The organism is Dyella sp. A6 (genome assembly GCF_036320485.1).
In the GTDB taxonomy this organism is placed as follows: domain Bacteria; phylum Pseudomonadota; class Gammaproteobacteria; order Xanthomonadales; family Rhodanobacteraceae; genus Rhodanobacter_A; species Rhodanobacter_A aluminiiresistens.
On sequence record NZ_CP132911.1, the window covers coordinates 1,258,310 to 1,372,164 of the forward strand.

General features: G+C 65.6%; 100 protein-coding genes, 1 tRNA gene and 1 riboswitch (1 of these 102 cut by a window edge). Of the genes, 62 read left to right on the top strand and 39 right to left on the bottom strand.

Annotated elements, in window-relative coordinates; all coding sequences use genetic code 11:
• Positions 1-178: 178 nt before the first annotated feature.
• Positions 179-1,396, bottom strand: a complete 1,218-nt coding sequence (locus RA164_RS05430; RefSeq protein ID WP_329742948.1) for a citrate synthase family protein — start codon at positions 1,394-1,396, stop codon at positions 179-181.
• A 306-nt stretch (positions 1,397-1,702) separates the two neighbouring features.
• Here RA164_RS05430 and prpB point away from each other — a divergent pair, with 306 nt between their 5' ends.
• On the top strand, positions 1,703-2,587 hold the full coding sequence (gene prpB, locus RA164_RS05435) for a methylisocitrate lyase (RefSeq protein ID WP_329742949.1): 885 nt from the start codon (positions 1,703-1,705) through the stop codon (positions 2,585-2,587).
• A gap of 74 nt (positions 2,588-2,661) precedes the next feature.
• Positions 2,662-3,807: a bifunctional 2-methylcitrate synthase/citrate synthase gene (gene prpC / locus RA164_RS05440; protein WP_329742950.1), complete on the top strand. Its 1,146-nt coding sequence runs from the start codon at positions 2,662-2,664 to the stop codon at positions 3,805-3,807.
• Between the two features lie 278 nt (positions 3,808-4,085).
• Here prpC and RA164_RS05445 read toward each other — a convergent pair whose 3' ends face one another.
• Positions 4,086-4,766 carry a TerC family protein gene (locus tag RA164_RS05445; protein ID WP_329742951.1) on the bottom strand — a complete coding sequence of 227 codons (681 nt, stop codon included), beginning with the start codon at positions 4,764-4,766 and terminating at the stop codon, positions 4,086-4,088.
• Between the two features lie 401 nt (positions 4,767-5,167).
• On the opposite strand from RA164_RS05445, the gene acnD reads away from it, so the two are divergent.
• The 4 genes from acnD (at position 5,168) to RA164_RS05465 (ending at position 11,577) form a co-directional block, all read left to right on the top strand.
• The gene (acnD, locus tag RA164_RS05450) at positions 5,168-7,762 is read left to right on the top strand and encodes a Fe/S-dependent 2-methylisocitrate dehydratase AcnD (protein WP_329742952.1); all 2,595 of its coding nucleotides are present in this window, start codon (positions 5,168-5,170) and stop codon (positions 7,760-7,762) included.
• 102 nt (positions 7,763-7,864) lie between these two features.
• On the top strand, positions 7,865-9,049 hold the full coding sequence (gene prpF, locus RA164_RS05455) for a 2-methylaconitate cis-trans isomerase PrpF (RefSeq protein ID WP_329742953.1): 1,185 nt from the start codon (positions 7,865-7,867) through the stop codon (positions 9,047-9,049).
• A gap of 513 nt (positions 9,050-9,562) precedes the next feature.
• Positions 9,563-10,687, top strand: coding sequence for an OmpA family protein (locus RA164_RS05460; RefSeq protein ID WP_329742954.1), 1,125 nt, complete (start codon positions 9,563-9,565; stop codon positions 10,685-10,687).
• A gap of 116 nt (positions 10,688-10,803) precedes the next feature.
• Positions 10,804-11,577 (top strand): pseudouridine synthase, encoded by a 774-nt coding sequence (locus RA164_RS05465; protein WP_329742955.1) that lies wholly within the window; start codon positions 10,804-10,806, stop codon positions 11,575-11,577.
• 76 nt (positions 11,578-11,653) lie between these two features.
• On the opposite strand, the gene kbl is transcribed toward RA164_RS05465, so the two are convergent.
• From kbl to tdh, 3 genes are all read right to left on the bottom strand, one after another.
• Positions 11,654-12,847 (bottom strand): glycine C-acetyltransferase, encoded by a 1,194-nt coding sequence (kbl, locus tag RA164_RS05470; protein WP_329742956.1) that lies wholly within the window; start codon positions 12,845-12,847, stop codon positions 11,654-11,656.
• A gap of 87 nt (positions 12,848-12,934) precedes the next feature.
• Positions 12,935-16,630, bottom strand: a complete 3,696-nt coding sequence (locus RA164_RS05475; protein WP_329742957.1) for a DUF748 domain-containing protein — start codon at positions 16,628-16,630, stop codon at positions 12,935-12,937.
• Between the two features lie 111 nt (positions 16,631-16,741).
• A complete protein-coding gene (gene tdh / locus RA164_RS05480; RefSeq protein ID WP_329742958.1) occupies positions 16,742-17,776 on the bottom strand; it encodes an L-threonine 3-dehydrogenase in 1,035 nt (344 codons plus the stop codon).
• A gap of 120 nt (positions 17,777-17,896) precedes the next feature.
• On the opposite strand from tdh, the gene miaA reads away from it, so the two are divergent.
• The 12 genes from miaA to RA164_RS05540 all read left to right on the top strand — a co-directional run bounded on the left by miaA (position 17,897) and on the right by RA164_RS05540 (position 33,484).
• The gene (miaA, locus tag RA164_RS05485) at positions 17,897-18,844 is read left to right on the top strand and encodes a tRNA (adenosine(37)-N6)-dimethylallyltransferase MiaA (RefSeq protein ID WP_329742959.1); all 948 of its coding nucleotides are present in this window, start codon (positions 17,897-17,899) and stop codon (positions 18,842-18,844) included.
• 155 nt (positions 18,845-18,999) lie between these two features.
• Entirely contained in the window at positions 19,000-19,275 is a 276-nt protein-coding gene (hfq, locus tag RA164_RS05490) for an RNA chaperone Hfq (protein ID WP_329742960.1), read from the top strand.
• 43 nt (positions 19,276-19,318) lie between these two features.
• Positions 19,319-20,701 (top strand): ribosome rescue GTPase HflX, encoded by a 1,383-nt coding sequence (gene hflX, locus RA164_RS05495; protein ID WP_329743485.1) that lies wholly within the window; start codon positions 19,319-19,321, stop codon positions 20,699-20,701.
• Between the two features lie 168 nt (positions 20,702-20,869).
• Positions 20,870-22,081, top strand: coding sequence for an FtsH protease activity modulator HflK (gene hflK, locus RA164_RS05500; RefSeq protein WP_329742961.1), 1,212 nt, complete (start codon positions 20,870-20,872; stop codon positions 22,079-22,081).
• Positions 22,078-22,947, top strand: a complete 870-nt coding sequence (hflC, locus tag RA164_RS05505; protein WP_329742962.1) for a protease modulator HflC — start codon at positions 22,078-22,080, stop codon at positions 22,945-22,947. Before hflK ends, hflC begins: the two co-directional genes overlap by 4 nt.
• Before the next feature lie 10 nt (positions 22,948-22,957).
• Positions 22,958-23,143 (top strand): DUF2065 domain-containing protein, encoded by a 186-nt coding sequence (locus RA164_RS05510; protein ID WP_329742963.1) that lies wholly within the window; start codon positions 22,958-22,960, stop codon positions 23,141-23,143.
• A gap of 275 nt (positions 23,144-23,418) precedes the next feature.
• Positions 23,419-24,711 (top strand): adenylosuccinate synthase, encoded by a 1,293-nt coding sequence (locus RA164_RS05515; protein WP_329742964.1) that lies wholly within the window; start codon positions 23,419-23,421, stop codon positions 24,709-24,711.
• A gap of 188 nt (positions 24,712-24,899) precedes the next feature.
• On the top strand, positions 24,900-25,157 hold the full coding sequence (locus tag RA164_RS05520; RefSeq protein ID WP_329742965.1) for a helix-turn-helix domain-containing protein: 258 nt from the start codon (positions 24,900-24,902) through the stop codon (positions 25,155-25,157).
• Between the two features lie 36 nt (positions 25,158-25,193).
• Positions 25,194-26,525 carry a type II toxin-antitoxin system HipA family toxin gene (locus tag RA164_RS05525; RefSeq protein WP_329742966.1) on the top strand — a complete coding sequence of 444 codons (1,332 nt, stop codon included), beginning with the start codon at positions 25,194-25,196 and terminating at the stop codon, positions 26,523-26,525.
• 182 nt (positions 26,526-26,707) lie between these two features.
• Entirely contained in the window at positions 26,708-29,101 is a 2,394-nt protein-coding gene (locus RA164_RS05530; protein ID WP_329742967.1) for a type I restriction-modification system subunit M, read from the top strand.
• On the top strand, positions 29,098-30,384 hold the full coding sequence (locus tag RA164_RS05535) for a restriction endonuclease subunit S (RefSeq protein ID WP_329742968.1): 1,287 nt from the start codon (positions 29,098-29,100) through the stop codon (positions 30,382-30,384). Before RA164_RS05530 ends, RA164_RS05535 begins: the two co-directional genes overlap by 4 nt.
• Before the next feature lie 10 nt (positions 30,385-30,394).
• A complete protein-coding gene (locus RA164_RS05540) occupies positions 30,395-33,484 on the top strand; it encodes a type I restriction endonuclease subunit R (protein ID WP_329742969.1) in 3,090 nt (1,029 codons plus the stop codon).
• A gap of 160 nt (positions 33,485-33,644) precedes the next feature.
• Here RA164_RS05540 and gcvP read toward each other — a convergent pair whose 3' ends face one another.
• On the bottom strand, positions 33,645-36,593 hold the full coding sequence (gene gcvP, locus RA164_RS05545; RefSeq protein ID WP_329742970.1) for an aminomethyl-transferring glycine dehydrogenase: 2,949 nt from the start codon (positions 36,591-36,593) through the stop codon (positions 33,645-33,647).
• A 38-nt stretch (positions 36,594-36,631) separates the two neighbouring features.
• A riboswitch (glycine riboswitch) is annotated at positions 36,632-36,739 on the bottom strand.
• Between the two features lie 188 nt (positions 36,740-36,927).
• On the opposite strand from gcvP, the gene RA164_RS05550 reads away from it, so the two are divergent.
• Positions 36,928-37,338 (top strand): VOC family protein, encoded by a 411-nt coding sequence (locus RA164_RS05550; protein ID WP_329742971.1) that lies wholly within the window; start codon positions 36,928-36,930, stop codon positions 37,336-37,338.
• On the opposite strand, the gene RA164_RS05555 is transcribed toward RA164_RS05550, so the two are convergent.
• Together RA164_RS05555 and RA164_RS05560 are read right to left on the bottom strand one after the other, a co-directional pair.
• On the bottom strand, positions 37,326-37,952 hold the full coding sequence (locus RA164_RS05555) for an HAD family hydrolase (RefSeq protein WP_329742972.1): 627 nt from the start codon (positions 37,950-37,952) through the stop codon (positions 37,326-37,328). The two genes, RA164_RS05550 and RA164_RS05555, sit on opposite strands and share 13 nt — an antisense overlap.
• Before the next feature lie 76 nt (positions 37,953-38,028).
• Positions 38,029-38,113, bottom strand: a tRNA-Leu gene (locus tag RA164_RS05560).
• A gap of 140 nt (positions 38,114-38,253) precedes the next feature.
• Between RA164_RS05560 and rnr the strand changes: the two genes are divergently transcribed.
• The 3 genes from rnr to RA164_RS05575 are packed head-to-tail and all read left to right on the top strand — an operon-like array spanning position 38,254 to position 41,851.
• Positions 38,254-40,836, top strand: a complete 2,583-nt coding sequence (gene rnr / locus RA164_RS05565) for a ribonuclease R (RefSeq protein ID WP_412731067.1) — start codon at positions 38,254-38,256, stop codon at positions 40,834-40,836.
• Positions 40,833-41,579 (top strand): 23S rRNA (guanosine(2251)-2'-O)-methyltransferase RlmB, encoded by a 747-nt coding sequence (gene rlmB / locus RA164_RS05570; protein WP_329742973.1) that lies wholly within the window; start codon positions 40,833-40,835, stop codon positions 41,577-41,579. The genes rnr and rlmB overlap by 4 nt, the downstream gene beginning before the upstream one ends.
• Complete coding sequence (locus RA164_RS05575; RefSeq protein ID WP_329742974.1) at positions 41,576-41,851, top strand: CBU_0592 family membrane protein; 276 nt, start codon at positions 41,576-41,578, stop codon at positions 41,849-41,851. Before rlmB ends, RA164_RS05575 begins: the two co-directional genes overlap by 4 nt.
• Positions 41,852-41,909: 58 nt before the next feature.
• Here the strand turns inward: RA164_RS05575 and phoU are convergent, their stop codons facing one another.
• The 6 genes from phoU to rnt form a co-directional block, all read right to left on the bottom strand.
• Entirely contained in the window at positions 41,910-42,647 is a 738-nt protein-coding gene (gene phoU, locus RA164_RS05580; protein WP_329742975.1) for a phosphate signaling complex protein PhoU, read from the bottom strand.
• A 41-nt stretch (positions 42,648-42,688) separates the two neighbouring features.
• Complete coding sequence (gene pstB / locus RA164_RS05585; RefSeq protein ID WP_329742976.1) at positions 42,689-43,510, bottom strand: phosphate ABC transporter ATP-binding protein PstB; 822 nt, start codon at positions 43,508-43,510, stop codon at positions 42,689-42,691.
• Positions 43,511-43,534: 24 nt separating this feature from the next.
• The gene (pstA, locus tag RA164_RS05590; RefSeq protein ID WP_329742977.1) at positions 43,535-44,428 is read right to left on the bottom strand and encodes a phosphate ABC transporter permease PstA; all 894 of its coding nucleotides are present in this window, start codon (positions 44,426-44,428) and stop codon (positions 43,535-43,537) included.
• Positions 44,425-45,387, bottom strand: a complete 963-nt coding sequence (gene pstC, locus RA164_RS05595) for a phosphate ABC transporter permease subunit PstC (protein ID WP_329742978.1) — start codon at positions 45,385-45,387, stop codon at positions 44,425-44,427. The genes pstA and pstC overlap by 4 nt, the downstream gene beginning before the upstream one ends.
• 172 nt (positions 45,388-45,559) lie before the next feature.
• Complete coding sequence (gene pstS, locus RA164_RS05600; protein WP_329742979.1) at positions 45,560-46,636, bottom strand: phosphate ABC transporter substrate-binding protein PstS; 1,077 nt, start codon at positions 46,634-46,636, stop codon at positions 45,560-45,562.
• A gap of 148 nt (positions 46,637-46,784) precedes the next feature.
• Positions 46,785-47,435, bottom strand: coding sequence for a ribonuclease T (gene rnt / locus RA164_RS05605; protein ID WP_329742980.1), 651 nt, complete (start codon positions 47,433-47,435; stop codon positions 46,785-46,787).
• A 191-nt stretch (positions 47,436-47,626) separates the two neighbouring features.
• Here rnt and RA164_RS05610 point away from each other — a divergent pair, with 191 nt between their 5' ends.
• Positions 47,627-48,928, top strand: a complete 1,302-nt coding sequence (locus RA164_RS05610) for a carbohydrate porin (protein WP_329742981.1) — start codon at positions 47,627-47,629, stop codon at positions 48,926-48,928.
• A 157-nt stretch (positions 48,929-49,085) separates the two neighbouring features.
• Here RA164_RS05610 and nth read toward each other — a convergent pair whose 3' ends face one another.
• The 3 genes from nth to metG are packed head-to-tail and all read right to left on the bottom strand — an operon-like array spanning position 49,086 to position 52,424.
• On the bottom strand, positions 49,086-49,724 hold the full coding sequence (gene nth, locus RA164_RS05615; RefSeq protein WP_329742982.1) for an endonuclease III: 639 nt from the start codon (positions 49,722-49,724) through the stop codon (positions 49,086-49,088).
• Positions 49,721-50,329, bottom strand: coding sequence for an RnfABCDGE type electron transport complex subunit B (locus RA164_RS05620; RefSeq protein WP_329742983.1), 609 nt, complete (start codon positions 50,327-50,329; stop codon positions 49,721-49,723). The genes nth and RA164_RS05620 overlap by 4 nt, the downstream gene beginning before the upstream one ends.
• Before the next feature lie 10 nt (positions 50,330-50,339).
• On the bottom strand, positions 50,340-52,424 hold the full coding sequence (gene metG, locus RA164_RS05625) for a methionine--tRNA ligase (RefSeq protein WP_329742984.1): 2,085 nt from the start codon (positions 52,422-52,424) through the stop codon (positions 50,340-50,342).
• Positions 52,425-52,616: 192 nt separating this feature from the next.
• On the opposite strand from metG, the gene RA164_RS05630 reads away from it, so the two are divergent.
• Positions 52,617-53,774, top strand: coding sequence for an MFS transporter (locus RA164_RS05630; protein WP_412731089.1), 1,158 nt, complete (start codon positions 52,617-52,619; stop codon positions 53,772-53,774).
• A 95-nt stretch (positions 53,775-53,869) separates the two neighbouring features.
• Here the strand turns inward: RA164_RS05630 and RA164_RS05635 are convergent, their stop codons facing one another.
• Positions 53,870-54,337 carry a DUF2147 domain-containing protein gene (locus RA164_RS05635; RefSeq protein WP_329742986.1) on the bottom strand — a complete coding sequence of 156 codons (468 nt, stop codon included), beginning with the start codon at positions 54,335-54,337 and terminating at the stop codon, positions 53,870-53,872.
• A 163-nt stretch (positions 54,338-54,500) separates the two neighbouring features.
• On the opposite strand from RA164_RS05635, the gene apbC reads away from it, so the two are divergent.
• From apbC to RA164_RS05650, 3 genes are all read left to right on the top strand, one after another.
• On the top strand, positions 54,501-55,595 hold the full coding sequence (apbC, locus tag RA164_RS05640; protein WP_329742987.1) for an iron-sulfur cluster carrier protein ApbC: 1,095 nt from the start codon (positions 54,501-54,503) through the stop codon (positions 55,593-55,595).
• A gap of 194 nt (positions 55,596-55,789) precedes the next feature.
• A complete protein-coding gene (gene dcd, locus RA164_RS05645; protein ID WP_329742988.1) occupies positions 55,790-56,356 on the top strand; it encodes a dCTP deaminase in 567 nt (188 codons plus the stop codon).
• Positions 56,357-56,448: 92 nt separating this feature from the next.
• Positions 56,449-56,961 (top strand): hypothetical protein, encoded by a 513-nt coding sequence (locus tag RA164_RS05650; protein ID WP_329742989.1) that lies wholly within the window; start codon positions 56,449-56,451, stop codon positions 56,959-56,961.
• 113 nt (positions 56,962-57,074) lie between these two features.
• Here the strand turns inward: RA164_RS05650 and RA164_RS05655 are convergent, their stop codons facing one another.
• Together RA164_RS05655 and RA164_RS05660 are read right to left on the bottom strand one after the other, a co-directional pair.
• Positions 57,075-57,506, bottom strand: a complete 432-nt coding sequence (locus tag RA164_RS05655; RefSeq protein ID WP_329742990.1) for an HIT family protein — start codon at positions 57,504-57,506, stop codon at positions 57,075-57,077.
• On the bottom strand, positions 57,503-58,174 hold the full coding sequence (locus RA164_RS05660) for a dienelactone hydrolase family protein (RefSeq protein WP_329742991.1): 672 nt from the start codon (positions 58,172-58,174) through the stop codon (positions 57,503-57,505). The genes RA164_RS05655 and RA164_RS05660 overlap by 4 nt, the downstream gene beginning before the upstream one ends.
• A 149-nt stretch (positions 58,175-58,323) precedes the next feature.
• On the opposite strand from RA164_RS05660, the gene rimO reads away from it, so the two are divergent.
• On the top strand, positions 58,324-59,661 hold the full coding sequence (rimO, locus tag RA164_RS05665; protein WP_329742992.1) for a 30S ribosomal protein S12 methylthiotransferase RimO: 1,338 nt from the start codon (positions 58,324-58,326) through the stop codon (positions 59,659-59,661).
• Positions 59,662-59,665: 4 nt separating this feature from the next.
• Positions 59,666-60,484, top strand: coding sequence for a DUF3025 domain-containing protein (locus RA164_RS05670; protein ID WP_329742993.1), 819 nt, complete (start codon positions 59,666-59,668; stop codon positions 60,482-60,484).
• Positions 60,485-60,580: 96 nt separating this feature from the next.
• On the opposite strand, the gene greB is transcribed toward RA164_RS05670, so the two are convergent.
• Together greB and RA164_RS05680 are read right to left on the bottom strand one after the other, a co-directional pair.
• The gene (gene greB, locus RA164_RS05675; protein ID WP_329742994.1) at positions 60,581-61,084 is read right to left on the bottom strand and encodes a transcription elongation factor GreB; all 504 of its coding nucleotides are present in this window, start codon (positions 61,082-61,084) and stop codon (positions 60,581-60,583) included.
• A gap of 56 nt (positions 61,085-61,140) precedes the next feature.
• A complete protein-coding gene (locus tag RA164_RS05680; protein WP_329742995.1) occupies positions 61,141-62,649 on the bottom strand; it encodes a helicase HerA-like domain-containing protein in 1,509 nt (502 codons plus the stop codon).
• Positions 62,650-62,799: 150 nt separating this feature from the next.
• Here RA164_RS05680 and RA164_RS05685 point away from each other — a divergent pair, with 150 nt between their 5' ends.
• Positions 62,800-64,284, top strand: a complete 1,485-nt coding sequence (locus RA164_RS05685; protein ID WP_329742996.1) for a transglycosylase SLT domain-containing protein — start codon at positions 62,800-62,802, stop codon at positions 64,282-64,284.
• 93 nt (positions 64,285-64,377) lie between these two features.
• Here RA164_RS05685 and RA164_RS05690 read toward each other — a convergent pair whose 3' ends face one another.
• Both RA164_RS05690 and asd read right to left on the bottom strand, forming a co-directional pair.
• On the bottom strand, positions 64,378-64,857 hold the full coding sequence (locus RA164_RS05690) for a hypothetical protein (RefSeq protein WP_412731068.1): 480 nt from the start codon (positions 64,855-64,857) through the stop codon (positions 64,378-64,380).
• Positions 64,858-64,915: 58 nt separating this feature from the next.
• The gene (gene asd, locus RA164_RS05695; protein ID WP_329742997.1) at positions 64,916-65,779 is read right to left on the bottom strand and encodes an archaetidylserine decarboxylase; all 864 of its coding nucleotides are present in this window, start codon (positions 65,777-65,779) and stop codon (positions 64,916-64,918) included.
• A 156-nt stretch (positions 65,780-65,935) separates the two neighbouring features.
• Here asd and prmB point away from each other — a divergent pair, with 156 nt between their 5' ends.
• Both prmB and RA164_RS05705 read left to right on the top strand, forming a co-directional pair.
• On the top strand, positions 65,936-66,856 hold the full coding sequence (gene prmB, locus RA164_RS05700; protein WP_329742998.1) for a 50S ribosomal protein L3 N(5)-glutamine methyltransferase: 921 nt from the start codon (positions 65,936-65,938) through the stop codon (positions 66,854-66,856).
• 4 nt (positions 66,857-66,860) lie between these two features.
• Entirely contained in the window at positions 66,861-67,394 is a 534-nt protein-coding gene (locus tag RA164_RS05705) for a GNAT family N-acetyltransferase (RefSeq protein ID WP_329742999.1), read from the top strand.
• Between the two features lie 149 nt (positions 67,395-67,543).
• On the opposite strand, the gene RA164_RS05710 is transcribed toward RA164_RS05705, so the two are convergent.
• On the bottom strand, positions 67,544-69,346 hold the full coding sequence (locus RA164_RS05710; RefSeq protein WP_329743000.1) for a type IV secretory system conjugative DNA transfer family protein: 1,803 nt from the start codon (positions 69,344-69,346) through the stop codon (positions 67,544-67,546).
• A 282-nt stretch (positions 69,347-69,628) separates the two neighbouring features.
• Between RA164_RS05710 and aroC the strand changes: the two genes are divergently transcribed.
• The 8 genes from aroC to RA164_RS05750 all read left to right on the top strand — a co-directional run bounded on the left by aroC (position 69,629) and on the right by RA164_RS05750 (position 78,186).
• A complete protein-coding gene (gene aroC, locus RA164_RS05715; protein ID WP_329743001.1) occupies positions 69,629-70,717 on the top strand; it encodes a chorismate synthase in 1,089 nt (362 codons plus the stop codon).
• A 44-nt stretch (positions 70,718-70,761) separates the two neighbouring features.
• Entirely contained in the window at positions 70,762-71,796 is a 1,035-nt protein-coding gene (locus RA164_RS05720) for a 2-hydroxyacid dehydrogenase (RefSeq protein WP_329743002.1), read from the top strand.
• Positions 71,796-72,824 (top strand): aspartate-semialdehyde dehydrogenase, encoded by a 1,029-nt coding sequence (locus RA164_RS05725; protein WP_329743003.1) that lies wholly within the window; start codon positions 71,796-71,798, stop codon positions 72,822-72,824. Before RA164_RS05720 ends, RA164_RS05725 begins: the two co-directional genes overlap by 1 nt.
• A complete protein-coding gene (locus tag RA164_RS05730) occupies positions 72,824-73,123 on the top strand; it encodes a hypothetical protein (RefSeq protein WP_329743004.1) in 300 nt (99 codons plus the stop codon). Before RA164_RS05725 ends, RA164_RS05730 begins: the two co-directional genes overlap by 1 nt.
• A gap of 157 nt (positions 73,124-73,280) precedes the next feature.
• Positions 73,281-75,650: a FimV/HubP family polar landmark protein gene (locus tag RA164_RS05735; protein WP_329743005.1), complete on the top strand. Its 2,370-nt coding sequence runs from the start codon at positions 73,281-73,283 to the stop codon at positions 75,648-75,650.
• Positions 75,651-75,749: 99 nt separating this feature from the next.
• Positions 75,750-76,517 carry a tRNA pseudouridine(38-40) synthase TruA gene (gene truA, locus RA164_RS05740; protein WP_329743006.1) on the top strand — a complete coding sequence of 256 codons (768 nt, stop codon included), beginning with the start codon at positions 75,750-75,752 and terminating at the stop codon, positions 76,515-76,517.
• 26 nt (positions 76,518-76,543) lie between these two features.
• Positions 76,544-77,152: a phosphoribosylanthranilate isomerase gene (locus RA164_RS05745; protein WP_412731069.1), complete on the top strand. Its 609-nt coding sequence runs from the start codon at positions 76,544-76,546 to the stop codon at positions 77,150-77,152.
• On the top strand, positions 77,152-78,186 hold the full coding sequence (locus tag RA164_RS05750) for a cupin-like domain-containing protein (protein WP_329743008.1): 1,035 nt from the start codon (positions 77,152-77,154) through the stop codon (positions 78,184-78,186). The genes RA164_RS05745 and RA164_RS05750 overlap by 1 nt, the downstream gene beginning before the upstream one ends.
• A 33-nt stretch (positions 78,187-78,219) precedes the next feature.
• On the opposite strand, the gene RA164_RS05755 is transcribed toward RA164_RS05750, so the two are convergent.
• Complete coding sequence (locus RA164_RS05755) at positions 78,220-79,110, bottom strand: LysR family transcriptional regulator (RefSeq protein WP_329743009.1); 891 nt, start codon at positions 79,108-79,110, stop codon at positions 78,220-78,222.
• Positions 79,111-79,239: 129 nt separating this feature from the next.
• Between RA164_RS05755 and trpB the strand changes: the two genes are divergently transcribed.
• The 3 genes from trpB to accD all read left to right on the top strand — a co-directional run bounded on the left by trpB (position 79,240) and on the right by accD (position 82,286).
• Complete coding sequence (gene trpB, locus RA164_RS05760) at positions 79,240-80,451, top strand: tryptophan synthase subunit beta (protein ID WP_329743010.1); 1,212 nt, start codon at positions 79,240-79,242, stop codon at positions 80,449-80,451.
• A gap of 113 nt (positions 80,452-80,564) precedes the next feature.
• Positions 80,565-81,365, top strand: coding sequence for a tryptophan synthase subunit alpha (trpA, locus tag RA164_RS05765; protein ID WP_329743011.1), 801 nt, complete (start codon positions 80,565-80,567; stop codon positions 81,363-81,365).
• A 45-nt stretch (positions 81,366-81,410) separates the two neighbouring features.
• Positions 81,411-82,286, top strand: a complete 876-nt coding sequence (gene accD / locus RA164_RS05770; RefSeq protein ID WP_329743012.1) for an acetyl-CoA carboxylase, carboxyltransferase subunit beta — start codon at positions 81,411-81,413, stop codon at positions 82,284-82,286.
• Positions 82,287-82,567: 281 nt separating this feature from the next.
• Here the strand turns inward: accD and RA164_RS05775 are convergent, their stop codons facing one another.
• From RA164_RS05775 to RA164_RS05785, 3 genes are all read right to left on the bottom strand, one after another.
• Positions 82,568-83,131: a phosphatase PAP2 family protein gene (locus RA164_RS05775; RefSeq protein WP_329743013.1), complete on the bottom strand. Its 564-nt coding sequence runs from the start codon at positions 83,129-83,131 to the stop codon at positions 82,568-82,570.
• Positions 83,100-84,260 (bottom strand): glycosyltransferase family 4 protein, encoded by a 1,161-nt coding sequence (locus tag RA164_RS05780; protein WP_329743014.1) that lies wholly within the window; start codon positions 84,258-84,260, stop codon positions 83,100-83,102. The genes RA164_RS05775 and RA164_RS05780 overlap by 32 nt, the downstream gene beginning before the upstream one ends.
• Positions 84,261-84,420: 160 nt before the next feature.
• The gene (locus tag RA164_RS05785) at positions 84,421-85,179 is read right to left on the bottom strand and encodes a transporter (protein ID WP_329743015.1); all 759 of its coding nucleotides are present in this window, start codon (positions 85,177-85,179) and stop codon (positions 84,421-84,423) included.
• A gap of 30 nt (positions 85,180-85,209) precedes the next feature.
• Here RA164_RS05785 and gltX point away from each other — a divergent pair, with 30 nt between their 5' ends.
• From gltX to RA164_RS05800, 3 genes are all read left to right on the top strand, one after another.
• Complete coding sequence (gene gltX / locus RA164_RS05790) at positions 85,210-86,625, top strand: glutamate--tRNA ligase (RefSeq protein WP_329743016.1); 1,416 nt, start codon at positions 85,210-85,212, stop codon at positions 86,623-86,625.
• A gap of 25 nt (positions 86,626-86,650) precedes the next feature.
• A complete protein-coding gene (locus RA164_RS05795) occupies positions 86,651-86,920 on the top strand; it encodes a hypothetical protein (RefSeq protein ID WP_329743017.1) in 270 nt (89 codons plus the stop codon).
• Positions 86,921-87,016: 96 nt separating this feature from the next.
• Complete coding sequence (locus RA164_RS05800; protein ID WP_329743018.1) at positions 87,017-87,505, top strand: transcriptional repressor; 489 nt, start codon at positions 87,017-87,019, stop codon at positions 87,503-87,505.
• A 16-nt stretch (positions 87,506-87,521) separates the two neighbouring features.
• On the opposite strand, the gene RA164_RS05805 is transcribed toward RA164_RS05800, so the two are convergent.
• The gene (locus RA164_RS05805) at positions 87,522-88,253 is read right to left on the bottom strand and encodes a ZIP family metal transporter (RefSeq protein WP_329743019.1); all 732 of its coding nucleotides are present in this window, start codon (positions 88,251-88,253) and stop codon (positions 87,522-87,524) included.
• 117 nt (positions 88,254-88,370) lie between these two features.
• On the opposite strand from RA164_RS05805, the gene RA164_RS05810 reads away from it, so the two are divergent.
• From RA164_RS05810 to RA164_RS05825, 4 genes are all read left to right on the top strand, one after another.
• Positions 88,371-89,513, top strand: a complete 1,143-nt coding sequence (locus RA164_RS05810; RefSeq protein ID WP_329743020.1) for a M23 family metallopeptidase — start codon at positions 88,371-88,373, stop codon at positions 89,511-89,513.
• Positions 89,514-89,601: 88 nt separating this feature from the next.
• On the top strand, positions 89,602-90,030 hold the full coding sequence (locus RA164_RS05815; protein ID WP_329743021.1) for a MerC domain-containing protein: 429 nt from the start codon (positions 89,602-89,604) through the stop codon (positions 90,028-90,030).
• A gap of 54 nt (positions 90,031-90,084) precedes the next feature.
• Entirely contained in the window at positions 90,085-91,056 is a 972-nt protein-coding gene (locus tag RA164_RS05820; protein ID WP_329743022.1) for a cation diffusion facilitator family transporter, read from the top strand.
• A 91-nt stretch (positions 91,057-91,147) separates the two neighbouring features.
• On the top strand, positions 91,148-91,309 hold the full coding sequence (locus tag RA164_RS05825; protein ID WP_329743023.1) for a 30S ribosomal protein THX: 162 nt from the start codon (positions 91,148-91,150) through the stop codon (positions 91,307-91,309).
• A 49-nt stretch (positions 91,310-91,358) separates the two neighbouring features.
• Here RA164_RS05825 and hutI read toward each other — a convergent pair whose 3' ends face one another.
• Positions 91,359-92,582, bottom strand: a complete 1,224-nt coding sequence (gene hutI, locus RA164_RS05830; protein ID WP_329743024.1) for an imidazolonepropionase — start codon at positions 92,580-92,582, stop codon at positions 91,359-91,361.
• Complete coding sequence (locus RA164_RS05835) at positions 92,579-94,096, bottom strand: chloride channel protein (RefSeq protein ID WP_329743025.1); 1,518 nt, start codon at positions 94,094-94,096, stop codon at positions 92,579-92,581. The genes hutI and RA164_RS05835 overlap by 4 nt, the downstream gene beginning before the upstream one ends.
• A 128-nt stretch (positions 94,097-94,224) precedes the next feature.
• On the opposite strand from RA164_RS05835, the gene RA164_RS05840 reads away from it, so the two are divergent.
• Together RA164_RS05840 and RA164_RS05845 are read left to right on the top strand one after the other, a co-directional pair.
• A complete protein-coding gene (locus tag RA164_RS05840) occupies positions 94,225-95,628 on the top strand; it encodes a formimidoylglutamate deiminase (RefSeq protein WP_329743026.1) in 1,404 nt (467 codons plus the stop codon).
• Between the two features lie 136 nt (positions 95,629-95,764).
• Positions 95,765-95,929, top strand: coding sequence for a hypothetical protein (locus RA164_RS05845; RefSeq protein WP_329743027.1), 165 nt, complete (start codon positions 95,765-95,767; stop codon positions 95,927-95,929).
• 192 nt (positions 95,930-96,121) lie between these two features.
• Here the strand turns inward: RA164_RS05845 and RA164_RS05850 are convergent, their stop codons facing one another.
• Positions 96,122-96,637 (bottom strand): Spy/CpxP family protein refolding chaperone, encoded by a 516-nt coding sequence (locus RA164_RS05850; protein ID WP_329743028.1) that lies wholly within the window; start codon positions 96,635-96,637, stop codon positions 96,122-96,124.
• 127 nt (positions 96,638-96,764) lie between these two features.
• On the opposite strand from RA164_RS05850, the gene RA164_RS05855 reads away from it, so the two are divergent.
• The 4 genes from RA164_RS05855 to RA164_RS05870 all read left to right on the top strand — a co-directional run bounded on the left by RA164_RS05855 (position 96,765) and on the right by RA164_RS05870 (position 101,408).
• On the top strand, positions 96,765-97,451 hold the full coding sequence (locus tag RA164_RS05855; protein WP_329743029.1) for a response regulator transcription factor: 687 nt from the start codon (positions 96,765-96,767) through the stop codon (positions 97,449-97,451).
• Positions 97,448-98,824: a HAMP domain-containing sensor histidine kinase gene (locus RA164_RS05860; RefSeq protein ID WP_329743030.1), complete on the top strand. Its 1,377-nt coding sequence runs from the start codon at positions 97,448-97,450 to the stop codon at positions 98,822-98,824. The genes RA164_RS05855 and RA164_RS05860 overlap by 4 nt, the downstream gene beginning before the upstream one ends.
• A 52-nt stretch (positions 98,825-98,876) precedes the next feature.
• Entirely contained in the window at positions 98,877-99,998 is a 1,122-nt protein-coding gene (locus tag RA164_RS05865; RefSeq protein ID WP_329743031.1) for a TolB-like translocation protein, read from the top strand.
• A gap of 129 nt (positions 99,999-100,127) precedes the next feature.
• Positions 100,128-101,408: an MFS transporter gene (locus tag RA164_RS05870; RefSeq protein ID WP_329743488.1), complete on the top strand. Its 1,281-nt coding sequence runs from the start codon at positions 100,128-100,130 to the stop codon at positions 101,406-101,408.
• A gap of 16 nt (positions 101,409-101,424) precedes the next feature.
• On the opposite strand, the gene RA164_RS05875 is transcribed toward RA164_RS05870, so the two are convergent.
• Positions 101,425-102,333 (bottom strand): LysR family transcriptional regulator, encoded by a 909-nt coding sequence (locus RA164_RS05875; protein WP_329743032.1) that lies wholly within the window; start codon positions 102,331-102,333, stop codon positions 101,425-101,427.
• A gap of 61 nt (positions 102,334-102,394) precedes the next feature.
• Positions 102,395-103,693, bottom strand: coding sequence for an alkaline phosphatase family protein (locus RA164_RS05880; RefSeq protein ID WP_329743033.1), 1,299 nt, complete (start codon positions 103,691-103,693; stop codon positions 102,395-102,397).
• Between the two features lie 63 nt (positions 103,694-103,756).
• Here RA164_RS05880 and RA164_RS05885 point away from each other — a divergent pair, with 63 nt between their 5' ends.
• Both RA164_RS05885 and RA164_RS05890 read left to right on the top strand, forming a co-directional pair.
• Positions 103,757-104,155 carry a hypothetical protein gene (locus tag RA164_RS05885; protein ID WP_329743034.1) on the top strand — a complete coding sequence of 133 codons (399 nt, stop codon included), beginning with the start codon at positions 103,757-103,759 and terminating at the stop codon, positions 104,153-104,155.
• A 429-nt stretch (positions 104,156-104,584) separates the two neighbouring features.
• On the top strand, positions 104,585-105,061 hold the full coding sequence (locus RA164_RS05890; protein WP_329743035.1) for an ESPR domain-containing protein: 477 nt from the start codon (positions 104,585-104,587) through the stop codon (positions 105,059-105,061).
• An 18-nt stretch (positions 105,062-105,079) separates the two neighbouring features.
• Here the strand turns inward: RA164_RS05890 and RA164_RS05895 are convergent, their stop codons facing one another.
• From RA164_RS05895 to soxR, 3 genes are all read right to left on the bottom strand, one after another.
• On the bottom strand, positions 105,080-105,610 hold the full coding sequence (locus RA164_RS05895; protein ID WP_329743036.1) for a methylated-DNA--[protein]-cysteine S-methyltransferase: 531 nt from the start codon (positions 105,608-105,610) through the stop codon (positions 105,080-105,082).
• A complete protein-coding gene (locus RA164_RS05900; protein WP_329743037.1) occupies positions 105,607-107,121 on the bottom strand; it encodes a DNA-3-methyladenine glycosylase 2 family protein in 1,515 nt (504 codons plus the stop codon). Before RA164_RS05900 ends, RA164_RS05895 begins: the two co-directional genes overlap by 4 nt.
• A gap of 67 nt (positions 107,122-107,188) precedes the next feature.
• Entirely contained in the window at positions 107,189-107,647 is a 459-nt protein-coding gene (soxR, locus tag RA164_RS05905) for a redox-sensitive transcriptional activator SoxR (RefSeq protein WP_329743038.1), read from the bottom strand.
• Between the two features lie 84 nt (positions 107,648-107,731).
• Between soxR and RA164_RS05910 the strand changes: the two genes are divergently transcribed.
• A complete protein-coding gene (locus RA164_RS05910; RefSeq protein WP_329743039.1) occupies positions 107,732-108,094 on the top strand; it encodes a hypothetical protein in 363 nt (120 codons plus the stop codon).
• A gap of 25 nt (positions 108,095-108,119) precedes the next feature.
• On the opposite strand, the gene chrA is transcribed toward RA164_RS05910, so the two are convergent.
• Positions 108,120-109,307 (bottom strand): chromate efflux transporter, encoded by a 1,188-nt coding sequence (gene chrA / locus RA164_RS05915; protein WP_329743040.1) that lies wholly within the window; start codon positions 109,305-109,307, stop codon positions 108,120-108,122.
• A gap of 88 nt (positions 109,308-109,395) precedes the next feature.
• Between chrA and RA164_RS05920 the strand changes: the two genes are divergently transcribed.
• The 3 genes from RA164_RS05920 to RA164_RS05930 all read left to right on the top strand — a co-directional run.
• Positions 109,396-111,081 (top strand): tetratricopeptide repeat protein, encoded by a 1,686-nt coding sequence (locus tag RA164_RS05920; RefSeq protein WP_329743041.1) that lies wholly within the window; start codon positions 109,396-109,398, stop codon positions 111,079-111,081.
• A gap of 129 nt (positions 111,082-111,210) precedes the next feature.
• A complete protein-coding gene (gene hutU / locus RA164_RS05925) occupies positions 111,211-112,881 on the top strand; it encodes a urocanate hydratase (protein ID WP_329743042.1) in 1,671 nt (556 codons plus the stop codon).
• Positions 112,882-113,104: 223 nt separating this feature from the next.
• Positions 113,105-113,855, top strand: a protein-coding gene (locus RA164_RS05930; RefSeq protein WP_412731025.1) for an IS3 family transposase whose coding sequence is annotated in 2 segments (ribosomal slippage) — positions 113,105-113,363 and positions 113,363-113,855 — 1,080 coding nt in all; it runs 328 nt beyond the window's last position. Because the reading frame shifts where the segments join, the coding sequence is not laid out codon by codon here.

A 113,855-nucleotide genomic window follows, 5' to 3' on the forward strand; every position in this document is an offset into this window, starting at 1 on the left:
CCATTTGTGGTTGGTGAGTGGGTCGATGGGGGAATTCTAGGTGACGCCTATCGATCATTCCAATTGATTGTCGAGATGTGGTCGATTGATCATGCCTATGAATGGCCGATGCAGTCACTACCCGTCATCGTGTCGGTAGCGCGTGACAGACGGATGGCTGCCGGCAGGCAGGGGATGATCACCGTCGACGGGTGGGACGGGCGCCGGCGTAGTTCGCGCGCGGCCGGATCAGCCCGCCGGCTTCCTGCTGTTCCAGTGCGTGTGCCAGCCAGCCGGCCATGCGCCCGGCGGCGAACAGCGACAGGCTTGCCGTTGCGTCCTGGCCGTGCAACAGGGCCGTCGCGGCCAGTGCGAAATCCAGGCTGGGCGCGCGTCCGCTGCCGGCGGCCACCGCGTCGACCAGGCGTTCGATGCGGGCCATTCCGGGCAGGCGCGGTCGCGCCGCTGCCAGCATTTCCAGCAGCAGGGCAGCGCGCGGATCACCTTCCGGATAGAGCGGGTGGCCGAAGCCGGGCAGGTTCTCGCCGCGGCGCAGGCGTTCCCGCATATCGTCTTCCGGATGGCGTTCGCGCATGGCCTGCCGCAGCAGCGCATGCGCACGCGCGGTGGCACCGCCGTGCTGGGGGCCGGACAGGGCGGCCAGCCCGGCGCCGGCCGCCGCGTGAAGGCTGGCGCCGGTAGAAGCGGCCACGCGCGTGGCAAACGCTGAGGCATTCAGTTCATGGTCGGCGCAGAGCACCAACGTGCTTCGTACCAGGTCCGGCAGGCTGGCATGCGTGTTGTTCCAGGCAAGGGCCAGTTGCTGGTGGATCGGCCGGCTGCCCGGGCGGGTGTTGGCGAGCAGGGCGGCGGTCTCGCGCAGCAAACGGGCGGCGCCTTCCCTACGCTGCTGCGGGTGCAGGCTGTGTGCATCGGGCGCGGCCAATGCCAGCAGCGGCAGTGCCGCCGCGGTGCGTTCGAGTGGCGGCAGTTCGCGATGGCGCATCAGGCCTTGCACCGCAGCGGGCCAGACGGACGGAGGTGCCGTGCCGAAAGGATCGTTGTCGTCGCAGGCCCACAGCAGGCGCGCGACTTCCTCCAGGGTCGCGCCGTCGCGGGCCAGCGCGATGGCGGACTGCCCCCGGTAGTACTGGCCGTGCGGACGGATCAGCGAGATCCGGGTTTCCAGCACCGGCAGGCCCCAGGTCAGGCTGTGTGCGGCCCCTTGTGCGGCGCCGCGCCCGGCCTGGCGCCGTTCGATCAGGCCGTCGATGTCGTCGACCCGGTATTCGCGGCTGCGACCGTCGGGACCGGCACGCGAGTCGATCTTGCCGCGGCTGACATAGGCGTACAGGGTGGCCAGGCTGATGCCCAGCCGGGCGGCGGCGTCGCGAGCGGGCAGGTAGGTGGCGTGCATGCAGATATATTGATTGTTTTGATCAAGATTGATCAACATGTTTTTGAGGAGCAAAGTAGCGCCCGTCCCGGATGAGGCGGATCTGCGATGCTCAGGATCGAGCGGGTATTTGATCTCGAAGCATGGCAAGTCGCTCACGACCGGTCGCACGCGGTGCATTTGGGTGCGTGATGGCACCTGGGCCGGCAGGCGCCCTGTCGAGACGCCTGCCGGTGCTGGGCGGATGCCGCCGCTGCCGTGATTTCGTGCGTTGCGGCATGGCCTGTCCGGCGCATCGCCTACACTATGAGGTTTCGGAGAGTCACCATGTCCCCAATCGATTCCGCCGGCGCACGTTTCCGCGCCGCTCTCGCCGAAGAACAGCCGTTGCAGGTGATCGGCGCGATCACCGCCTACGCGGGCCTGATGGCCAGGCGCGTGGGTTACAAGGCGCTGTATCTGTCCGGCGGCGGTGTGGCCGCCAACTCGCTGGGCATGCCGGACCTGGGCATCAGCACGATGGAAGACGTGCTGATCGACGCCCGCCGTATCGTCGACGCCACCGGCCTGCCGCTGCTGGTCGACATCGATACCGGCTGGGGCGGCGCGTTCAACATCGCGCGCACCATCCGTTCGTTCGAGCGCGTGGGCGTGGCCGCCGTGCACATGGAGGACCAGGTCGGCCAGAAGCGCTGCGGCCATCGTCCCGGCAAGGAAGTGGTGTCGAAGGACGAAATGGTCGACCGCGTGAAGGCGGCGGTGGATGCGCGGACCGATCCGGGCTTCGTGATCATGGCGCGCACCGACGCGGCGGCAGCGGAGGGCATCGATGCGGCGATCGAGCGCGCGGTGGCCTACGTCGAGGCTGGCGCCGACATGATCTTCCCCGAAGCGATGAAAACGCTGGACGACTACCGCAAGTTCAAGGCGGCGGTGAAGGTGCCGATCCTGGCCAACCTTACCGAGTTCGGCTCCACGCCGTTCTTCACCACCGACGAGCTGCGCTCGGCCAACGTGGATATAGCGTTGTACTGCTGCGGTGCCTATCGCGCCATGAACAAGGCCGCGCTGAATTTCTACGAGACGGTGCGCCGCGAAGGCACCCAGAAAAACATCATCGACACCCTGCAGACGCGCGAGGAGCTTTACGACTTCCTCGGCTACCACGCCTACGAGCGCAAGCTCGACGAGCTGTTCTCGAAGAAAGGCTGAGCAGGTCACGCATTCCGTCGTCCGGCCGCCTGCTGCGCCGGTCGGCATCCGCAAGCATTGAGGAGATACATCCCATGAGCGAGCAAGTCCTTCCCAAGGCCAAGAAATCGGTGGCGCTGTCCGGTGTCGCTGCCGGCAACACGGCGCTGTGCACGGTCGGCCGCAGCGGCAACGATCTGCATTACCGCGGCTATGACATCCATGACCTTGCGGCCAAGGGCTGCTTCGAGGAAGTGGCGCATCTTCTGGTCTACGGCGTGCTGCCGAACTGGACCGAGCTGCAGAACTACAAGGCCCGCCTGAAGCGCCTGCGCGGCCTGCCGGCGCCGGTGAAGGCCGCGATGGAGCTGCTGCCGGCGGCGACCCATCCGATGGACGTGCTGCGCACCGGCTGCTCGGTGATGGGCACGGTGCTGCCGGAAAAGGACGACCACAACATCACCGGTGCGCGCGATATCGCCGACCGCCTGATGGCCAGCTTCGGATCGATGCTGCTGTACTGGTACCACTTCAGCCACAACGGCAAGCGCATCGAGACCGAGACCGATGATGATTCGATCGCCGCGCACTTCCTGCACCTGCTGCACGGCAAGGCGCCCAGTGAGCTGCATGCCACCGCGCTGGACAAGTCGCTGGTGCTGTACGCCGAGCACGAGTTCAATGCGTCGACCTTCACCGCGCGCGTGATCGCCGGTACCGGGTCGGACATGTACTCGTCGATCACCGGCGCGATCGGCGCGCTGCGCGGTCCTAAGCACGGCGGCGCGAACGAGGTGGCGATGGAGATCATCGCGCGCTATCGCAGCGCCGACGACGCCGAGGCGGACATCCGCGCCCGCGTCGAGCGCAAGGAGATCATCATCGGCTTCGGCCACCCGGTGTACACGGTGGCCGATCCGCGCAACGTGATCATCAAGGAGATCTCGCGCAAGCTGTGCACCGAGGGCGGCAATCCGGTGCTGTTCGACGTGTCCGAGCGCATCGAGAATGTGATGGGTGAGATCAAGAAGATGTTCCCCAACCTCGACTGGTTCTCGGCCAGCGCCTACCACATGATGGGCGTGCCGACCGCGATGTTCACGCCGCTGTTCGTGATCGCGCGTACCTCCGGCTGGAGCGCGCACGTGATCGAGCAGCGCCAGGACGGCAAGATCATCCGTCCCAGTGCCAACTACACTGGGCCGGAAGACCAGACCTACGTGCCGATCGACAAGCGCTGACCTGAGCGGAGCGCCCGTCGCGAAGGCGGGCGCTTTGCCTGATGAATCTCGCGCTGGCCCAATGGACTCTCGCTCTCGCTCTCGCTGCTCCTGCGGCATGGTCGCCCCGGGGCGATTATCACCACTGGGGGGCGTCAACTTCACCGTGGCGATAGCGATCTGCGTGATCCTGCACTACGAGGTGCTGTCGGCGCTTTCGCGGGGTCTGGGCAGGCTTGAGCGCAGCAACAGCGGACACCAGCGACCAGGAGTTGCGGCGTTTTGGCGTAAGAACTGATTCAAGTGATGCGGGTAGGCGGTTGCCGCCGACGAGCCAGCCAGCCACCGCCGCAGATGCCAAGCACGAACAGCACGTCGAGTCCGTACCTGGCCCACGGACGCGGCTTGAACCAGGCGTCGAGCAGTCCGTCGTGGGCGATCATGCGGGCTGCGGTCCAGGCAATGGCGCCGGCGCCAACGTAGATGATCGCCGGATAGCGTGCGATCAGCCGCAGGATCAGCGTGCTGCCCCAGACCACCAGCGGAACGCTGATGAGCAGACCGAGGATGACCAGTCCCATATGACCTTTCGACGCGCCAGCAATCGCCAGTACGTTGTCCAGGCCCATCAGTGCGTCGGCCACAACGATGGTCTTCAGCGCAGCCCAGAAGGTGTCGCCGGGGCGGATGTCGCGGTCTTCTTCCTCGTGCCGGAGCAGCTTCCAGGCGATCGGCAGCAGGACCAGTCCGCCGGCCAGCATCAGTCCGGGCAGCTTGAGCAGGTACACCACGACGGCGGTCAACAGCACGCGTATGCCGACGGCGCCGAAGGTGCCCCAGAACACGGCCTTGCGCTGCAGCTCGGGCGGCAGGTTGCGTGCGGCCAGTGCGATAACAATGGCATTGTCGCCGGCCAGCACGAGGTCCAGCAGCACGATGGCCATCAGGCCGGAGAAAAGCTCGGGGGTAAGGAAGGCCATGCGGTTCGGTTCCTGCGCGCCGGACAAATGCAGCAACCACGGGTGCACGCTGCCCCGCGATTACCGCAAAAGTCTCGTTCGCGGCGCCGCCGCTGCAGTGACCGGAGCGGTGTTCCGCTCGTGATGACGACCACTGCACGAACGCCCGGTGAGGCGGCGTCCGGAACTACTCCCCTTTGGGATAAGTACCCAAGCATTGTCGAGGCCGGCCGGCACGCCGGTCAAGCCGGTAACGCCGTACTGGACATTTACTCTCATTACACTAGACCCGTTTTGCATCGCTTTGGCGTTTGCCGCGGACATCGTTCCGGCAGCCTCGCGATCGGTCGTCGGGTGACGACGCACGGGCCACTCACAGGCCTGCTGTCAGCGGGTGTTTCCCTTCAGGATTCCAGACCGTCATGAATACCAACTACCGCCAGCCCCTTCCCGGCACTTCGCTGGACTATTTCGATGCGCGCGCCGCCGTGGAGGCGATCCAGCCGGGCGCCTACGATGCCTTGCCGTACACCTCGCGCGTGCTCGCCGAGAACCTGGTGCGTCGCTGCGATCCGGCGATCCTCGACGAGTCGCTGAAGCAGTTGATCGAGCGCAAGCGCGAGCGCGATTTTCCGTGGTTCCCGGCACGCGTGGTGTGCCACGACATCCTGGGCCAGACCGCGCTGGTCGATCTGGCCGGCCTGCGCGACGCGATCGCCGATCGCGGTGGCGATCCGGCCAAGGTGAACCCGGTGGTGCCGGTGCAGCTGATCGTCGACCACTCGCTGGCGGTGGAATGCGGCGGCTTCGATCCAGACGCGTTCAGGAAGAACCGCGCGATCGAGGATCGCCGCAACGAGGACCGCTTCCACTTCATCGAGTGGACCAAGCAGGCGTTCGAGAACGTCGACGTGATCCCGCCGGGCAACGGCATCATGCACCAGATCAACCTGGAGAAGATGTCGCCGGTGGTTGGCGTACGTGATGGCGTGGCGTATCCGGACACCTGCGTCGGTACCGACAGCCACACCCCGCACGTGGATGCGCTCGGCGTCATCGCCGTCGGCGTGGGTGGTCTGGAGGCCGAGAGCGTGATGCTCGGCCGCGCCTCGTGGATGCGCCTGCCGAACATCGTCGGTGTCGAACTCACCGGCAAGCGCCAGAGCGGCATCACCGCCACCGATATCGTGCTGGCGCTCACCGAGTTCCTGCGCAAGGAAAAGGTGGTCGGTGCCTTCCTTGAATTCCGCGGCGAAGGGGCAGCCAGCCTCACCCTGGGCGATCGCGCCACCATCTCCAACATGGCGCCCGAATACGGCGCCACCGCCGCGATGTTCTTCATCGACAACCAGACCCTGGACTACCTGCGCCTCACCGGTCGCAGCGACGAGCAGGTCAGGCTGGTCGAGACCTACGCCAGGACGGCGGGCCTGTGGGCCGATACGCTTGCCGATGCGCAGTACGAGCGCACGCTGACGTTCGACCTGTCCGCGGTGGTGCGCAACATGGCCGGCCCGTCCAATCCACACAAGCGACTGCCGACGTCCGACCTGGCGGCGCGCGGGATCGCCGGCGAGTGGACCGAACAGCCGGGGCAGATGCCCGACGGTGCGGTGATCATTGCCGCGATCACCAGTTGCACCAACACCAGCAACCCGCGCAACGTGATTGCCGCCGCGCTGCTGGCACGCAACGCCAACGCGCGTGGCCTGACCCGCAAGCCGTGGGTGAAGAGCTCGCTGGCACCCGGTTCGCGGGCGGTGCAGTTGTATCTGGAAGAAGCGAAGCTGCTGCCGGAGCTGGAGAAGCTGGGCTTCGGCATCGTGGCGTTCGCCTGCACCACCTGCAACGGCATGTCGGGCGCGCTCGATCCGAAGATCCAGCAGGAGATCATCGACCGCGACCTGTATTCGACGGCCGTGCTGTCTGGCAACCGCAACTTCGACGGGCGCATCCATCCGTATGCCAAGCAGGCCTTCCTGGCTTCGCCGCCGCTGGTGGTGGCCTACGCCATCGCCGGCACCATCCGCTTCGACATCGAGAAGGACGTGCTGGGCATCGATGCGGATGGCCAGCCGGTGATGCTCAAGGACATCTGGCCGTCGGACGAGGAGATCGATGCGATCGTGTCCGCCAGCGTGAAGCCGGAGCAGTTCCGCACGGTGTACGAGCCGATGTTCGCTCGCACCGGACACAGCGGTACCCGTGCCGCGCCGCTCTATGCATGGCGTCCGCAGAGCACCTACATACGATGCCCGCCGTACTGGGAGGGCGCTTTGGCGGGCGAGCGCACGCTGACCGGGATGCGCCCGCTGGCGGTGCTTGGCGACAACATCACCACCGATCACCTGTCGCCGTCCAACGCGATCCTGCCGACCAGCGCGGCAGGCGAGTACCTTGCGAAAATGGGTTTGCCGGAAGAGGACTTCAATTCCTACGCGACCCATCGCGGCGACCATCTCACCGCGCAGCGCGCCACCTTCGCCAACCCGACCCTGGTCAACGAGATGGCTGTGGTCGATGGTGAAGTGAAGCGTGGTTCGCTGGCCCGGGTGGAGCCGGAAGGCAAGGTCATGCGCATGTGGGAAGCGATCGAGACCTACATGGACCGCAAGCAGCCGCTGATCGTGATCGCCGGTGCCGACTACGGCCAGGGTTCCTCGCGCGACTGGGCCGCGAAGGGCGTGCGTCTGGCGGGCGTGGAAGCGATCGCGGCCGAGGGCTTCGAGCGCATCCATCGCACCAACCTGATCGGCATGGGCGTGCTGCCGCTGGAGTTCAAGCCGGGCACCAACCGCAAGACGCTGGCGATCGATGGCAGCGAGACCTTCGATGTGATCGGCGAGCGCAGGCCGGGCGCCGATCTCACCCTGGTCATCCACCGCAAGGACGGCGAGCGTGTCGAGGTGCCGGTGACCTGTCGCCTGGATACCGCCGAGGAGGTGCTGATCTACGAAGCGGGTGGGGTGCTGCAGCGTTTCGCGCAGGACTTCATCGAGGCGTCGCAGGCTGCCTGATTTCTTGCCGGTCCGCGTGGGGGCATTGCATCACCACGCGGCAGCCGTCCTTGCTCGCCCCCGAGGTGCGGGCAAGTCCCAGTCAACCAGGACAAAACAACCATGGCTCATCTTCCCCAGATCCGGATTCCCGCCACCTATATGCGTGGCGGTACCAGCAAGGGTGTGTTCTTTCGTCTGCAGGACCTGCCCGAGGCGGCGCAGGTGCCGGGCGCCGTGCGTGATGCCCTGCTGCAGCGTGTGATCGGCAGTCCCGATCCCTATGGCAAGCAGATCGACGGCATGGGGGGTGCGAGCTCCAGCACCAGCAAGACGGTGATCGTGTCCAGGAGCGTGCGTCCGGATCATGACGTGGACTACCTGTTCGGCCAGGTGGCGATCGACAGGGCCTTCGTCGACTGGAGCGGCAACTGCGGCAACCTGTCGGCAGCGGTCGGTCCGTTTGCCATTGCGGCGGGGCTGGTCGATCCGTCACGGGTGCCACGCGACGGCATCGCGATCGTGCGCATCTGGCAGGCCAACATCGGCAAGACCATCATTGCCCATGTGCCGATGACCGACGGCGCGGTGCAGGAGACCGGCGATTTCGAACTGGACGGGGTGACCTTCCCGGCGGCCGAAGTACAACTGGAATTCATGGACCCGGCCGCCGAGGAAGAGGGTGCGGGAGGAGCCATGTTTCCTACCGGAAATCTGGTCGACGACCTGGACGTGCCGGGTGTTGGCGTGCTCCGGGCGACCATGATCAATGCCGGCATCCCCACAATTTTTGTCGAGGCTGCGGCCATCGGCTACACCGGCACCGAACTGCAGGACGCCATCAACAGTGACGAAAAGGCGCTGGCGATGTTCGAGGCCATCCGTGCACACGGTGCGCTGCGCATGGGCCTGATCCGGTCGCTCGACGAGATCGCCACGCGCCAGCACACGCCCAAGGTGGCCTTCGTTGCGCCGCCTGCCGACTACGTCGCCTCCAGCGGCAAGCCCGTGAAGGTGGGTGACGTCGATCTGCTGGTGCGTGCGATGTCGATGGGCAAGCTGCATCACGCCATGATGGGTACGGCTGCGGTCGCGATCGGCACTGCGGCCGCCATTCCGGGCACGCTGGTGAACCTGGCCGCAGGGGGCGGTGAGCGCACGTCGGTACGTTTTGGCCATCCGTCGGGTACGCTGCGGGTAGGAGCCGAGGCGAAACGGGTCGATGGCGCGTGGATAGTCACCAAGGCCATCATGAGCCGCAGCGCACGCGTACTGATGGAAGGGTGGGTACGCGTTCCCGCGCCGTAATTCGCCGCGGCACGGAACCTCCGCATCGAAAGTATGGTGTCGCAAGATCAGATTATTCTGATTTCGAAAATACTGCATCGGCGATGCGGTACAGGTATTGCGCGAGACGGCGGCGCTGGCAAAAGGGCCGCCGTCGCGGATCCCGAAAGCTACTGCTGCTCACGGTTCGGTGATAGGGCTGGTGTCGGCGAGTCTGGAAATGGCGTTGCGTGGCCATCCGCATAAGGCTCGGTAGGGGTTGCCTTTGCGCGGAGTCCGCGCGTGGCGTGTCTGCACGACATGCCCGCAGGAGCTTTCTCGGATTCTTCACATAGTGAGGATCAGGGTGAGCCGAGCATGAACGAAAGTTTCTGTGACGGACCCGCTTGTTTATTTTTTGATAAACTGCCGCCGCCCCCCCAAGGCGACTCATTAACAGGAAGACCGTTATTCGCCGATTGGGCCGAATAGCTTTGCGCAATCCTTCCGCGCTTGTGGAAACGTCGCAAAAATCAATAAACGAGGAGAGACCTGATGAAACGTAAGGGCCTGTATTTTCTGATCGCTCTTGCACTGGGCGGCGTGGGTGCCGTTCAGGCGCAGGGCACGGCCGCTGCGTCCGACAGTGCGGCCAGCACCACGGCGCCGAGCTACGACGGCCGCTGGTACATCGCGCCGACCATTGGTGGCTACTACAACGACAGCAGCCGCAACACCAACAGCCGCCAGTTCTACTATGGTCTTGGCGTAGGCCGTTTCATCTCGCCGAATACGTCGATCGACCTGTTCGTCGACCGTACCAGCCGCAAGCGCGATGGCGGTGGCAAGTGGTCGAGCACCAACTACGGTGCGGCTGTCCGTTATTACTTCGGTGAGTGGACCGCGTGGCGTCCGTATCTGATGGCTGGCCTGATGGGCAGCTATCACAAGAACAGCATGAACCACGGCTGGGCTCCTGCCGCCCAGGTGGGCGCTGGTCTGTCCAAGGCCATCACCGACAGCACCGACTTCCGCGTTGAAGCCGGTTACCGCTATGACTGGGACGACAAGAGCCAGCAGAGCCAGAATGGCTATGGCGATTGGCTGCTGGGCTTCAGCCTCGTCTCGCGCTTTGGCCAGCCGCCGGCTCCCCCGGCTCCGGCCCCGGTCGCTCCGCCGCCGCCGCCGAAGCCTGACTGCTCGCAGCTCGACAGCGACCATGATGGCGTGAACAACTGCGACGACAAGTGCCCGAACACTCCGCCCGGCACCATTGTCGGCCCGGATGGCTGCCCGCAGAAGGTCGTCATCGATCTGCGTGGTGTGAACTTCAAGTTTGACCGTCCGAAGAAGGGTCAGACTGACATCACCAAGGCACTGGCCGAGCCGACCTCCGCTTCGCTGGCAACCCTGAACCAGGCTGTCGACACCCTGAAGCGTTACCCGAACGTGCAGGTGATGGTGGCCGGCTATACCGACAGCATCGGTAGCGCTGCCTACAACCAGTCGCTGTCCGAGCGTCGTGCGAAGATCGTGTACAACTACTTGATTGATCACGGTATCGACGCCAGCCGTCTGGAAGGCCCGGTGGGTCACGGTGAGAACGACCCGATCGGCAACAACAAGACCGATGCCGGTCGCGCCGAGAACCGTCGCACCGAGCTGCAGGTCCAGCAGTAAGCAACACGGTTGCTTCGGCAACCTGGAAAAGCCCGGCCTGGTGCCGGGCTTTTCCTTTTATGGCCCGGGTGTCGGCGCGATGGCCTATCCTTTGTCCCGTCCATGCTTTTGTGCCCATGACTTCATCCACACCCTCTCGCCGTGTTTCTGCGAAGACGCGTCCGGTCGACCGACCGCGTCATGGTCTGGCGCGTGTCATCAGCAAGCTCGGTGTCTGCTCGCGCAGCCAGGCTGAGCGCGCGATCCGTGAGGGTCGGGTTTCCGTCGACGGCCAGGTCGTGTCAGATCCGGAACGTCCGGCTGATGCGGTGCGGCAGCGGATCATGCTCGACGGTGTCGTGATCGGCGAGGTGGCACGTGTCTATGTGGCCTTGAACAAGCCGCGCGGCATGGTCGTGACCGCCAATGACGAACGGGGGCGCTCCACTGTGTACGACGCGCTTGCGGATGCGGGCCTGCCGTGGATGGGACCGGTCGGCCGGCTGGACCGGGCCAGCGAAGGCCTGTTGCTGTTGAGCAACGACAGTGTCTGGGCGGCGGGGTTGACCGAGCCGGACCGGCATGTTGATAAGACCTATCACGTGCAGGTCGATCAGGTGCCGGACGCGGCTCTGCTCCAGCAACTGGTGCAGGGAGTGACCGATCAGGGTGAGTTGTTGCGCGTCCGGCGCGTGGATCTGCTGCGCCGTGGCGAGAAGAACGCCTGGCTGGAAATCGTGCTGGACGAAGGGCGCAACCGCCATATCCGGCGACTGCTTGCAGCGCACGAAATCGGCGTGCTGCGACTGGTGCGGGTAGCGATCGGGCCGTTGTTGCTTGGCGATTTGCCGAAAGGGCAGTGGCGCCACCTGAGTGACGCCGAGGTCGCTGCGCTCACGCTCCGCCGCTGACATGCCTCCCGTTGTAAATCGGTGGCGCGCTTTTACGTCGCCACCGATCAACCGTACGGGCCAACAAAGCCATGGATCAGATCACACCTAGCTGCTTGCCGACCTTGCTGAAGGCTGCAATGGCACGGTCGAGGTGTTCGCGCGTGTGTGCGGCACTCATCTGCGTACGGATGCGCGCCTGGCCCTGCGGTACCACCGGGTAGAAGAAGCCGGTGACATAGATGCCCTCGTCGAGCAGTGCCGTGGCCATCGCCTGGGCCTTCTTGGCGTCGTACACCATGACCGGAACGATCGGGTGCACGCCAGGCTTGATGTCGAAGCCGGCCTTGGTCATTTCCTCGCGGAAGTAGCGGGTATTCTCCTGGACGCGGTCGCGCAGGTCGCCGGCGGCTTCAAGCATGTCGAACACCTTGAGACCCGCGGCGACCACGTGCGGTGGCAGCGAGTTGGAGAACAGATACGGACGCGACCGCTGGCGCAGCATCTCGATGATCTCGGCGCGCCCGGTGGTAAAGCCTCCGACAGCACCACCGAGCGCCTTGCCTAGGGTACCGGTGAAGATGTCGATCTTGTCCATCACGCCATGCACTTCGGCCGAACCGCGGCCGGTGGCGCCGAGGAAGCCGGTGCAGTGGCACTCGTCGATGTGCACCAATGCGCCGTACTTGGCTGCCAGTGCGGTGATCTGGTCGAGCCGCGCGATGAAGCCGTCCATCGAGAACGCGCCGTCGGTGCTGATCAGCTTGGTACGGGCGCCAGCGGCATCGGCCGCCTGCAGCTGCGCTTCCAGGTCGGCCATGTCGCTGTTGGCATAGCGGTAGCGCTTGGCCTTGCACAGGCGGATGCCATCGATGATCGAGGCGTGGTTAAGCGCGTCGGAGATCACCGCGTCCTGTTCGCCCAGCAGGGGTTCGAACAGTCCGCCGTTGGCATCGAAGCAGGCGGCATACAGGATGGTGTCGTCGGTGCCGAAGAAGCCGGCGACCTTCGCTTCGAGCTGCTTGTGCAGGTCCTGCGTACCGCAGATGAAGCGCACGCTGGCCATGCCGAAACCGTGGGTGTCCAGGGCCGCCTTGGCGGCGGCGATCACGTCGGGGTGATCGGCCAGGCCCAGATAGTTGTTGGCGCAGAAGTTGAGCACCTTGCGACCGCCGTCCAGCTCGATCTCGGCGGACTGCGGCGAGACGATGATGCGCTCGGCCTTGAACAGACCCTGTTCGCGGATGGATTCGAGTTCGCTAGCGTAGCGTGCCTGGCTGGGGTAGCTCATGGTGGTGCTTTCCGTGATGGGAAGACCGCCATTGTGAGGCCTCCCGGCCTTCGGGGAAACCGTCGGCCGGGCGTGGCTGGGGTGGCCTCAATCGTGCAGTCCGAAATCCACCCGGGTGGTCTTGCCGTTGTCGTCGATACCGGTGGCGTCCAGCTTGGGGGCAAGCACAGACATGCGGTTGTCGGCGATCTTGCCGTGCAGCCAGGCTTCAACCGCGCTGGCCCGGCGTTCGGCGAGCGCGCGCATGGTCTTGGCGTTGACCGTCACATGGGTCTCGATCATGTTTTCCATGACCTCGGGTGGCTGCGATTTGACCAGCCCGATGAAGTCGCGCGGCTTGCTGAATTTCGCGTGCTTGTAGGCCTTGGTCAGGTAGCGCAGGTAATCCTTGTGGCTGAGCTTGGACAGCTCCACGCTTTGTGCGCTGTCACCCTGGCTGCGGGCGACTTCCTGCCGGATGGCGGCGTCCATGGTTTCCTTGCGCAGGCCATTTTCGTCAAGCCTGGGATCGACCCGGCCGGTGATGGTCAGCTTCAGCGCCGGTTTCTGCTTGAGGACCTTCACGATCTCGGCAAGGCGCTGCTGCGCGGTCGCGTCGAGCCGGCTCGAGCCCGGTGCAAACGAGACATGCCCGAGATCCTGGTGCTTGCCACCCAGGCCGGCGGCAAGCAGGCGGAACGGCGAAGTGATCGCGCGCGTGATCAGGTTGACGAAGGCATGCCAGATCACGCCGCCGAGGCTGAACTCCGGATCGCTCAACGAACCGGAAACCGGCACGTTGACATCGATGTTGCCCTGCGGGTCGCGGAGCAGAGCCACCGCCAGTTTCACCGGCAGGTGACGGATGCCCGGACCCTCGACACGCGGGCCGAAAGTGAGCTGGTCGAGCATGATGTGGTTGTCGGCCTTGAGCTTGCCGTGGTCGAGCAGGTAATGCACGTCCATGGTCAGGCGCCCCTTGGTGATCGGGTAGCCGGTGTACTTGCTCGAATAAGGGGTGAGATGGGACAGCTCGACATCGCTGGCCTTGCCTTTCACGTCGAGGAACGCGATGGGCGTGAGCGGATTGATATTGCCGTCGATGGTCACTGGCGCGTTGCCGTTGAGCTCGCCCTGCAGGGTCAGTGCGGCGGGCGCGGTGCTGGTATCCGTGCCGAAGGCACCGATCTTGCCCGACAGGTCGGTGATGTTCGCCGTGTAGTTGGGCTTGATGAAGTTGTCGGTGTAATTGAGATGACCGCGTGCCAGCGTGATGCTGCCGATGCGGATGTTGGCGGGCAGTGGCGCCGAACTTGCCGCTGCGGGTACGGATGACGCCGTGGCGGGTGTCGTCGTGGGTGCAGGCGCGGCGGATGTGTTGGCCCGCGTTACCGATACCGGAGTGGCCTGCTGTGGGTTGGCCACCACGTCCTGCAGGTTGAGCCTGCCGTTGCCGTTGACGATCACGCGCGCATAGAAATCGTCCAGCAGCAGCGCGCCGACCGAAACCGAGGGTGTGGCGCGGCCGAGGCGGACTCGCAGATGATCCGCATCAAGCGCATACCAGCGCAGGAATTCGTCGCCGGTGAGTTTGTCCAGCACCAGTACCCGGCCCAGACGGACGCGACCGTCATAGTCCACCCAGGGCTGCGACCGTCGCTGCAGGTAACGCATATGCCCGGTCGCACTGAACAGGGCGCGGTCGATCCGCACGTTGAGCGGCACCGGCAACGCGGATTCCAGCGGAGCGAGGTCCAGCCGGCGTACCGCGACATCGAGGTTGGCATCGAGCGGTGCCGGACGCAGCGTGCCGTGCACGCGGTACGTGCCGCGGCCGGCGCTGCCGCGCAGGTCCACTCGAAGCGGCTTGCGCATGTCCTGGGACAGGCCATCGATGGTGTACTTGTCCGCGCGCAAGGTGAGCCTGCCCTGAGGGCCGGGCATGCCTGCATCGCGGTAATCCAGCGCACTATCCGCCAGCGTCAGTTGTGCCACCTGCCATTGCCAGGACGGCCCCGCACTGGAAGACGTCGGCGTGGATGGGCTCGGCTTGACCAGGCTGGCGAGGTCGATGTGGCCATTGCGCAGGTGAGTAGCCTTGATCTGCAGTCCCTGCACGGCGACCTGGTCGAGCATCGCCTTCGCATCGGCGAGGTCGAAGTGGGTCAGTTGCGCCGTTGCCGACTTCAACTGCACCGGGGTGGTGTGGCCGCGCTGCAGTGCGAGATTGTCGACGGACAGTTGGGCATTGTCGAGCTGCAGGTCGAACTGTTTGCTCCAGTCGGCAACCAGTTGTCCTTGCACGGAAAGTGTGCCCTGGCTGATGCTGGCATCGAGCATCGGGGGTGCCAGTGCCAGCAGTGGTGCCAGGTCGACTTTTGCCATGCTGGCCTGGCCGGCGTAATGCCCCTTGGCCATCGACAGGACGCCGCCCAGATGCAGCTGACCATGGCCGACGCTGGCGGTCAGGTCGACTTTGGCCGGCAACGCGGCCAGCATCGCGAACCCGGTCATGCTGCCGTTGAGCGGCTGCAGTGCCAGCTGGCGTACTTCGGTGCTGCTGCGATCGGTGCCGGTGCGGTCGGTGTAGATGAGCGCGTCATCGTGCAGGTCGAGCTGGGCGATCCGGGCATCGGTGGGCGGCGCGGGCTTGGCCGGAGGTGGCGTGTTGCTGCCCAGCAGCGCATCGAGGTTGCTGTGTCCGCCGGGCAGGCGGGTGTAGTTCAGGGTGGTGTGGTCGAGTGTGACGAGACCGATCCAGTAGCGCGAACGCAACGGCTCGATGTCCTGCAGCGTGGCGCTGCCGTGGCCGATGTCGAGGATCGGTGTGCCGTCGTGGTTGACCAGGGCGAACTGGTCCAGCTGCAGCAGGCCATCCAGTTTTATCTGCGGGCTCGATCCCTGCGTGATGAAGTGCAGTTGGAACTGGCCGGACAGGAACCCGTGCGGAATCGCCACCGGCAGCGCGGCCGGTATGTAGCCCAGGTAGCGGGGCAGGTCGAGCCGGTTCAGGGTGAAGTGCAGTGTCGACTCGCGGCTGTCGGCGAACGGTTTGGTTTCGCCGGCGATATGCAGCGGACTGCCATCGATGCGCATGGCCACCAGCGGTTTCACGAACACATTGGTGTCATGTGGCAGGTTGGCGATGAACGGAATGCCCAGGTCGATATCGTCGACGTGGTGGGTGGCGCCGAGCACCTTGTCGTCGAACACGACACTACCCTGCAGCACGCGAATGTTGGCGATGGCGAAATGCAGCGGCGAACCGGAAGGTTTGCCACTGCCCTGCAGCAGGTCGGAGAAATTGAATGTCTGCGGAGCGGTACGGGTGATCGTGATGCGCGGCTGGCGGATGGTCAGCTCGTCCAGTACCGGTGCCCAGTGGAACAGCGAACTCCACGATGGATCGATGACCAGTTGCCCGACATCCACGAACGAACCCGTGCCCTGGCGGCTGCCGATGTGCAGGCGGTCCAGGGTCAGTTTGAGCGTGTAGGGGTTCAGATGCACCGCGCCGATGGTTACCGGGCGGTGTAGCGCCGTGCCCAGTCGCTGCTGCAACTGGCTCTTGATCAACGGCGGTGCGGCAAACGCACCCAGCAGGCCGATCAGGACCAGCAGCGCGGCCAGCACCAAGCTGTAGCGGCGTGCGCGCCGTGAGTGGAACAGGCGCACGGCGTGCTCGCGGCCATCGCGGACCAGGGTATCGCGGGAAAGCTTCCAGCCAGGCATGCGGTCGATGCTCCTTTGCGTGGCGAGCCGGCGTCGCGCGATCGCCATGACCGCGCGCAGCCGATCAGCCATGAAGCACCGTGGCGTGCTTCATGGCGAAGTCTAGCCCGCTGCATCGACTCTTGCGTATTTCCGTTCAGGCCGCGGCAGGAAAGCGTGAGCTGTTCCAGCCGCGGTGGCTGTTCAGAGCCAGGAGCAGACCACCTTGCCGCACTGGCCGGCATCCATCAGGTCGAAGCCCTTCTGGAAGTCGTCGATGTGGATCTGGTGGGTGAGCGCCTTCTGCAGCGGAAAGCCGGTGAGCACCATCTGGGTCATTTTGTACCAGGTCTCGTACATCTTGCGGCCGTAGATGCCCTGCAGGGTGAGGCCCTTGAAGATCACCTTGTCCCAGTCGATGCCGGCGCCGCGTGGCTGGATGCCGAGCAGGGCGATCTTGCCGCCGTGGTACATGCAGTCCAGCATGTCGTTGAAGGCGCGCGGGTTGCCGCTCATTTCCAGGCCTACGTCGAAGCCCTCCATGTGCAGATCCTTCATCGCTTCCTTCAGCGATGCATTGGCGACGTTCACCACCCGGGTGGCGCCCATGTCAGCGGCCAGCTTCAGGCGGTAGTCGTTCACGTCGGTGACCACCACGTTGCGCGCGCCCACATGCTTGGCGATGCCTGCCGCAATCACGCCGATCGGGCCCGCGCCGGTGATCAGCACGTCCTCGCCGATCAGGTCGAACTCCAGCGCGCAGTGCGCGGCATTGCCGTACGGGTCGAAGAAGGCCGCCAGTTCCGACGGGATCGGGTCGGGGATCGGCCACAGGTTGCTGGCCGGCATGGCCATGTATTCGGCGAAGGCACCATTGCGGTTCACGCCGATGCCGATGGTGTTCGGGCACAGGTGCTGGCGACCGGCGCGGCAGTTGCGGCAGTGGCCACAGACGATATGCCCCTCGGCCGAGACGCGGTCGCCGACCTGGTAGCCGGTGACGCCGGGGCCGATCTCGACGATGCGGCCGACAAACTCGTGGCCGATGGTCAGGCCGGGCTTGATCGTGCGCTGGCTCCATTCGTCCCACTTGTAGATGTGCAGGTCGGTGCCGCAGATCGCGGTCTTCTCGATCTTGATCAGCACCTCGTTCGGGCCGACCTCGGGGACGGGGACCTCGTCCATCCAGATGCCCTGCTCGGGCTTGAGCTTGACCAGGGCCTTCATCATCTGCGACATGGGAATTCCATCGGCTGGCCCGTGTGGCGGGCGGAAAGCGGCAATTATAAAACGCCGCATGGATTGACCGTGATACCCGGCGCCTGATGTGCCGATTCACGCCCCCGTTACACTGTGCGGATGCCTTCCGATCAACGCCCACCCGCCATATTCCTGATGGGGCCCACGGCCTCGGGCAAGACCGCCTTGGCCTGCGCACTGCGCGCGCATTTTCCGCTGGACCTGATCAGTGTCGACTCGGCGCTGGTCTACCGCGGCATGGACATCGGTACGGCCAAGCCCGATGCGCAGACGCTGGCGCGCCATCCGCATGCACTGGTCGATATCCGCGACCCGGCGCAGCCGTACTCTGCGGCCGATTTCCGTGCCGACGCACAGATCGCCATGCAGGCCTCGACCGACGCGGGCAGGGTGCCGCTGCTGGTGGGCGGCACCGGACTTTACTTCAGGGCATTGCAGCGGGGCCTGTCCAACCTGCCGGAGGCCGATGCTGCTGTCCGTGCGCGACTGGCCGCCGAGGCGGCGACGATCGGCTGGGCCGAACTGCACCGGAGGCTGGCCCAGCTCGATCCGGTGGCTGCTGCACGGATCCGGCCCAACGACCAGCAACGCCTGCAGCGTGCGCTGGAAGTGATCGAGCTCACCGGCCGCCCGCTCAGCGAACTGCAGTCCGGTGGCGCGGGTGAGCCGTTGCCATGGCGGGTGCTCAAACTGGCCCTGCTTCCGGGTGACCGCTCGGTGCTGCACCAGCGCATTGCCACGCGCTTCGACGCGATGCTGTCCGACGGCCTGTGCGAGGAGGTAGCGGCACTGCGTGCACGTGGCGACCTGCATCCCGACCTGCCGGCCATCCGCGCGGTGGGCTATCGCCAGACCTGGGAATACCTGGATGGCCGCTACGGCCTGCCGGAACTGCGCGAACGCGGCATCTATGCCACCCGCCAACTGGCCAAGCGGCAGATTACCTGGTTGCGCAGCGAGCTGGATGCGCGGGTATTCGACCCCGAACGGCCCGGGCTGGAGGCGGCAGCCCAGGCCGCGTTGCGGCTGTTCCTCGGCTCCGCCTGAGCCAGACCGGACGCGAGGATCGTTTTGTGCGCCAGCTCATAATGCCTTTCTTACATCCTCGATTTAAAAACGGTTAACATTCTCCGCAGAGTTGGGCCGGGGCGCGTGGTCACGCGTTTTTTTTCCGGCTCGTCAGCCGCAGGGGAGAAGAAGAAATGTCCAAAGGGCAGTCATTGCAGGACCCATTCCTGAACGCATTGCGTCGCGAGCGCGTTCCGGTCGCCATCTATCTGGTCAACGGCATCAAGCTGCAGGGCACGGTCGAGTCGTTCGATCAGTTCGTGGTGCTGCTGCGCAACCAGGTCAGCCAGATGGTCTACAAGCACGCGATTTCCACCGTGGTACCGAGTCGCAACGTGCGCATCGGTGGCGGTCACGATGGCCACGAGAACGGCGAAAGCCAGATCAGTGAAGCCGGCGCGGGTGCCTAAGCGCATCCTTCCGGTGCCAGCCAGCAGTAAAGGTTGATCCCCTCTGTTCGATAGACAAAAGAAAGGCGAGCGTGCCGTCCTGGTCCTTCCGCATTCGCGCGGCGAGGGCGATGCCGCACGCCGTGCCGCCGAGTTCACCGAACTGGCGAAGTCCGCGGGTGCCGAGGTGCTGGGGCAGGTTCCGGCCCGTGTCGACGTGCCCAATCCGCGTTACTACATCGGCACCGGCAAGGCCGACGAGATTGCCGAGATGGCCCGTGCACTGGAGGCCGATCTGGTGTTGGTCGACCATCTGCTCAGCCCGGTGCAGGAGCGCAACCTCGAAAAGCATCTCGGCGTGCGGGTGGTCGACCGCGCGGGCCTGATCCTCGACATCTTTGCCCAGCGGGCCCGCTCGCACGAGGGCAAGCTGGAAGTGGAGCTGGCCCAGCTCAAGCATCTGGCGACCCGCCTGGTGCGGGGCTGGAGTCACCTGGATACCCAGCGTGGCGGTGCCATCGGCAACCGCGGCCCCGGCGAAACCCAGCTGGAAACCGATCGCCGCCTGCTCGCCGAGCGGGTCAAGCAGCTGACCAAACGGCTGGAGAAAGTGCAGACCCAGCGCGGCCAGCAGCGCCGGGCCCGGCTGCGCAACACCGTGCCGCGCGTGGCGCTGGTCGGCTATACCAATGCCGGCAAGTCCACCCTCTTCAATACGTTGACCAGCGGCGGCGTCTACGCCGCGGACCAGCTGTTCGCCACTCTCGATCCCACGGTCCGGCGCATTGGCGAGCTTTCCTGCGGTCCGGCCGTGCTGGCCGACACGGTGGGCTTCGTGCGCGATCTACCGCATGACCTGGTGGCCGCCTTCCGCGGCACCCTGGCCGAGGCGCGCGACGCCGACCTGCTGCTGCACGTCAGCGACGCCGCCGACGAAGAGCGCGAGCGCCTGCACAGGGTGGTCGACCAGGTGCTGGAGGAGATCGGTGCCGGCGACCTGCCGCAGCTGCGGGTGATGAACAAGATCGACGTGCTGAACGCAGAAGCGGCCGCCGCCACGACGCTTGGCGCCGCCGAGTCGGGCGACAACGATCCAGTCGCCGCCGGCAATGCGGTGCGGGTCGAGCCGCGCATCGACCGCGACGGCGAGGGACGCCCGCATACCGTCTGGCTGTCCGCCGGCACCGGCGAGGGGCTGGACCTGCTGCGGCAGGCGCTGGGCGAGCTGCTCGGCGGCGACCGGATCAATGCCGAGCTGCTTCTGCCGCTGACCGCCGGGCGGCTGCATGCGCGGCTCAAGGCCGCCGGTGCCATCGCGGAGGAAAGCGTGGACGAACAGGGCTGGCGGTTGCGCATCGATGCCCCGCGCAGCGTCCTGATACCCCTGGCCGGCCAGCATGCCGCCGACGCGGCGCTGCTGCGTCCGCTGATCGAGATGCCCGAATAGCCAGCCCGACAGCTGCGTCGTCTGCTCTGGTAGAATGACCGACGTTTGTGCGTGGCCCGGTGCGGGCGCGTACTCGTGATTCTTACGCGACGCCACCATGTCCTACATAGCTCACTGCGTTTTCCGGCCGTTGTTGCCGGCCTCCCAGCGACCCCAAGGAGACTGACCATGGCCTGGAACGAACCCGGCAACGGGCAGCGCGATCCATGGAACAAGAACAACCGTCCGGCCAGCGGCAAGTCCGGACTGGACGATGCGGTAAAGAACCTGCGCAAGCATCTGGGCAAGTTCGGCGGCGGGCGCGGCGGCATCTTCACCATCATCGCGGCATTACTGGTGGCCTGGCTGCTGCTGAGCAGCTACACGGTGGTGGGCGCCAACCAGTCCGGCGTGGTGCTGCGTTTCGGCCGTTACGCGCGCACGCTGGCTCCCGGCTTCCACTTCAAGCTGCCACAGCCGTTGGAGTCGGTCAGCAAGGTCGCCACCAGCAGCATCCGTTCGATCTCCGACAAGGCGCGCATGCTCACCAGTGACGAGAACATCGTCTCGGTGAACTTCAACGTGCAGTACCAGGTGTCCGACGCACGCAAGTTCCTGTTCTCGGCCAGCGATCCCGAGCAGACCCTGCGCGAGGCCGCCGAGGCGGCGGTGCGTGCGGTGGTCGGCGCGCACTCGATGGACGACATCCTGACTGGCTCGGATACCGAAGCCAGCGCGGTCAACGCGGCCCCGCCGGGCAGTGCCTCGCCGGGCGCCGCGGCCAACAGCGCGGTGGCCGCGGCAGCTGCCACTGCGGCACATGCCGCCGTGCCGGCGGATGCCGTGGGGCAGTCGCGCGACAGCCTGCAACAGCAGACCCGCCAGATCCTGCAGCACACCCTGGACAGCTACGACATCGGCCTGCGCGTGACCGACGTCAGCTTCCAGAACGTGGCACCGCCGCAGGAAGTGAAGGATGCCTTCGACGACGTCAACGCCGCGCGCGAGGACAAGCAGGGCACCGAGAACAAGGCCCGCGCCTATGCCAGCAAGGTGATTCCCGAGGCACGCGGCGACGCTGCCCGCATCCTGGCCGAGGCCGCCGGTTACAAGGCCGCGCGCATTGCCCGTGCACAGGGCGACGTGCAGCAGTTCGACCTGATGCTCAAGCAGTACAAGGCCGCGCCGCAAGTCACCCGCCGCCGCCTGTGGCTGGAGACGATGGAGCAGGTGCTGGCCAGCGACCGCAAGGTGATCGACGACGCCAGCGGCCGCAACATCATCAACCTTCCGCCCGCGCAGGGCAGTGCGCCGACCACCGCCACGGCGGGTATGGCCGCCGCTGCGACGACGGCTTCGTCGTCGGGCAGCGATGCCGCGGACAAGGAGAAGCAGCCATGAAGATCGCCACCGGAATACTCGCCGTGGTGCTGGTGCTGCTCGGCTTCAACAGCATGTACGTGGTGAACGAAGGGCAGAGCGCGCTGGTGCTGCAGTTCGGCCGCATCGTGCGCAACGACGACCAGCCCGGCCTGCACTTCAAGCTGCCGCTGCTGCAGCAGGTGGTGCGCATGGACAGCCGTATCCTCACCCTGGACGCGCAGCCGGAGCGCTATTTCACCTCCGAGAAGAAGAGCGTCAACGTCGACTTCTACGTGAAATGGCGCATTGCCAACAACGCTACCTATTACCGCGCCACCAACGGCAGCGAGTTGCAGGCAGTGCAGCGGCTCACGCCGATCGTGAAGGACGCGCTGCGTTACGAGTTCAACTCGCGCACCCTGCAGGAACTGGTCACCGGCGGCCGGCGCGACATCACCGCGCGCGTGCGCAGCCAGACCGACGCGGTGGCGCGCAAGAGCCTGGGTATTGCCATTGTCGACGTGCGCATCAAGCGCATCGACCTGCCCGACGAAGTCAGCGAGTCGGTGTACAAGCGCATGCGCGCCGAGCGCCTGCAGCTGGCCAACGAACTGCGTTCCACCGGTCAGCAGGTGGCCGAGACGATCAAGGCCGATGCCGACAAGCAGGGCCAGATCATCCGCGCAGACGCCGACCGCGATGCGGCCAAGATCCGTGGCGAGGGCGACGCCCAGGCGGCCGCGATCTATGCCCAGGCCTACAGCCAGGATCCGGAGTTCTTCGCGTTCTATCGCAGCCTGCAGGCGTATCGCACGGCGTTCGCCAACGGCAAGAGCGTGCTGATCCTGAAGCCGGATTCGGGCTTCCTCAAGTATTTCAACAGCCCGCAGCCGGGCAAGCACTGAGGTTGCGGTCATGGCGCACACCCTGCTTGCCGCGCTCTGCCTCGTGGTCGTGATCGAGGGGCTGGTGCTGTTTGCCGCCCCGCGCGGCTGGCAGGCCATGATGCGCGAGGCGCTCAAGCTCGACCCGCGCACCCTGCGCGTGTTCGGCGCGGTGGCGATGGTGGCGGGTTTGCTGGTGCTGCAACTGGTGCACTGAAGATTTCACGGCGGGTAACCGCCCGGGCAGGTATTTTTCTGCACTCCTTCATGGGGTGCTTCAAAGAGCGAGAACATCATGGGCAAGTCAGTCGTAATTCTCGGGGCCCAGTGGGGGCGAGCCGGGGTTTAACGGAATGCCTTGAATGGCATTCCGTTCCGGCGAGCGCCGGAGGCAGGATGCCGCAGGCCGGGTGACTTGGTGAGCGAGGGATCGCGAGCCTAGTCACCGACGTCGCCCCACGAGCGGGGCATTGCACAACGAGCGAGAACATCATGGGCAAGTCAGTCGTAATTCTCGGGGCCCAGTGGGGCGACGAGGGCAAGGGCAAGATCGTCGACCTGCTGACCGAGCAGGTCGGAGCGGTGGCGCGTTTCCAGGGCGGTCACAACGCCGGTCACACGCTGGTGATCGGCGGCAAGAAGACCGTGCTGCATCTGATCCCTTCGGGCATCCTGCGCGACGACGCGCTGTGCCTGATCGGCAACGGCGTGGTGCTGAGCCCGGCCGCGCTGAAGAGCGAGATCGAGGAACTGGAAGCCAACGGCGTCAACGTGCGCCCGCGCCTGAAGATCAGCCCGGCTACGCCGCTGATCATGCCGTACCACATCGCCGTCGATAAGGCGCGCGAAGCCAAGGCCGGCAAGGGCGCCATCGGCACCACCGGCCGCGGCATCGGTCCGGCCTACGAAGACAAGGTCGCCCGCCGCTCCATCCGCGTCGCCGACCTGATGTATCCGCACGAGCTGCCCGAGAAGATCAAGGCCGCCGTCGAATACCACAACTTCATCCTCACCCAGTGGCTCAACGCCGAGCCGGTCGACTACCAGACCGTGCTGGACGAAGCGCTGACCTACAGTGAGTTCATCCGCCCGATGGTCGACGATGTCGCCACCATCCTGCACGACGTGCGCAAGGACGGCGGCCACATCCTGTACGAAGGCGCGCAGGGCGCGCTGCTGGACATCGACCACGGCACCTACCCGTACGTCACCTCGTCCAATACCACCGTGGGCGGCGCGCTGGCCGGTACCGGCGTGGGCGCGGGCGACATCGACTACGTGCTGGGCATCTGCAAGGCCTACGCCACCCGCGTCGGCGGCGGCCCGTTCCCCACCGAGCTGCACGACGAGATGGGCGAGCGCCTACGCCAGGTCGGCCACGAGTTCGGCGCCAGCACCGGCCGTCCGCGCCGCTGTGGCTGGATCGACCTGGTCGCGCTGAAGCGCGCCGTGCAGATCAACGGCATCAACGGACTGGCCATCACCAAGCTCGACGTGCTCGACGGTCTGCCCAGCATCAAGGTCTGCATCGCCTACGAATACCGCGGCAAGCGCCGCGAGCTGGCGCCGCTGGACGCCGATGGCTGGGCCGAGTGCAAGCCGGTCTACCTGGAGTTCCCCGGCTGGGAAGAGTCCACCGCCGGCATCCGCGAGTGGGACAAGCTGCCGCCCGCCGCCCGCGCCTACCTGCGTGCCTTGGAGGAACTCTCCGGCTGCCGCATCGCCCTCGTCGCCACCGGCGCCGATCGCGACGACACCATCATCCTGGACGATCCGTTCGCCTGAGCTTCCGGCGATCAGTGACAAGGAAAGCCCCGCGATGCGGGGCTTTTCTTTTTATCTGGGAACCGGTTTCTCCCCCCCTCGCTCCGTCGGGACGACAGTGGCGCCAGGACCTAATCAACCTCAAGGTTGATTTCTCCATATTCAACCTGTAAGTTGATTCCGTCACATTCAACCTGAAGGTTGAGTCCATGGACATCATCCGGCTTCCTGACCAGCTTGGCCCCATGCTACGCGCGGCGCGGCTCCAGCGCGGCTGGACCCAGGCCGATGTCGCCCGGCAACTGGGCATTACTACCCAGGCCGTCTCCAAGTTGGAGAGTCAGGCCGGCCGTGCTTCCTTCGATCGCATCCATCGGCTTTGCCTGCTGCTTGGCCTGGAACTGGGAATCCAGCCCAAGGCGACAGGAGTGTCCGAAGGCGTAACGTCCCGCAAGGCAGCGTGGTAAGCCATGCCCCCCCGGCCTCGCGCGCTCGACCTATGGATGAATGGCCTGTATGTCGGCCGCTGGGAGCGCACGCGTAGTGGCGCGGATCAGCTCACCTACGACGCCGACTGGATGGCAGCGCCGGAAGGGCGCCCGCTGTCGCTCTCGTTGCCATTCACTGTCGCGGGCACTCGCGGTAAGGCTGCGCCTCTGCCCTCCGCGACCGTGGCAGCGTATTTCGACAACTTGCTTCCAGATAACGATCGCATCCTGCGTCGGCTACGTGATCGCTACGACGCGGCAAGTACGGCATCCTTCGACCTGTTGGCGGCAGTGGGGCGCGACTGTGCCGGTGCCCTGCAACTGGTGCCGGCGGGTACCGAGCCCAAGGACGTCTATCGCATCGATGCTGTTCCTCTGACGAAAGCCGAGGTTGCCCAAGTGCTCCGCGATACCACGCTGGCCGGCCCGCTGGGCCAGCGCGAGCGCGAAGCGTTCCGCCTGTCCATCGCCGGTGCCCAAGAGAAGACCGCACTGCTGTGGCACGGGGGCCAGTGGTGCATCCCGCGGCAATCCACGCCGAGCACGCACCTTTTCAAATTGCCGCTGGGCCTGGTCGGCAACATGCGGGCAGACATGCGCGACTCGGTGGAAATCGAGTGGCTGTCGATGGAGATTGCCCGCGCGTTCGGATTCGACGTCGCCCGAACCGCGATCGGCCGTTTCGAAGACCAGAAGGCGCTCATCGTCCAACGTTTCGACCGCACCCTTGCAGGCGACGGCTCGTGGTGGATACGCAACCCGCAGGAGGATTTCTGCCAGGCGCTGGGCGTGCCGCCGGGCAGGAAATACGAAACCGATGGTGGCCCCGGTATCCGACAGATCATGGAGGTGCTGCGCGGTTCCGAAGATGCACTGGCAGATCGAGAGACATTCTTCAAAAGCCAGCTGCTGTTCTGGCTGATGGCCGCCACTGACGGCCACGCCAAGAACTTCAGCCTGTTCCTGCTACCCGGCGGCCGCTATCGCATGACACCGCTGTATGACGTGCTGTCCGCCTATCCCATCATGGGGCGCGGCACGAATCGCCTGAATCCGCGCGAGGCAAGACTCGCCATGGCGGTAACGGGTAAGAATCGCCACTATCACCTCCAAGAGATTCATCGCTGGCACTGGGTGGAGATGGGCTCGGCTCTGGGTTTGCCGGAGGTCCCTGCGCTCATCGATGCCGTGCTTGGAAAGATGCCGGCCGTATTGGATGGTGTGGCCTCGCGCTTGCCCGATGGGTTTCCGATAGCCGTCTTTGAGGCAGTAAGTGCGGGCATGGCGGCGGCTGCCAGGCGGTTGGGTAGTGAGCCTGACAAGCGCAGGATTGGACAGGAGGCATGATATATACCCGGCATCGGCACATCAGTCCCGGTCGAGGTGAGGGAACAAATCGCGACACATCGAAAGGCGTCGCCAAGGACGTCAGTCCTGATTGCCCAGCTTGAACATCGACCACAGCGTCACGGCGCAGATAGCCAACTAACGACGCGGTTTCATCGAACAGAACGTATCCCAAGGCACCAATGAATCACCTTTCGCACAACCAGCTTGTTTCCTTTATCTGGCGCATTGCCGACGACTGCCTGCGCGACGTCTACGTTCGCGGCAAGTACCGTGATGTCATCCTGCCCATGGTTGTCTTGCGTCGTCTGGACACGCTTCTGGAGCCGACCAAGGATGCGGTCCTGGCGGAGGTGCGCTACCAGAAGGAGGACATGCAGGCGCTGGAATTGGACGATGAGCCGCTGTGCGAAGCGTCGGGCTACGTGTTCTACAACACCAGCCCGTGGACGCTGAAAAAGCTGTACGGCGCCGCCACCAACAACCAGCAGATCCTGCTGGCCAACATTGAGGACTACCTCGACGGCTTCAGCAGCAACGTCAAGGAGATCATTACCCGCTTCAAGCTGCTCGACCAGATGCGGCACATGGCGAACAAGCAGGTGCTTCTCGACGTCATCGAGAAGTTCGTCTCGCCCTACATCAACCTCACGCCGCACGAGGTGGAAGATCCGGAGGGCAATACGCTGCCCGCCCTGTCCAACCTTGGTATGGGCTATGTCTTCGAAGAGCTGATCCGCAAGTTCAACGAAGAGAACAACGAGGAGGCCGGCGAGCACTTCACCCCGCGCGAGGTGATCCACCTCATGACCCATCTCGTCTTCGATCCGATCAAGGATCAACTGCCGCCGGTCATGACCATCTACGACCCCGCCTGCGGCAGCGGCGGCATGCTCACCGAGTCGCAGAACTACATCAAGAATGCGGACGGCCCGATCCAGGCTCGCGGCGACGTCTATCTCTATGGAAAGGAGATCAACGACGAGACCTACGCCATCTGCAAGTCGGACATGATGATCAAGGGCAACAACCCCGAGAACATCCGGGTCGGCTCCACGCTCTCCACCGATGAATTCTCGGCCGACCGCTTCGACTTCATGCTGTCCAACCCGCCCTACGGGAAAAGCTGGAGCAGCGAGGTCAAATACATCAAGGACGACAAGCAAGTCATCGATCCGCGATTCCTCGTCGAGTTGACCGACTACTGGGGCAACAAGGAAACGGCCGACGCCACGCCGCGCACCTCCGACGGCCAGCTCCTGTTCCTGATGGAAATGGTCAACAAGATGAAGCCCGTGGGCACCAGCCCGATCGGCTCGCGTATCGCCTCGGTCCACAACGGCTCCAGCCTGTTCACCGGCGACGCGGGCAGCGGCGAGTCCAACATCCGCCGCTACATCATCGAGAACGACATGCTGGACACCATCATCCAGCTGCCCAACAACCTGTTCTACAACACCGGCATCACCACCTACATCTGGCTGCTGACCAACGCCAAACCCGAGCCGCGCAAGGGCAAGGTCCAGCTGATCGACGCCAACCTGCTGTACCGCAAGCTGCGCAAGAACCTGGGCGACAAGAACTGCGAATTCTCCCCCGAGCATATTGAAGCGATCACCAACGCCTATCTGGCTTTCGCGCCCATCGAGCGCGCCATCGACGCCAACAACGACCCCGTCGGCATCGCTGTAAAGGTCTTCGACAACGCGGACTTCGGCTACTACAAGGTTACCATCGAGCGCCCCGACCGGCGCCGCGCTGCCTTCAGCGCCGAGCGCATTGCAACATTGCGCTTCGACAAGTCACTTCGTGAGCCGATGGAATGGCTCTGGGCCGAGCATGGCGAACAGGTCTACAAGCCCGGTTTCCTCAAGGGGCAGGTCAAGCCCATCGCCAAGTGGTGTGAAGAGCAGGGCATCACCCTGAACGCCAAGCAGCGCGGCAAGCTGACCGACACCAAGCGCTGGAAGGCCCTGCGCGACGTGATGGGGGCTGCCACGGTACTCATGGGGGACATCGGCACGGAGGAGACAGCGGACTTCAATGCCTTCCGCTCTCGAGTAAGCAAGGCGATAAAGGCCCGCGAGCTCGAACTCTCGGCCTCCGAGAAGAATGCCATCCTCAACGCGGTCAGTTGGTACGACGAGAACGCCGAAAAGGTCATTGCCAAGCGGCACAAGCTCTCAAGCGCTGAGCTGGACGAGCTGACGACCCATCTGGGCTGCACCATCGACGAACTGGCCGATTTCGGCTGGTACCGCCAAAAGGATGGCAGCTACCTGACCTATGAGACCGCGACCGACCTGCGCGATGCGGAAAGCGTGCCATTGAAGGACAGCATCCACCGCTACTTCCTGGCAGAGGTGAAGCCGCATGTGGAGGAGGCCTGGATCAACCTCGACAGCGTGAAGATCGGCTACGAAATCAGCTTCAACAAGTATTTCTACCGGCACAAGCCGCTGCGCAGTCTGGAGTCGGTGACGCAGGACATCCTGGCGTTGGAGAAGAAGGCCGACGGGTTGATCGCGGATATCCTAGGCGTCGAAGTGGAATCGGAGCTGGAGCCGGCGGAATGAACATTGCGGCCTATCCGAAATATAAAAGTTATAAGACCACAGACGTCAAATGGATCCCCGAAGCACCAGCGCATTGGGAAGTCAAACCGCTTTTGGCCGCCGCACGCGTCGTCTCCGAGGCGAACCGGCCAGATCTTGAGCTTCTATCGGTTTACCTTGGCCGGGGCGTAATTCGCTTCTCAGACGTCGAGGAAAAGCGGACTAACGCTACCAGCACCGACCTTTCCAAGTATCAGGTCGTTTGCCCTGGCAATCTTGTTCTCAATAACCAACAGGCTTGGCGTGGTTCCGTAGGTGTGTCCGAGTACACGGGGATCGTAAGCCCTGCCTACATCGTCCTTGAGCTTAGCGATAGCTTTGACTCACGTTTCGCGGATTACTACTTTCAGACCTCGACGACAGTTTCTCACTTCCTGGTAAGTTCGAAAGGTGTGGGCACCATCCAGAGGAACCTTTATTGGCCAGCCTTAAGAAGGTGCTCGATCACAATCCCGCCGCACCCTGAACAACGCGCAATCGCGACGTTTCTGGATGGCAAATGCGCGAAGATCGATGAGGCGGTGCGGATCAAGGAGGAGCAGATCAAGCTCTTGCGCGAGCGAAGGCAGATCTTGATCCAGCAGGCCGTCACCCGCGGCCTGAACCCCGACGCCCCCATGAAGGACAGCGGCATCGACTGGATCGGCCAGATCCCCGCGCATTGGGAGATCGAAAACCCCAAGTGGTTGTTTGAAAACCGTAAGCAAAGAGCAATCAAGGGTGATCCGCAGTTGGCAGCTACCCAGAAATACGGCGTCATACCTCAGGATATGTTCATGGAGCTTGAGGGGCGTCGGGTTGTGGCCGTCTTCTTGGATTTCGACATATTGAAGCACGTTGAAGCAGGCGACTTCGTGATGAGCATGAGGAGTTTTCAGGGCGGTCTTGAATATTCCGAATACACCGGCTGCGTCAGTTCCGCCTATGTCGCTCTCAAACCTGGGTCGCAGATATACGCTCGATTCTTCAAATATCTATTCAAGTCGAAAGGGTATATCGAAGCTCTGCAAGCGACTTCAAACCTTGTTCGTGATGGTCAGGCACTGAGATTCGACAACTTCGCGATGGTTCCGCTTCCCGTCATCCCGCTTGACGAGCAGAAGTTCATTGCTGACCGTTTGGATGAAATTTTAGATAAGTCAGATAGGGCAATTTCAATTAAGCAGGACCAGATTTCCGCACTCAAGGAATACAAGACGAGCCTGATCAACGCGGCAGTCACGGGAAAGATTAAAGTCTGCTAAGGGGGAAGGGATGGTCAGCAACACCAAGGAAATCGCGCTGGAACAGGCCATCGAACGGCACCTGACCGGCACCACCACAGAGGAGCTGGCCACAGGCGGCGCCGAGAGTGGCCCCTGCCGCATCGGCCGTCCTGCTGACTTCGACGCCAACCTCGCGCTCGACACGCGCCTGTTCTGGGCCTTCCTCGAGGCGACCCAGGGCCAGGCGCTGGAGCGGCTAAAGGACCGCAACCCTGCCGACTGGCAGGCCAAGGTCCTCGGGCAGTTCGACAAGCTGGTGAAGCGCAAGGGCGTGCTGCATGTGCTGAAGAAGGGCCTGCCGGTCGATGACGCGCATTTCACCCTGATGTATCCGGCGCCGCTGGCCAGCTCCGCGCAAAGGGTGCACGACAACTTCGCCGCCAATATCTGGAGTGTGACCCGGCAGGTGCATCACAGTCTGGCGAATCCGAATGAGTCGGTGGACATGGTGCTGTTCCTCAACGGCCTGCCAGTCGTCACTCTGGAGTTGAAGAACCCCTGGACCCACCAGACCGCCCGCTATCACGGGCAAAAGCAGTACCGCGAGCGTGATGCCTCGCAGACTTTGATGCAGTTCGGTCGCACGCTGGTCCACATGGCCGCCGATACGGACGAAGTCTGGATGACGACCAAGCTGGCGGGCGGCTCCACATGGTTCCTGCCGTTCAACAAGGGTCACCACGAGGGCGCGGGCAACCCACCCAACCCCAACGGCCACAAGACCGCCTATCTGTGGGAAGAGGTCTTCCAGCCGGCCAGCATGGCCGGAATCATCCAGCATTTCGTGCTGTTGGAAGGCAAGCCGGCCGATCCGTTGGCGAAGAAAACCCTGATCTTCCCGCGCTACCACCAGCTGGATGTGGTGCGGCAGTTGCTACGTCACGCCGCCGGGCATGGCGTGGGACAGAGCTATCTGATCCAGCATTCGGCCGGTTCGGGCAAGTCCAACAGCATCACGTGGACGGCCTATCAGTTGATTGAGACCTATCCAGATGCATTGGGTCTTCCCGGTGCACGAGCGCTGGACGCGCCGTTGTTCGACAGTGTGATCGTGGTGACCGATCGCCGCCTGTTGGACAAGCAGCTGCGCGACAACATCCGGGACTTTTCCGAGGTGAAGAACATAGTCGCGCCGGCGATGCGCGCGGCCGATCTCAAGGCTGCGCTGGAAAGCGGCAAGAAGATCATCATCACCACGATCCAGAAATTCCCTTTCATCATCGACGGTATTGCCGATCTCAGCGACAAGCGTTTTGCCGTGATCATCGACGAGGCCCACAGCAGCCAGAGCGGCACGGCCCACGACCGCATGAACCAGGCCATGGGCGGCGGCAGTAGCGATGACCCCGATGAAGACGATCCGCAGGACCGAATTCTGGCGGCGATGCAGGCGCGCAAGATGCGCGGCAATGCGTCCTACTTCGCCTTCACGGCCACACCGAAGAACACCACGCTGGAAAAGTTCGGCGCCAGGCAGCCCGACGGAAGCTTCAAGCCTTTCCATCTCTACAGCATGAAGCAGGCGATCGAGGAGGGCTTCATCCTCGACGTGCTGGCCAACTACACGACCTACAAGAGTTACTACGAGATCGAGAAGTCCATCCGGGAGAACCCCCGCTTCGATACCGTCAAGGCACAGAAGAAGCTGCGCGCCTACGTCGAGCGCAGCCAGCAGACGATCAACACCAAGGCGGAGGTGATGCTGGATCACTTCATCGGCAGTGTGGTCAACGCCAAGAAGCTGCGCGGCCAGGCCAGGGGCATGATTGTCACGCAGAATATCGAGTCGGCGATCCGCTACTACAAGGCCGTGCAGAGCGAGCTGGCGCGTCGAGGGAACCCGTTCCAGGCACTGATCGCATTCTCCGGCGAGAAGGAAGTCGACGGGATCAAGTACACCGAAGCCGAGTTGAACGGTTTTCCCGAAGACAAGACGCGCTTCTATTTCGACGGCTACGACGACAAAGGCCAGCCGATGGTCCTGAGCGGCCAGAATGTCGAGAACACGTTCCGACTGCTGGTTGTGGCGAACAAGTACCTGACGGGCTTCGATCAGCCGAAGCTTTGCGCGATGTATGTTGACAAGAAGCTGCAGCTAGTCCTCGCCGTGCAGGCGCTGTCGCGTCTGAATCGCTCATCCCCGAGGCTGGGCAAACGCACGGAGGACCTCTTCGTGCTCGATTTCTTCAATTCGACCAAAGACATCAAGGACGCCTTCGATCCGTTCTTCACCGTGACCACTCTTTCGGAAGCGACCGACGTGAACGTCCTGCACGAGCTGAAGGCGACGCTCGACGATGCGGGTGTCTATGAATGGGCCGAGGTTGAGGAGTTCTGCACACGCTTCTTCAGCAATGAAGACGCTCAAAAGCTGAGCCCGCTGATCGATACGGCGGCCGCGCGGTTCAACGACGAACTGGAGCTCGAGGACAAGGACAAGATCGACTACAAGATCAAGGTCAAGCAGTTCGTGAAGATCTATGGACAGATGGCATCGATCATGCCCTTCGAGGTGCTGGCTTGGGAGAAGCTGTTCTGGTTCCTGAAATTTCTCATCCCGAAGCTCAAGATCAAGGACCCCGACGAGGATGCGCTCGACGAGTTGCTGGAGGCGGTCGATCTGTCCTCATATGGGTTGCAGCGCACGAAGCTGCATCAGGCTATTGGGCTCGATCCCGGAGCGTCCGAACTCTATCCCCAAAATCCCAACCCGCGCGGCTACCGCGGCGGCGATGTCCAGGAAGACCCGCTTGAGGACATCATCCGCAGTTTCAACGAGCGGTGGTTCCAGGGCTGGAGCGCCACGCCGGAAGAGCAGCGTGTGAAGTTCCTCAACATCGTCGACAGCGTCAAGGCGCATCCGGATTTCGAGGAGAAATTCAGCGATAACCCGGATCCATACGCCCGTGAGCTTGCCTTCGAGAAGATCATGAAAGACGTGATGTTGCGCCGAAGAAAGGAAGAGCTGGAGCTTTACAAGCTTCACGCGCAGGATGATGCATTCCGGTTGGCGCTATACCACAGCGTGCGAGAAGTGTTATCAGTTGGTGCGCACAAGCTTGAGTCCGCGCCTGAATGATGACCATCGGGCACCACCTTCGACAAAGGGTGCCCACGAAATCCTGGGAACTCCACACTTTCGCGTGGCGGCGGTGGCTTCTCCCGCCTGAGCTGGCGGAACGAGGAAACAAAAGAGCCCCACCGAAGTAGGGCTTTTTGATGTGCGTTGCGCGTGCGGCTTACGCCACGTTCGGTTCGCTGAACGCTTCGGGTTCGTCCTTGAAGTCGCCGATCGGCACGCAGCTGCAGAACACGTTCTTGTCGCCGTAGACGTTGTCCACGCGGGCTACCGGCGACCAGTACTTCTGCAGTTTCAGGCTGGGCAGCGGGAAGGCGGCCAGTTCGCGCGGGTAGGCGTGGGTCCATTCGCTGGCGGCCACCTGGGTGGCGGTGTGCGGGGCGTGCTTGAGCGGGTTGTCCTCCGCATCGAGCTTGCCGTCCTCGATGGCGCGGATCTCGTCGCGGATCTGGATCATCGCGTCGATGAAGCGGTCCAGCTCGTGCTTCGACTCGCTCTCGGTGGGTTCCACCATCAGCGTGCCGGCCACCGGGAAGCTCAGCGTTGGGGCGTGGAAGCCGAAGTCGATCAGGCGCTTGGCCACGTCCTCGGCGCTGATGCCGGTGCTGTCCTTCAACGGGCGCAGGTCGAGGATGCACTCGTGCGCCACCAGGCCGTTGCGGCCGGTGTACAGCGTCTTGTAGTGCGGTGCCAGGCGCCTGGCGATGTAGTTGGCGTTGAGCAGTGCCACCTGGGTGGCTTTGCGCAGGCCGTGCTGGCCCATCAGGGTGATGTACATCCAGCTGATCGGCAGGATGCTGGCGCTGCCGAAGGTGGCCGCGCTGACCATGGCACCGTTGCCGGTACCCTGCGTGCGTGCGCCGTCGTTGCCGAGCGCACCGGGCAGGAACGGCGCGAGGTGCGAGCGCACCGCGCACGGACCCACGCCGGGGCCGCCGCCGCCGTGCGGAATGCAGAAGGTCTTGTGCAGGTTTAGGTGGCTGACGTCCGAGCCCCACTTGCCGGGCTTGGCCACGCCGACCAGCGCGTTCATGTTGGCGCCGTCGGTGTACACCTGGCCGCCGTGCTGGTGGACGATGTCGCAGATGGCGACCACGTCTTCCTCGAACACGCCGTGGGTGGACGGGTAGGTCAGCATGATCGCGGCCAGCTTGTCCGAATGCTTCTCGGCCTGCGCGCGGATGTCTTCCAGGTCCACGTTGCCGTTGGCGTCGCACTTGGTCACCACCACGCGCATGCCGCACATCTGCGCGGACGCGGGGTTGGTGCCGTGGGCAGACTCGGGAATCAGGCAGATGTCGCGGTGACCTTCGCCGCGCGACTGGTGGTAGGCGCGGATCGCCAGCAGGCCGGCGTATTCGCCCTGTGCACCGGAGTTCGGCTGCAGGCTCACCGCGTCGTAGCCGGTGATTTCCACCAGCTGCGCTTCCAGGCCGGCGATCAGTTCTTCGTAGCCGCGGGTCTGTTCGGCAGGCGCGAACGGATGGATGTTGGCGAATTCCGGCCACGTCACCGGGATCATCTCGGCGGTGGCGTTGAGCTTCATGGTGCACGAACCCAGCGGGATCATCGTGCGGTCCATTGCCAGGTCCTTGTCGGCCAGCGAACGCAGGTAGCGCAGCAGTTCGTGCTCGCTGTGATGCGTGTTGAACACCGGGTGGGTGAGGAACGCCGAGGTGCGACGCAGCGCCTGCGGGATCAGCGACGGCGCGCTGGCGTCCAGTGCGTCGATGCTGGGCAGGGTGGCGTCGTCGCCGCCGAAGATGCGCCACAGCAGTTCGATGTCGGCGCGAGTGGTGGTTTCGTCCAGCGAGACGCACAGGTACTCGTCCCACGCCTTGCGCAGGTTCGCGCCCATCGCCACCGCACGTGCCGCGATGGCGTCGGTGCGCTCGCCGGTCTTCAGGCTGATGGTGTCGAACGCGCTGTCGTGGTGGCTGGCGGTGAAGCCGAGCTGCTGCAGGCCGGCCTTCAGGATGGCGGTAAGGCGCGCCACGCGCGAGGCGATGCGGGTGAGGCCCTCGGGGCCGTGGTAGACGGCGTACATCGAGGCCATGACCGCCAGCAGCACCTGCGCGGTGCAGATGTTGCTGGTGGCCTTCTCGCGGCGGATGTGCTGTTCGCGCGTCTGCAGGGTCAGGCGGTAGGCCTTGTTGCCTTCGGCGTCGATCGACACGCCGATCAGGCGGCCCGGCATCGAGCGCTTGTAGGCGTCGCGGCAGGCCATGAAGGCGGCGTGCGGACCGCCGAAACCAAACGGTACGCCGAAGCGCTGGGTGTTGCCGATGACGATGTCTGCGCCCATCTCGCCCGGCGGCTTCAGCAGGGTCAGCGCCAGCAGGTCGGTGGCGAACAAGGCCAGTGCCTGCCTGGCGTGAATCTTGGCGACCTCGTCGCTCCAGTCCATCAGCCAGCCGCTGCTGGCGGGGTACTGGATCAGTGCGGCGAAGTAGTCGTCGGCGGCAATCGCGGCGTCCCATTCCTCGGCGGAGTTGGCCAGCTTGACGGTCAGCCCCAACGGCTCGGCGCGCGTGCGCATCACCTCGATGGTCTGCGGGTGCGCGTCGCCGGATACCACGATGGTGTTGCCCTTGGCCTTGGCCGAACGCTTGGCCAGGGTCATCGCCTCCGCCGCCGCGGTGGCTTCGTCCAGCAGCGAGGCGTTGGCGATCTCCATGCCGGTGAGGTCGGCGCACATGGTCTGGAAGTTGATCAGCGCTTCCATGCGACCCTGCGAGATCTCGGCCTGGTAAGGCGTGTAGGCGGTGTACCAGGCGGGGTTTTCCAGCACGTTGCGCAGGATGACGTTGGGCGTGTGGGTGCCGTAGTAGCCCTGGCCGATGAAGCTCCTGAACACCTGGTTCTTGCCTGCCACGGCGCGGATCCGGGCCAGCGCTTCCACCTCGGTCATCGACGGCGGCAGCGCCAGCGGGGCCGGCGACTTGATCTTGCCCGGCACGATGGCGTCGGTCATCGCGTCCAGCGAGTCGTGGCCGATGGCGTGCAGCATGTCGGTGATCTCGGCATCGTTGGGGCCGATGTGGCGCGCGACGAAGGCGTCGTGCTGCTCGAGTTCGCGCAGCGAGGGGGAAGCGTTGTTCTGGCTCATGGCATGGGGCGTCCGAAGGCGCGTGCAGGCCGCACGCGGGGCGCCCCTCTGTCCTTTTGCCTGAGAGTTTGGAAGCCGCAGGCTGCAGGCCTGGGATTCGTGCCCCTTCGGCGCCGGATTCAACCGGTCTCTCCAGAGTGCTTAGCGCAGGATGGTATGGGGCCTGAGCGATTACGGGCGTTGCGCCTTCGGCAGCGGCGCGTTCCCTGCGGAACGGCTGCTTCTCCCACCATGCGTTTTACGCCGGCGATTATACAGTGGGCGAGGCCTGGAAAGCGTCTTGGCCGACGGCGCGCGTTATCCTGCGGACTGACTCCCGGACAGGGGTTTCTCCGTGATGCGGATCGGTGAAATCGACCACGTGGTTCTGCGCGCCATCGATATCCGCGCGATGCAGCGTTTCTACTGTGAGGTGCTGGGTTGTCGCGAGGAGCGCAGGCAGGACGGGATCGGCCTGGTGCAGCTGCGCGCCGGCGCCTCGCTGATCGACCTGGTCGACGTCGGCGGCAAACTGGGCCGCTACGGCGGCGCGGCGCCGGGTCGCGAAGGCCACAACATGGACCATCTGTGCCTGCGGGTGGAGGACTACGATGAGGCGGCGATCCTCGCGCACCTCAGGGCGCATGGCGTGCGCATCGGCGAGACCGGCTCGCGCTACGGCGCGCGCGGCGAGGGGCCGTCGATCTACTGTTACGACCCACAGGGCAACATGGTCGAACTGAAGGGGCCGGCTCAGTTCGCCTGACCGCTCGGGCCGTCCAGCGCCGCGGCCAGGCCATGACAGTCGGCGAAGTGCCAGTCGGCCAGTTCGGGCCAGCGGTTGTCGGGCAGGTTCACCAGTATGGCCCGCGCACCGACGGCACGGGCGCAGGCCAGGTCGTAGGCGTAGTCGCCGACCATGGTCAGACTGCCGGGTTCGATGGCCCAGCCCGCGGCCAGCCGCTGCAGGCCGGCCGAGTCGGGTTTGGGCGAGGCGTCCTCGCGGCCCAGCACGTCGGCGGGGCGGAAGCAGTCGGCCAGGCCGATCGCCTGCAGCGAAATCAATGCCAGTTCGCGCAGGTTGCGGGTAAGGATGCCCAGCCGGCAGCCGCGTGCCGCGAGCGCGCGGACCAGATTCACCGCACCCGCGGCAGGGCGTGACGCATGCGCCAGTTCGCGCTCGTGTTCCAGCAGCCAGGCGCGCTTGGCCTCGGCTTCGTGAGCGGGCAGGGCGGCGATGTGGGCGAGGATGTCCTCGTCGTCGCGAATCGCCAGTGCGCGCCGGATCGCGGCAAAGTCGTGCACGGCGACGGTCAGCGTGCCGTCCAGGTCGAACACCCAGTGGCGTGCGCTGGCGAGCGTGTGCGGCGAAGTCGGCATCGACGGATTCTCCACCGGCGCGAACATGAATCCCGAAAACGACAAAGCCCGCATCGCTGCAGGCTTCATCTACAATTGGTGCCCAGGAGAGGACTCGAACCTCCACGGTTTTACCCGCTAGTACCTGAAACTAGTGCGTCTACCAATTCCGCCACCTGGGCAGGTGGTTCACGTCGCGACCGGTGGTCTGCGTGAGCCGCGTAGAGTAGGGACCTCCTGCTACCTTGTCAACACCAATTTCGAAAACATTTCATTCGGCCTTGCGCGACACTTGGCGCAAGGCTCTCCACAAGGCAATTCAGTGACCAGAAAAACCAGACAGGACAGCGGTGTGGCGCGGACAGGCAAGACGCCCGCCGGCAAGCCATCGAAACGGAACGCGCGCAAGGCGGACAAGAACAACCTGCGCGACCCGCACGCCGAGCGCGAAGCCCAACGCTACGAGCGGCCGATTCCCAGCCGCGAGGCGATCCTGGGTCTGCTGGAAGCACGCGGCGAACTGCTGACCGAGGCGCGTATCGCCGAGGCGCTGGAACTGCACGATGCCTACGAGGTGGGCGCGCTGCACAAGCGACTGGGTGCGATGGTGCGCGACGGCCAGTTGCTGCTCGGCCGGCGCGGCGGCTATGCCCCGGCGCAGAAGCTGGACCTGATTCCGGGTGTGGTGCTGGCCAATGCCGAGGGTTACGGCTTCCTGCGTCCGGACGAAGGCGGCGATGACCTGTACCTGTCGCCGCAACAGATGCGCACCGTGCTGCATGGCGACCGCGTGCTGGCCAGCGTGGTCGGCCTGGACCGGCGCGGCCGTCGTCAGGGAGCGATCGTCGAGGTGCTGGAACGACGCTCGCCGCGCCTGGTCGGACGGGTGGTGACCGAGAACGGCGTGACCCTGGTGGCACCCGACGACCGGCGCATGCACCTGGATGTGATGATTCCGCCGGGGCAGACCCAGGACGCGCGAGCCGGGCAGATCGTGGTGGCTGAAATCACCGATCCGCCCACGTTCCATCGCGGTCCGTTGGGCCGCATCGTGTCGGTGCTGGGTGAGCGCCTGCAGCCATCGCTGCTGGTGGAAATGGCGATCGCCAGCTACGACCTGCCGCACGAGTGGCCGAAGGCCGTGCTCGACGAAGCCGCGCAGGTGGAGCCGCAGGTGACGGCGGCCGAATGCGAAGGCCGCATCGACCTGCGCAAGCTGCCGCTGGTGACCATCGATGGCGCCGACGCGCGCGACTTCGACGACGCGGTGTACGCCGAGCCGAAGCGTGGCGGCGGTTGGCGCCTGGTGGTGGCGATCGCCGACGTTTCCCATTACGTGCGCGTCGACAGCGCGCTGGACCGCGAAGCCTACGAGCGCAGCACGTCCACCTATTTCCCCGGCTTCGTGGTGCCGATGCTGCCGGAGACCTTGTCCAACGGCATCTGCTCGCTCAACCCGAAGGTGGATCGCCTGTGCATGGTCTGCGACATGCAGGTGGGCAGCGACGGCGATGTGGTCAAGTCGAAGTTCTATGCGGCCGTGATGCGCTCGCATGCACGGCTTACCTACGACAAGGTGTGGCAGGTCATCGGCCTGGACGATGCGGACGCACGGCACGAGGTGGCCGACGTGTTGCCGCAGCTGGAGAACCTGCACGCGTTGTACAAGGCGATGGCGGCGCAGCGTCGCCGGCGCGGCGCGATCGATTTCGAGACGCCGGAGGTGAAGTTCCGCCTAGACCAGCGTGGCGAGGTGGAATCGGCCGGTGCCACCGTGCGCAACGATGCGCACAAGCTGATCGAGGAATGCATGATCGCCGCCAACGTGCAGGCGGCACTGTTCCTGGAAAAGAAGAAGATTCCCGCGCTGTTCCGCGCGCACGAGCCGCCGCCGGCCGAAAAGTACGAAGACGTGCAGCAGTTCCTGCGCGAGTTCAAGCTGCGCCTGCCGCCGCTGGAAGACGTGACGCCCGGTGACTTCGCCGACGTGCTGAGGCTGGTGAAGGATCGTCCCGAACGCGAGCTGATCCAGAGCGTGCTGCTGCGCGCGCAGAGCATGGCGGCGTACCAGCCGGACAATCGCGGCCACTTCGGGCTGGCGCTGACCGCCTACGCACACTTCACCTCGCCGATCCGCCGCTATCCGGACCTGCTGGTGCACCGGGCCATCCGCTACGCGATCGGGCGTGGCAAGCCGGCCGGTTACACCTACAGCCCCACGCAGATGGCGGCCATGGCGGTGCACTGCTCACAGCGCGAGCGTCGCGCCGAGGAAGCCGAGCGCGACGTCGATGAGCGCTTCAAGTGCGCCTGGATGGCCAAGCACGTGGGCGAGAGCTTCGACGGCACGGTCACCGGCGTCACTTCGTTCGGGTTGTTCGTTGAGCTGGACGAGTCGAAGGTGTCCGGCCTGGTCCACATCAGCCAGCTCAGCAACGACTACTACCACTTCGATCCGCAGCGTCACCTGTTGAAGGGCGAGCGGACGGGCAAGCAGTACCGGCTTGGCGACCACGTGCGCGTGCAGGTGCTGCGCGCCAGCCTGGAGGATCGCAAGATCGACTTCCGCTTGGTGGCTCCGCGTGCGAGTGCGCCGGCCGCAAGCGATGGGCGCAAGGCGTTCGACTACGCCGCCGCGGGCGAACGTTATTCGCTGCCCAAGCGTGCGGGTAGCCGGGCGGCGGACGATCGGGCATCGCCGCACGGGCGTCGTACAGGCGATAATCCGTCGCCGGATGCGCGTGCATTCCGCGGCGGCAAGTCGGCGTCACCGAAGCCCGGGAAGGGTGCGGCCCGATCCTCGCGTGCATCGGGCAGTGCGCCACCGAAGCGCGGCAAGGCCGCCGCGCCGACATCGAACAAACCGAGCGGCCGCAAGCCGAAGCAACCGAAAGGCAGGACATGAGCGAAAGTTGGATCGTCGGGATCAACCCGGTCGAGGGTGCGTTGAGCAACGACGCCGAGCGTGTGCGCGAGCTGCTGGTGGAAAACGGCCAGCGCAATCCGCGCGTGCAGGAGCTGGCCGAGCGCGCCAAGGCATTGAAGATTCCGGTGCATCATCGGCCGCGTGAGCAGCTCGAGAAGCTGGCTGGCGCCGCGCGGCACCAGGGCGTGGCGGCGCTTTACGAAGCGCCGCCGATGGCCAGTGAGCATGACCTGCCACGCCTGCTGGAACAGGCCGGTGGCGAAGCGCTGGTGCTGGTGCTCGATGGCGTGACCGATCCGCACAACCTCGGTGCCTGTCTGCGCAGTGCCGCCGCAGCGAACGTCACCGCAGTGATCGTGCCGAAGGACCGCGCGGTCGGCCTCACCCCGGTGGTCCGGCGTGCCTCGGCCGGCGGTGCCGACCGGGTGCCGCTGCTGGCGGTCACCAACCTGGCGCGGACCCTGCGCGAGCTGAAGGACGCGGGCGTCTGGATCACCGGCCTGGCTGGCGACACGACGCAGTCGGTCTATACCCTCGACCTGAAAGGTCCGGTGGCGCTGGTGCTGGGCAGCGAGGGCGAAGGCATGCGCCGGTTGACCCGCGAGACCTGCGATTTTGTGGCGAAGATTCCCATGCCCGGCTCGATGGAAAGCCTCAACGTTTCTGTCGCAGCCGGCGTCGTACTGTTCGAGGCCCTGCGGCAACGGAGCGCACAGCGATGACCTTCTTCTGGTACGACTGGGCCGGTTATGCCGGCGTGCTGCTGGTGCTGCTGGCGTATTTCCTGCTGCAGGCCCACAAGCTGCACGGCAACCGGCTGACCTACCAGCTGATGAATATCCTGGGCGCGCTGGGCGTGATGCTGTCCCTGCTGTTCGGCCGGTTCAACTGGCCCGCCTTCCTGATGCAGGTGGCCTGGCTGCTGATCGGCATCTACGGCGTCGCGCGTGGCATGCAGAAACGGCGCGAACTCAAGGAAAAGACGCCCGAATGATGGCGTAGGCCATCAGGCCGGAGCTGGCCTGATGGCACGATGAGACTGACCTGCAGGTTCAGCTTTCGCGATCGCCGAGGTTGGGCATGGGCATGCCCGGGTTGGCGGTCAGGTCGCGCTTGACGCGCTGCTTGTCCAGCGGCTCGCCCTTGACCTGGAACCAGACGTTCTCGGCGATGTTGGTGGCGTGGTCGCCGATGCGCTCGATGTTCTTGGCCATGAACAGCAGGTGCGTGCACGGCGTGATGTTACGCGGGTCTTCCATCATGTAGGTGAGCAGCTGGCGGAAGTAGCCGGTGTAGGCCTCGTCCAGGTCCGCATCGTCCTTCCATACCTCGTAGGCGCGGTCGGCATCGCCGTCACGGTAGGCGCCCAGCACCCCGCGTACTTCCTCGGCGGCCAGTTCGGCCAGGTGCGCCAGGCCGCCGGTCGGGGCGATCGGGGCGACCATCGACAGCGGGATCGAGCGCTTGGCCACGTTGGCGGCGTAATCGCCGATGCGCTCGATGTCGGCGGCGATGCGCAGCGCGGCGAACACGTTGCGCAGGTCGCTGGCCATGGGGGCGCGCAGCGCCAGCAGGCGCACCACGTCGTGGCTGATTTCCTGCTCGAGCTGGTCGATCGCGTCGTCGTTGTTCACGACGTGCTGGGCGGCCCGTCCGTCGCGACGTTCGACGACGTCGATCGCGGCTTCAAGCTGGCTGACTGCCAGTTCGCCCATGCGCACCAGTTCGCCGGTCAGGCGGGCCAGCTCGTCGTCGTAGCTCTTGATGATGTGGTCTTTGCCGGTATTCATGGGTGCCTCGTGATCTGCTCGGTGCGGGTGGCGCGGTTGCGTCAGCCGAAACGGCCGGTGATGTAGTCTTCGGTCTGCTTCTTGCCGGGCTTGGTGAAGAGGACCTCGGTCTTGGAGAATTCGATCAGCTCGCCCATGTACATGAAGGCCGTGTAGTCGGACACGCGCGCTGCCTGCTGCATGTTATGGGTGACGATCACGATGGTGTAGTCGTGCTTGAGCTCCTCGATCAGCTGCTCGATGCGGCCGGTGGCGATCGGGTCCAGCGCCGAGGCGGGCTCGTCCAGCAGCAGCACGGAAGGACGCAGCGCGATGGTGCGGGCTATGCACAGCCGCTGCTGCTGGCCGCCTGACAGACCCGAGCCGATCTGGTGCAGCTTGTCCTTGACCTCGTCCCACAGCGCCGCGCGGCGCAGGGCGCTCTCGACGCGATCGTTCATGTCAGCCTTGCCGAGCTTCTCGTACAGGCGGATGCCGAACGCGATGTTGTCGTAGATCGACATCGGGAACGGTGTCGGCTTCTGGAACACCATGCCGACGCGGGCGCGCAGCAGGTTCAGGTCCACGCCGGGGCCGAGGATGTCCTTCCCGTCGAGCAGCACCGAACCTTCGGCGCGCTGGTGCGGGTACAGGTCGTAGATGCGGTTCAGCACGCGCAGCAGGGTCGACTTGCCGCAGCCGGACGGTCCGATGAAGGCCGTGACCCGGTTGGTGTGCAGCGGCATCGATACGCCGTTGATCGCCTTGTAGTCGCCGTAGTAGAACGCGAGGTCGTCGATCTTGATCTTGACCTGCTCGGGGTTGATGGAACTGGCGCTCACCACGTTGTCGGCGGCTTCGGCAAGATTGGTACTGTCATTCATGGTCTTGGATTCCGGCGTGGGCGCTTAGTGGGTCTGGTTCGAGGTGAATTTCGACAGCGCCAGTCGTGCGAAGATGGTGATGAGCAGCACGAAGACGGTGATCAGCAATGCCGCGGCATAAGCCAGCGCATGCGCACTGTCGAAGGGCTCATTGATGAAGGACCAGATCACGTAGGTGAGGTAGGCGACCGGCTCCCGGGTCAGGTGCCCGTCCCACACGTAGTTGGACCAGTTGACGGTGTAGATCAGCGGCGCCGTCTCGCCCATGGAAATCGCCATGGCCAGCAGGATGCCGGTCATCACGCGGCTGAAGCACGAGCGCAGGATCACCCGCATCACCACCGTGGCATGACCGGCGCCCAGCGCATAGGCCGCTTCGCGCAGTTCCGGCGCCACGCCGCGCAGAGCCAGTTCAGTGGTGCGCAGGATATACGGGATGATCATCAGCGCCAGAGTGATGCAGCCGGCCAGCATCGAGAACTGCCAGCCCAGCCACGTCACCATGGTGATGTAGCCGAACAGACCGAACACGATGGACGGCACGCCCACCATCACGTCGGACAGGTAGCGGATCACGCGGGCGAACGGGCTGCTCTGGTACTCGGAAACGAAGATGCCGCTGAACACGCCGACCGGCGCGGCCAGGATCAGCGAGCCGACGGTCAGCGCGAAGGTGCCGATGATCGCGTTGAGCAGACCGCCACTGACGCCGTTGGTCGGTTTGGTGAACAGCTCCAGGCTCAGTGCCGGCCAGCCGCGCTTGAGCACGGTGCCGACGATGTCGAGCAGGGCGAACGCCAGCAGCGCGAAGAACAGCCCGAACACGGTCCAGCCGATCAGGTTGTACAGACGGCGACGGCGATACAGCGCGAGGTTGGTCGTGGGCGCCGACGAAGCGGTGGGGGAAAGCGTACTCACAGCGTGGATATCCTGGAGACCAGCAGGCGCGCGATGCCGTTAACCAGCATCGAGATAAGGAGCAGGATCAGGCCGATCTCGGTGATGCTGTTCACCGCCATGCCGGAGGGATCCTGCAGGGCGCTGTCGAGCTGGGACACCATGAAGGCGGCCATCGTGGAGATCGAGCTGTAGACGCGATGGGGCAGGATGTTGATGGCGTTGCCGCTGACCATCAGTACCGCCATTGTCTCGCCCAGGGCGCGCCCCAGCGCCAGGGTGCTGACGCCGATCAGCGGCAGGCGCAGGCGCGGCAGCACGATATGGCGCATCACCTCGAAACGGGTGGCGCCGGTGGCCAGGCCGGCCTCGCGCAGGGCGCGCGGCGTGGTCATCACCGCTTCGCGCATGTTCGCGGTGATCAGCGGTACCACCATCAGCGCCAGCACGATGCCCGAGGTCAGCAGGCCGTAGCCATTGCGGGTCGGCGGCGCAAAGAACGGAATGAAGCCCAGCACCTTGGACAGGAACGGGTAGAGATGCTTGGAGGCGAACGGGATCAATACCACGTAACCCCACAGGCCGAACACGACGCTGGGTACCGAGGCGAGCAGCTCGACCAGCAGCGAGGCCGGCTGGCGCAGGCGCGCAGGCACGGCTTCGGCAAGGAACACGGCGGCGCCCAGGCCGATCGGAATCGCCAGCAGCAGGGCGATCAGCGAGCTGGCCAGGGTGCCCACGATCAGGAACAGGATGCCGAACGACGCGCCGGGCATTACTTCGGCGCCGCGGACAGTGACGGCATCGCCGTACTGGTTGCCCAGGTTCCATGAACTCTGGGTCAGGAAATCCAGGCCGTTGAAGTGGATCGCCGGCCAGGCGTTGTAGAACAGGAATGCGATCAGCGCACCGATCGAGAGGGGAATCACCGCGGCAAACATGGCCACGAAGATGCGAAAAGGTCCGCCTGCATGTCGCATGTCAGGGAGCGTCCAGGTAAAGGGGTGCAATGGTCACATTATATATGGCGCATCGCAGCGAATGGACCGATACCGCATCCTTGAACAGTGCAAATGAATTCCGGAACCGGGAGGCAAGCCTGCCGCCGTGCCCGCGAGGGGCGACGGCGGCAGGGGACATCTTACGCCGCGATCAGTGGATTTCGGCGATCTGCTTCATCGTCAGCGCACGGGCCGACGGGGGCAGCGGCAGGAAGTTGACCTGCTTCAGGTACTGCATGGAGTTGCCGCCCTTCTCGTTCACGGCCCAGTTCAGGAAGTCGCGCATGACCTTGGCGGTTTCCGGCGAGGACTGCTTGCTGTTCACGATCACATACTCGTAGTTGATGATCGGATAGGACTCGGCGCCCGGCGCGAAGATCATGCTGATGCGCTCGTCCTTCGGGGTCTTCGGCACCATCGCGGCAGCAGCGGCCGGCACGGTCCGCTCGTCCAGCTTGACGAACTTGCCGGAGCGGTTCTTCAGCATCGCTTCGCCGAAGCCGGCCTTGTCGGTCTCGCTCTTGAAGCTGACGCCGACGTAGGCGATCGAGTACGGGCTGTTCTTCATCGCGGTGACCATGCCCGGGTTGCCGGTGGCACCGATCGCGCTGGGCACGGACGGCCAGCTGACGGACGTGCCGTAGCCGATCTTGTTGTGCCAGCCGGTGTCGCTGAAGCTCAGGAACTGGGTGAACATGAAGGTGTCGCCGCTGCCGTCAGCGCGGTGGATCGGCACGATTTCCTTGTGCGGCAGGGGCAGGCCGGGGTTCAGCGCCTTGATCTGGGCGTTGTCCCAGTAGCGGATCTGGCCGTCGTACATGCCGGCGATGACCGGGCCGTCCAGCTTCAGGTTCTTGTCGTTCAGACCCGGGACGTTGTAGTTGATCATCTGCGACGAGATGGCGACCGGAATGTTCAGCATCCCCGGGTTCTTCTTCATCTGCATGTCGCTGAGGTAGGCGTCGGACGCGCCGAACTGGGCTATGCCCTCGATCGACTGCGCGATACCCGTGCCGCTACCCGTGGAGGCGGTGTTGATGCGCACGTCCGGGTGGCTCTGGGTATAGGCAGGGACCCACAGGTTGAAGAGCGGGTAGAGCAGGCTGGAGCCCGTCTCCACCAGGTTGGTCGTGGCGGCGACGGCCGGGCCGGCAATGGCAATCATCGCCGCGGCGGCAATGACCACCCCCCGCTTGCTGATACGACGCTTGGCAACATGCATGGTCATGTCTGGATTCCTGATTGGATTCGAAGAGGTGACGGCTCAAATCGATAAGCCGCCGGCATTCTTTCAGTCGAATGTGACAGCTTCGTTGCATCGCCAGGGGCGATTCAGGCTGGGAAATTCTGCCTGGTGGCATGGAAATGCTGGTGGATCAGTCTGTTAGCTGGCGCAGCTCCAGGTCTTCCAGCGTCTTCCAGCGGTTGACGATTCCGCAAAACAGCCGCGCGGTCTGCTCGGCATCGTACACCGCCGAATGGGCCTGCTGGGCGTCGAAGGTCTGCCCGGCCGCCAGGACCGCCTTGCTCAGAACGGTCTGGCCATAGGCCAGGCCGCCCAGGGTGGCCGTGTCGAAACAGCTGAAGGGGTGGAACGGGTTGCGCTTGTTGCCGGTGCGGCGCACTGCGGCATTGAGAAAGCCCAGGTCGAAGGCTGCATTGTGGCCAACCAGGATCGCGCGCTGGCAGCCGCGTTCGCGCATGGCCTGGCGCACCGGCTGGAAGATGTGTTCCAGCGCGGTGCGCTCGTGCTGCGCGCCGCGCAGCGGGTTGTCCGGGTCGATGCCGGTCACTTCCAGCGCGCGCGGATCCAGATTGGCGCCGGGGAACGGCTCCACATGCGTGGACACGACCGGGTCGGGGTGCAGCCATCCCTCGTCATCCATATGAATGGTGATGGCGGCAATTTCCAGCAGCGCATCGCGCTCGTCGTCGAAGCCGCCTGTTTCCACGTCCACGACAACCGGCAGGAAGCCACGAAACCGCTCGGCCATGCGGCCGGCCATGCTGTTGTTCATCGAGCTCATGCGCGAAGCATAGCAGTCGGGCCAGTTTACGAATGGCTATCGGAATGTGCGCAATTGTCTCTGTTCTGTAACAGAGACCGAACACAATCTTAAGCAGCGGCTCACTTCCCGACGCCGCACAGACTTCGCCGGCCACCACAAAGACAGGGGGCGGTCGAGTTGATTCTTACCCTATATGTGGAGACTTATCCATGCGTTCTAAGATGCTCGCGGTAGCCATCGCTACCGGGTTGGGCGTGACCAGCTTCGCGACCGTTGCCGCGCCCGCCCAGACCCACAAGCACCATGTCAGGGTGGTCCGGACCTCGACGGCGACGGAGATCGCCGAACTCAAGGCCCAGCTGGCAGCGCTGCAGCAGAAGGTCGACCAGCTGCAGAACCAGTCCACCACGCAGGAGCAGGTCCAGCAGCAGACGGCGCAACAGGTCCAGCAGGTTCAGGCACAGCAGCAGGCCCAGGCCCAGCAGATCGCTGCCGCACCCAGCGCTGATCTTCAGAAGAAGGTCGACAACATCGAGAAGTTCGTCAATAACACTAAGATTGGCGGCAAGATGTACTTCGACTTCAGCAACATCGACCAGAAGAACAGCGACACGGGCAAGACCAACAACACCGGCTTCGGTTTCGATATCAAGCGCTTCTACCTGGGTGTCGACCACAAGTTCAACGACACCTGGTCGGCCAACCTGACCACCGACATCGGTTACTCCAGCTCCACTGGTGCGACCAACCTGTTCGTGAAGAAGGCTTACGTGCAGGGCAAGTTCGACAAGGCGTTCATCCTGCGCGTCGGTTCGGCCGACATGCCGTGGATTCCGTTCGTGGAGAACTGGTACGGCTTCCGCTACGTCGAGAACACCATCACCGACCGCCTGCATTTCGCCAACTCGGCTGACTGGGGCGCGCACGCCCTGGGTACCGCCGGTGCGTTCAACTACGCGGTGTCCGTGGTCAACGGCAATGGCTACAAGAACCCGGGTCGCAGCAAGGGCATGGATGTGGAAGCCCGCATCGGCTTCGAGCCGGTCAAGGGCCTGATGGTTGCCCTGGGCGGTTACGACGGCAACCGTGGCAAGGAAACCCAGAACACCAGCACCCAGCACACTGCCAGCCGCGGTGACCTGATGGTGGCCTATCACAGCAGCCTGTTCCGTGCCGGTGTCGAGTACTTCAACGCCAAGGACTGGAACAACGTGACCACCGTGTCCTCGGACAAGGCGCATGGTTACTCGCTGTGGGCCAGCGTGCCGCTCAATGACGAGTGGGCCGTGTTCGGCCGTTACGACAACGCCAAGCTGAGCCAGACCCTGAACCCGCAGAACAAGGACGTCTATTACAACCTTGGCCTGCAGTACAAGGTCACCAAGGGCTTCGACCTGGCCGCCGTGTGGAAGCACGACACCAGCAACAGCGAAGTCAGCACCCCGGTGCCGGCGCACGTGCAGAAGCTGAAGACCAACGAGATCGGCGTTTTCGGCCAGGTTGCGTTCTGACATCCGGACTTCCCGGAACTGTCACATGCCTGCGGCATCATGGCCGCAGGCATGCAGCAGCAAGAGATATCGTAAGGAGTTGGACCCAGGGACGGAAAACGGCGGGCTTGGCCCGCCGTTTGTTTTTCTGCATCCCGGTGGCGCTTGCCGGGTCGGCTCAGCCTGCCGGCGTCTTGGCCTTGTAGCGGCACAGGTCGCGGATCACGCAGTGCGGGCAATCCGGCTTGCGTGCCTTGCACACGTAGCGGCCGTGCAGGATCAGCCAGTGATGGGCGTCCTGCTTGAATTCGGCCGGCACCACTTTCTCCAGCTTGTCCTCGACCGCACGCACGTCCTTGCCGGGCGCCAGCCCGGTGCGGTTGGCAACACGGAAGATGTGCGTGTCGACGGCAATGGTCGGCTGGCCGAAGGCCGTGTTCAGCACCACGTTGGCGGTCTTGCGGCCCACGCCGGGCAGGGCTTCCAGTGCCTCACGGGTGCGCGGCACCTCGCCGTCGTGCTGCTCCACCAGGATACGGCACAGGGCGATCACGTTCCGGGCCTTGGCATTGAACAGGCCGATGGTGGCGATGTAGGTCTTCAGCGTGTCCTCGCCGAGGGCCAGGATCGTCTGCGGCGTGTTGGCGACCGGGTAGAGTTTGCGCGTGGCCTTGTTCACGCCCACGTCGGTGGCCTGGGCCGACAGCACCACGGCGACCAGCAGCTCGAACGGCGTTTCGTAGGCCAGCTCGGTGGTGGGCTTCGGGTCGAGTTCGCGCAGCCGGGTGAACAGTTCGATGACGTCGGCGCGTTTCATGACTGGCTGTCCTGTTGTCTTGCGCGGGCGCGGGCCAGCGCCGCCAGCACCGGATTGGACGAGGTGATGGCGGCATCGGTGGCGGCCTTGCGCCGGGCCAGCTCCGCTTCGCGCGCCTCACGCTCGCGGGCCAGGCGTGCCTCGCGGCGCTGGAAGTGCGCGCGGGCGGCGTCGGCATGCGCAGTGTCGATCTGTTCGGGCGGCATCGGTTCCAGTGCGATGCAGTCGACCGGGCAGGCCGGTACGCACAGTTCGCAGCCGGTGCAGTCGTCGGCGATCACCGTGTGCATGAGCTTGGCCGCACCGACGATGGCGTCGACCGGGCAGACCTGGATGCACTTGGTGCAGCCGATGCAGTCGGCCTCGATCACGCGCGCCAGCATGCGCGGCTTCTCGACCCCGTTGGCCGGGTTCAGCGGCAGCGTCGGGCGGTCCAGCAGCGCGGCCAGCCGGGCGATGCCGATGGCTCCGCCGGGCGGGCACTGGTTGATCTCGGCGTCACCACGGGCGATCGCCTCGGCATAGGGGCGGCAGCCGTGGTAGCCGCATTGCTCGCATTGCGTCTGCGGCAGGATCGCGTCGATGTGTTCGACCAACGTTGCCACGGCGCAGCGCTCAGCGAACGGTGGCACCCGGCTTGGCGCCCTGGTCGGCGTCCAGCAGGAACAGGTCGCTGCCACCGTCGCCGGCCGACAGGATCATGCCCTCGGACAGGCCGAAGCGCATCTTGCGCGGTGCCAGGTTGGCGATGAACACCACGTTGCGGCCGACCAGCCTTTCCGGCTCGCCATAGGCTGCGCGGATGCCGGAGAAGATCTGCCGCGTGCCCAGCGGGCCGGCGTCCAGCTCGAAGCGCAGCAGCTTGTCCGAGCCTTCCACGAACTCGCAGACCGCGACCTTGCCGATGCGCAGGTCGAGCCTGGCGAAATCGTCGATGGTGATGGTGGCGGGGGCATCGGTCGTTGCGGCGGGCTTGGCAGTGTCGTTCACGGGCTTCTTCTTCGGTGGTTCGGTTGGGGTGGCTGGTGCGCCGAGCGATTCCTTCGAGGCATCGACCATCGCTTCGATACGCTTCGGATCGAGCCGGCCGAGCAAGGGCTCGAAGGCGTTGACGGTGTGGCCGAACAGCTCGCGGCGGGCATCGTCGAAACCGGCGACCGGCGCGGCGAGGAATTGTTCGGCGGCGGCCACGGTGGCGGGTAGTACGGGTTTCAGCAGGCCGCTGAGCAGGCGGAAGCCGTGCAGCGCGAAGGTGCAGACCTGGTGCAGCTCGTCGCGGCGGCTTTCGTCCTTGGCAATGACCCACGGTGCCTTGGCCGCGATGTAGCCGTTGACCAGGTCGGCCATGGCGACGAAGCGGCGCGTGACGTCGGCGAACTCGCCGTCCTGGTACAGCGTCGCGATGCCTTCATAGTGCCCGAGCAACTGCTGCCACAGTTCGGCTTCTTCGGCGCCGAAGCGATCGGCGAGCTTGCCATCGAAGAACTTGTGCACGAAGCCCGCGGTGCGGCTGGCGATGTTCACCCACTTGCCGACCAGGTGCGAGTTGACGCGCTCCTCGAAGGCTTTCAGGTCGAGGTCCACGTCCACCGGCGTGTCGTTGAGCAGGGTGGCGAAGTAGTAGCGCAGGTATTCCGGGTGCAGGCCCGCATCGAGGTAGGTGCGGGCCTGGATGAAGGTGCCGCGCGACTTGGACATCTTCGCGCCGTTGACGGTCAGGTAGCCGTTGACGTGCAGCGCGGTGGGTGTTCGGAACTGCGCGCCATGCAGCATCGCCGGCCAGAACAGACCATGGAAATTGATGATGTCCTTGCCGATGAAATGGTGCATCTCGGCCTGGCTGTCCGGTGCGAGGAAGTCCTCGAAGCGCAGCCCGGTACGCTCGCACAGCGCCTTGAAGCTGGCGAGATAGCCCACTGGTGCGTCCAGCCACACGTAGAAGAACTTGCCTGGCGCGTCGGGGATCGGGAAGCCGAAGTAGGGCGCGTCACGCGAGATGTCCCAGTCCTTCAGGCCGCCGTCCAGCCATTCCTTCAGCTTGGCCACCACGCCGGAGTTGGCCACCGGCCGGCCGCCGGTGAGTTTGCCGCCGAACCAGTCGCGCAACAGCTGCTGGAACTTGTCCAGCTCGAAAAAGTAATGCTCCGAATCCTTCAGCACCGGTGTGGCACCGGACACCACCGAGTAGGGATCGATCAGCTCGGTGGGTGCGTAGGTGGCACCGCAGTTCTCGCAGTTGTCGCCGTACTGGTCGGGTGTCTTGCAGACCGGGCAGGAGCCCTTGATGTAACGGTCCGGCAGGAACATCTGCTTCTCGGGGTCGAACAGCTGCTGGATGCTGCGTTTGGCGATGTAGCCGCTGTCGCGCAGGCGCGTGTAGATCAGCGTCGCCAGCTCGCGGTTCTCGTCCGAGTGGGTGGTGTGATAGTGGTCGAAGTCCACGCCAAAGGCGGCGAAGTCGGCCTCGTGGCCCTGCCGGATGCCCTCGATGTAGACCTCCGGTGTCAGTCCGGCCTTTTCCGCGGCCAGCATGATTGGCGTGCCGTGTGCATCGTCGGCGCAGACATAGGCCACGCTGTTGCCCATCATCCGCTGCGCGCGTACCCAGATGTCGGCCTGGATATAGCCGAGCAGGTGGCCCATGTGCAGCGGGCCGTTGGCGTAGGGCAGGGCGTTGGTGACGAGCAGGCGGCGATTCATGCAGGTGTGATGGGTGCGGTGGCGGTCCTGCATTATGGCATGGCCGTCCAGCCGACCCGGCACGGATACGGGAAAAGGGTGCTTGCCGACGTGCCGCAGCGCGGCGAGCTTTCGCACCGCGCGATCCCGTATGTTGACTCGAGGGGCGACGTCAGGGGGAAGGCTTGAGTGTCCGCGATCAATGAGGTGGCGATGGCCGGTGAGCGCCATGGCCAGGCAGCGGCGATCCGCGCAACGCGACTGGTTTTCCTGGCCGCCGGCATCGGCGTGTCGGCGTGGGCGCCGATGGTGCCTTATGCCAAGGCAAGGCTGGGCCTGGACGACGCCACGCTGGGACTGGTGCTGCTGGCGTTCGGCGGCGGTTCGATGGTGTCGATGCCGCTGGTCGGCTTTCTGACCCATCGTTTCGGCAGCCGGCGGGTGATCGTGGCCGGCGGGCTGCTGACCGGCCTGGTGTTGCCGCTGTTGGCGGTGGTGCCGGATGCCCGCATGCTGGCCATCGCGCTGCTGCTGTTCGGGGTCGGGCTGGGCGCGATCGATGTGGCGATGAACGCGCATGCGGTGCAGGTGGAGCGTCGTGCCGGTCGGCCGCTGATGTCCGGGTTCCACGGCATGTTCAGCATCGGCGGCCTCGGTGGCGCTGCCGGCATGAGTGCGTTGCTGGCCTCCGGCGTGCCGCTGGTATTTGCCACGCTAGCGGTTTCCGTGCTGCTGCTTGCGGCGGTGCTTACGCAGTGGCCAAGCCTGCTCGACGAGGTGGCCTGGACGGCTCATCGTCCTGCGCTGGCCATGCCGCGCGGGGTGGTCCTGCTACTTGGCGTGTTGTGCCTGATCAGCTTTCTGGCCGAGGGCTCGATGCTGGACTGGAGCGCGCTGCTGCTGCGCGACTGCCGTGGATTTTCCAGCGCCTCTGCCGGTATCGGCTACGCGATGTTTTCGGTGGCGATGGCGCTGGGTCGTCTGACCGGTGACCGTGCAGTGGCCTGGCTGGGTCCAGTGCACACGGTGCGGGCCGGCGCGTGCATGGCGGCGGCGGGGTTCCTGATGGCGTCGTTGCTGCCGTGGCCGTGGATGTCGCTGGCAGGTTTCGTACTGGTGGGCATCGGCGCGGCCAATATCGTGCCGGTGATGTTCGGCGCGGCCGGCCGCTTGCCGGGTACCTCGCCGGGCATCGCCATCGCGACCGTGACCACGCTGGGCTACGTGGGCATGCTGTGCGGTCCTGCCCTGGTCGGTGTGGTGGCACACATCAGCAGCTTGCCGCTGGCACTGGCCGGGGTAGGGGTGACGTTGTTGCTGACGGCGGCTTCGGCGGGCGTGGTCGCGCCTCGGGTTTCCACATCGGACTGAGCCGGGTGCCGCATGCGGCGGATCGCGCCTGGAAAGTCGTGCACAGCAAAACGCCCCGGAAAGACCGGGGCGTCAATGGCATTGGGTGCGTGCGGTCAGTCTTGTCGGACCCAGGTCTGGCTGCGGCCCAGCAGGGCGAAGCCGATGTAGCCGTGCACGTCGAGCTTCTGGCCGCCGTCCTTGAGCTTGAGCCTCACCTTGTAGACCCTGCCGCTCTTGGGGTCGAGGATATGGCCGCCGTCCCACACGTCGTCGTCCTTGCGCACGCCCCACATGATGGTCATGCCCTCGATCGGTTGATCGTGGCGCGCGCCGTCACACTGTGTGCAGCGGGGATGTTCGCCGTCGCGGGCGATCTGCTTGGCGCTCATGTTCATGACCTTGAGCACCTTCGCCTGCAGCTCGCCGCTGGTGTCGGTGATCTGGATGATCGAGGTGACCTTGCCGCTGGCGTCGTCCACCTGCTTCCAGGTGCCGACGGGGGTGTCGTTGGCGGCGGCGAAGGCCGCGCCGGCAGTGACCAGCAGGATCGCGGCAATGGCGAGTCGGAACTTCGGCTTCATGGTGGACTTTCTCCCGTACGAAAGCGTATGGATCGAGCGTGCCGGCGCGGTCGGGGCGGCGTCAAGCTGCAATGCGCCATGATGCCAGCATCGGTGTTTCCGGGCCGCATGTGCCGGTGGCTGGCATAATGCGCGCTTCCCCATCCCAAGGTTTGTTCGCACGATGACGCAGGTCGATGAAGCACTGGTCCGCCATATACTGCAGGGGCTGACCGACCCGCATACCGGTACGCCGCTGGCCGACGCCGTGCGGGCAGTGGGTGTGGACGGCGCGAAAGTGTCGGTCGACCTACTGCTGGCATATCCGGCCGCAGGAGCGGTCGACACGCTGGCTGCCCAGGTCAGGCAGGCGCTGGAAGCGGATCCTGCGATCGAGTCCGCGGCAGCCTCGGTGAGTTGCCGCGTTCATGTGCACAAGGTGCAGGGCACGCTCGGCCCGCTGCCCGACGTGAAGAACATCATCGTGGTGGCATCAGGCAAGGGTGGCGTCGGCAAATCCACCGTGGCGGCCAACCTCGCGCTGGCGCTGCAGGCCGAAGGTGCCAGGGTCGGCGTGCTCGACGCGGATATCTACGGCCCCAGCCAGCCACGCATGCTAGGTATCAGCGGCAAGCCTGCATCGCCTGATGGCAAGAGCATCACGCCGATGCAGGCGCATGGTCTGCAGGCGATGTCGATCGGATTCCTGGTGGACGAAGAGACGCCGATGATCTGGCGCGGTCCGATGGTGACCCAGGCGATGATGCAGCTGCTGACCGATTCGCGCTGGGAGATGCTCGATTACCTGGTGATCGACCTGCCGCCCGGCACCGGCGACATCCAGCTTACACTGTCGCAGAAGGTGCCGGTGGCCGGCGCGGTGATCGTCACCACGCCGCAGGACATCGCGCTGCTGGACGCGCGCAAGGCGCTGAAGATGTTCGAGAAGGTGGAGGTGCCGGTACTCGGCGTGGTCGAGAACATGGCGACCCACGTCTGTTCCAACTGCGGGCACGAGGAACACATCTTCGGCGAGGGCGGCGGTCGCCGCATGGCCGAACAGTACGGCGTGGCCTACCTCGGCTCGCTGCCGCTGGATATCCGCATCCGCGAGCAGGCCGACGGTGGTACGCCCACCGTGGTGGCGATGCCCGACTCGGAACTGGCCGCACGCTATCGCGAAATCGCGCGCAATGCCGCAGCGCGGCTGTCGCTCCAGCCGCGAAACAAGTCGCTGGGACTGGGCAAGATCGTGGTGCAGGGCGCGCCGTCGGCATGAGTTCGCCGGTGCGGGTGTCTGGCCTGTGTGGCACCTGCGCCGCGTCTCGACCAACCGCACGCACTGGAGGCGGCGTGACATCCTGCGCATGACCCGCATGTCGCTGCCGGCTGGCGCAGCGGATGCGGTACCGTGTATTTTTGCCGCTTTGGCTCGTCTGCTGCGGGCCTCATTGCGAATCGTCCGGAGTACCCGTGAGTATCAAGTCCGACAAGTGGATTCGCCGCATGGCCGAACAGCACGGCATGATCGAGCCGTTCGAGCCAGGCCAGGTGAAGACGCGCGATGGCCAGCGGCTGGTGTCCTATGGCACCTCCAGCTATGGCTACGACGTGCGCTGCGCGCGCGAATTCAAGGTGTTCACCAACATCAACTCCACCATCGTCGATCCGAAGGCGTTCGATCCGGACAGCTTCGTCGACGTGCAGTCGGATGTGTGCATCATTCCGCCCAATTCCTTCGCGCTGGCACGTACCGTGGAATATTTCCGGGTTCCGCGCGACGTGTTGGTGGTGTGCCTGGGCAAGAGCACCTATGCCCGCTGCGGCATCATCGTGAACGTCACCCCGCTGGAACCGGAGTGGGAAGGGCATGTGACGCTGGAGTTCTCCAACACCACGCCGTTGCCGGCCAAGATCTACGCCAACGAGGGTGTGGCGCAGATGCTGTTCTTCGAATCCGACGAGCCCTGCGAGACCAGTTACCGGGATCGTGGCGGCAAGTACCAGGGCCAGCAGGGCGTGACCTTGCCGCGTACCTGAACGAGCACCACGCTGGTCGTCGTTGACGACCGCCACTGATACGGCCCGGCGCTACACTCGGACGGGCCACCGCATGAATGCAGGAGACCCGCATGACCCGTTTTTCCACGCTGCTGATCCGCGCAACCGCCGCGTTGATGCTGGGCAGCACGCTGCTGCTCGCCGGTTGCCACCGGGGCAGCACTCTGAGCTCGGCCCAGACGGCGCAGCTGGAGAAGAAGTTCGACGTGACCGTCAAGGCCTACAAGGGTGGCCAGTTCACGCTGGACGGCGCAGTGCTGTCGTCGATCGACCTGGGCAGTCATTTCGCCTACGAAAAGGACATCGGCAAGCTGCCGAAGACCGTGCTGCTGCTGCCCAGCTCCGAATACAAGATCCGCAAGGAACACCTGCAGTACATGGCCAGGATGATCCTGGACTATGGCTTCGCGGTGTACTACGACCAGAAGGGCGCGCTGCGGCAGATCAACCCGATTGATACCAAGGCGCGTCGGCTGCAGGAATATCACGCGCCGGCCAAGGTCAGCGACGGGCAGGATTGCCGGAGCGCAGCAGGTTGCGACGGTGTGAACAAGGCCGCGCAGCAACAGCAGCAAGGGCAGTGATGCGGTGACGAGCGCTCGGCACTGGGACAACATTCCCGGTGCCGGTCGGTCACACCTGGCTCCTGCTTTGCCATGCATCGAGCAGGACGCCGCAGGCGCCCTGCTCGACACCGTTACGACGTGACGGTGTCGTTCGACAGGGCCGCGCGCAGACGCTCCACCAGCAGTTCGCGCGCAGGCGCCTCCCGGCGCGGCGCCTGACCGCTTCCCCACACCGGGCCAGGCCACGCCGCATCGCCTTCGCGACGCGCCACCACGTGTACGTGCAGTTGCCGCACGATGTTGCCCAGTGCACCCAGGTTGATCTTGTCGCAGGACACGACGGCGCGCAGCGCGGCGGTCGCTATGGCGACTTCGTGCCAGAGCCGTGCCTGGTCAGCAACCGGCAGATCGCTCACTTCCGCGCATCCGGGCGTGCGCGGCACTAGGATGAGCCACGGAAAGCGGTCGTCATCCATCAGCAGGACGTCGCACAGGGACAGCGTCGCGACGCCGTGCGTGTCGGCCTGCAGGCGCGGGTCGAGGGTGAAGCTCTCGTTGCTCATGCTGCGGCCAGGTGCTTTTCGAAGAAGGCCAGTGTGCGCTGCCACGCGAGTGTGGCGCTGGCATGGTGATAGTGCGGGTCGCTATTGCGGTTGAAGGCGTGATCGGCGCCGGCATAGGTGAATATCTCGGTCTCGGGCAGGGCATCGCGATGCCGCTGCACGGCTTCAGGCGGAATCGAGGCGTCGTTGTCGCCGAAATGGAACATGAGTGGCGCCTTCGGCTCGCGTCCCAGTAGCGAAAGGTTGCGTGCGCCGTAGTAGCTCACCGAAGGCAGCCCCAACTGCTGGGCCGCAAGCAGTGCCACCGTGCCGCCCCAGCAGAACCCCACGGTGCCGATCCGGCCAGCCGAGGCGATGGCGTTGGCCGCGCTGGCCACGTCTTCCAGCGGCCGGTCCAGCCCCAGTTCGGCGACCAGTGCCCGGCCCCGGGCCAGGCCGACGTCGTCGTAATCGAGCTCCAGCCAGGCTTCCAGATGATCGAAGAAGGACGGGGCGATCGCGGTGTAGCCGGCCGCGGCGAAGCGGTCGGCGACGTCCCGCATGTGCTGGGTGACGCCGAAAATTTCCTGGATCACCACGATACCGCCCTTGGGCTTGCCGGCCGGCTCGGCCAGATAGCCGCCGATGCACTGGGTGCGCGAGGTGGGAATGTTGATGTGCTGGCCCATGGCTGCGCTCCGGTCTGGGGATGGGGCCATTGTAGCGGCGCCGTTGCGATGGAAGCGCGGTGCGCAACAGGTGGCGGGGCCGGCGGATGGCACCGCCGGGTTCGAGCTACAATGCGAGGTTTACCGCCGTCTACGGTTGCAATCAGGCCATGTCGCAGACTTCTCAGAAAATCGGTTTCGTCAGCCTCGGCTGCCCCAAGGCGCTGGTGGATTCGGAGCGCATCCTCACCCAGCTCAAGGTCGAGGGCTACCAGATCGTGCCCAGCTACAACGAGGCCGATGCGGTGGTGGTGAATACCTGCGGCTTCATCGACGCGGCGGTGCAGGAGTCGCTGGATTCGATCGGCGAGGCGCTCAGCGAGAACGGCAAGGTGATCGTCACCGGCTGCCTGGGCAAGCGCGCGGACCTGATCCGCGAGGCCTACCCAGACGTGCTGTCGATCAGCGGCCCGCAGGACTACGCCAGCGTCATGGGTGCGGTGCACGCGGCGCTGCCGCCCGCGCGCAACAAGTTCCTGGACCTGGTGCCGGACACTGGGGTCAAGCTCACGCCCAAGCACTACGCGTACCTGAAGATTTCCGAAGGCTGCAATCATCGCTGCAGCTTCTGCATCATCCCGTCGATGCGCGGCAACCTGGTCTCGCGCCCGGTCGACGAGGTGCTGCTCGAGGCCGAAAAGCTGGTCAAGGGTGGCGTCAAGGAACTGCTGGTGATCTCGCAGGACACCAGTGCCTATGGCGTGGACCTGAAGTACGCCGAGCGCCCGTGGCGGGACCGCCAGTGGCAGACCCGCATGACCGGTCTGTGCGAAGGCCTGGCCGAGCTGGGCGTATGGACCAGGCTGCACTACGTCTACCCGTATCCGCACGTGGACGAGGTGATGCCGCTGATGGCCGACGGCAAGATCCTGCCGTACCTCGACATTCCGTTCCAGCACGCCAGTCCGCGCATCCTGAAACTGATGAAGCGCCCGGGCAACATCGACAAGACGCTGGAGCGTATCCAGAACTGGCGCAGGCAGGTGCCGGATCTCACCATCCGCAGCACCTTCATCGTCGGGTTCCCTGGCGAGACGGATGCCGAGTTCGAGGAGCTGCTGGACTTCCTGCGCGAGGCCGAGCTGGACCGCGTTGGCGCCTTCACCTACTCGCCGGTGGAGGGTGCCAGGGCCAACGAACTGCCCGGCGCCGTGTCCGAGGAGCTCAAGGAAGACCGCCTGGAGCAGTTCATGGCGGTGCAGGCGGAAATCTCCGCCGCGAAATTGCAGCACAAGATCGGTCGCACGATGCGCGTGCTGGTGGACGAGGCCGGTGTCGATGGTGCCGTGGCACGTTCGGCCGCGGACGCGCCGGAGATCGACGGCACCGTGCTGATCGCCGACGGTCAGGCGCTGAAGCCGGGCCAGTTCGTCGATGTGCTGATCGAGGGCGCGGGCGACCACGACCTGCATGCGCGCCTGGCGCAGCCTACGTTGACCATCGTGTAAGACCATGCGCTATGAGGCGCCCGCGCGTGAGGCGGTGGACCGGCGCGTATTTGTGCGGCAGCCGCTGCGGGCGTGGAACGCGTATGCGGACCTGTTGCATGGCGCGGACTGGCCATCCATCGACGAGCTCAACGCGCGGCTGCCGGCTGGCGCGACCACGCGTTTCGCTGCGCAGACGCGCGAGCTGCTGGCCGATGGGCTGCATTACGAACAGCGCATCGCGGAGCGTGGCCTGATCGCCACGCGCGAGCGCAACTGGCATGACCTGTTCAATGCGTTGATCTGGCTGCGTCACCCCGAGGTCAAGCGCGCGCTGAATGCACGGCAGGTCGTCGAGATCGCCAGCATGGGGACGAAGCGGCGTTCACGGGCGCAATGTGCGCTGACCCATTTCGACGAGGCCGGCGTGATCGTGACGGTGCGCGATCCGGACCTGCTGACGCTCTGGGATGCGCACGATTGGTACGGCCTATTCTGGCGATGCCGCGAAGCCTGGCTGGATGGCTCCATACAAGTCGCGGTAGTCGGCCACGCACTGCTGGAACACGCGTTGACGCCAGGACAGCTGCTGGTGGGCAAGGCGCTCGTGCAATCGGTATCCGACGACTCCGGCCTTGCCTGCGCCGAAGCGATCGGCGATGGCCGTCTGCTGTGCGATCCGCAGGAGCTGCGCCCCTTGCCGTTGTCGGGCATTCCAGGCTGGCATGCGGGCAACGACGACGAAGCATTCCATCGCGCCGCGCCCTGCTACCAGCCGCTGCGCAAGGGGCGTACCTATCCGTCGCCATGGACATGGGGCCATCCGGTCGGTGAGAGCGGCTGAGACACCCGGCCTGACAAAACCCGTCGCCGAGACTGTGGCTTTTTGAGGCGTGGGGCTGACCTGCTGCGCACACGGCGCATGGACGGCAGGCCGCATTTACCCCTCGTAGTGCACCTCGACGATGACGAAACGCACGCGCCCGCCAGGCAGTTCGGCCTCGAATTCGTCGTCGATGCGCTTCTTCAGCGCGGCGCGGGCCAGCGGCGAGTCGACGCTGATCCAGCCGCGCCGGGCGTCGGTCTCGTCCGGGCCGACGATGCGGTAGCGGTGGCTGTCGCCGTTGTCGACGTTCTCCAGTTCGATGCTGGCGCCGAAGAACACGGTCTCGCGCTGGGCCGGCATACCGTCGGCCACCTTCAGCACGGGAATGCGCTTGCTGAGGTAACGCACCCGCCGGTCGATCTCGCCGAGCTGCTTCTTGCGGTAGGTGTATTCGGCGTTCTCGGAGCGGTCACCTTCGGCGGCGGCCGCCGCCAGCGCCTTGACCACGTCGGGACGCAGTGTGTGCCAAAGGTGGTCGAGTTCGGCCTTGAGCTTTTCGAAGCCTTCGCGGGTGATGATTGCGGTGGATGAGGGGGACGGTGGGCGCCAGCGGCTCATGCGGTGTTCGTCGGTGATGGCTGTGGATGTGTCGATGGAGTGGCTGGCCGGTGCGCTCAGCGACGGCCGCCGAAGATGCCGCCCAGCACGCCGCGCAGGATCTGGCGGCCGATCTGGCTGCCCATGGTGCGCACCATCTGTTTGCCCATGGTCTCGATCATGCCCTGGCGGCGCTTCGTGCCGAACAGCGCGTCATGCACGGCGCCGCCCCAGGCGGAGCCGGCATCGCCAGTTGTGCCGCTAGCCGGCGCGCTGGTGGCGACGGCGTTCGCGTCGGCGGCTTTTTCCTCGGCCCGCTTGGTCAGCATCTCGGCGGCCGATTCGCGGTTCACCGCGGTGTCGTACTTGGCGCCGACCGGCGAGCGGCTGCGAATGGTGGCGCGTTCGTCGGCGCTGATGGCACCGATGCGGCAGCCGGGAGTGGTCACCAGCACGTCCTCGACCGGCGTGGGTACGCCGCCCTGGCCCAGGGTGGAGGCCAGTGCCTCGCCCACGGCGAGCTTGCCGATGGTCGCGGTGACGTCGAGTGCGGGATTCGGCACGAAGGTCTCGGCGGCGGCCTTCACCGCCTTCTGGTCGCGCGGCGTGAAGGCGCGCAGTGCATGCTGGATGCGATTGCCCATCTGGCCGAGGATCTCGCCTGGCACGTCGTCGGGATTCTGCGAACAGAAGTACACGCCCACGCCCTTGGAGCGGATCAGCCGCACCACCTGTTCCACCCGTTGCTGCAGCGCGGGCGGGCAGTCGTTGAACAGCAGGTGTGCCTCGTCGAAGAAGAACACCAGCTTGGGCTGGTCCAGGTCGCCCACTTCCGGCAACTGCTCGAACAGTTCGGACAGCAGCCACAGCAAGAACGTGGCGTACAGGCGAGGCTTGAGGATCAGCTGGTCGGCGGCCAGCACGTTGACGATGCCCCGGCCGGTCATGTCCTGGCGCATCAGGTCGGTCAGCTTCAGTGCCGGCTCGCCGAAGAACTGCGTGGCGCCGTCCTGTTCCAGCTGCAGCAGGGCGCGTTGCACGGCGGCGAGGCTCTGCTTGCTGATCAGGCCGTAATGGGCGGAGATGTCCTTGCTGTTGTCGACCGCGAAGCCGAGCAGCGCACGCAGGTCGTCCAGGTCAAGCAGCAGCCAGCCGTTGTCGTCGGCCACCTTGAATACGATCTCCAGCACGCCCTGCTGGGTGTCGTTGAGGTCGAGCACGCGGCCGAGCAGGGTGGGGCCCATTTCGCTGACCGTGGCGCGCACCGGGTGGCCGAGCTTGCCGTACAGGTCCCAGAACACCACCGGGTTCGCCTGTGGCGTCCAGTCGGTGAGCTTGAGCTTGTCCAGGCGTGCCTTGAGCTTGTCGCCCGGCGTGCCCGCGGGCATCGCCAGGCCGGCCAGATCACCTTTCACATCGGCCAGGAAACAGGGCACGCCGAGCTTCGAAAAACCCTCGGCCAGCACCATCAGCGAAACCGACTTCCCGGTGCCGGTGGCGCCGGCGATCATGCCGTGGCGGTTGCCGTAATGGGGATCCAGGCTGACGCTGGTGCGGTCGTTGCGGCCGATGAGGATGCTGGTCATGTCGTTCCTTCCGTTGGTCCTGCCCCGATTGTAGCCAAGCCGTTTCACCGGGCGACCGCGGCAGGCCGCGCGCGGTTCTTCACGGCACTGCACATTGAGTCCGATTGTCAGGGCCGCTATGGTGGGAGTTTGATTTTTCCTAAAGTTGCCATGTCGCGTTCTGTGTCGTTCCGTTCCCTGCGCCTTGCCCCGTTAGCCGCTGCGTTTGTACTTCTGGGGGCATGTGCCAGCCAGGTCACCAAGCCGACGCCGACACCACCGACCGTGAAGGGGCTCTACAGCCAGCTCGACCAGGCCAGTCAGGGTTACGAGACGGCCTTGCAGCAGGCGCGTGCCGACGACACTGCGGCTTCGGAAAAGACCCTCACGACGGCGCTCGACCAACTGCGCGATGCCGCGGCGCAATGCGGTAATACGCCGGGGTGCGATCCGCAGCGTTTCTTCTCGGTGTTCGACCATCTGCTGCGCCTGAAGGACGGCAGCTTCATCGGCGATGAGCTGCCCGACGAGCAGGACAGCGAGTCGCCCAGCGGTCAGGTCGCCGGCCTGAACGGTGCGGCCAGCCTGCCGCAGGCGCGGCGCAGCGTGACCCTGCTGCACGGACAGAAGCTTTCCGAGCTGATCGCGATGAACGGCCCGGTGAAGGCTGCACTGGAAATGTGGCTGACGCAGTGGCGCCCGAACCTGATGGACGCTTACGTCAATTACCAGTACCTGCGTCACGAGATGTGGCCGCAGTACAAGAAGGCCGACCTGCCGGAGGCGTTGCTGTTCGGCATCATGGCCAAGGAGTCCGGCGGCAAGGTGAATGCGGTCTCGCGGTCGGGTGCAGCCGGGCCGCTGCAGTTCATGTACGCGACGGGCCTGCGCTTCGGACTTGGCACGGTCAATGGCTTCGATACCCGCTTCGACCCCACCGATGCCGCCCGCGCCAATGCGGCCTATATCAACGAACAGCTGAAGGCGTTCAACGACAATCTGGAGCTGACACTGGGTGCCTACAACGGCGGCGAGGGACGCATGCGCCGGCTGGTCGGCAGCGATACCTCGATCAGCTTCTACAATCCGCGCATCTACGACCAGCTTTCGCAGGAAACCCGCGACTACGTGCCGTCGGTGCTGGCGGCGGCGTGGCTGTTTCTGCATCCGGACAGCTACAACCTGCGTTTCCCCAGGGTCGATGGGGTGCCGGGTACGATCACGCTGAAGCGACCGGCTTCACTGTCGGAGTTGACGGTCTGCCTGGGCGAGGCCGGTGGCATGCAGGACGGCTGGTTCCGTACCCTGCGTAACCTCAACCCGCGCCTGGATCCGCAGCAGGAACTGGCTGCCGGCACGGTGCTGCAGGTGCCCAGGTTGCTGGAGAAGCCGTATGCGGTGCGCTGTGTGGTGGGTCCGTGGCCGATCCTGGCGAGCGACCTGCACAACGCGGTGGTGCCGGTGGTGCCGGTGCGGCACGATCCGCCGCGGATGTCGCGGGCAACGCATTACCGGGTACGGCCGGGTGACACCATCAGCAGCATTGCGCACCGTCACGGCTGCACGAACCTCCGCGAGATCGAGCGGATGAACCGGATCCATCACTTCCAGATCCGGGTCGGGCAGGTGATCAGGCTGCCGGCCTGCCGCCGCTAGCTGGACGGCGCATAGCCGTAGCGGCCGGGAAGTGCGAACGGTAATGTCTGCGCCGCCGGTTCCGTGGCGCAGACATGAAGGGGGCTTGTGCGGTCAGGCGGCCGCGCTGGAATTCATCCACTGCGCGGCGACTTCGCGGGCATCGCCGCGCTGTTCCTTCAGCTCGCGCAGTACGCGCAGCACTTGCCGATGCGGCGCCTGCAGGCAGGCGTACTGCGCATTCTTGCTTTCGTGATAGGCGACGGCCAGCCATAGTGCGATACCGCGCAGGGCAACCTCGCTGTTGTCCGATTGCGCACGGGCGAAGCCGATCGCGGTGCCCTGACCCCAGGGGGTGTAGCGCTGTTCGGGCGGGGTGGCATACAGATGAGGAAAATCGCACTGTGACGCATGGCCGATCTCGCGCAGGGTCAGCATGCTGAGCCTGATGCGGCTGCGCGCGGGCAGGGCGCGGATCTGCCGCTCGATGCCATGCAGCTGTCGCTGCAGCTGGCGGGCGCGGTTCATGGCGATGAGCTGGGTGAAGATGTGCATGTGTCCCTCGGCCTGGCTGGAGCGGCGCGGGGTCAGCATAGCGAGCTCTTAGCGGGTTTTACGCCCTGAGCGTCACAAAATGACGGATTGCGTCACATTATCCGGTGGGCGCTGTGGTCTGGTGCAGCTGGCCCAGCCGCTGACCCACCCGCACCGGCTGTTGCGGCTGCAGGGCATCGAGCTCGGCCATGCCTTCGGGAAGCAGCATGATCACGGTAGAGCCCATGTTGAAGCGGGCCATCTCGGCAAAGCGTTCCAGCGTGATGTGCTGGCCTTCGAAGGACTTGCGCCGGATCGACGGTGCATATGGCGGAATCACCAGCCCGTCCCAGACGGTGGCCACCGACGACACCAGTATCGCGCCCACCATGACCACCACGAATGGCCCATGTTCGCCGTCGAAGTGGCAGACCAGTCGCTCATTGCGCGCGAACAGGCGCGGGATCGCCTCGACGGCGAAAGGGGCCACGCTGAAGATGCGCCCCGGCACGTGCACGGTTTCCCTCAGGGTGCCCTGCAGCGGCATGTGCACGCGGTGGTAGTCGCGCGGGGACAGGTAGACCGTAACGAACCGGCCATTGCGGTAAGGCGCGGCCGCCGCCGCATCGCCCCCCAGCAGTTCGGCGGCGGTGTAGTCCTGCCCCTTGGCCTGGAAGATACGCCCGTCCACGATCGGGCCGGCCTGGCTGATGCGTCCGTCGGCGGGCGAGAGCAGGGCCGACGGGCTGCTGTCCGCCTGTCGCGCGCCGGGCTTCAGCGTGCGGGTGAAGAAGGCATTGAAGTGCGGATAGGCGCGCGGGTCCGGTTGTGCGGCCTCGGCCATGTCCACCTGGTAGTTGCGCACGACGGTGCCGATCAACCAGTTCTTCCATGGCGCAAGTGTCCAGCGCGTGCCCCAGTAGACCAGGCGCGACAGGAAGCGATGGGGCAGGGCGTACTGCAGGAATAGCTTGAAAGTCATCCGCCCAGTATACGAGCGGGAGGCCAGTAAATAGCAGCGTGAAGTGAGCGGAGCAGGCTCTGCCGGACATCCCGCACCGTTGCCCGGCAGCCCGGTCACGGGCCCTGGATATGGGCGCCAGCTATACTTGCCGGCCTTTCCGCCTCGGGTGCCGCCGTGACCGCCGAACTCGCCACCATCATCGACTTCATCCGCTACGGTGCCAGCCGCTTCTCGGCGGCCGGCCTGACCTTCGGCCACAGCCACGACAACCCGATCGACGAGGCCACCCACCTGGTGCTGGCCAGCCTGCACCTGCCGCCGGACATTCCGCCCGCTTACGGCGCCGGTCGCCTGACTGCCGATGAGCGGGAGCGCGTGCTCGGCCTGATCGAGCGTCGCGTCAACGAGCGTCTACCGGTGGCGTACCTGGTTGGCGAAACCTGGTTCGCAGGGCTGAAGTTCAAGAGCGACCGCCGTGCGCTGGTGCCGCGTTCGCCGATCGCCGAACTGATCGAGTCGGGCTTCGCACCCTGGCTGGATGGTCGTCATGTCGAACGCGCGCTCGACCTGTGCACCGGCTCGGGCTGCATCGGCATCGCGATGGCCGAATACAACCCGGACTGGCGGGTGGACATCGTCGACATCAGTGACGAAGCGCTGTCGCTGGCGCGCGAGAACATCGCCTTCCAGCATGTCGACGATCGTGTTGAGGCGGTGAAGTCGGACCTGTTCGAAGGCGTGCGCGGGCGCGGGTATGATCTGATCGTCTCCAACCCGCCCTATGTCACCGAGGACGAATACGCGGCACTGCCCGGCGAATACGCCCACGAGCCCAAGCTGGGTCTCACATCGGGTGAGGACGGGCTGGATATCTGCCTGCGCATTCTCGACGAGGCGGCCGACCTGCTTTCCGACGAAGGCCTGCTGATCGTCGAGGTGGGCGAGAGCGAGCGGGCGCTCAATGCGCTGCTGCCCGAGGTGCCCTTCGTGTGGATCGAATTCAAGGTTGGACCGATGGGCGTGTTCGCGCTGGAGCGCCGCGACCTGCTGGAGCATCGCGACGCGATCCATGCCGCGGCGATGGCCCGCCGCTGAGCGGATGGAACTGACCACCACTCGCCTGCGTCTGGATGCCCTGCGCCTGCAGGACGCGTCAGCGCTGTTCGCCTATCGTGCCGATCCCGAGGTAAGTCGCTATCAGGGTTGGCGGCCTGCCTCCGTCGACGAGGCACAGGGTTTCATCGGGCGCCAGCAGTCGGTGGTATTCGATACCCCGGAAAGCTGGTTCCAGTTCGCACTGCGGTTGCCGGAAGGGACGCTGGTCGGTGATCTCGGGCTGCATTTTGTCGACGATGCCACTGTCGAACTGGGCATCACCGTGGCGCCTGCATACCAGGGGCGTGGGCTGGCTGCCGAAGCACTGCGTGCGGCGCTTTCGCTGGTATTCGACGAGTTGCGCAGGCACCGGGTCGTCGCTTCGGTCGATCCGCGCAACCAGTCGTGCATAAGGCTGCTGGAGCATCTGGGCATGCGTAAGGAAGCTCATTTCCGCGAAAGCTGGCGCGATGGCGACGGCTGGGCCGACGATGCGGTCTACGCGATGCTTGCCGACGAGTGGCAAGGTCGTCGTTGAGCGCAGCCTTCAGGTGAGAGCGTGCTGAATTAATGAGATGGTTCCTCCCCACCCTGTCCTGCAAGTGAGCGTGCGCATGGTCGTTTTGCCGGCATGGGTGTCAGGTGGCTGCGAGACAAATTGCAGGTGTCTCGTTATCTGGCCGAGCTTCATTGCAGCCAGCGTTCGATCCGTTCATTCAAGGCCTTTATCGCCTCCGCTTCATTGGCCTGGTCTGCCAAGTCATTTTTCCTCGGCGGGTGGACTTGTGGCCTGGGCGTTACGGGAGGCAGCGCGGACCGCTGCTTGAACAGTTTGTCCTTGAAGAACCAGTTTTTCCTTGCGCGTATGGGCTTGCAGCCTTCGACGAAGATCAGTTCCTCGTCGCCGGGCAGTTCCTTGATCTCCTGCGGCAGCAGCAGTGCACGGCGTTCTTCGCTGTAGCTGGTCGATGTCTGATGCGAGCCGCCGCCATGGCTGCGGCTCCGCTGCTTCCTGCGCAAGGTGCGGTAGCCCAGCATTTCGCTGTAGGCATTGGCGTCGCTCTGTTCGCGGGGAGCGAAGGCGACTTGTGCGGCGTGATTGGTGATGAAGTTCTGTGCGTCGTGTTCGCCGTAGGTGCCACGCAGCTGCGCCTGGCTCTGGATGATGCAGCAGTCCCTGACGCCGTAGCTGGCCGAGATGGAAATGCGCTTGGCCCACACTTCCAGCCGACCCATGGCGGTGAACTCGTCCATGAGCATCAGCATCTGGTACTTGAGGTCCGGTTCGTCGCCTAGTGGCTTGTCCAGGTTGTTGCCGATCACGCTGCTGAAAAAGATGTTGAGCAGCTTGCTGCTTTCGTCGAGCTTGTTGGTGGGAATGTCGATGTACAGCGTGGTAGGTCGCTTGCGGATCGCCAGGATGTCGAAGTCGGTGGCATTGGTGGCTGCGGCGAGGATCGGATTCAGAAACTGCTGCAGTGGTGCCTGCATGCTGGCAATGACCGACGAGAAGGTCTGTTCGGCCAGGCCGGCCAGGTTGGAGAACAGGGTGCGGGTTTGCGGGCTCAGATAGCCGTACTGCGAGGTGTCGCCAAGGATGGAGCCGAGCATGTCTGCCGTGTCCTGTTCCGGAGCGCCGGCAGAGATGCGCAAGATGCGCTCGAAACTCGGGTAGTCCGGAACGGTGTTGGGATCGGACGGAAGACCCATGCGCCAGGACTGGTCCCAGGCCTCGAACATGAAGGACGCGAAGGCGGTGAAGGCGGCCCGCGCCTGGGTGCGCCAGAACGGGTCCTTGTCGGCCTCGTCCGGGTAAAGGATGGCGGCGATGGTCTGTATTTCGCCGATGCGCCGGGCAGGATCGTGGCCGGCAAGCAGGGTGAAGGGGTTGAAGCGGTGGGTAGTGCCGGGTTCGCTGTAGGGGGCCCAGACCACGATGGACTGGCCCTGCGATTGCCGCCACCCGCTGGTGAGCTTGCGCAGTTCGCCCTTGAGGTCCAGTACCACGACCGACTGCGTGTACGACAGCAGGATGGGGATGGCGATGCTGGTGGTCTTGCCGCTGCGGGTCGGGCTGATCACGATCAGATGCAGCGAGCCGTTCAGCCACAGGTAGCGGCCCCTGTACTTGCCAATGACGATGCCTTGCGGGGTCTGCCTGAGCAGACCGGCCTTCTTCAGATCGGACAGCCGGGCGAAACCGGCGTCGCCATGCAGCGACGGTTGCCTTGACCGGAACAGCGGGATCAGCAACCCCAGCCAGACCAGCAACGGGATGCCCAGGCCCAGGCTGCCGGCGACCCGGATGCGACGGGCATAGGGGGCGAGCTGCGGCAGATCGCTGGCACGGAGATATTGCCACCAGGTATTCCAGGCCAGTGGGGCCGAAACCCGCAACAGGATGTGCGTCAGCCAGCCGGCGAGATACAGGCCGCCCGCCACGGTGATGATCAACAACACGCCTGCCAGCGTGACCTTCCGATGGCTCATGCGTGCCTCCTTGGTCTGAAAGATGGGGCTCCAGGCTCCCCGCAACGATGTCGTTGCCGGATTCGTCGCCAGTAAGTCGGACCCTAGCGCGGGCTGGCGTGGTGGTCTGTCGGAGCAGGCCGCCTTTTGGATAGGATGGTTCCGGTTTTGGGTGCGGCGCCTGCAGGTGCGGTGTGCGGGTGAAAGGGCTGGGGCAGGCATGTCCTTATGTCCGCCGGTGCGAGCACAAGCGGCTGAACACGGTTAAGCTGTGGGGGGTTCCCTTTAGACGTCCAAAGCTTCGTGTCCAGCAATTCTTTCGGCAAGCTCTTCACCGTCACCACCTTCGGCGAAAGTCACGGGCCGGCCATCGGCTGCGTGATCGACGGCTGTCCACCGGGCCTGGCGCTCGATCCGGCGGAGTTCCGCCATGATCTCGACCGGCGTGCCACCGGCAAAAGCCGGCACACCTCGCAGCGGCGCGAGGCCGACGAGGTGGAGATCCTGTCGGGTGTCTACGAAGGGCGCACCACCGGTACGCCGATCGCGCTGCTGGTCCGCAACACCGACCAGCGCAGCAAGGACTACGGTGACATTGCACAGACATTCCGTCCGGGGCATGCCGACTACACCTACTGGCAGAAGTACGGTATCCGCGATCCGCGAGGCGGTGGGCGTTCGTCGGCGCGCGAGACCACCATGCGCGTGGCTGCCGCGGTAGTCGCCAAGAAGTGGCTGGCCGAACACCATGGCATACGCGTGCGCGGCTACCTGGCGCAACTTGGCGAGATCCAGCCGGCCGGGTTCGATCTGGAGCAGGTCGAACAGAATCCGTTCTTCTGGCCCTGTGGCGGGCAGGTGCCGGAGCTGGAGAAATACATGGACGCCCTGCGCAAATCCGGCGACTCGGTGGGGGCGCGTGTCAATGTGCTGGCCGAAGGCGTGCCGCCGGGCTGGGGCGAGCCGATCTACGGCAAGCTGGACGGCGATCTGGCGGCGGCGCTGATGTCGATCAACGCCGTGAAGGGGGTCGAGATCGGCGACGGCTTTGCCGCGGTTTCGCAATGTGGAAGCGTGCATAGGGATGAAATGCATATGGACGGCTTTACGTCCAATCACGCGGGTGGCATTCTTGGTGGCATCAGTACCGGGCAGGCCGTGCTTGCCTCGATCGCACTGAAGCCCACATCCAGCATCCTGATTCCCGGTCAAAGCGTGAACCTGTCCGGCGAACCGGTGGAGGTGGTGACCAAGGGGCGCCACGACCCCTGTGTCGGCATTCGTGCCACGCCCATCGCCGAGGCGATGATGGCATTGGTGCTGATGGACCATGCATTGCGCCATCGTGCGCAGTGTGGTGACGTGGGCGAGGTTTCCCCCCGCATCCCCTGATCGATCCGGCGTCGCCCTGCGGGCGGTGCCGGCGGAGCAAGCGCATGACTGGCAACAAACCGCACGTATGGGTCTCGCGGCCGACCTTTCCGGACGTGATCGCCCGGCTCGAGCCGTACTTCCGGGTTTCGGCCGAACCGGTGGAGCAGGTATTCACACCGGCCGAGCTGGCCGCCAGGCTGGCTGATTGCGATGCCGCCATCGTAGGCCTGAAGGAGCGCATCGGTGCGGCCGAAGTGGCCGGCGCCGGGCGCTTGCGCATGGTCGCCAACCTGGGCGTCGGCTTCGACAACCTCGATCTGCCCGCACTGACTGCGGCGGGTATCGCCGCGTCCAACACCGCTGATGTGCTCAACGAGAGCGTGGCCGACTACGCCTGGGCACTGATGCTTGGCGCGGCACGTCGGGTCGGCGCGGCCGAGCGCTGGCTGCGCGCCGGGCAATGGCTGTCCACGGAATTCATCGGGTGGCTGGGTGCCGACCTGCGCGGTCGCAACCTGGGCATTCTCGGCATGGGGCGCATTGGTCAGGCTATTGCGCGGCGTGCGGTGGGCTTCGGCATGCCGGTGCTGTACCACAACCGTTCGCGCCTGCCGGAAGCCACCGAGCGCGAATGCGGAGCCAGCTACGTGGACAAGGACCATCTGCTGGCCAGCGCCGACTTCCTGGTGCTGGTGTTGCCGCTGACGCCGCAGACCCGACATGCCGTCGGCGCCGCCGAGCTGGCGCGGATGAAGCCGGAGGCGGTGCTGGTGAACGTGGCGCGTGGCGGCATTGTCGATGACGTCGCGTTGGCCGCTGCGCTGCGTGAGGGGCGGCTGGCGGCAGCGGCGCTGGATGTGTTCGAGGGCGAGCCGCGCGTGCATCCGGACCTGCTGGCGCTCGAAAATGTGATGTTGAGCCCGCATATCGCCAGCGCCACCACCGGCACCCGCCGTGCGATGACCGCGCTGGCGGTGGACAATGTGCTCGCCTTGTTCGGCCACGGTCCCGATGCCGGGCGGCCGCCCAACCTGTTGAATCCCGACGCGCTGGCACGGGCCGGCGTACCTTCCCAAACCCACCAAGAAGTCACCTGATGAGCAAGAAGAGCAGTTACAAGGTTGCGATGGCCGGCGCCACTGGTGCTGTGGGCGAGACCCTGCTCGCCATTCTCGCCGAGCGCGATTTTCCCGTCAGTGAGCTGGTGCCGCTGGCCAGCGAACGCTCCGCCGGCGGTACCGTGGAGTTCGCGGGCAAACAGGTGGTCGTGCGCAACCTGGCCGATTACGACTTCGAGGGGGTGGATATCGCCTTCTTCTCGGCCGGTGGTTCGGTCAGCAAGGCGCATGCGCCGCGTGCCGCAGCCGCGGGCGCGGTGGTGATCGACAATACGTCCGAGTTCCGCTACCAGGACGACATTCCGCTGGTGGTGAGCGAGGTGAACCCGCACGCCATCGCGCAATACACCACGCGCGGCATCATCGCCAACCCGAATTGCTCGACCATGGGCATGCTGGTGGCGCTGGCGCCGATCCATCGCGCGGTCGGTATCGAGCGGATCAATGTGGCGACCTACCAGTCGGTCTCCGGTGCCGGCCGTTCGGGTATGGAGGAACTGGGCAGGCAGACCGCCGCGCTGCTCAACTTCCAGGACGTGGAAAGCAGCAAGTTCCCCAAGCAGATCGCCTTCAACGTGATCCCGCACATCGACGACTTCCAGGCCAACGGCTATACCAAGGAAGAAATGAAGATGGTGTGGGAGACGCGCAAGATCCTGGAGGATGACTCGATCGCGGTGAATCCCACCGCGGTGCGGGTGCCGGTGTTCTACGGGCACTCGGAAGCGGTGCATATCGAAACCCGCGAGAAGATCACTGCCGATCAGGCGCGCGCGCTGCTGGAACAGGCCGAGGGGCTGGTGGTTCAGGATGAGCGCAAGGCTGGCGGCTATCCTACCCCGGTGGGTGACGTAGCCGGCAAGGATCCGGTGTATGTCGGCCGCATCCGAGAGGACATTTCCCACGAGCGTGGGCTGGACCTGTGGGTGGTCTCCGACAATATCCGCAAGGGCGCAGCATTGAATGCCGTGCAGATCGCCGAGCTACTGATCGAGAATTACCTCTGATGCGAAACCTGTCCCGCCTGCTGACCCTGAGCCTGTTCTCGTTGCCCATGTGGGTACATGGCACTGAGCAGACAACGGTGGGCCGTGCGGGACAGGACGTGGCCGTGGTCCGGGTCAGCCAGCAGCTTGCACACAGTCGTGCCCACGTGGCGGACCTGCAGAAAGGCGTGGCCAGGCAGGAATCGATCAGCCGCGAAGCCTCACTCAAGCTGCAGCAGAAAGACAACGCCATAGCCGAACTCGAACGGCAGCTGCGGGCACTGAAGGCCGGGCAAAAAGCACCCCGTGACGGGGATTGAGTGTGGTCGCATACACGCGATCCATTGCCCATTTCGCCGAGCTGGCTATTGTTGATTGGCGCCTATCTAACTAAAGTGACGCGTCATTTAGTCATGTTGCCGTCATTTTGCGGCGGCGAATCAATAGCGGTAACTGGGTAGTTCGGGGGAGCAGGCGATGAACCGTTCGTTGAAGCTGTCGATGCTTATAGCGCTTGCGCTGGGCAGCAGTCAGGCCATGGCACTCAATCTGGGCCAGATTCAGATCAAGTCGGCACTGGGGCAGCCGTTGCGGGTCGAAATCCCGGTGATTCCCGCCAGTCCGGCGGAGTTGCAGAACCTGAGCGCACGGCTTGCGTCGAACGGCGCCTTCGCGCGCGCCGGCATCACCGACGGCAAGCCGAGCATGCCGTTGCAGTTCTCGGTGACGAGCGATCACGGCCACAAGGTCATCCTGGTCACCAGCAGCGTGCCGGTGAACAACCCGTACATCGACCTGCTGATCGAAGTCACCAGCGCGGCCGGCACCAGCGTGCACGAATATCCCGTGCTGCTCGACCCGCCGGGCGAGCAGATGTCGGCGGCGCCGGCAGCAGCGAAACCGCGCGCGACGCATCCGCATCATGCGGCAGCCCCCGTTGCTGCCCGGCCCGCGCCGGCAGCGCATCCGGCTGCGGCGGCACCAGGGCAGTATGGTCCGGTGAAGTCCGGGCAGACGCTTACCGCGGTGGCCCGGAAGGTGGCGCTCAGCGGCGTCGATATCAACCAGATGATGCTGGCGCTCAAGCAGGCCAATCCGGATGCCTTCTATCAGGACAACATCAACGCGCTGAAGACCGGTGCGATCCTGCGCGTGCCCTCACGCGAGCAGGCTCTGGCGGTGAAGGTCGCCGAGGCCGCCGCCGCGGTCCGTCAGCAGAACAGCGACTGGCACGCCGGCAAGCCCACCACCATTGCCGCGGCGGCAACGCGCACGAACGCCACCGTTTCGCCGACCAGCACGACGTCCTCGGGCGACCGGCTGGCCCTGGTTCCGGCCGGCAAGGGCGTTGGTTCCGGTCATGCCGGACATGAATCCACGGCCAGCCTGCGCCGTCAGCTGCAGCGCAGCCAGGAGTCGCTGACCAGCCTGCAGCAGCAGAGTGCGGATCTCAGCTCGCGGCTGAAGGCGCTGCAGGACATCAACAGCAAGAACAAGCGCCTGCTGTCGTTGAAGGACAGCGAGATCGCCGATCTCCAGGCCAAGCTTGTCGCGGCCCGCAAGGCTGCCGGGCTGCCGGCTGCCAAGCCGGTGGCGACGACGCCGGTCAAGGCAAAGACCGCCCCTGCGGCGGTCGCCAACACCGTGGTCACCGCACCGGCGGCCCCGACGAGCGCGCCTGCGTCGACCACGACGCCGACGCCGGCATCTTCCACTGCCCTCGCCGGGGCCAAGACGGTTTCCGCTCCGGCCACGGCAACCAGTGTGGCGAAGCCGGCAGCCACGGCTCCGGTGGCCAAGCCGGTTGCCAAGAAGCCCATGGTGAGCAAACCGGTGATGCATCCGCATCATCCTGCGCCGGCTCCCGAGCAGCCCTGGTACATGCAGACCTGGACGCGGATCGCCGGTGCCGGCGTGCTGGTGCTGGGCCTGTTGCTGCTGCTTGTTTCCCGCAAGCGTGCGGGCAAGGGCGGTAGCCCCGCTTCCACCAAGATCGCGCCTTCGTTGGCGGACCGCTTTGGCGATAACCCCGCATCGTCCGACGCGACCGGCGGCAGCGATCCGGACCAGGACGAACTGCTCGATCAGCTTGCCGAGCACCCGGATGACATCGGCCTGCATCTGGAGCTGGTCAGCCTGTACTACAGCCGCCGCGACGTCGAGCATTTCGAGGCGGCCGCCGAAGCCATGCATGCCCATATCAGCGGCCCGCAGCAGGACGAGTGGCAGGATGTGGTGCACATGGGCGAAGACCTGACCCCGGAGCACCCGTTGTTCGCGCATGCTCAGGCGGGCACCGGTCACTACGAGACCGGTCACTACGAGGAAGAGGTCGTGCCGCCTGCCGACGACGAACCGTCGAACGAGGCGCTGGACGACTTCGGCCTGAATCACTATGGCGAAGCGCCAGTGGAGGCTGCCGCCACCGGGGCCACCCCGCCGCCGCTGCGCCAGAAGGTCAGCGAATATCATTTCGACTTCAACCTGACCCCGCATGCGCCGGAGAAGGGTGCTGCAGAGGCGTCTGCCGCTGCGAGTGGCGAACCGGCGCATGCCGAAGAAGCTCCGGAAGCATCCGGCTGGCATTTCGACGAGCCGGCCGAAGCGAACCCGGTCGAAGCACACGACACCCACGCGGCCCATGCGGCCGGCGCCGGTGCAGATGACGATCTGGGCGATTTCGGCGAACTGAGCGAGGACCCGGTCGACACCAAGCTGGATCTGGCGCGCGCCTACCTCGACATGGGCGACCCCGAAGGCGCGCGTGCGATGCTCGACGAGGTCATGCAGGAAGGCAGCCAGATGCAGCGGGAAGTGGCCAAGGGCCTGCTCGACAAGCTTGCCTGAGCTCCTGCGTCAACGTGATTAGGGACATCGGGCCGGCTTGCCGGCCCGATGTCGTTTCGGCCCTGCTACGCTGTGCGTCCTCGCATCCACGGTACTTTCATGCGTATCGCGCTCGGCATCGAATACGACGGCACCGATTTCCTGGGCTGGCAGCGGCTGACCCACGGCGCCACTGTGCAGGGAGCGCTTGAGCGTGCGCTGTCACGGGTGGCGGCGCATCCGGTCGACGTGGTCTGCGCTGGCCGTACCGATGCCGGTGTGCATGGCATCTGCCAGGTGGTGCATTTCGATACCACGGCTCAGCGCGAGTTGCGTGGCTGGGTGCTGGGTGCCTGTTCCAACCTTCCGCCTGGCGTGGCGGTACTGTGGGCAAAGCCGGTGCCGGACGATTTCCATGCGCGCTTCTCGGCGCGTAGCCGGCGCTATCGCTACACCATCCTCAATCGGCCGGTGCGCGCGGCATTGCAGGCGCGCTACGCGACCTGGGAACGCCTGCCGCTGGATGCCGCGCGCATGCACGCCGCTGCCCAGGCCTTGCTTGGCGAGCACGATTTCAGCGCCTTTCGTGCGGCGTCGTGCCAGGCGGCACACGCCAATCGCTGCGTGCTCGCGGTGGACGTGCGGCGCGAGGGCGAGATGGTGCAGGTGGAGATCGAGGCGAATGCCTTTCTGCACCACATGGTGCGCAATATCGTGGGCTCGCTGTTGCCGATCGGGCGCGGCGAACAGCCGGTGGAGTGGATGGCCAGCCTGCTGGCAGGACGTCAGCGCGACGCGGCCGGTCCCACCGCGCTGCCGAACGGGCTGGCCTTCGTCGGGCCCCGCTACGAAGCCCGCTGGGCCCTGCCTGTGGAGGTGAGCCAGTGACGCGCACGCGCATCAAGTGCTGTGGCATGACCCGTGTCGAGGACGCGCAACTGGCGGTGCGGCTTGGCGCCGATGCGATCGGCATGGTGTTCACTGCACGTAGCCGGCGCCACGTCGATATCGCGCAGGCGCAGGCAATCCGGCGGGCCATGCCGCCCTTCGTGTCGACCGTGGCCTTGTTCATGGACGACGCGGCGGATTTCGTGCGTGACGTGGCGATGGCCGTGCAGCCTGACCTGCTGCAGTTCCATGGTGGCGAACGTGACGAGTGGTGCGCCCAGTTCGATCGCCCATGGCTGAAGGCGATCGCGATGGGGGCGGGCGCGACGGCTTTGGCGCAGTTGCAGGCGCATCCCGGTGCCGCGGGCCTGTTGCTGGACGGTCACGGACTCGGCGAGGCTGGCGGCAGCGGCAAGGCCTTCGACTGGTCGCTGATGCCCGATCACCTGGCGCAGCCGCTGGTTCTCGCCGGCGGCCTGCATGCAGGCAATGTGGGCGAGGCGATCCGCGTCGCCCACCCATGGGCCGTGGATGTCGCCAGTGGGGTGGAGTCCGCCCCGGGGATCAAGGACCCGGACAAGCTGGCAGCCTTCATGGCGGCGGTACGCGCCGCGGATTCGATGGAGAAGCAGTGATGAGCGAGCATTCCGGCGCGATCCCGGCACCGGCGGCCATCGAGGAATATCATCCGGAACCCGGACGCCCGTTCGGACCCGACGACCTGACCGGTCGCGAGCGTCCGCTGGTGATCCGTGGCCTGGTTCGCGACTGGCCGATCGTGAAGCTGGCGCAGCAGTCGGACACCGCCTTCGCCCAGCGGCTGGCGCAGTGGGACAGCGGCGCCGACGTCAGCACGCTGATGATTTCGCCGGAAGCGGGTGGCGTCATCGGCTACACGCCGGACATGGAAGGCTTCTGCTATCGCCATTTCAAGGTGCCGGTGACGCTTGGCCTGCAGCGCCTGGCCAATTACAGCAGGCGCGACAACGCACCGGGGCTGGTGATCCAGAGCGCACCGGTGCGCGAATGCATTCCCGGGTTCCTGGACGAACATGCGATGCCGCTGCTCGATCCGTCGATCGAGCCACGGCTGTGGATCGGCAACCGGGTGACCACGCCGACCCATTTCGATTCGCAGCACAACATCGCCTGCGTGGTCTGCGGCACGCGCCGCTTCACGCTGTTTCCGCCGGACCAGTTGCCCAATCTGTACATCGGTCCGCTGGATTTCGCCCCCACCGGCGCGGCCATCAGCATGGCGCGGCTGGACCATCCCGACGATCCACGCTTTCCGCGCCTGAAGCAGGCGCTGGCGACCGCGCAGGTGGCCGAACTGAACCCGGGCGATGCGATCTACATGCCGCCCCTGTGGTGGCACAACGTCGACTCGCTGGAACGGCTCAACGCGCTGGTGAACTACTGGTGGAGTCCGGTCCAGGTGGACGGTTTCACCACCGGACATGCGCGCGCGGCCCTGTACCACTGCCTGCTGGCGTTCCGTGCATTGCCGCCCGGCGAGCGCGCGAACTGGAAGCAGTTGCTGGACCATTACGTGTTCGGCGACGAACAGGCGATCGCGCATATTCCCGAGCAGCGCCGCGGCGTGCTGGGTCCGCTGACGCCGGAAACGGTCGAGCAGCTGAAGCAGGGGGCGCGGCAGAATCTCTAAGGGGCGGCCAAAGGCCACACCGAAACGGCGCGTTCAGGGCGTGGCGAGCTCGCGTCGCAGCCAGTCGGCCAGTGCCTGCAGGCGGGGATCCCGGGCGGACCTGGGGGTGCACAGCACCCAGTGCGCCTGGGTGGCGCGGAAACCCCATGGTGCCAGCAGCCGACCGGCGGCAAGGTCGTCGGCGACCAGCGGCTGCGGCGCGATCGCCACGCCGAGGCCGGCCACCGCCGCTTCCAGCAGGTAGTAGAGGTGTTCGAAGGACTGTCCGTAGCGCAGTTTGCCGCGCGCGATACGTTGCGCACGTGCCCAGGCAGGCCAGGCCTGCGGGCGCGACTGGGTGTGCAGCAGCGGTTCACGGTACAGCGCAGCGGCATGGGCCTGGCTCAACGCTGCATGGTGGGGATGGCGCGGACTGAACACTGGGCCGATCCGCTCGGGGGCCAGCACGTCGACCAGCCATGCCGCTGGCCATGGCGCCTCGGCCAGCAGCAGGGCCGCATCCAGGCCGGGCAGGGCGTCGGCAGGTTGTTCCTCGATGGCGGACAGGTGCAGTTTCAGCTCGGGTAGCTCGCGGCCCATCCGCTCTAGTCGCGGAATGACCCAGCGGGCCAGCACGCTGCCGGAGCAGCCGAGTACCAGCGGTGCCTGCCGGCTCTCGCGACGCAATCGCTCGCAGGACTGGCGCAGCAGATCGAATGCGCCGGCGACGCCGTCGCGCAACTGGCGGCCGGCGGGCGTCAGTGCGATGCCGCGCCCTTCACGGGCGAACAGGGTGACGCCGAGTTCGGACTCCAGCGCACGGGTCTGCCGGCTGACCGCGCCGTGGGTCACGTGTAGTTCCTCGGCGGCGCGGCTCACGCTTTCCAGGCGGGCGGTGGCCTCGAAGGCGCGTAGGGCATTCAGCGACGGCAGTTCACGGGACATGCTATCTGTGAGTTTTTCTGACAGGTCAGGGCGATCTTATCGCTTTTTCCCGGCGTTCCGCTGCGCTAGGGTATTGGCCTGCACCGGCGCCTGGGCGCCACCGCCGTTCCTTCCGATACGAGCATGGCCATGACCACGATCGACGATTTCCACGCCTGGCCCGATACGCACGGACGCTTTGGCCGGTTTGGCGGCAGCTATGTCGCCGAAACCCTGATGGCGCCGCTGGCCGAACTTACCGACGCCTACCTGCGCCTGCGCGAGGATCCGGCCTTCATCGCCGAACTCGACCGCGACCTGACCCACTACGTGGGGCGGCCCAGTCCGATCTACTTCGCCGAGCGGCTGACCAGGCACGTGGGCGGTGCGCGCATCCTGCTCAAGCGCGAGGACCTCAACCACACCGGCGCGCACAAGATCAACAACACCGTGGGCCAGGCGCTGGTGGCGCGGCACATGGGCAAGACCCGGATCATTGCCGAGACCGGGGCCGGCCAGCACGGCGTGGCCAGCGCCACGGTGGCGGCGCGGCTGGGCCTGGACTGCGTGGTCTACATGGGCGCCGTGGACATGGAGCGGCAGCGGATCAACGTTTACCGCATGAAGCTGCTGGGCGCCGAGGTAGTGCCGGTGACGTCGGGTTCGAAGACCTTGAAGGATGCCCTCAACGAGGCGATGCGCGACTGGGTCACCAACGTGGCCGATACCTTCTACATCATCGGTACGGTGGCCGGGCCGCATCCGTATCCGCTGATGGTGCGCGACTTCAACTCGATTGTCGGTCGCGAGGCGCGTGCGCAGATGCTGGCCGAATATGGCCGGCTGCCCGACGTGCTCACCGCCTGCGTGGGCGGCGGCTCCAATGCGATCGGCCTGTTCCACGCCTTTCTCAACGACCGCGACGTGCGCATCGTCGGCGCCGAGGCGGGGGGCGAGGGCATCGCCACCGGTCATCACGCCGCCTCGCTGGCGGCGGGGCGTCCCGGTGTGCTGCACGGCAACCGTACCTATGTGCTTTGCGACGACGACGGCCAGATCACCGAGACGCACTCGGTTTCGGCGGGCCTGGACTATCCGGGCGTGGGCCCCGAACACGCCTTCCTGAAGGATGCCGGGCGCGCCGACTACGTGGGCGTGACCGACGACGAGGCGCTGGAGGCGTTCCACCTGCTGGCGCGCACCGAAGGCATTCTCGCCGCGCTGGAGTCCAGCCATGCGGTGGCGCAGGCGATCAAGCTGGCACGCGAATACCCGCCGGACGGCATCGTGCTTTGCAACCTGTCCGGCCGTGGCGACAAGGACGTGCATACCATCGCCGCGCGCGAGGGCGTGCAGTTCTGACCGGGGCGCGACTGCCATGGCGCGGGAGATGAGGGTGGACTTCATGCTTCGCAGCCACGCCGGTTCGCCCGACTGTCTCTCACATCCCACTACTCATTGAACACTCCAGCCCTATGAACCGCATCGACGCCCGATTCGCCCAGCTCAAGGCCGCCGGCCGTACCGGCCTGATTCCGTTCGTCACCGCGGGCGATCCCGCGCCGGATCACGCGGTGGCGCTGATGCACGCGCTGGTCGATGCCGGTGCCGACCTGATCGAGCTGGGGGTGCCGTTTTCCGACCCGATGGCCGACGGCCCGGTGATCCAGCATGCCAGCGAACGCGCTATCGCCAGTGGCGTGGGGCTCGACGACGTGCTGCGCTGGGTGGCCGAGTTCCGCCAGCGCGATGCGGACACGCCGGTGGTGCTGATGGGCTACCTGAATCCGGTGGAGATCCACGGTTACGCGCGCTTTGCGGCGGAGGCCGTCGAGGCCGGCGTGGACGGCGTGCTGCTGGTTGACTGTCCGCTGGAGGAGTCCGCCGTGCTGGCGCCGTTGCGTGAGGCCGGGCTGCGTCAGATCCTGCTGGCCGCGCCCACCACCGTACCCGCGCGTATGGCGAAGTTGTGCGAGTCGGCCGAGGGCTTCCTGTACTATGTGTCATTCGCCGGCATTACCGGCGCACAGCGTCTTAGCACTGCGGATATCGCGGCCCGTGTGGCGGATATTCGCGAACATGCGAAGGCGCCGGTGGCGGTCGGCTTCGGCGTGCGCGATGCGCAGAGTGCGAAGGCGATCGCCAGCTTTGCCGATGCGGTGGTGATCGGCAGTGCGCTGGTGGAGCGGCTGGAAGGTGCGGACGACGCAGGCGATATCGCCACCCGCGTGCGCTCGTTCCTGCAGCCGATCCGCACGGCGCTGGATCAACACTGAAACGGTCGCCCGGCCGTTTCGGTCGGGAACGTTTGAGGTGTTGCGATGAACTGGCTGCAGAAAATCATGACTCCGCGTGCACGCACGCAAGGCTCCGCCGCCGCGGCTGGCAAGGGCAAGGTGCCCGAGGGCGTGTGGGAGAAGTGCGCGGGTTGCGGCACGGTGCTGTACCGGCCCGAGCTGGAGCGCAACCTGATGGTCTGCCCGAAGTGCGACCATCACCACGCCATCCGTGCCCGCACGCGCCTGCTGTCGCTTCTCGACGAGGGTTCCACACGCGAGTTCTGGGCCAGCATGGAGGCGAACGACCCGCTGAAGTTCCGCGACTCCAAGAAGTACCGCGACCGCATCGTTTCCGCGCAGAAATCCAGCGGCGAGAAGGACGCGATGATCGCGATGAGCGGCAAGCTCAAGGGACGCGAGCTGATGGCGGTCGCGTTCGACTTCGCCTACATGGGCGGCTCGATGGGCTCGGTGGTGGGCGAGAAATTCACCCGCGCAGCCGAGAAGGCACTGGCCGATCGCAGTGCGCTGGTGTGCTTCTCCTCCACCGGCGGCGCACGCATGCAGGAGGCCTTGTTCTCGCTGATGCAGATGGCCAAGACCTCGGCCGCGCTGGCCCGTCTGCGCGATGCCGGCGTGCCCTACATCAGCGTGCTCACCAACCCGACTACCGGTGGCGTGTCCGCCAGCCTGGCGCTGCTGGGCGACATCAACATCGGCGAGCCGAAGGCGCTGATCGGTTTCGCCGGTCCGCGCGTGATCGAACAGACCGTGCGCGAGACGCTGCCGGAAGGGTTCCAGCGTTCCGAGTTCCTGCTCGAGCATGGCGCCATCGACATGATCGTCGACCGCCGCGAGATGCGCGACAAGCTGGCCGATCTGCTCGGCCTGCTGGCGAAGGCACCGCGCGCGGCGTGATGCGTCGCGCCCGATGCCTGCCTGCGATGCCGCCTTCGGGCGGCATCGTCGTTTCCGCGTCGTGGTTTTCCACAGCGGGTGTGGATGGATGAAGAACAAAGCTGTGGAAAAGCTGGTTTAGTGGCTTTGCCGACAGGCACTTGCTACACGTTGATGAAAAATTGCGCAGCCATGGCGCGGGTTTTCCACAGCGATTGTGGAAGTGGCTGGGCAAAGCCTGTGGATAGGTGACCTATCTGCCTGATTGCAAAAAGCCCCGCGACACACTGCGCAAGATTTGCTCAGCCCAGCGGAAGCACGCCGGATACCAGCCACAGTGAAAGCGTGCCCAGTCCGCTTCCGATGACGATCGCTGCCAGTACGTCGCTCGGATAATGCAGGCCCAGGATCACCCGCGACGCGGCGATCAGTGCAGTGAACGGCAGCAGCAGTGGTGCCAGTGCAGGGAACCAGGCCAGTGCCACGATAGTGAAGCCGACCGCCTGCAGCGTGTGGCCGGACGGGAAGCTGAATTCGTCCAGCGGCGGCAGGTGTGCGATCACCCCAGGGCAGGTGCGGAAAGGCCGCGGGCGCCGCGTATAGCGCTTGAGTACCCGGTACAGCAGCAGTGCCACCAGACCGGTCGCGGCCATGTGCATTGCCGCGTACAGACCGTGCATGCCGCCCAGCAGGGCGAGCACGAGCATCAGCGAATACCAGAACACGCCGTCGCCCAGACGACTGATGACGGCGAAGAAGGTGCCGACGGCGCGGCGGGTTCCCCAGCGGTTGGCGAGCACGCACAGGTGTGCGTCCATCGCGAAGCGGGGGGCGTCAGGAACGGGCCGGGAAGACGTTGCGTGCATGGGCTTGCTCCCTGGTCAGGTTGATCAGCAAGGTTTCGAATTCACGAATTACGGTTTCCGGCGACAGCCGCTCCATGTCGCTGCGGCCAGCCTGGCCCATCTCCCGCATTCGTTGCGGCTGGCAGGCCAGGTCGACGGTTGTCGCGATGAAGTCGCCGGGTGCGCCCGGCACGATGCGGTAGCCATTGAGGCCGTCGCGCAGGTGTTCGTGCGCTGCGCCGGTGTCGTAGCCCACCACCGGCAGTCCCGACGCCATCGCTTCCAGGATGACGTTGCCGAAGGTTTCGCTGAGGCTGGGAAAGGGGAAGAGATCGGCGCTGGCGTAGTGGCGCGCCAGCGCCTCGCCGCGCTGCATGCCGGCGAAGATGTAGTCCGGGTGTGCCGCCTGCAGTGCCGCGCGCTCGGGACCGTCGCCGACCCACAGGTAGCGCGCATCGGGTATTTGCCGGCGCAGCGCCTCGAAGGTCCGCACTGCCAGGTCGAGATTTTTCTCCGCCGCGATGCGGCCGACATAGAGGATTACCGGGGTGGTGTCGGACACTCCCCATTGCGCGCGCAGCGAGGCGTCACGCCATTTCGGGTGGAACAGCCGGGTATCCACAGCGCGGCGCAGCAGGCGGGCGTTGTGCACGCCCAGTTCGGCCAGTTCGGTGGCCAGTGCCTGGGTGGGAACCAGCGTGCTGGCGGCGCGGCAATGAAAGCGGCGCAGGTGCGCGCGCACCACCGGGATGATCCACGGCAGTCCGTAATCCCTGGCGTAATGGTCGAAGCGGGTGTGGAAGCCGGTCGCGACGGGAATACCGAACCGCCGTGCGGTGCGCATGGCGGACCAGCCAAGCGGACCTTCGGTGGCGATGTAGATCACGTCGGGCCGTTGCCGGCTCCAGCGGCGACGCAGGCGGTGGCCGGCCGGCAGGCCGATGCGGACGTCGGGATAGTTCGGCAGCGCGACCCCGCGGGTATGCAGTTCCTCGATACCGGATTCGTCGTCGCCGGGCTGCCGCGGTGCCGGCCGCACCAGGTCGATGCGGTGGCCGCGAGCCGCCAGGCCCGTGGCCAGGCTGTGCACGGTAAGTGCCACCCCGTTGATTTCCGGCGGCCATGTTTCGCTGACGATGCCAATGCGCATGGCGGCGACCCCAGAGCGGATTGCGCCCACTATCGCGGCGCGCGGTTTCGTCCGCATGGCGCGCGCGTGACGTCGCGATGACGCTGCAACAAAAGCGGTCACACATGTAACCGGGGCACGCAACTGTCTGGCCCGGTTGTCCTGGGCGTTGCCGCCTTGCTTAGTGACCGAAGTAGATCGAGACGCCGAAGCCGGCTTCCCAGGTATCGGCCTGGCCCTGCAACCGGTGACGGAAGCTGCCGTCGAGCTGCACGCGCGGCGTGACCAGCCAGGCCAGGCCCGCACCCGCCATGCTGCCGGCACCTGCGCCGGCCTGGTACTGCCATGCGGCCTCGACGTAAGCGCTCAGTGTCGGGGTGATGGCGTAGCCATCGTTGAGTGCGAGCAGGCGGCTGTCGCGACCGCCGGAGCGCACGTTTTCGACATAGGCGCCCAGTGCATTGCGGGTGCTGCGCTGCCACGCGATATCGGCGCCCAGCAGGTAGTCGCGACGCGGGTTGCGAAACGCGGCGGCACCGTCGGTGAAACCGACGCTGCCAAGCAGGCCCCAGCTGACGGCGCCATGCGCGGGCAGAGCGAATTTCAGGCCGAGGCTGCTTCCACCACGGCCGTAACGGTGCATGCCCTGCTGGTCGAGCCGGTTGTACGAACTGCCCAGCTGCAGTTCCAGCGGGCCGCCCACACCGATCCGCAGCAGGCTGTCCGCGCTGTACAACGACGAACCGTCGGCGGCACGGCTCCAGTCGGGCAAGCCCTGTTCCCAGGTGACTGCACCCGCCTGCAGCACGGCCGGTGCGAAACCCAGGCCGGGGCGGTCATAGCCGGGGTTGTCGTTGGCGAACGCCGGTGCGGCGAGGCAGGCGATGAACAGGCCCGCGACGGTAGCGCGGCGGAAGGCGTGGTATCGGCTAAAATCCATGGTTTCGTCCTGTGCTCCTGAAGAATAACGATGACCGTCCGCACCCGCTTCGCTCCCAGTCCCACCGGCTTTCTGCATATTGGCGGGGCGCGTACCGCATTGTATTGCTGGCTGGAAGCGCGCCGTCGCGGCGGCGAATTCGTGCTGCGCATCGAGGACACCGATCGCGAGCGCTCCACCGACGCCGCCGTGAAAGCCATCCTGGACGCCATGCACTGGCTGGATCTGGATGCCGACGAAAAGCCCGTCTACCAGACCCATCGCCTGGCACGCTACAAGGAAGTCGCCGACAAGCTGCTGGCCGAGGGCAAGGCTTACTACGCCTACGAGTCGAAAGACGAGATCGAGGCGATGCGCGAGGCGGCCATGGCCAAGGGCGAGAAGCCCCGCTACAACGGCTATTACCGCGACCACAACGAGCCCGGCTTCCATGAGGCCCGCCGCGACGACCCGAACCGGGTGATCCGCTTCAAGAACCCGGTCGAGGGTTCGGTGGTGTTCGAGGACAAGGTCAAGGGGCGCATCGAGATCGCCAACAGCGAGCTGGACGACCTGGTGATCTTCCGCTCCGACGGCTGGCCGACCTACAACTTCGCCGTGGTGGTGGACGACATCGACATGGGCATCACCGAGGTGATCCGCGGCGACGACCACGTCAACAACACGCCGCGCCAGATCAACATCTACCTGGCGCTGGGTGCGCCCGTGCCGGAGTTCGCGCACCTGCCGATGATCCTCGACCACGAGGGCAAGAAGCTGTCCAAGCGCACCAATTCGGTCAGTGTGATGGAGTACCGCAGCGACGGCTATCTGCCGCATGCGCTGCTCAACTATCTGGTGCGGCTGGGCTGGTCGCACGGCGACCAGGAAATCTTCTCGCGCGAGGAGATGGTGAAGCTGTTCGACATCGCCGATGTCAACAAGGCCGCTTCGCGCTTCGACACCGAAAAGCTGAAGTGGCTGAACCAGCATTACCTGAAGACCGACGACCCGCTGGCGATCGCGCCGGAATTCGAATGGCACCTGCAGCAGGCGGGCCTGGACCCGGCGAAGGGGCCGGCTGCCGCTGATCTCATCGTGGCGCTGCGTGACCGCGTGCAGACGTTGAAGGAAATGGCCGAGCGCGCGGCGATCTGGTTCGGCCCGATCACCGAATGGGACGAGAAGGCCGTCACCAAGCACCTGAAGAGCGACAGCGCGACGGCGGTACTGACCGAGGCGAAGGCGTTGCTGGCCGGTTGCGAGTGGAAGCCCGAGCCGATCCATGCGGTGATCGAACAGGTGGCCGCCAAGCTGGAGCTGGGCATGGGCAAGGTGGCACAGCCGCTGCGCGTGGCGATGACCGGCACCCAGGTCTCGCCGTCGATCGACCACACTATCTACCTGGCTGGCCGCGACCTGGCCATGCAGCGCATCGACGATGCGCTTGCCCGCGCGCAGGGCTGAGTGGCCATCGTGAGCAGCCTGCCGCATGCATGAACTGCTCGCCCGGGCCACGCATGGTGTCGACCTGACGGCGCCCGGCGCGTTCTGGCATGTGTTCTTCAACCTGCTGAACATGGTGCCGTGGACGGCCATGTTCTGGTGGAACGTGGTGTTCGTGATCGTGGGCGCCGTGCTCGGCTGGTGGCGCGGCCGGGTGGCCGAAGGCGTGGCCTGGGCCTTGTTGCTGGGGCCGATCGGCTGGCTGATCGTGCTTCTGCGCAAACCCCGCGCAACGCCGCCTCCGCTGCCGCGCTGAGCCAGCGGTTCCCGGGCCGGCTGCACCGCGGCTTGCCTTTCGCTGCCACTGGCCTCACCTTACATGGGGCGCAGGGGGCTTTATGAGGGGAATTTCTTGAGCAGCGCTACCGACAAATCGCCGACCCATCACCACCACCATCACGATACGCCCAAGGCGCTCGTCGAGGCGGTGGAGCAGGCCAGTGAAGAACGTGGCCTGCGTCTGACGCCCCTGCGCAAGGAAGTGCTGGAACTGGTCACCACCGCGGGCAAGCCGGTCAAGGCTTACGACCTGCTCGACCTGCTGCGCGAAAAGCACGGCAATGCGGCGCCGCCCACGGTGTACCGCGCGCTGGACTTCCTGCTGGAGAATGGCTTCATCCACAAGCTGGAGTCGATCAACGCCTTTGTCTCCTGTCAGCATCCGGCCGAGGCGCACCAGGTGCCGTTCCTGATCTGCGACCGTTGTTCCAGCGCCCAGGAGGTCTGCGATCCGCGCGTGGCCGAGCTGATCGAGGCGCAGGCCAAGGCGTTCGGCTTCCGTCCGCAGGCGCAGACCCTGGAAGTGCACGGCATCTGCCGCAACTGCCGTCGCGCCAGCTGAAGCCGGCCCTTGCCGGTCAGTGGATCGGCAGCAGCGTCGCCAGCCACATGAAGCCCAGTCCGCCCAGTACGCCCAGCATCGGCGTGTAGCGGCGGCCTTCATCGAGGCGGGTCCATAGTGCCGGCAACAGGTCGCCGCAGACCAGGTAGAGGGTCGCTCCGGCGACCACCGCCAGCATGCCTGCGACCGTTGCCGGATCGTGCCCGAGCAACACGACCCCCATGGCCGCGGCCGGCACCAGCGCACCGGCGGCCATGCTCCATGCCACGGCCCGTCGTGGTGATTGTCCACCGGAGATCAGCACCGCGGCATGGCCCACTTCGCGCGGCAGTTCATGTCCGGCGATGGCCAGCGCGACCAGCACGCCCAGGGTGTCGCCGACCGTGAAGGCCGCGCCGATGACCACGCCGTCGGCGATGTGATGAAGGATGTCGCCGACCAGGTCCATGCGCGCGAACGGTGCCGTGCTGGCGTGGGCGAATGCGCGCACGATGCCCTCGGTCACCATGAAGACCAGCATGCCAACCGCCAGCAGCGGCCCGGTTCCGGCGGCATCGAGTCCGTGTGCGGCGGCTTCGGGCAGCAGGTGCAGCAGCGCATCGCCCAGGAGCAGCCCCGCGGCCATGGCCTGCAGCCAGGGCAGCCATTGCAGCAGCTGTTGAGGCTTGAACCACAGCAACGTGGTCGAGCTGGAGGCGATCAGCGCAACTGCCGTACTGACAAACAGGGTAAGCAGGACAGAATGCATCGACTTGGTAAGCGTGTAGGCTTGTGCGGGACTTGGTTGTTACATTATAACATGTTGATGATCGAAAGCGGCGTAGGCGTGCAGCACATGTCTTCGCGGCCAGTTCTCGGAGATGGCATGAAGTCTGTGCAATGGGTGGGGGCCGTGGCGCTGGCCATGGTGATGGGTGGGCAGGTACATGCGGCACCGGTTCATGTGACGACCACGGCGGTGATGCATCCAGTCAGGCATACAGCCTGTAGGGAACACCGGGTCACGGTCGCTGAGGGCGACAGCGCCTACACGATGCTGCGCAAGTCCGGCATCGACGCGAACGACGCCATGCAGTGGCTCGCGCCATCGCGCCGTGGCAGAGCCCTGCGCGACCTGCGTGCCGGCGACGTACTGACCTTCTGCACGACCGACGGCGGGCATCGCGGGCTGCGACTCGCGGCGCTGGGCGTGACGCGCGGCCACATGCGCTTCCGTCCGCGTTTGCTGCCCGGCCCGACCAAGGACACCGTGCGCGAAGCGATGGTGGTGCACTCGACGCTGGAGCGGGCGTTGCGCGAGCGTCGGGTGCCCTGGCACCTGATCGACGCGGTGCATGCCTATCTGCGCGATGATCCCGATTTGCCGGCGCACCTGCCTCGCGGTACCCGGGTCGTGGCGACGTTCTCCGGCGATCCCGTGCGCTACGGGGCCCGGCTGCTATGCCTCGATGTCGAGCTGCATGGCCGGCATCACCGGCTTTTTCATTACGTGGATGCGCGTGGCCGGCAGTATGTGCTCGGGGATCATGGGCATGGCGTGCGCATCCTGGCGATGCGGAAGCCGCTGCGGCATGCGCGGATTTCCTCGGGCTGGGGTTGGCGTATCAACCCGGTGCTGAAGCGGCCCGAGTTCCACAAGGGCATCGACTATGCCGCGCCGATGGGTACGCCGATCAGGGCTGCGCTGGCCGGCGTCGTCGAGATCGCAGCCTGGCACGGCAATTACGGCCGCATGGTCGATGTGCATGCGGCCAACGGCGTCGACAACCGCTATGGGCACATGTCGCGTTTCGCCGTGGGCATCCATCCGGGCGCCCACGTGCGTGCAGGGCAGGTCATCGGCTATGTGGGCGAGACCGGTCTGGCGACAGGCCCGCACCTGTATTTCGAACTGTGGGAGCGGCACCGTCGCGTCGACCCGCTGCTGCGCGAGCCGGTGACGACCGCCCAGTTGGATGGCCGGGCGCGGCAACGCTTCTCCGCTTTCATCCGGCATCTGGATGCCTGAGCTGCGAGATTCCGCGGGCGGGATTGGCGGCAACTTCACGCCGTGTTATAAAATAACATTCTGCGATTTCACCAGCGGCCCTCCTGCCATGGCAAAAAGTTCTTCAGACCAGAACGGTGTCTGGCATCTCGCCGACCGCCTTGGGGCGATGGCTTCGTTCCTTTGCGCCATTCATTGCGCGGTGCTGCCGTTCGTACTGACCCTGCTGCCCCTGCTGGGCCTCGGCTTCCTGGCTGAGCACGGCTTCGAGCGTGGCTTCGTGCTGTTTGCCTGCCTGCTGGCCCTGACCAGTCTGCTCGGTGGCTTCCGTCGTCATCGCCGCCGGCTTCCGTTGAGCCTGGCCGTGCCGGGCCTGGCCCTGCTCGGGCTAGGCGTCACGCTGGCCGTGGACATCTCGATCGTGCTGCACAGCGTGATGGTGACCTGCGGCGGGTTGCTGGTGGCCTCGGCGCATTTCGTGAACCTCAAGCTTGACCGTCACTTCTGCCGTGTGCACCGCGTGCAGCACGCGCATTGAACGCCTGATGCGCCGTGATTGTGTAACGAGGCCTCTGCTTTCTAGCATCGTTGCATGAGTCATACGCACGCCCACGCCAGCACGCCCCATCTGCACGATCACGCGCACGGACATGGCCACGACCATGCCCATGGCACACACGGTCGCGAGGGCAAACTGCTGCTGGCTTTTGTCCTGACTCTGGCGATGCTCGCCGCCGAGGCGGTGGGCGGATGGTGGTCGGGCTCGCTGGCGCTGCTGGCCGATGCCGGACACATGTTGGTGGACGCGATGGCCCTGCTGCTGGCCCTGCTGGCGGTGCGCATGGCGAAGCGTCCAGCCGATGCACGGCGAAGCTATGGCTATGGGCGGATGGAGGTGCTGGCTGGCTTCGTCAATGCGCTGGCCCAGTTCGTGCTGGTCGGCTTCATTGTCTGGGAAGCGCTCGACCGTCTGCTTCACCTGGGCCGCATCCATATCCTGTCGGGCGTGATGCTGCTGGTGGCGATGGTGGGCCTGCTGATCAACCTGCTGGTGCTGCGGCTTCTGCACGGCCATGCGCACGATGACGTGAACATGGGTGCTGCCAGCCTGCACGTGCTGGGCGACCTGTTCGGGTCTTTCGGCGCGGTGCTGGCGGCGGCGGCGGTGCGCTGGCTGGGCTGGAACTGGGCCGATCCGGCGCTTTCGGTGCTGGTCTCGCTGTTGATTCTGGCGGGTGCGTGGCGACTGCTGCGGCGCTCCTCGCACATCCTGCTGGAGGGGGCGCCGGAAGGCGTCGATCCCGACGAGGTGACCGAGGTGTTGCGGCATGCCGACCCTTCGATCAGCGATGTGCATCACCTGCATGTCTGGCAGCTGGCCTCGGGTTCGCGCATGGCTACGCTGCATCTCGAGCTGCACGATTCATCGTCGAGCGTGACGGCCATGCACGCGGTGCGGCGTGAGCTGCGCGACCGCTTCGGCATCCATCACGTGACCGTGCAGGTCGATCCGGCCGGCTGTCCCGATGGCGTTTCGGGCTGTGGCGATCACGTGCATCACTGAGTGGCGTTGCCGTGTGCCGCAGGCTTGCGCTTTACCGGCCCGCTGTTACGATGATCGGCCATCAACACATTGGTGAATCAAGGAGTTCCTCATGGGCAAGGGCGACCGCAAGACCCTGCGTGGCAAGACCTATCGTGGCAGCTACGGCAACAGCCGTGCGCACAGCGCCAAGCAGGCCGTGGCCGGCGCGAAGCCGACGGTGACCAAGCCGGCGGCCGCGAAGAAGGCGGCTCCGAGGAAGAAGTCGGCCTGAACCGGCTTTGATGAAACCCCCGCCTCGGCGGGGGTTTTTGCATCCGGGCTCAGCCGACGGGTTCGCCGGACAGCCAGGTCCGGGCCTTCAGTTCGCCACCGATCCAATAGCACAGCTCGGCCGGGTCGCTTGCATGCCACTGCACCAGGTCGGCCCGCTGGCCCACCGCGAGGGTACCGCGATCGCCCAGGCCGAGCGCGCGTGCGGCGTTCACGGTAACGCCGCGCAGGGCTTCCTCGGGGGTAAGCCGGAACAATGTGCAGGCCATGTTGGTGGCCAGGCGCAGCGACAACAATGGCGAGGTGCCGGGGTTGCAGTCGGTCGCCACCGCCATCGGCACCGACGATTCGCGCAGCATGCCGACGGGTGGATGGCGGGTCTCGCGCAAGGCATAAAAGGCACCGGGAAGCAGTACGGCGATGGTGCCGGCACGGGCCATGGCCGCCACGCCACGCTCGCCCAGGTACTCCAGATGGTCGGCCGACAGTCCGTCGAAAGCGGCCACCAGCATGGCGCCCTCCTGGTCGGAGAGCTGCTCGGCGTGCAGCTTCACCGGCAGGCCCAGCTGGCTGGCACGTTCGAACAGTCGGCGTGTTTCCGTGGCGCTGAAACCGATGTTCTCGCAGAAGGCATCGACGGCGTCGACCAGTCCCTCGCCGGCCAGTGCCGGCAGCATCTGGTCGCATACCAGCGCGACGTAGTCGTCGCGGCGGTCGCGGTACTCGGGTGGCAGCGCGTGCAGGCCGAGGAAGCTGGTGCGCACGGTGATGCCCAGCTCGCGACCGATGCGGCGCGCCACGCGCAGCATGCGCCGTTCGGTGTCCAGCTCCAGTCCGTAGCCGGACTTGATCTCCAGCGTGGTCACGCCATCGGCGAGCAGGGCCCTAGCCCGCGGCAGCGCCTGGGCGAACAGTGCGTCCTCGTCGGCACTGCGGGTGGCGTGCACGCTGGACACGATGCCGCCGCCGGCGCGGGCGATCTCTTCATAGCTGGCGCCGTTGAGACGCAGGTCGAATTCGCGCGCGCGGTTTCCGCCGAAGATCAGGTGCGTGTGGCAATCGATCAGGCCCGGAGTGAGCAGGGCACCGGCCAGGGATTCGCGATGACGTGCACTGGCAGCCTGGTCGGCCGGCAGCTCCGACATGGGGCCAAGCCAGGCGATCCTGCCCTGCGCGCAGGCCAGCGCGGCGTTGTGGATCAGGCCGAACGGCGCCTCAATGTCGAAGGTGGCGAGGGTGGCATCGGTCAGCAGCAGGTCCCAGTCAGCGGTCATGAGGCCGCTTCTTGGTCACCTTCTTCCTTCTTGGTGTCCTTGCTCAGGCTGGGCTCGTCGGCGGGCGCCGCGCGCTCGTCGAACGCGCTGGTGTTGCCGGCCACCGCCGCTGCCGCAGCCTCGGCCTGCGCGCGTTCGGCAGCTTCGGCGTTGGCAATCTGCTGGCGTTCGAAGTCCTGCACCATGCGTTCGGCGAAATCCTTGTAGACCGGTGTCGGACTGAACAGCGAAGCTGCCGCACGGGCCAGCAGACAGGCGGCCATGATCGGAATCACCATGTTCTGGTTATCGGTCAGCTCCATCGCGATCACGGCGGAGGTCAGCGGCGCGCCGGTGACGCCCGACAGGTAGGCGCTCATGCCCAGCAGCACCACCGCGGCTTCCGGCGCGTGCGGCAGGAAGTGGGCAATGTTGTGGCCCAGGCCCGCGCCGACGGCCAGCGCCGGCGAGAAGATGCCGCCGGGAATGCCGGCCCAGTAGGACACCACATTGGCGAACAGTTTCACGATGCCGAAGCTCTCGCCCGGCGTGACCGAGGCTTCCTGCACGAAGGCACGGGCCTGGTCGTAACCGGTGCCGTAGATGCTGTTGTGCGAGATCACGCCCAGGATCGCCAGCGCCAGGCCGCAACCGCCGGCGAACAGCACCGGCGCGCGTGCGCGCAGGCGGCCGATGTAGGCCAGCGGCCCGTTGCGGCTGAGCAGGATCAGCCGGGCGAACAGGCCGCCGAGCAGGCCGCCGATCACGCCGGTCAGCAGTACGGCCAGCCAGGCGTGGCCCAGCGGCAGGCTGGCCTGGACCTCGCCGAAGTACGAGTAGTTGCCCATCACGCCCAGCGACACCACACCGCCCACGATCACGGCGGTCAGCAACAGGCCGCTGAAGCGGTGTTCGAAGGTGCCGGCCAGTTCCTCGATGGCGAACACCACACCGGCCAGCGGTGTGTTGAACGCTGCCGCGATACCGGCGGCGCCACCGGCCAGGATGAAGCGCGAGGCGGCCTTGGGATCGGTGAAGCCGAAACGGCGGCCCAGCGAGTAGAACAGTCCCGCACCTACGTGCACGGTCGGGCCTTCGCGACCGATCGACGCGCCGACACCCAGCGCGATCAGGGTCAGCAGCATCTTGCAGCCGGCGATCGGCAGCGCAAGCATCCGCGCACGGAAGCCCTCGTCCTCGATGTGCAGCGTGCCGATGACCTGCGGAATACCGCTGCCGCGCGTCGCACGCAGGCGCCCTTCGGTAACCCACGCCAGCAGACCGAACACGACCGGCGTGAGGATCAGCGGAATCCAGATGCCATGACGCAGCACGATCTGGAACAGGTGGAACGACCAGTCGCTGGCCTTGGCGAACACGATCGCGGCCAGTGCGACCAGGATCGCTCCGGTCCACAGCGCGATGCGTCGCTTCCATTGTTGCGGGGCGAAAAATTCGTGTCCGAGCAGCACCTGCAGACGCGAGCTGGGGGACCCGGATGAAGGGGGTTGCGAGGGGGAGTGTGATTCGGACATTCCCCCATTATCGCAGACTTTGGGGCTGCGGGTCGGCCTCGGTCGCCGTCCCATTAGAGGCTGGGAGGCGGCATATCGCGGTAAGGCAGCCGGTTACACTTGCCCGATTCCGGTCCGAGGCAGGTTCGATGAGCGATCCCGTGGTCCCCCGCAATTACCGCGCGCAGCATCTCTGGCAGGCTTCAGGCTGGCAGGAAGATGCATTGCTGGGTGTCGATGCGGCGGGGCGCTGTGCGGCGACGGCCGCAGGGCCGGTCGATGATCTAGGCGCCTGGGTTTTGCCGGGCATGCCCAACCTGCATTCGCATGCGTTCCAGCGCGCCATGGCCGGACTGGCCGAGCGGCGTGGCGGCGGTCGCCTGCCGTCGGGACAGCCGCATGCGGCCAGCGCGGACAGCTTCTGGAGCTGGCGCGAGACGATGTACGGTTTCGCTTCGACGATCGGACCGGACGACCTGAAGGCGATCGCCGCCCAGCTGTATGTCGAGATGCTGAAGGCCGGCTACACCCAGGTCTGCGAATTCCACTACCTGCATCACCAGCCGGACGGCACGCCGTATGCGCCGCCCGAGGCGATGTCGCTGGCCCTGGTAGAGGCCGCGCGCGAAGCGGGCATCGCGCTTACGCTGCTGCCGGTGCTCTACATGAGTGGCGGTTTCGACGGGCGTCCTCTTTCCGCGCGGCAGCGCCGCTTCGGCCATGCGCTGGACGATTACCAGCGGCTGCTGGAACGGCTGCGTCGCCACGAATGCCAGGACCTGCGTGTCGGCATGGCGCTGCATTCGCTGCGCGCCGTCACCGGGCCCGCGTTGCGCGAGGTGCTGGAGGGCGACATCGCCCGCCGTGGGCCGGTGCACATCCATATCGCCGAGCAGATCGGCGAAGTGCAGGACTGCCTCGCCACCCGTGGCGCGCGTCCGGTGGAATGGCTGTTCGAGCATGCCGACGTCGACGCGCGCTGGTGCCTGGTACATGCCACCCACCTCACTGACGGCGAGATGCGTCAGCTGGCACGTAGTGGCGCGGTGGCGGGGCTGTGCCCGGTGACCGAAGCCAACCTGGGTGACGGCCTGTTTCCCCTGGGCGCTTACCTGGATGCGGGTGGCGGCTTCGGTATCGGCTCCGATTCGCATATCTCCATTTCGCCGGTCGAGGAACTGCGCTGGCTGGAATACGGGCAGCGACTGGTGACCCGTCATCGCAATATCGCTGCCCGACATGATGGCGACAGCGTGGGCGAGACCCTGTGGCGCGGTGCCCTGCGCGGCGGTGCACAGGCATCCGGCATGGCCTGCGGCGAATGGCGTGAAGGGGCGCGCGCCGATCTGATCGTGCTGGACGAAACGTCGCCGCTGCTGGCCGCGCGCGACCAGCATTCGCTGCTCGACAGCTTCCTGTTCGCCGGCAACACGCCGCTGGTACGCGACGTGATGTGCGGCGGGCAGTGGGTGGTACGCAACTTCGTCCACCGCGACGAAGCGCGCATCGCCGCACGCTATCGCGAAACGGTCACCCGCCTGGCGCAGCACTGACGGGGCGTCCGCTTTCCGCCTGAGCAACGATGGCTGGCCGGATGAACGGCAGCTTTAGATGTCGTGGCCGACCGGTCATCGGCACAGCAGCGAACCGCGTTTCCGCAGGCACGTTTCCCAACAAAGGAGTGCCGTCATGCGTCGCATGCTGTCCGTTCTGCTGGTTTCCCTCGCGCTGCTGGGCGGTGCGCTTTCGCTCGGCGGCTGCGTGGTGGTCGCACCCCGTCATGCCCGCGTATGGGTGCCCGGTTTCTGGGCGCCGCACCACGTGTGGGTGGAGGGTCACTGGCGCGAGCGCTGATCGGGCCGATTGCACCGGGGCGTCGCCATGGCGACGCCCCGTTCCGGTACCAGACATGCGAGCCACGGCGATGACCTGCAACGAGGCGCTTGGCCCGCTATTGCGTGGTCTCACAAAGAAGCCGCGTACCGGTATAGGCCGGGCACGCGGCTGGAAGATGCGCCGCCCCGCATGAACGGGGCGGCGCCGAGCTTACTTGCTGGTGCCCGGGGTGGCGTCCTTGGCGTGCTCGGCGCGGAACTCCTTCCACTCCTGCATGCGCTGCTCGCGCTTGGCCTTCATCGACGCCAGCTGCATCTTCTGCGCGGGGGTCAGCACGGCGTAGATCTTCGCGCGCACGCTGGCCTGCTGTTCAACGCGGGCCCTGGCTGCGTTGGCCTCGGCCTGGGCCAGGCTGTCGGCGGCGGCCTGGTAGCCGGACTGGTCGGGCGTCAGCGACTGGAAGGCCTTGCGCTGCTGGAACAGTGCCTTGCGCTGATCCTTGCCGGTGGCAAAGCTGCTCTTGATGATCTGTCGGATGCTGGTTTTCTGGGAGTTGCTCAGATTCAGTTTCTTCAGGGCGAACATGGCATGGCCGCCATGGGGCCCGTGCTGGTGATGCCAGCTGCCGTGCGGACCGCCGAAATCACTCTGCGGTGCGGCCATGGCGATGCCGCCGAGGGCGAGGGCCGAGCTCAGGGCCAGGCCGAGGAAAAGGGACTTGCGCATGATGGGACACCTCTGTCGTTGTGGGTGTGTCCATTTGACGACAGCCTTGCGTGTATGTTCTTTGCCGTAACGTAAAGATGCGTAAAGCCCTTCGCCCGGCGCCCCGCGCATGGGCTACAAAACCGTCATGTCCCGAATCCTGCTTGCCGACGACGACCGTGCCCTGTGCGAGCTGCTCGCCGATTACCTGCGCCGCGAAGGTTATGAAGTGGACGTAGTGCACGATGGTGAGGCCGCGTTGGCACGCCTGCGCGATCCGTCGCTGCGTCCCGAGCTGCTGATCCTCGACGTGATGATGCCCGGCCGTGATGGCCTGGATACATTGCGTGAGCTGCGCGTGCAGTCACACCTGCCGGTGATCATGCTGTCCGCGCGCGGCGAGCCGGTGGACCGGGTGGTGGGCCTGGAGCTGGGTGCTGACGACTACCTGTCCAAACCCTGCCTGCCGCGCGAATTGCTGGCGCGCGTGCGGGCACAGTTGCGCCGGACCGCACCGGCGACCACCGGTTCGTTGCAGGTGGGTTCGCTGCTGCTGCAGCCGGGGGAGCGTCGCGCCAGCGTCGAGGGGCAGGAGTTGCCACTCACCGGTGCCGAATTCCTGTTGCTGCAGGCACTGGCCCAGCGCGCCGGCGAACTGGTCGACAAGGCCACGCTGACGCGGCTGGCGCTGGGGCGCGAGCTGGAACGTTTCGATCGCAGCATCGACGTGCACGTCAGCCGTTTGCGTCACAAGCTGGCCGAAGCCTCGGAGCGGGCGCCTCGTATCGATGCCGTGCGCGGTGCTGGCTACGTGCTGGTGGCGGGGGCGGCATGAATCCCTTCAAGAGCTCGCTCTACTGGCGCGTGCTGCTGTCGTTCTGCGCGGTCAACTTGGTGGTGCTGATCGCGGGCGGCTACCTGGCCCAGCGTTTCATCGCCTACACCACCGCAGTGGAAATCGACTGGAGCGCGCTGGCGACGTCGGCGGACCAGGCCTACGAGCAGGGCGGCCACGCGGGACTGGACCAGTGGGTGCTCAGGCAGCGGCATGAAGGCGTCGAGGCCACTCTTTTCGAGAATGGACGGCCGCTGCACCCGATCCGCTTGCCGCCATCGATCTGGCGTTCGTTGCCGGCGATGCTCGCGGCCGACCGCGGCATCGTGTTCCGGCCCTGGCACAACCTGCGCCTGTACGTCTCGGTGCAGCCGGTGACCGGCACGGATGGACAGCTGCGCCAGCTGGTGGCGATCAGTCGTTCGCACACGCGGCTGCGGCCGCATACGCGCGCGATCATCCTTTTCGGCGTGCAACTGCTGTTGTCGCTGCTCTTCATCGGTCTGGTCGGCTGGTGGGTGGCGCGCAGCGTGGCGCGTCCGGTGCAGGCACTGCGTGCCACCGCGCGACGCATGGCCGCCGGCGATCTTTCTGCGCGGGTCAATCATCGCGACCCCACGCGGCGCGACGAGCTGGCCCAGCTCGCCGGCGACTTCGACGCCATGGCCGAGCGCATCGAGGCGCTGGTGGCGCACGACCGGCGTGTCCTGCAGGACCTGTCGCACGAACTGCGTTCGCCGCTGGCACGGCTGCAGCTGATCATCGACCTGGCCCAGCGCAGCAACAGTCCCGACGAAGCCGCGCGCTACTTCCGGCAGGGCGAACAGGAAATCGTGCGGCTGGATCGCATGGCCGGCGAAATGCTGGCCCTGTCGCGGCTGGAGGGCGGGTTGCCCGGGATGGAACGCGAGCCGGTGGATGTGGCCGAACTGTTTCGCGACTGCGTGGCGCGTGCGCAACTGGAAGCGGGCGAGCGAGATATCCAGCTGCGGCTGGAGGCGCCAGAGTCGGCGGTCGTGTCGGGCAGTGCGCTGCTGCTGGAGCGGGCGCTGGACAATCTGGTGTCGAACGCGATCAAGTTCAGCCCCGACGGCGGCGTGATCGAACTGGCCGCGCACTGCGGTGCCGCCCAGGTGATGCTCTCGGTACGCGACCACGGTCCGGGTGTGCCGGCGAAGGAGCTGGAGGCGCTGTTCCGGCCGTTTTTCCGGGGCAGCAACGCGGCGCGTGCCGATGGCCACGGACTGGGCCTGGCGATCGTGCAGCGCGTCGCCCGGGTGCATGGCGGCAACGTGCACGCTGAGAATGCCGATGATGGCGGACTGGACGTGCGCCTGGATCTGCCGCTGGCCGGTATGCCTCCTTTGGAGTGACGCAACGCGTCTGCCCGGTCGAGACACGCAGTAACCATTCGTCTTCTCTTGCATGGGGATGCCGCTCGTCAGGGTGCCGTCCGGCATCTGTCGCTGCGCGACGGTGGGCGTTAGCGTGGTATCACCATGTGACGCGTTCGCATGGCCCAGCGGATCGTCTTACCAGTCCGTATCGCAAGGGAATCCCGATATGCACGGATCTTTCGCTCGAAAAAGCGGCTTGGCATGGGCTCTCGGCTTTGGTTTCAGCGCCGCTGCCATTGCATCCACAGGGCCAGTGTTGGCAGCGCCGAAAATTTTCGCACCCGGTGTCATCTCCGGTCCGGCCAACGATGGGTCGCCCACCTTCAGCCCGGACGGCAATACGCTGTTTTTCACGCGAAGCGGCGCCGGCGGCGGCATGATCATGGAGTCGCACCGGGTAGACGGTCACTGGACAGCACCGGTCATCGCGCCGTTCTCGGGGACCTGGCCGGATCTCGCGCCCGAGATTTCGCCAAACGGCAAGTACCTGATCTATGTTTCTATTCGCCGCACGGCCAGCAAGCCTGCACGGCAGCAGGTCGGCCTGTGGAGGGTGAACCGTATCGGCTCTGGCTGGAATCGCTGGAGCACGCCCAAGCGCTTGCCAACGGCGGTCAACATCAGCGATGCGGTCTGGAAGGCCAGTGTGACAAGCGACGGCAGCATCTATTTTCTGTCGATCGACCCGGGCAAGGGCAAGCGCCTGTATGTGTCGCACTTTAGGCATGGCGCCTACCAGCCGGCGCAGCCTTTGTCTTTCAGCCACTACGGCGATGACGACGTTGATCCCGAGGTTGCGCCGGACGGCTCGTTCATGCTGTTCGCCAGCGACCATCGATTGCCTGGCGACAGTAAGGATCACCTTTTCATCGTGTTTCGCCATGGGCATCGCTGGGGGACGCCGCATGCCATCCGTTATGCCGGTGATGAAGCTCGCGGTTTCAGCACCGACTACCTGCCGCATCTCGCGCCGGACCATCGCACGCTTTACTTCGCCAGCGACCGTACCGCGGAGGTGGCGCATTACCCGCACACGCCGGCACAGGCACGCGCATACCTGCGCCGTATCGAGCAGTGGGACAACGGTAATCTGAACGCGTGGTCTGTCTCGCTCGTACCGTGGCTGGATGCGCGGAAGTCGGCCGAATAGGCGTGCTCGACATGAATCGGTTCGATACTTTTTAGGTATCGAACGGATTGTTTTGCGTTATCGATCGTCTCGTCTATCAGGTCTAAGCTTTACAGCTTCGGTGACTTCCGGTTCGGTGACATGAAGGCGATGGATGGTTCGGCAGCCATGCGCATGGCTGCGGTAACGACGGATGCAGACGAGCGGATCCGTCACGGCACGCCGGCGTTTCGGCGCACCAACCTGGCATTGTTCGCCGCCGGGTTCAGCACGTTCAGCCTGCTGTATTGCGTGCAGCCGCTGATGCCTGCCTTCAGCCACGCCTACGGCGTGAATGCGGCGGCCAGCGCCTTGTCGCTGTCGCTGACCACCGGCGTGCTGGCGTTCGCGATGTTGTTCATGGGCGGGGTTTCCGATGCGCACGGACGCAAGCCGGTGATGGTGCTGTCGCTGCTGGTGTCGTCGGTGTTGGTGCTGTTGAGCGCATCCGTGCCTGGCTGGCATGCCCTGCTGGCCCTGCGCATGCTGCTGGGGCTGACCCTGAGCGGCGTGCCGGTTGTGGCGATGACCTATCTGGGCGAGGAGGTCCATGCCGAGTCGCTGGGGCTGGGCATGGGGCTCTACATCAGCGGCAATGCCGTGGGCGGCATGAGCGGTCGGTTGATCGCTGGCGTGCTGGCCGACTTCTTCGGCTGGCGCGTCGGCATGGGGGCGGTCGGCGTGCTGGGCCTGTTGGTGGCATTGATGTTCTGGCGTGCGTTGCCGCCGTCGCGTCATTTCGTGGCACAGCCGTTGAGCTGGCGTGGCCTGGCCGGACGCTTTGCCGGCATATTCCGCGACCGCGGCCTGCCGTGGCTGTTCGCCGAGGGCTTCCTGCTGCTGGGTGCCTTCGTCACCGTCTACAACTATCTCGGCTACCGCCTGCTGGCGCCGCCGTTCAACCTCAGCCAGGCGGTGGTCGGGCTGGTCTTCGGCATCTACCTGATCGGAACCTTCAGCTCGACCTGGATGGGACATCTGGCTGGCCGGCTGGGTCGGCGCAAGGTGCTGTGGACGACGTTCGCGCTGATGCTGGCCGGCCTGCTGCTCACCCTGGTCGATTCGCTGTGGTTGATTCTGCCCGGCATCGTGGCGGTGACCTTCGGCTTTTTCGGCGGCCACTCCATCGTCAGCAGCTGGGTTGGGCGGCGCGGCGGCAAGGCCAAGGCGCAGGCATCGTCGATGTACCTGTTTGCCTACTACATGGGTTCCAGCGTGGCCGGTGCCAGTGGCGGGCTGTTCTACGCGGCGCATGGCTGGGATGGTGTAGCGGCCTTCATCGGCGTGCTGATGCTGGCCGGTCTGCTGATTGCCCTGGGCCTCACCCGCCTGCCGCCGCTGGTCAACGTGGCGACCCCGCCCACGCCGATGAGCAAAGGCGCGATGCCGTAAATTGAGGGATGTCTGGCTACCTGGCCTGACGTCCGCCAACCAGCAGTTGCACGAAGCGTTGTACCGCGGGTGCGCGCTCGTCGCGCCGGTGCGTCACGTGGATTTCCGACATCGACGACGGATCGGCCAGCGGCACGTAGCTGACACCTTCGACGCGGATGTGCTCGCACGAGGCGGGCAGGATCGACACCCCCAGCCCGGCCGCCACCAGCCCCACGATGGTGGAGGCTTCGCGTGCTTCCTGCGTCACCCGCGGCGTGAAACCGGCCTGGCGGCACAGGGCGATCACGTGGTCGTGGATGCCGGCGCCGGCACTGCGCGCGAATACCACGAATGGCTCCTGCGCCAGCACGGCGGTGCGCAGCTTGTGGCGGGCGCCGGCGCCCTGCAGCGCGGGATGGCTGGAACGCACGACGGCCACCAGCGGATCGCGGAACAGGCGCCGCGAGACCAGCGCATCGGGCAGAGTGGTGCCTCGCACGATACCGATCTGCAGGCGGCGGTCGAGTAGTGCGTCGATCTGCTGCAGCGAGTTCATTTCCTCCAGCTGCAGCTGCACATCGGGCAGGGCCTGACGGAACGCGAGGATGGCCCGCGGGATATGGCCGGACAGCGGCGTGGAGCGCGTCATGCCGATACGCAGTTCGCCGGTTTCGCCACGCTGCGCGCGTTGCGCCAGGTCGGCTGCGCGCTCGGTATGCGCCAGGATCTCGCGTGCCTCGGCAAGAAACAGGCGTCCGGCCTCGGTCAGTCGCACGCGCCGGTTGGTGCGCTCCAGCAGGCGCGCGCCGACGATTTCCTCGAGCTGGCGGATCTGCTGGCTGAGCGGCGGTTGCGACATGCCCAGGCGTTCCGCCGCGCGGCCGAAGTGCAGCTCGTCGGCGACGGCGATGAAGTAGCGCAGGTGACGGAGCTCGAGGTTCATGCCGCTACTTTCGCCGCTTGGCCCGGCCGGCTCAAGCACCGGTCGGGCTTCGTGGCGCGGCTCAGCGGTCGACCGGCTTGAGCATGTCTTCGACGTCGCGGTAGTTGCCGTCGTTGGGACGCGCCGGGATGCCGAGCAGGTGGGTCATCAGCGGATAGACGTCCACGTTGGGGAAGGCGTGGAAACGGATGCCTTCGCGGAAGTCCGGCCCGTGCGCGATGAACAGGGCCTGCATGCGCGGGTCGGCGTTGTCGTAGCCGTGGTCGCCGACGCTGATGCGACCCTGGTGGGTGGCGTTGTAGCGCGTGGTGGTGATGCGCCAACCCACGTCGGCCAGGCAGACCAGCTGCGGTACGCGCGCGTTGTGGCCGTAGTCCAGACGTGCGGGAATGCGCGACTTGTCCCAGCAGTGCATGTGCTGCTGTGGCTGTTGCAGCGTGTGTTCGATGGCGGCGAACGCGTGCAGGTGTCCGGGCTTGGGATCGAAGCCGGCCACGATGCCCATGGTTACCGTATGCACGTCCTGCAGCGGGATCAGCTTGTCCATCATCACGTTGTGGGACAGCGGCACGCTGGCCATGCCGTGGTCGGCGAGCACGATGATGTTCATCCGCCGATACAGGTGGCGCTGCTTCAGCCCGCGCACCAGCCGGGCCAGCGCCGCATCGGTGTCGCGGATGGCGTCGTCCACCTGGGTGGAATGCGGACCGTATCTGTGGCCGGCATGGTCGACTGCGTCGAAGTACAGGGTCAGGAAGGTCGGGCGTCGTGCCGCCGGCTGATCCAGCCAGGCCAACACTTGGTCGACCCGCTGGTCGGCAGTGACGCTGTCGTCGAACGGTTTCCACTGGTCGGGATGGTGGCCATGGATGTCGGCGCCGGAACCCGGCCAGAACATGGTGGCCGTACGCAGGCCGTGGGCGTCGGCGGTTTCCCAGATCGGCGTGGCCTCGTCCCACCACAGGCCGTTGCTGACGGCCTTGCGGTTGCCCAGCGAGAACGCGCCGAGCTTCGGGTCGAACATGGTGTTGTTGACGATGCCGTTGTGGTCCGGGCGCAAGCCGGTGACGATGGTGTAGTGGTTGGGGAAGGTCAGCGACGGGAAGGACGGCTGCATCGAGTCCGCGTGTACGCCGGTCTTCGCCAGCATTCCCAGGGTGGGGCTCAGACCGCGGTCGTAGTAGTCCGCGCGATAGGCGTCAATCGAGATCAGCAGCAGCGGTGCGGGCCTGGGCGCTGCCGATACATGCGTTGCGGCGGACGTGGCCGATGGCGTGGGATGAGTCGTCGGCTTCAGCCCTGCGCAGCCTGTGCCAAGTGCGGCAACGACACACCAGAGCGGCCGGAACGGAAATTTCATGCGGGATATCCGAGGATGATCGAAGGCGTGTCGCCATCATCGCGTATGAAAGGAAACATGACCATGACAACGGTCCGTCATTTCCGCATCCGTCCCGTGCAGGCCGGGTTCGGTGTGCTGGTCATGCTGCTGTCCGGTGCGATCAGCGCGCATGCGCAGAACGTGACCGGACAGGCCGATCAGCGCCAGCGCCTGCAGTACCAGCAGGCCGTCGGCCAGCAGCAGCTCAGCAACCAGCTGCGCGACAACCGGATCAACCAGCAGCTGCAGCAGCGCATCTCCGACGACAACAAGCGCCCCTATGCCGGCAATTCGTCCATCACCGGCCAGATCCGCCAGGCCGACAAGGCTCGCCAGCAACGCTTCGAAGCCCATCAGCAGGATCTGCTGGACAGCTATCGCAGCACCCTGAAGCCACTGCCGCTGCCTGTGCCGCCATCATCCAACGGTAAGCATCGCTGAGGTGCCTCAACCGCACCTGCGGCACCTTGCACGATCAATGCAGTCCTTTGCCTGTTGCCCGCAGCGGCTGATTAGGAGTGTTCGCAATCGGCGCCGCAAACAATTCGGAGTGTTCTGAGAGCATTTTCCGGAGCCATTTCACAGAATGGTTCACAAGGGGCCGACAGGGGTGCGTCCCGGACGATGTGCGCCTAGCTGCGTCAGCCCTTCCAGTTATCCCGCGATCAACGGATTGGTCGAGCCGGTGATTTAACACCGGCGGCAGATTGAAGCGCGCCCCCTTTGTGCTTCTCCTCTGTCGGGATTCCCTTTGATTTTCCCCCTGTCAGGTACTGAATCGCCGTCGTTCGCGACGGCGAAGGGATAAGTGCGGCTCTCGACTTGATCCAGTCCGGCGTGCCGCTCCGAATGGAACGGTGAGGATGCCGAATGAACAGGATTTACAGCAAAGTATGGAGCGCGTCCCTGGGCCACCTGGTGGTGGCCTCGGAACTGGCAAGACGCGGTTCCCCGGATGGCGTACGGACAGGTGCGGATCAGCTTCCAAGATTTGGTCGCCTGGCGTTGGCGTTACTGCTGCTACTCGGTCTTGAGCAGTCCGCACTGGCTGCGCCGCTCCAGACGACCACGACCGGAACGGCCCAGTATTACAGCGCGAACGATGGTGGTACTGCGGGCGGCAACATCAGCAACGACGGCGCTACCGCGACCAATTCGAATGACATCGTCATCGGCAATGGCGCCGGTGTCGGCTTTGTCGCCCAGGGCGTGCCCAGCAGCCGGATCATCGCCGTTGGCTACGGCAAGCTCGACCCGGTCAAGCGTTGCGCCGACACGCTCGAGCGCAAGGCGCTGATCGCCTGCCTGGCACCCAACCGCCGCGTGGTGATTCGGGCGTTCCAGTAAACGCGGCGCAGCGTGCGACTACGGCGCGGCGAACAGGTCGCCTTGTGCGACGCGTGCTTCCAGCGCCAGCAGGAAGCGCTTGGTCGGCAGCCCGCCACCGAAACCGGTGAGGCTGCCGTCGCTGCCGATCACGCGATGGCAGGGCAGCACGATCGGCAACGGGTTGCGCCCGTTCGCCGCGCCCACCGCGCGCACCGCCTGTGGCTGGCCGATGCGCCGCGCGAGTTCGCCGTAACTGAGCGTGGCACCGTAGGGAATGCCGGCCAGCGCCTGCCATACCTCGAGCTGGAACGGCGTGCCCAGCGGATGCAGTGGCAGGTCGAACATCTGCCGTTGTCCGGCGAAATACGCCTCGAGCTGCACACGCGCGAACGCCACCCGTTGCGCATCGCGGACCCAATTCGGCGCCGCCGTCTTGGGGTGGCGTTCGCGTTCGAACCAGACCTGGCGCAGGCCAAGCGGGTCGGCCACCAGCCGCAGCGGGCCGACCGGCGAGGGCATGTCGTCGAACCACACCGGTCCGGCGTCGCGTGCGGCATGCGCTGTCATGCGGAAACCTTTTTCGTGCGGGCGGTGGCGGACACGCCGGCATCGGCGCTGGCGCGCCACAGGTGCATCACCGCGTAGGCGCGCCATGGCCGCCATGCTTCGGCCAGCGTCGACAATGCGCGGGTCGACATGGCTTCGCCATCGGGCGAGGCCGCGCGGCGCAGGATCAGGTCGGCCGCGGGGAAGGCGTCGGGGTGGCTGAGCGCGCGCATCGCCATGTAGTGTGCGGTCCACTCGCCGATGCCGGGCAGCGCCACCCAGCGCTCGACGAAGCGGTCCAGCGGCTGGTCGGCGCGGAAATCCACGCGGCCGTCGAGCAGGGCGCGGGCGATACCGCGAATGGTTGCGGCGCGCGCGGTGGTCACGCCCAGCGCGCGCAGGTCGGCATCGGCCAGCGCGTCCGGGGTCGGAAACAGCCGGGCGAGTCCGGGCGCGGGCGCCTGTGCCAGGGGGCTGCCGTGACGGTCCACGATGCGCGCCGCCAGCGTGCGCGCGGCCGCCACGCTCACCTGCTGGCCGAGCACCGCGCGTACCGCGATCTCGAAACCGTCCCAGCCACCGGGCAGGCGCAGGCCGGGCCGCTTGCGCAGCAGCGGTCGCAACACCGGATGAGTGCCCAGCGTGGCAGCGATCGCGTGCGGGTCGGCGTCCAGGTCGAACATGCGGCGGATGCACGTCACCAGCGGCAGCAGTTGCGCGGGTTGCGCGCCATGCAGTTCCAGCCGCAGTGCATGGCTGCCGTCCGGCCATGCGCCCAGACGCAGCCAGCCCGGTTCCTCGGGCGTGCCGAACACGCGCGTGTAACCGTGGGCATCCACCAGTTCGATGCCGGGCAGGGCGCGCCCCTGCAGAAACGTCAGCAGCGCGGCGAAGTCGTACGGCGGGCGATAGGCCAGCCGCAGCACCAGCGCGCCGCCATCGACCTCATGCGGACGGCGACGCAGCTCGCGCGGAGCGATCCGGTTCGCCTGCGCGAACGCGGCATGAAAGCGGCGCAGGCTGCGGAAGCCGGAGGCCAGCGCCACCTCGGTCACCGGCATCGCGGTCTCGGTCAGCAACTGCTTGGCGAACAGCAGGCGGCGGGTGGTGTGCACGCTGATCGGCGGTGCGCCGAGCCGTTCCACGAACAGCCGCCGTAGCTGGCGCGTACCCACGTTCACCTGTCGGGCCAGGTCGTCCAGCGAGCCTTCGTCCAGCGCGCCGGCCTCGATCAGTTTCAGCGCACGCGCCACCACATGCTCGTCGCGCTGCCATGCCTGGTTGCCGGGCGCCAGTTCCGGCCGGCAGCGCAGGCACGGACGGAAGCCGGCGGCTTCGGCGGCCGCGGCGCTGGCGTAATAGCGGACGTTCGCGCGCCTGGGCGCGGGCGCCGGGCATACCGGGCGGCAGTAGATGCCGGTGCTGGCGACGGCGGTGAAAAACAACCCGTCGAAGCGGGCGTCGCGGCTCAGCCGCGCCTGCTCGCAGGTGCGTTCGTCGGGCAATGCGGCACTGGTTCCAGCGTTCTCCATGGCCACAGGCTAGCACCGCGCCGCAGGGCGGACTCGCCGTTTTCGGACATCAATACCAGGCCCGTCGCTACAGCGATTCGGCGTCCAGCAGCCGCGGTCCGCTGCCGTCCTCGCCGAGCCGGTCGCCGGCATTGCGCAGCGGGCAGTGCTTCAGCGACAGGCAGCCGCAACCGATGCAGCCGGTCAGCTCGTCGCGCAGCTGGGTCAGCCGTTCGATGCGCTGGTCCAGTTCCGCGCGCCAGTGGGTCGACAGGCGTTTCCAGTCCGCCACGTTCGGTGTGCGTTCGTCCGGAAGCTCGGACAACGCCTGCGCGATCGAGGCCAGCGGCAGGCCGGTGCGGTTCGCCACCCGGATCACCGCCAGCCGGCGCAGCACGTCGCGCCGGTAACGCCGCTGGTTGCCCGCATTGCGCCAGCTGCGGATCAGTCCCTTGGTTTCGTAGAAGTGGATCGCCGACACGCTCAGGCCGCTGCGGGCGGCAACCTGGCCCACGCTCAACGATGCCGGATCGGATGGCTTGCCCATGCTTGACCTCAAGTTAACTTGAGGTCGTACCGTGCCGCATGTCGCTCGCCGCGGCAACCCTGTCCGTCATCTGGAGATATGCCCGTGACCCTGTCCGTCGAACATCCGTCGTTGCTGTACCGGCTTGCCGGCGCCTTCCTGCCGCTGCGTGCGCGCGGCATGTTGCTGGACGGTACGGCACATCCACCCCCCACGTTCGGTGCGCGGGCACGGCGGGTGCCGTTGCCGGCACCGTCAGTGGATTTGCACGAAGCCCAGCTTGCGCTGTTCGTCAGCCGGCTCGGGCAGTTGCTCGGCGCCGACGACGAACGCTCGCGGCAACGCCTGGAACGCGACGTGCTGGAACTGGCCGTGCCCCTGCAGGCCGGCGGCCTGTTCGAGGTGATGCGCATTGCCCATCCGCCGCTGGCCGCGATGGTGAGCGACCACCTGGCGGGGCAGGTCTGAGCCGAGGCGCTGCCGATGCCATCACTCAGACGATGACCTGCATTCCTGCCGTCAGCACACACCACGCCACCACCGCCAGGGCGGGCCAGCGCATAAGCAGCATGGCCACGCCGACCAGTGCGATCAGTGCATCCAGCGGTGCATGGATGGCGCTCACTGCCACCGGGTTCACCAGCGCCGCCGCAAGCAGGCCGACCACCACCGCGTTCACTCCCGCCAATGCGCGTGCCGCGGTCGCGCGCCGTGCCAGTGCACGCCAGAACGGCAGCATGCCGGCCACCAGCAGCAGACCGGGCAGGAAGATCGACAACACTGCCACGGTCGCGCCCAATGCGCCGCCCATGCCGGCCGGCAGGCGAGCGCCAAGGAACGACGACAGCGTGAACATCGGTCCCGGCACCGCCTGCGCCGCGCCGTAACCAGTCAGGAAGGTGTTGTTGTCCAGCCAGCCCGGATCGACCACCGATGCCTTCAGCAGCGGTAACACCACATGGCCGCCGCCGAACACCAGCGCCCCGGCGCGGTAGAACGCCGCCGCCACCTGGCCCAGCGGCGGCAGCCCGGGCAAGAACGCCATGCCCAGCCCCAGTGCGAACAGTCCGATCAGCACGCTGCCCGCACGCTTTCCGTAGGCAAGCGCGAACGTCTCGCCGCTGCGTGCCGCTACCTTGCGGCACAGCCATGGCCCCAGCAGTGCCCCCGCTGCCACCAACACCAGTTGCACCCACGGCGTGCCGCTGGCCAGTACCAGCGCGGCAGCGACCAGCGCCATCGCCGCGCGCGACCAGTCCGGCGTCAACCGGCGCGCCATGCCCTGCACGCCGTGCAATACCACGGCCACCGCCACCAGCTTCAGTCCGTGCACCAGCGCATGGCCCCAGATGCCGCCCAGCGATCGGCTGGCCAGTGCGAACCCGAACAGCAGTAGTGCCGAGGGCAGGGTGAAGCCGACGAACGCGGCCACCCCGCCCAGCCAGCCCGCGCGCAGCAGACCGATCGAAAAGCCCAGCTGGCTGCTGGCTGGTCCCGGCAGGAACTGGCACAGCGCCAGCAACTGGCCGAAGTGTTCCTCGTCCAGCCATTGCCGGCGCTGCACGAATGCGCGGCGGAAATAACCCAGGTGCGCCACCGGTCCGCCGAACGAGGTCAGCCCCAGCCACAGGAAAGCGACGGCCACCTCGCCGGCGCGTCCGCGCGTCGTTGTCGTGCTCATGTGCAGGGTCCGGCAGGTGTGGCGTCATCCAGTGCCATGACTGTGGCTGTGCTACTTTTCGCGTGGATCATGGACAAGGGACAGGGACATGACGCGACGTTACTGGGGCTGGATTGTCGCAAGCATTGTGCTGATCGTCTTGGTCAGTGTGATTGCACTGCGATGGAGGACGTTCTTTTCGTCCTCGGGGCCAATGCATGACGCCGGTGTCGAAGCGTCGCCACACAGGAGTATTCGGGTTGCTCCAGCGGCGTTGGGAAGGGCGGCCATGCATCCGGCTGATTCCCGCTTGCATGGTTTTACGCACGCGCAGGTCCATGCTTTTCTGCTTGCGGTACAAAAGGCCAACCAGATCCTGAACCCATTGCAGCGATGCCTGGACTATCCCGATCCGCCGGGTAGTCACTGGTCACCAGCGTCCGTCAAGGCATATTGCCAATACTATCTGCAGTCGACGATTTCGCCCGCCGAGGTGAAGACGCTCATCCGGGGTGGACAGGCGGATGAATTGGATCGACGCCTTGCTGCCGAACTGAATGCGCAGTCCACCCAGCCGCAATCCATAGGTCTGCTGGACCATACGTACTTCAACGCCTTTGACAGCGGATCTTTCGATGACCGCTTGATACTCGATGCCTGGAAGCGAGCTGCGCCGAATAGTGCCTTCGCATACGCGGCAAGTGGTTTCGACTACGTGGCCATGGCAGCCAAGGCGCGTGGCGGCGCCTATATCCAGGACACCCCGCAGAGCAATATCGATGCAATGGATCGTCTTCTGCAGCAGGCAGATATCGATCTGCAGCATGCCATTGCGCTCAATCCAAAGATAACGCCGGCTTATGTCGCCATGATCAAGGCGGGCTCCATGGCGCTTGGCAGGGTTTATGTTGAAAGGGCGGCCAGGCTGGGTTTGACGCAGGCTCCTTCCGATTATGCGATCTACGGCATGTTGACCCATGCCGAGGAGCCGAAGTGGGGTGGTTCGCTGCAGGCCATGAAAGCTGTCGATCAAATGGCCCAGGCACATGTAAAGAGCAATCCGTTGCTGGCGATCATTCACTCGGCAGAGCCGCTGGTCGTGTACGACGTTTGCGACTGCACTGGGTCCGCTAACTGGTCTGCATTCCCTGTCGTATTCGATAACCTTGGCAGCACGCAAGAGTTGTTTGCAGCGGGAGACGCCGCCAGGCGCAATGGTCATTTCGATCTTGCCGCCATCTATCTATCTGAAGGGCTCCGGTTCGTGCCGGATGCGAATGTCGCACATCAACACCGCGATCTCGCGATGATCGCACTGCACGAAACGGATCTGGTGCTGGACGACGCTACGCGATGGATTCAGCAGGTGCCGGACAACCCGTTGGGATACGAAGTGCGCAGCTTTGCTTACTCGGTCAAGGGTGATCAAGCACATGCCATCAGCGACCTGCAACAAGCGCTCGTCGTCGATCCCGGCGATTTTTCCGCGCTTGTGCAGTTGTCGCAGAAATACTCCGATGCCGGCGAGTGGAGCAATGCGCTACGCGTTTCGGACGAGATGATTCGAACCCATCCCGAGGATTCGTACAGTTGGGTGGTGCGTGCGATGGCGCAGCGACAAATGAATAGTCCGGGCCTGGAAGACACAGCGCGCTATTTCCTGACGCACTTCGGCAATCAACCCGGTCAGCAACAGTACGCGACGATGATGCGTGCCATGTTGGCCGAGTTGTCGACCGAGCAGGGGATGGCTCCCGGAAAAAAGGTATCGAAGTCGCATGCGCCCAACCGCTGAGCCATGTGTTGACGGGGTCCGGGGCGCCTACCAACGCGCTATTACGGCATGTTGCAATGCAAGGCATTTGCCTCCTGTCCGGCACGGTGACGGGCCGTATACTCCGGGTCTGTCTAACGGAGATCTGCCATGAACGCCCCCACCCGTATCGACACCACGCGCACCATCCGCGCGCCCCGTGGTACCGAGCTTTCGTGCAAGAGCTGGCTGACCGAGGCGCCGTTCCGCATGCTGCAGAACAACCTCGACCCCGAGGTGGCGGAGAACCCGGCGGAACTGGTGGTGTATGGCGGCATCGGCCGCGCCGCGCGCAACTGGGAATGCTTCGACGCCATCCTGCGCAGCCTGCGCGACCTCAACGACGACGAGACCCTGCTGGTGCAGTCGGGCAAGCCGGTGGGCGTGTTCCCCACCCACAAGGACGCGCCGCGCGTGCTCATCGCCAACTCCAACCTGGTGCCGGCGTGGGCCAACTGGGAGCACTTCAACGAGCTCGATAAGAAGGGCCTGATGATGTACGGCCAGATGACCGCGGGCAGCTGGATCTACATCGGCTCGCAGGGCATCGTGCAGGGCACCTACGAAACCTTCGTCGAGATGGGCCGCCAGCACTACGGCGGCAACCTCAAGGGCAAGTGGATTCTCACCGCGGGCCTGGGTGGCATGGGTGGCGCGCAGCCGCTGGCGGCCAGCCTGGCCGGCGCCTGCAGCCTCAACATCGAATGCCAGCAGAGTCGCATCGACTTCCGCCTGAAGACCCGCTACGTGGACGAACAGGCCAGTGACCTCGACGACGCGCTGGCGCGCATCGCCAAGTACACCGCCGCCGGCGAAGCCAAGTCCATCGCGTTGCTGGGCAATGCCGCCGACGTGCTGCCGGAGCTGGTCAAGCGCGGTGTGCGCCCGGACGCCGTCACCGACCAGACCAGCGCGCACGACCCGGTCAACGGCTACCTGCCGCAGGGCTGGACGCTGGCGCAGTGGTTCGAGCGTCGCAAGAGCGACCCGGCCGGCACCGCCAAGGCCGCCAAGCGGTCGATGAAGACCCACGTGGACGCCATGCTGGCCTTCCACGCGCAGGGCATTCCCACCTTCGACTACGGCAACAACATCCGCCAGATGGCCAAGGACGAAGGCTGCACCGACGCCTTTGCCTTCCCCGGCTTTGTGCCCGCCTTCGTGCGTCCGCTGTTCTGCCGCGGCGTCGGCCCGTTCCGCTGGGTCGCGCTCAGCGGCGACCCGGAAGACATCTACAAGACCGACCAGAAAGTGAAGGAGCTGATCCCCGACGATGCCCACCTGCACAACTGGCTGGACATGGCCAGGGACCGCATCAGCTTCCAGGGCCTGCCCGCGCGCATCTGCTGGGTCGGCCTGGGCCAGCGGCACAAGCTGGGGCTGGCCTTCAACGAGATGGTGCGCAACGGCGAACTGAAGGCGCCGGTGGTGATCGGGCGCGATCATCTGGATTCGGGGTCGGTGGCGTCACCCAACCGGGAGACGGAGGCGATGAAGGACGGCAGCGATGCGGTGTCGGACTGGCCGCTGCTCAATGCGATGTTGAACGTGGCCGGTGGGGCGACGTGGGTGTCGCTGCATCACGGTGGCGGTGTGGGTATGGGGTATTCGCAGCACTCCGGGGTGGTGATTGTGTGCGACGGGTCCGAGGAAGCTGACAAGCGGATTGGCCGGGTGCTTTGGAATGATCCGGGGACCGGGGTGATGCGGCATGCGGATGCGGGGTATGACATTGCGGTCGAGTGTGCGCGGGAGCAGGGGTTGAAGTTGCCGATGATCTGAGTGGGTTTGAATCCCACTCTCTCAACTAGATGCCCATAAGCCCGTGGGAAGTTTGAGTAGACCTAGAACTTCCCCGCTTTCTTAACTTATTTTGTTAGGCCTTCTCGCTCAGAATGTTTCAAACGAATCTTTCTGAGGGGCGCACTGAGTAGGTGCGACGCCCCCCCGGTTTTGAGTAGCACGGCCGTTTGGAGTCCAATCCCCCAACCGAAGGAGATTGGACGTGAAGAAGCGCTTTTCCGAAGAACAGATCATCGGCTTCCTGCGCGAGGCGGATGCCGGCCTGCCGATCAAGGAGCTGTGCCGCAAGCACGGCTTCAGCGAGGCCTCCTACTACCTGTGGCGCAGCAAGTTCGGCGGCATGAGCGTGCCGGACGCCAAACGCCTGAAGGAGCTGGAGACGGAGAACACGCGGCTGAAGAAGCTGCTGGCTGAGCAGATGCTTGAGAACGAGGTGATCAAGGACGTCCTGCGAAAAAAACCGTAGGCGCACCGGCCCGACGCGCGTTGGTGCGCCAGATGATCGACAAGGGGCTGAGCGAGCGGTGCGCGTTGCGCGTGGTGGGCATGAGCGCCAGCGCGTACCGCTATCAGGCGCAGCCGGACCGCAACGTGGTGCTGCGACGGCGGATCGTGGAGCTGGCGCAGCGGCACAAGCGCTACGGCGTGGGGATGATCCACCTGAAGCTTCGGCAGGAGAGCGGCGAGCCGGTGAACTACAAGCGTGTGGAGCGGTTGTATCGGGAGGAGCGGCTGCAGGTGCGCCGGCGTAAGCGGAAGAAGGTGCCGGTGAGCGAGCGGCAGCCGCTGTGTCGTCCATCGGCGCCCAACGAGGTGTGGTCAATGGACTTCGTGTTCGATCGCACCGCCGACGCCCGCGTCCTCAAGTGCCTGACCATCGTCGACGACGCCACCCATGAATCGGTCGGCATCGAGGTCGAACGAGCCATCTCCGGGATCGGCGTGACGCGCGT

Coding starts and splice junctions, on each gene's coding strand:
- RA164_RS05430 (WP_329742948.1), bottom strand. CDS start 1,396: ATGCACGCCACCTACCTGCCCGCTCGCGACGCCGCCGCCCGGCTGGGC.
- prpB (WP_329742949.1), top strand. CDS start 1,703: ATGTCCCCAATCGATTCCGCCGGCGCACGTTTCCGCGCCGCTCTCGCC.
- prpC (WP_329742950.1), top strand. CDS start 2,662: ATGAGCGAGCAAGTCCTTCCCAAGGCCAAGAAATCGGTGGCGCTGTCC.
- RA164_RS05445 (WP_329742951.1), bottom strand. CDS start 4,766: ATGGCCTTCCTTACCCCCGAGCTTTTCTCCGGCCTGATGGCCATCGTG.
- acnD (WP_329742952.1), top strand. CDS start 5,168: ATGAATACCAACTACCGCCAGCCCCTTCCCGGCACTTCGCTGGACTAT.
- prpF (WP_329742953.1), top strand. CDS start 7,865: ATGGCTCATCTTCCCCAGATCCGGATTCCCGCCACCTATATGCGTGGC.
- RA164_RS05460 (WP_329742954.1), top strand. CDS start 9,563: ATGAAACGTAAGGGCCTGTATTTTCTGATCGCTCTTGCACTGGGCGGC.
- RA164_RS05465 (WP_329742955.1), top strand. CDS start 10,804: ATGACTTCATCCACACCCTCTCGCCGTGTTTCTGCGAAGACGCGTCCG.
- kbl (WP_329742956.1), bottom strand. CDS start 12,847: ATGAGCTACCCCAGCCAGGCACGCTACGCTAGCGAACTCGAATCCATC.
- RA164_RS05475 (WP_329742957.1), bottom strand. CDS start 16,630: ATGGCTGATCGGCTGCGCGCGGTCATGGCGATCGCGCGACGCCGGCTC.
- tdh (WP_329742958.1), bottom strand. CDS start 17,776: ATGTCGCAGATGATGAAGGCCCTGGTCAAGCTCAAGCCCGAGCAGGGC.
- miaA (WP_329742959.1), top strand. CDS start 17,897: ATGCCTTCCGATCAACGCCCACCCGCCATATTCCTGATGGGGCCCACG.
- hfq (WP_329742960.1), top strand. CDS start 19,000: ATGTCCAAAGGGCAGTCATTGCAGGACCCATTCCTGAACGCATTGCGT.
- hflK (WP_329742961.1), top strand. CDS start 20,870: ATGGCCTGGAACGAACCCGGCAACGGGCAGCGCGATCCATGGAACAAG.
- hflC (WP_329742962.1), top strand. CDS start 22,078: ATGAAGATCGCCACCGGAATACTCGCCGTGGTGCTGGTGCTGCTCGGC.
- RA164_RS05510 (WP_329742963.1), top strand. CDS start 22,958: ATGGCGCACACCCTGCTTGCCGCGCTCTGCCTCGTGGTCGTGATCGAG.
- RA164_RS05515 (WP_329742964.1), top strand. CDS start 23,419: ATGGGCAAGTCAGTCGTAATTCTCGGGGCCCAGTGGGGCGACGAGGGC.
- RA164_RS05520 (WP_329742965.1), top strand. CDS start 24,900: ATGGACATCATCCGGCTTCCTGACCAGCTTGGCCCCATGCTACGCGCG.
- RA164_RS05525 (WP_329742966.1), top strand. CDS start 25,194: ATGAATGGCCTGTATGTCGGCCGCTGGGAGCGCACGCGTAGTGGCGCG.
- RA164_RS05530 (WP_329742967.1), top strand. CDS start 26,708: ATGAATCACCTTTCGCACAACCAGCTTGTTTCCTTTATCTGGCGCATT.
- RA164_RS05535 (WP_329742968.1), top strand. CDS start 29,098: ATGAACATTGCGGCCTATCCGAAATATAAAAGTTATAAGACCACAGAC.
- RA164_RS05540 (WP_329742969.1), top strand. CDS start 30,395: ATGGTCAGCAACACCAAGGAAATCGCGCTGGAACAGGCCATCGAACGG.
- gcvP (WP_329742970.1), bottom strand. CDS start 36,593: ATGAGCCAGAACAACGCTTCCCCCTCGCTGCGCGAACTCGAGCAGCAC.
- RA164_RS05555 (WP_329742972.1), bottom strand. CDS start 37,952: ATGCCGACTTCGCCGCACACGCTCGCCAGCGCACGCCACTGGGTGTTC.
- rlmB (WP_329742973.1), top strand. CDS start 40,833: ATGAGCGAAAGTTGGATCGTCGGGATCAACCCGGTCGAGGGTGCGTTG.
- RA164_RS05575 (WP_329742974.1), top strand. CDS start 41,576: ATGACCTTCTTCTGGTACGACTGGGCCGGTTATGCCGGCGTGCTGCTG.
- phoU (WP_329742975.1), bottom strand. CDS start 42,647: ATGAATACCGGCAAAGACCACATCATCAAGAGCTACGACGACGAGCTG.
- pstB (WP_329742976.1), bottom strand. CDS start 43,510: ATGAATGACAGTACCAATCTTGCCGAAGCCGCCGACAACGTGGTGAGC.
- pstC (WP_329742978.1), bottom strand. CDS start 45,387: ATGCGACATGCAGGCGGACCTTTTCGCATCTTCGTGGCCATGTTTGCC.
- pstS (WP_329742979.1), bottom strand. CDS start 46,636: ATGACCATGCATGTTGCCAAGCGTCGTATCAGCAAGCGGGGGGTGGTC.
- rnt (WP_329742980.1), bottom strand. CDS start 47,435: ATGAGCTCGATGAACAACAGCATGGCCGGCCGCATGGCCGAGCGGTTT.
- RA164_RS05610 (WP_329742981.1), top strand. CDS start 47,627: ATGCGTTCTAAGATGCTCGCGGTAGCCATCGCTACCGGGTTGGGCGTG.
- nth (WP_329742982.1), bottom strand. CDS start 49,724: ATGAAACGCGCCGACGTCATCGAACTGTTCACCCGGCTGCGCGAACTC.
- metG (WP_329742984.1), bottom strand. CDS start 52,424: ATGAATCGCCGCCTGCTCGTCACCAACGCCCTGCCCTACGCCAACGGC.
- RA164_RS05630 (WP_412731089.1), top strand. CDS start 52,617: ATGGCCGGTGAGCGCCATGGCCAGGCAGCGGCGATCCGCGCAACGCGA.
- RA164_RS05635 (WP_329742986.1), bottom strand. CDS start 54,337: ATGAAGCCGAAGTTCCGACTCGCCATTGCCGCGATCCTGCTGGTCACT.
- apbC (WP_329742987.1), top strand. CDS start 54,501: ATGACGCAGGTCGATGAAGCACTGGTCCGCCATATACTGCAGGGGCTG.
- RA164_RS05650 (WP_329742989.1), top strand. CDS start 56,449: ATGACCCGTTTTTCCACGCTGCTGATCCGCGCAACCGCCGCGTTGATG.
- RA164_RS05655 (WP_329742990.1), bottom strand. CDS start 57,506: ATGAGCAACGAGAGCTTCACCCTCGACCCGCGCCTGCAGGCCGACACG.
- RA164_RS05660 (WP_329742991.1), bottom strand. CDS start 58,174: ATGGGCCAGCACATCAACATTCCCACCTCGCGCACCCAGTGCATCGGC.
- rimO (WP_329742992.1), top strand. CDS start 58,324: ATGTCGCAGACTTCTCAGAAAATCGGTTTCGTCAGCCTCGGCTGCCCC.
- RA164_RS05670 (WP_329742993.1), top strand. CDS start 59,666: ATGCGCTATGAGGCGCCCGCGCGTGAGGCGGTGGACCGGCGCGTATTT.
- greB (WP_329742994.1), bottom strand. CDS start 61,084: ATGAGCCGCTGGCGCCCACCGTCCCCCTCATCCACCGCAATCATCACC.
- RA164_RS05680 (WP_329742995.1), bottom strand. CDS start 62,649: ATGACCAGCATCCTCATCGGCCGCAACGACCGCACCAGCGTCAGCCTG.
- RA164_RS05685 (WP_329742996.1), top strand. CDS start 62,800: ATGTCGCGTTCTGTGTCGTTCCGTTCCCTGCGCCTTGCCCCGTTAGCC.
- RA164_RS05690 (WP_412731068.1), bottom strand. CDS start 64,857: ATGCTGACCCCGCGCCGCTCCAGCCAGGCCGAGGGACACATGCACATC.
- asd (WP_329742997.1), bottom strand. CDS start 65,779: ATGACTTTCAAGCTATTCCTGCAGTACGCCCTGCCCCATCGCTTCCTG.
- RA164_RS05705 (WP_329742999.1), top strand. CDS start 66,861: ATGGAACTGACCACCACTCGCCTGCGTCTGGATGCCCTGCGCCTGCAG.
- RA164_RS05710 (WP_329743000.1), bottom strand. CDS start 69,346: ATGAGCCATCGGAAGGTCACGCTGGCAGGCGTGTTGTTGATCATCACC.
- RA164_RS05720 (WP_329743002.1), top strand. CDS start 70,762: ATGACTGGCAACAAACCGCACGTATGGGTCTCGCGGCCGACCTTTCCG.
- RA164_RS05725 (WP_329743003.1), top strand. CDS start 71,796: ATGAGCAAGAAGAGCAGTTACAAGGTTGCGATGGCCGGCGCCACTGGT.
- RA164_RS05730 (WP_329743004.1), top strand. CDS start 72,824: ATGCGAAACCTGTCCCGCCTGCTGACCCTGAGCCTGTTCTCGTTGCCC.
- RA164_RS05735 (WP_329743005.1), top strand. CDS start 73,281: ATGAACCGTTCGTTGAAGCTGTCGATGCTTATAGCGCTTGCGCTGGGC.
- truA (WP_329743006.1), top strand. CDS start 75,750: ATGCGTATCGCGCTCGGCATCGAATACGACGGCACCGATTTCCTGGGC.
- RA164_RS05745 (WP_412731069.1), top strand. CDS start 76,544: ATGACCCGTGTCGAGGACGCGCAACTGGCGGTGCGGCTTGGCGCCGAT.
- RA164_RS05750 (WP_329743008.1), top strand. CDS start 77,152: ATGAGCGAGCATTCCGGCGCGATCCCGGCACCGGCGGCCATCGAGGAA.
- RA164_RS05755 (WP_329743009.1), bottom strand. CDS start 79,110: ATGTCCCGTGAACTGCCGTCGCTGAATGCCCTACGCGCCTTCGAGGCC.
- trpB (WP_329743010.1), top strand. CDS start 79,240: ATGACCACGATCGACGATTTCCACGCCTGGCCCGATACGCACGGACGC.
- trpA (WP_329743011.1), top strand. CDS start 80,565: ATGAACCGCATCGACGCCCGATTCGCCCAGCTCAAGGCCGCCGGCCGT.
- accD (WP_329743012.1), top strand. CDS start 81,411: ATGAACTGGCTGCAGAAAATCATGACTCCGCGTGCACGCACGCAAGGC.
- RA164_RS05775 (WP_329743013.1), bottom strand. CDS start 83,131: ATGCACGCAACGTCTTCCCGGCCCGTTCCTGACGCCCCCCGCTTCGCG.
- RA164_RS05780 (WP_329743014.1), bottom strand. CDS start 84,260: ATGCGCATTGGCATCGTCAGCGAAACATGGCCGCCGGAAATCAACGGG.
- RA164_RS05785 (WP_329743015.1), bottom strand. CDS start 85,179: ATGGATTTTAGCCGATACCACGCCTTCCGCCGCGCTACCGTCGCGGGC.
- gltX (WP_329743016.1), top strand. CDS start 85,210: ATGACCGTCCGCACCCGCTTCGCTCCCAGTCCCACCGGCTTTCTGCAT.
- RA164_RS05795 (WP_329743017.1), top strand. CDS start 86,651: ATGCATGAACTGCTCGCCCGGGCCACGCATGGTGTCGACCTGACGGCG.
- RA164_RS05805 (WP_329743019.1), bottom strand. CDS start 88,253: ATGCATTCTGTCCTGCTTACCCTGTTTGTCAGTACGGCAGTTGCGCTG.
- RA164_RS05810 (WP_329743020.1), top strand. CDS start 88,371: ATGAAGTCTGTGCAATGGGTGGGGGCCGTGGCGCTGGCCATGGTGATG.
- RA164_RS05815 (WP_329743021.1), top strand. CDS start 89,602: ATGGCAAAAAGTTCTTCAGACCAGAACGGTGTCTGGCATCTCGCCGAC.
- RA164_RS05820 (WP_329743022.1), top strand. CDS start 90,085: ATGAGTCATACGCACGCCCACGCCAGCACGCCCCATCTGCACGATCAC.
- RA164_RS05825 (WP_329743023.1), top strand. CDS start 91,148: ATGGGCAAGGGCGACCGCAAGACCCTGCGTGGCAAGACCTATCGTGGC.
- hutI (WP_329743024.1), bottom strand. CDS start 92,582: ATGACCGCTGACTGGGACCTGCTGCTGACCGATGCCACCCTCGCCACC.
- RA164_RS05835 (WP_329743025.1), bottom strand. CDS start 94,096: ATGTCCGAATCACACTCCCCCTCGCAACCCCCTTCATCCGGGTCCCCC.
- RA164_RS05840 (WP_329743026.1), top strand. CDS start 94,225: ATGAGCGATCCCGTGGTCCCCCGCAATTACCGCGCGCAGCATCTCTGG.
- RA164_RS05845 (WP_329743027.1), top strand. CDS start 95,765: ATGCGTCGCATGCTGTCCGTTCTGCTGGTTTCCCTCGCGCTGCTGGGC.
- RA164_RS05850 (WP_329743028.1), bottom strand. CDS start 96,637: ATGCGCAAGTCCCTTTTCCTCGGCCTGGCCCTGAGCTCGGCCCTCGCC.
- RA164_RS05855 (WP_329743029.1), top strand. CDS start 96,765: ATGTCCCGAATCCTGCTTGCCGACGACGACCGTGCCCTGTGCGAGCTG.
- RA164_RS05860 (WP_329743030.1), top strand. CDS start 97,448: ATGAATCCCTTCAAGAGCTCGCTCTACTGGCGCGTGCTGCTGTCGTTC.
- RA164_RS05865 (WP_329743031.1), top strand. CDS start 98,877: ATGGGGATGCCGCTCGTCAGGGTGCCGTCCGGCATCTGTCGCTGCGCG.
- RA164_RS05870 (WP_329743488.1), top strand. CDS start 100,128: ATGGATGGTTCGGCAGCCATGCGCATGGCTGCGGTAACGACGGATGCA.
- RA164_RS05875 (WP_329743032.1), bottom strand. CDS start 102,333: ATGAACCTCGAGCTCCGTCACCTGCGCTACTTCATCGCCGTCGCCGAC.
- RA164_RS05880 (WP_329743033.1), bottom strand. CDS start 103,693: ATGAAATTTCCGTTCCGGCCGCTCTGGTGTGTCGTTGCCGCACTTGGC.
- RA164_RS05885 (WP_329743034.1), top strand. CDS start 103,757: ATGACAACGGTCCGTCATTTCCGCATCCGTCCCGTGCAGGCCGGGTTC.
- RA164_RS05890 (WP_329743035.1), top strand. CDS start 104,585: ATGAACAGGATTTACAGCAAAGTATGGAGCGCGTCCCTGGGCCACCTG.
- RA164_RS05895 (WP_329743036.1), bottom strand. CDS start 105,610: ATGACAGCGCATGCCGCACGCGACGCCGGACCGGTGTGGTTCGACGAC.
- RA164_RS05900 (WP_329743037.1), bottom strand. CDS start 107,121: ATGGAGAACGCTGGAACCAGTGCCGCATTGCCCGACGAACGCACCTGC.
- soxR (WP_329743038.1), bottom strand. CDS start 107,647: ATGGGCAAGCCATCCGATCCGGCATCGTTGAGCGTGGGCCAGGTTGCC.
- chrA (WP_329743040.1), bottom strand. CDS start 109,307: ATGAGCACGACAACGACGCGCGGACGCGCCGGCGAGGTGGCCGTCGCT.
- RA164_RS05920 (WP_329743041.1), top strand. CDS start 109,396: ATGACGCGACGTTACTGGGGCTGGATTGTCGCAAGCATTGTGCTGATC.
- hutU (WP_329743042.1), top strand. CDS start 111,211: ATGAACGCCCCCACCCGTATCGACACCACGCGCACCATCCGCGCGCCC.